Below are 91,605 nucleotides of genomic sequence, written 5' to 3'. Positions count from 1 at the left end.
AAGTAATCCCTGACTATTAACTGTGTGGATCGAGCAACCAGACGCCTTCTTCGCTGATGTTCAGCGTCTGCTGGCGGGTGCCACTCTGGCCGCTAATGGCAAAGGTATAGTTGCCCGGTGCAAGCTGCAGCGTCGCGAAGCCATTCACCGCCGGCACCAGCGCCTGCGGCTGACCGTTTACCTGAACGCGTTCCCCCTGCTGCAACCGGATATAAACCTGGGCGACAGGCGCGGGTGGCGGTGCGGGTTGTGGATCGGGTTCACGTGCGGCGGTCTGCACCGGCTCAGAGGTCTGCGCCGGTGCGCTGGCAACGGTGTCCGGCGGAGTCTCAGACTGGGTCGGTGGCGCAGCCACCGGCTGGTTGACCGGTGCGACGGTGACGGCAGGCGCGCTGTTTTGCGCGACCTCAGCCGGCGATGACTCATTACCGCGTGACATCAGCAGACCGGCGCACAGGCCAACCAGCACACCCGCAGCCACCAGGCCTGGCAGAGCAAACCGGTGTCCCAGCAGCGTTTTAAGCGGCGAGGCGGGTTTGACCTCCTCCTCTTCTTCTGCGATCGGCACCAGCATCGTACCTGGCCCGCTCATTTTTGCGCTGAGCAGCGGTTCTGACTCGCGTTCCGGCAGCGCCATCAGCACAGCAAAATCATCAATGCTCTGCGGGCGATCTTCCGGCTTCAGCGCCAGTGCGCGATCCACCGCACTGAGCAGCGCCGTGGAAAATCCTGCCAGACGACGCTGCACCAGCGGCTGATAATTATCTTCGATGCTCCGCACCACGCTGACCGGTGGCGGTGCACCGGTAATCAGCGTATGCAGCACCGCGCCCAGCGCGTAGATATCGGTCCACGCGCCCTGCTCGCTCTCGTCGTTGTCGCTGTATTGCTCAATCGGCGCATAGCCAGGACGCAGCATGGTCTCGCTCTCATCCGACAGGTTGCCGATGGTTTTGCGCGCCGACCCGAAGTCCAGCAGGATCGGCTCGCCGCTGCTCTGAATCTGGATGTTATCCAGCGAGATATCACGATGCAGGTAACCCGCTTCATGGATGGTTTTAATCGCGCCCAGCAGCGGCGGCAGCATGCGACGAATCCAGGCCTCATTCACCGACTGCGGATTCCGTTCGCTGAAGTTCGAGAGCGTGGTGCCGCTGTAGAACACCGTGCCCATATAAGCGGTGTCGTTCTGCACCCAGAAACGCAGCACGTGCAGCAGGTTCGGATGGTTAAAGCGCGCCAGCAGACGTGCCTCCTGAATAAAGCTGTTCAGTCCGGCGTGAAAAGTTTTGCTGAAACGTTCGCTGCGCAGCACCAGATTAAGGTCATCGCTGCGCACCGCCAGTGACGCGGGCATAAACTCTTTGATGGCGATATCACGCTCCAGCTGGTGATCCCAGGCGCGATAGACGATACCAAAGCCACCACCGCCGATAACCTCTTTGATTTCAAACTCATTAAAGCGGTAACCCAGCGGCAGCGCGTTGGGGACATTCAGGGGTTGATCATGTTCCGACATATTCGAAAACTCTCTGATAACTAAGCTTTAAACAGCGAACTGGCAGACAAATTCGCCCTGCTCACAACGCACTTCGACGCGGCGATAGCGTTCATCGCGGGCGTGCGCACTCAGCAATATCTGGCTCATCTGCGGCAACAGCGTGTTAGTGAGGATGGCATCCACCATGCGACCGCCCGACTCCACCTCGGTACAGCGCTGGACGATCTGGCTCACCACCGACTCGTCAATCTGCGCCTCAATCCCATGGTTGTCCGCCAGACGACGCACAATGCGCGCCAGCTGCAGCCGCACAATCTCCGCCAGCATTTCATCGCTGAGCGGGTAATACGGCACCACCAGCAGACGGCCCAGCAGCGCAGGCGGGAACACCTCCAGCAGCGGTTTACGCAGCGCGGTGCTCAGGGCATCGGGATCGGGCATCAGTTCAGGATCGGCACACATTGCGCTGATTAGCTGCGTGCCGACATTCGAGGTCAGAATGATGATGGTGTTACGGAAATCAATGTGGCGACCTTCGCCATCCTCCATCCAGCCCTTATCAAACACCTGGAAGAACAGCTCATGCACATCCGGATGGGCTTTCTCAATCTCATCCAGCAGCACCACGCTGTAGGGACGACGGCGAACGGCTTCGGTCAGCACGCCGCCTTCGCCGTAGCCGACGTAGCCCGGCGGAGCACCTTTCAGCGTCGAGACGGTGTGCGCCTCCTGAAACTCACTCATGTTGATGGTGATAATGTTCTGCTCGCCGCCATACAGCGACTCGGCCAGCGCCAGCGCGGTCTCGGTTTTACCGACACCGGACGGGCCGCACAGCATAAAGACGCCTGCGGGCTTGTTGGGGTTATCCAGGCGGGCGCGCGTAGTGCGAACCCGTTTGGCGATCAGATCCAGACCGTGACGCTGGCCGATGACGCGCTGGTTCAGGGTGTCAGCCAGATTCAGGACGGCGTCGATCTCATTCTTCACCATCCGGCCCAGTGGAATACCGGTCCAGTCCGAGACCACGGCAGCCACCACGCCTGCATCCACGGCGGCAAACAGCAGCGGCGAGTCGCCCTGCAGCGCCGTGAGTTGCTGCTGCGTTGCATCGCGCTGTTCACGCAGCGCCGGATCCTCTTCGGTTACACAGCGGGCGCGCAGCGCAATCAGCGTCTCAACCAGTTCACGCTCCTGCAGCCAGCGCTGTTGCAGTGCATCACGTTCAGTTTCCAGGGCGGTGCGCTCTGCGGCAATCGCCTGCTGGCGGGTCACATCGCCAAGGCCGACGCGGATTTCACGTTCAATGATCTCCGCTTCAATCTCCAGCGCGGCCAGACGATGCAGACAATCTTCCAGCGCCGCAGGCTGTGCGCCCTGACTGACCGCCACGCGCGCGCAGGCAGTATCCAGCAGCGCCACCGCTTTATCGGGCAGCTGACGCGCCGGAATGTAGCGATGGGATAGTTTCACTGCCGCAGTGACTGCATCATCCAGCAACAGCACCCGATGGTGTTTCTCCAGCGCGCTGACGGTGCTGCGCAGCATCAGAATCGCTTTGGCTTCATCCGGCTCCTGCACCTGCACGGTCTGGAAGCGGCGGGTCAGCGCCGGATCTTTCTCGATGTACTTTTTGTATTCGGCCCAGGTGGTCGCGCCGATGGTGCGAAGCTGGCCACGCGCCAGCGCCGGTTTCAGCAGGTTGGCGGCATCGCCGGTGCCCTGCTGACCACCCGCGCCAACCAGAGTGTGGATCTCATCGACAAACAGCACGATCGGCGTCGGGCTGGACTGCACCTCATTGATCAGCGCCTGCAGTCGCGCTTCGAACTCCCCTTTCATCCCGGCACCCGCCTGCAGCAGGCCGATATCCAGCAGCCAGAGCTGCACATCGCGCAGCGGCGCAGGCACATCCCCCGCGGCAATACGCAGCGCGAGGCCTTCGACCACCGCGGTTTTGCCGACGCCCGCTTCACCGGTCAGCAACGGGTTGTTCTGACGACGACGCATCAGGATATCGACCATCTGGCGGATCTCATCGTCACGTCCGGTCACCGGATCGATGCGGCCTTCACGGGCGCGCGCAGTCAGGTCCTGTCCATATTGTTCCAGCGTCGTGCCACCGGCCGCAGGCGGTGCGCCCGCCGCGTCCGCCGGTGCGCTCATCGCCTGCTGCGCTTCTTTGCTGTTACTGAGTAGCGTGTCGAAATCCGCCAGCAGCGCATCGGCATTAACCCGGCTGAACTGGCCGGAGATGCCTTTCAGTACGCTGGCCAGGTTGAAGGTTTTCAGCATACCAATCAGCAGATGACCGCCGCGAATGCGGGTCGCGCCATATTTCAGCGAGGCGTAAACCCACGCCCGCTCAACGGCGCTGTCGATATGCTCAGAGAGGTCGGAGACCGCACTGGCACCGCGAGGCAGGCGATCCAGCGCGGCAACGATGTCCTGAGTCAGGGCCTTTTCATCCAGTGAAAAATGTGTGATGACCTGCTGTAAGTCGCCATCCTGCTGCTGCATCAGTTGATGCAGCCAGTGCACCAGTTCGACATAGGGATTGCCGCGCAGTTTGCAAAAGGCGGTGGCGCTTTCCAGCGAGGTAAATAACAGCGTATCCAGTTTGCCGAATAGCACGGCACGGCTGATTTCTGACATAGGGGGCTCTCTTCAATGAAAGACGCAGGCTGTGTAACAGGGAAAGCGGCTGGGCTAGCGTGAAGCAGCCTCAACCTCAAACATGAAATCTTCACGATCGTGCGGCTGCGGCATCTGCCCCAGCCAGCTGGTATAGCCGAGTCGGGCAGTGCCGCCCAGCGCCACACCCTGCACCTCGTCAGCGGCCAGGATCAGACTGAGATCCCACTGCATTTCGATGCCAAGGTAGTGACGCACCCAGTCGCGCACTTCCTGCGCGCCGGGCGCATCCGGCAGAAAATGGGCATACTGCGCGGCGTTGAGCGGGCCCAGGTGCAGGCGAAAACGGTGCTGCACATCACGTACCGCCACACCGAGAAACGCGGAGGCGCCCAGCCGGGGCATGTGACGTCCCGCGCCCAGTCGGGCCTGATCGCGGCTGTCCAGCGTCAGCCAGTGCGGCAGGTTCTGCGTCAGCCGGACCGGTACGCCAAAGTAGTGGCGCAGGATGCGCACCAGCCCTTCGGCATCATGACCGTGACGGCTGAGATGGCCTACCAGCATCAGCCGGGCATGGAGACTCAGCGAGCTGGCCTGCTGCTGGGCCGGTAAACCGATGCCGGCCAGACAGGCGAGATAGTTCAGGAAGCGACTGTCGTCGGGACGATCCAGCGACACGGTCGGCTGCGCATCCGCCCAGGCACGATAGAACAGCAGCGTGGCGCGGTGGTGAAACAGGTCAGCAAACGCCGACAGGCTGTGATCCTGATGATGCACGATGCGTTCATGCACATATTCGGTCAGATGGGTTGGCAGCGGGCCGTTGGGGCCAAACAGGCCAAAGCTGTAGATCGACAGCTCATGACGCTCCGAACCCTCACGCGGGGTGGCACTGGCGACGGTGGCCGGTGCAAACGCCAGTGACGGCGTCTGACCGATGCGTACCGATTCGAACTTCGGCAGCGGCGCACGGCCCAGCGGATAACGCTGACCGCCCTGCGCGTCCAGCCTTCGCAGCAGCTGAAACAGATCGTAGCGCCACGGCGCGGCCATGACTTTCTGCCAGAAATCATCCGGCAGTCGGGTCAGACGCGGCAGCGTAATGACTTTTTCGCCACTCATATCAGCGCTTTCCTGCCCATGCGCGGCGGCCAGTAGCCCACTTCCCCGCGCTGCTGGCTGTTCAGGGTGAACTCTGTGAAGCTGTTAAGTGCCACCAGCCGGCCACAAACCCGCTCCAGTACGCTGCCAAACAGCCATGGGCTGGCACCCGAAAACGCCTGCTCATCCACTTCCAGCGTGATGCTGACACCGCGCGCAAACACCACCGGCCCTGGCTCAGGCACACGGCGGTTTACCGCGCTGAGCGTACAGTGACGAATGCCGTCAATCTGGCGGGCAACCGGCGCTTCCGCGAGATTAGCGTAGAGACTCAGCAACTGGCGCAGCGCCGCCGCACCTTCCCCGTCGCTGCTGTCCATCAGACTGAGATAGTTCATCTGCAGATGGCTGATCAGCCGCCACGCTGAAAGGCCTTCTGCCAGCGCCGGACGTGGTGGCGTCGGTCCTTTGCACAGCTTCAGCTCCGACACCGGAATGGAATCCGGCATCACGAAATTGCCCTGATCCTGCTGCAGCATCAGCGGCAGATCGCGGCTGGTACACATCACCTCGGCAGAGAGATAGCGCACGTCGTCGCGCCACGGCGCATGATGCTCATCCACCAGCGACAGAAACACTTCTGAACCGATGTAGCCGGTGCGCGTGCCATAACGTTGTGCCTGCTCTGACAGGGTGCGCTGTTCGCGGCGCAGCGAGAAGTAGGCGCCATAGTCACCCTGATCGCCGCTGAAGGTGCTCCAGAACGGGCGGAATACCTGCTCTTCCCGCTTGCCCTCTACGGTGGCAAACAGCCGCTGCACCGAATGCACCTCATAATCCAGTGGCCGGATGTTATCCACTACCAGATGATATTCATGCTGACTGTCGCTGACCTTCAGACGCTCGGCGGTTTTCGGGAAGAGGTTAATGACCGGCGTGCAGTGCAGCGCCAGATGGCTGTGATCGACCACGCTTTCCAGCGCGCTGTCCGCTTTGTCGAGCAGGATGATGATGTCGAACGCCGTGGCGTTGTCGCAGCGGCGCAAAAACGGGCCGAGCTGACTCAGGCTGATAAACTGAAAGCGTGCCGGAAAAGCGAAATATTCCTGCAACAGACGATAGCCGTCGAAGTTGCGCAGGTCGTCGGGCAGCAGCGCCTGCTCTGGCGCAAAACCCTCCTGCTGCAGGGCGTCATCTGTCAGCACCTGACGCTGTGGCCGTTTCTCTACCGACTGCAGCACGATACCTACCCGATGCTGCATCAGCAGCTCAAGCAGCTTCAGCGCCTGAATATCCGGGCCGCTGAGGAACAGCATCAGGTCCTCGACGTTGAGCTGACTCAGCGAGGAGATCCCTTCACAGGTGATACGGATGCGCAGCGCACTTGCCGCGCCCAGGCCCGTGAGTTTCAGCTCGCCAGAAGGCAGATCACCTGGCACGCCGCCGAGGCTGGCTTCAGTGATGCGCAGCGGATGCAGCACCACATCGTGTGCGGTGGAGTAGCTGCAGGTCACCCCGGTTTTTTTCAGGTTCTGGCTCTCCATCATGGTGCCGCGCGGCACCCGGAAACCCTGAGTGATATCACCTTTGCGGCTGTCCGGCGTCAGCTGCGCAATCGCCATGGAGGGCGTTGGCGAGAGGTAAGATGGCGCAATCATCTCCAGCAGACGCTGTGAGAAGCGCGGAAACTCCGCATCCATCTTCAGCTGCACGCGCGACGTCAGGAAGGCAAACCCTTCCATCAGCCGTTCCACATAGGGGTCCGCCACGTCAATGCCATGCATGCCAAGACGTCCCGCCACTTTAGGGTAGCGCGTCGCAAACTCTGCCCCCATCTCGCGCAGGTAGGCCAGTTCACGGTTGTAGTAGTCGAGCAGATTGCTGTCCATGGTTATCCTGCATCCTGAAGTTCGAAATGGCCGCTCTCCAGATCAACCTGAGTGCGGAACAGAAACGCCAGTGGATAAGGCACACACCAGAGCCGCCCTTTGATCTCAATCGACAGCACGTTGTGCAGGCTGAGCGAGCCGAGATCGCTGACGCAGCGCACCTGCAGCCCCTGCGGCAGAATACGCGGCTCGAAGTGCAGAATGGCGTTGGTCATTTTGCGCTGCATATCCTGCCATTCAATATCGGAGACGTTCTGCCCGGCCAGCGGCGCAACGCCGAAATTCCAGACCGAGCGCTGCACCTGATCGAAACCACTGAGATCCTGCTGCGCTTCGTTATTAATGGTGTTGAACAGCCACTGCAGATCGCGCAGGACGTGGCGACGCAGCGTGCTGTGGCTGATCAGCATGCTGTTCTCCGCCTCCTGCTGCTTGTCCGGCGCGTTGTCGGTCAGGCGATCCAGCAATGAGGATTGCAGCTTGTCGCGGGCGGTCAACGCATCGCGCTTTTTGCGCGCGCGAAAGCCGCCGTGCAGCTGGGCATAGCCATCATTGTGCGCGCCTGAATCATGACTCATCGGCAGACTCTGTATTGTCGAACGTGACCTGCTGCAGGCTCAGCAGCGAGAATTCCGCGCTGTCGCTGAGCCACATTTTTTGTCCCTGGCCAATGAACTGATCCGTATCATCGCCAAGTGTCTGCCATTCGGTGACGCTGGCACGCAGAAAACGCTCGTCTGCACCCGCCAGCAGCGGATAGCGCGCCGGAATCTGACACACCTGCTCGCTGCCATCCACCAGCTGCACGCGTGTGTGACGCCACACCAGATCGGTGACGCTGGCAGGCGCCTGGAACTGCATCTCACGAATGGCGGCAAACGGGATCCAGTAGTAACGCCCCTGATTGATCACTTCACACACCGGACCGAAACGGCTGTCGCCATCCATCAGCCAGCTGAATGCGGTTGGCTGATCCTGTTGGGTGGCGGTGCCGGGATTGGCGTCAGCGAGGTCGAGTGCCTCAGCCCGAAGTGCAGTGCCGCGCGCGACATCGCCCGCGGTGTCGGCCTGTAAGGCGGCCAGCAGTGTGTCGCACCAGTGCCAGGCGCTACCCGGCAGAACCGGGTCGGCCTCACCGCGCAGTACCGCGTCACGCTGCAGCTCACCGGCGATCGCCTGCTGCAACAGATTGACGGTTGGTTGCGCCTGCGGACTTAACGCCAGCCAGGATTGCAGCTGCGTCTGCGCGCGCGACCAGTTACCTGACAGGCAAAGCAATTGCACAAAGGCAGCCCGCAGATCGGCATTTGCCGGATTCGCCTGAATCTGGCGGGTGACGTCAGCCAGTGTTTCGCCGAGCGTGGCGTTAGCCAGACGGTGTTGTAAGGATTCCATGCAAACTCCTTTTGCGTCAGTTAAGGGTGCGATAGACCGCAGCGGCGGGATTTTTCAGTTCAGGATGGAGTTTTTCCACCAGCTGTACGCTGAGCGTGCCATCCCCACTGACCCACGGTGACCAGACTTTGCGAACTTCCTGCAGACGCGCCTGAACCGCACTCTCATCAGCCGCTTCGCTGGCGGGCATCTGCACCACCACCTGACGCACCGCCTGCCAGCCGTTAAAACGGTTACTGAACGGAAGAACCAGCCAGCTGTCAGGGGATTTTTCGTTGCTCAGCACCATACGCTCGCTATTGACCGTGGTGATGTGGAGTTCGGCCGTGGATGACTGATTGCTCAGGCCCGTCACCGGGAAACCCTGCAGGAAGGTCACGCCGATTGCCGCAGATGCACCGTTACCTTGCTGAGTCAGGCGGCTTTGCCCGCTGAGCCAGCCGTCAGAACCGCAGACCAGCCCCTGTTTTGCGGGAACAAACAGCGCGCTACCCTGCGCCGGATGCTGCCACCAGGTGCGGAAATGGCAGCCATCCAGCAGACTGAATTGCAGCCACGGCGAGGTATCCGCCTGGGCGGCATTGCGCAGAGCGTCAACAGGCACGGCCGCCGTGGTTGGCTGTTGCTGTTGCTGCTGCGGTGCCGCTGGCGTCACCACGGTTTTCCACTGCTGCGCACGGGCGGCACTGCCGGTGGCGATCTCACTGCCCTCTGGATCGGTCAGCTGCCAGTGCAGTTGCTGCAGCGGTTTACACTGCGTGGCCATCAATCCGGCTACCCGTGGCAAGAACTCTTTTAAAACAGTCGGGTTTTTCTCACCCATCGTCACGATGCGCAGGTTAATGGTGCTGTTACACCAGCTCGACAGCTGATTGTTTTTGACGTCATCAATCCAGACATCCAGTTTCTGTGCCGGGGACTGTACGATGCGATAGTTTTCAGCATAAGCCTGCGTGCTGAGCACCAGCGCAGCCAGACCCAGTAATCCATATTTCATGTTGGCGTTCTCAATCTCGCAGAGGGAAGAACTGCGCCGCTTCAGAGAGCGAGTGCAGCAAGGTGGTGTCCTGGGGCGATCCAATCCAGACGGCCAGCGCGCTGAAATTATCCTGCTGCCCCTGATCCGACTGATCGTTTTTGATGATTTGCTGCATCAGCGTCAGCCACTCTTCCGGTGTGTTCACCATGTGCAGTGACTGCTGCATCTGCTCCAGCGAAACGCCATGCCAGAAACCATCGGTGCAGAGTAAAAAGGCATCGCCATCTTCGATTTCGACCACGTCGCTGTAACTGGCGTCACGCTGCTCATCACCCATCCCCAGCGCAAAATAGAGCAGGTTGCTGTTGATGCCTTCGGTGCGATGTCCGGCATCTTTCATCTGCTGCACCAGGCTGTGGTCGGTGGTGACAAGATAGAGATAGCCGCGACGAAACAGATAGAGGCGGCTATCGCCTGCATGGGCCCAGCAGGCAAGATGGTAGTCGCGGTCAATGAACAGGCTGACCAGCGTGGTCCCCATCCGGCTGTGTTCGCTGCTGGCTTTCTGCTGCTGCCGGATGGCGTGGTTCGCGTGATTAACGTAGTTGCGAATCGACTGCGCATTGAGGTGCGCATCGCCATCAAAGGCCTGCAGCAGGCTGCTGCGGGCGATGGCGGCCGCCCTGTCACCGCCGGGAAACCCGGCTACACCGTCGCAGACGACAAAGCAGGCTGAACGCGTACCGATGACATCACCGATCTGATCCTGATTACTGGCGCGATCGCCCTGATTGGACGTCGAGGCAATAGTGATATTCATGCGTCATCCGTGTGGGTTTGTGAGTCTTTGTACTGATTGACTTCCAGGTCATAGGCGTGCAGAAACGCTTCGCCAAACAGGGTATGAAAGTCGTCTTCGATCTCGCCCGCTGTCTCGCCGTAGCGCTCAACAAAATGCTCCCACAGTGCTGCTTTGCGGCTGCCCGGCAGACCAATACGTGACACTGAACCTGCCTGACGCGCCTCTTCTTCCAGCTGCTCCGGGTTAAAGGATTGCAGCATTGAGGCGATAATGGCGCGGATACCGGCGATCATGCCCAGCTGGTGCGCCTGCAGATCGATCAGCGCATCACGCACCGCCTGACGCGGCGGCATAAAGCCCGGCATCCGGCTGCCGAACATCTGCATTAATACGGTTTTACCCGACGGAAGCAGCTTGAAGGGGTTGTTGGCATCATCAAGGATCACCGTCATGTCGGCTTTGACGCCGCGCTTGAGGATCGAACGCGACGACAGCAGTGCCACCGTGCCCTGTGAGAACATGCTGAGCATCTGACCAAACTGCAGCATCTGTTCGCGATCAAACTGTGGCGTCGGCTGCAGGTCACGCAGGCCCATGCCTTCCAGCAGCGCATCCAGCAGTTCGCCCTTGAGGGCGTCGCCGCTGCTCTGGCTTGGTGTTGAGGGAGGAACTGCAGCGGCATGATGATGACCGGAAGCAACCGGATCGATGCGCAGGCGCCCTTTGGGCGTCGGCGATGGCGTGCGCTGCACTGCCTGCGGCGTGGGCAGCGTGATCCCGCCGTAGTCGTTCTGCGGATTCACCGCGTCAGGCTGGCTGGACTCCGCTTCATCCGCCTGGCGTGGGGCTTCGCTGTGCACCTGGCTTTGAGGCTGGTCATCAACCGGTAAGTCGATACCGCTGAACAGCGGTGAGTTTTCCATTTCGTTCAGGCTGACGGAGACCTGCTCGGGTTCGTGTGCAGTAACCGGCTCAGGCTTTGCCTCTTGCTGAGGCGATACCGGCGACGTGGACGGTTTCGCTGTCGGCAGCTCCGGCTGTGCCAGCGGCACCGCATTGCCCATCATCAGTCCTAATGGATCGTCATGGTTGCGCACATCAGTCTGGCTCTCGCCGTCAAACAGACTAAGCGGATCCAGTTCAGCGGCGGGCGCTTCAGCCTGCTTTGGCGCGTTATGCTGCTGAGCCGACAGCGTGCTCGGCGTCCGATCGTCAAAAATGCTCTGCTGTGCGAAGAGCGCATCGCCGTCATCAAACAGGCTGCTGCTTTTAGGCTGCTGACCATAATCCAGCGGCGCATCGTTGATCAGTTGCGCCAGCGGATCTTCCGGATTCCGGTCAGACGCAGCAGGCGTGGTCAGCGGATGGGCATCCGGCATCTCCGGCACCGCTTTGCGTTTAGAGAGATCGTCTGAAATCGAAAACTCTTTCGCCAGGCTGTCCCAGATTTCGCTGGGAATGGCAGCGGTGGTGCTGGCTTTTTCAGCTGCCGGTTCGCGAACAGGTGCAGCGGGCTGCACGGGTTCAGGACGAGGAACGGCCCTTTCCATCTGCGGCTGATGATCACTGTTGAGGTCGCTGACCAGCAGTTGATAATCATCAATGCCGAGAATGTCTCCATCCTGCAGTTCAACCTGCCGACCGCGCTCCAGCGGAATATCGTTGAGCAGCACACGTGTCACATTGCCACGGTTGGTCAGGCGACATTCGCCGTTCGCGGTGATGTGCACAATCGCCTGCAGGCGGGAGAGCGTCCGGTCATCATCTGGCAGCACCAGATTGTTATCCACGCCGCGACCAATGGTGCCGCCGGGCGGGAAGAAATCACAATGAGTCTGAGGCGGCTGTTGGCCCGGTTTAGTCGTTATTATCGTAAAGCGCATAACGGATTCCTGCGGTTAGCGGTTCGGCATCTATACCGCGCACCTCTCAGGGAAAGGCGCGGGGTATAGGGAGCGGGAGATTTTAGAATTGGTTTTCTTAAATAGCTGGCGGTTAATTAAGACTTATAAACAGAAAAGCCATCATATTTAGTTAAGCCGATAACATTGCGTTAAAGGTTTATTTTTAACTAACGAACAGGGTAATAATTAAAATAAATTCAAAGATAATCTTATTATGAGCACCAGAGACTCTCTTGCTTAAATAGCATTTATTCAGAATCATTTACAGCATTGAAAAAAACGGGATTAAAGCGTAACGCCATGCGCGATAGTTAAAGAGAATGTCGTGCCAGACTTGTAAAGCCTGAGCAAGGAAAATCATCAGTAAGGCAGTTGTTTCAGAAGAGCAAAACGCTCTTTATCGATGCGGATAACACAGAGATTAGTCGCCACCGCACTCGCATTGCTGCCTTCTTCAGCCGCAAAGGCCTCCAGCCTGCACTGTCCATCACGATACTTCAGCCAGTTGCGCTGGGTATCTACCAGCGTTGCGACATAGTCATCAGCCAGTTTTTTCTGTGTGCCGTACATCTGTACAATCCGCTTTTTAGCCGTCTGGTACGCTTTGTTCAGGTCATCTTCCGCCAGCGTCTTCTGCTGAACAGTACACTGAAACAGCGTGCCGTCTGAAGGCTGTTTTGCACAGGTCTCATCAGCGATCGCTGAAGCACTTACGGAAAGGGACACACCGATCAAAATCAGTTTACTTATTCTTTTCATAATTATCTCAGCACTCTTAACGATCAATGATAGGGAATCAACTTAAGCTTTATGATTCTTTGCTCGTTAAGCTCAGAAGTGCACATATTAAAATTAGCGTTACTTAAATCACTTCCTTTATCTGCAACATAAGAAGCCAGTTTACAGTCATTATCCCGGTACTGTAGCCACGCTCGTTGAGCGTCAGTTAATGTACTCATATATTGACTAAGCGCTTTATTATCACCTTCAAAAAGAGTTTCAACTCTGGCTTTAGCCAGTTTATATTCTTTATTTAAATCAATCTCAGTCTGGCTTCTGTTTTTCCGGGCGCAATTGTAAACTTCCTGGTCGTTATTCCCTTTTGAACAATCACTCATTGCGTGGACGGGCGAAACATACATAACCGTGATAGACAGCAATATAGAAAAACATGTTCTCATTAAAATCTTTACCTGTAATAACTTACCCATGCCTGAGCAAATGGGCAGACTCATTATGCAGCACTTTATAAGCGGTTTATTTCATCACGCCAACATCCTGAGCAATAACATTCCCCTTGAATGTCACGATATAATCCCAGAGGTTATCGCCCTTCTGACTGGGATAAAAAGAATACTCGTACTTTCCATTCGTAAAGCGATATCCCCTGAAGTCGCAGACATCAGGGCAATTTGTATTGATGGTCTCGCCTTTAAGGACAATTGAAGAATTATCTTTTACTTTTCTGGACTTGAGCGAAACGTTATCACAGGTGAGATTACCTTCCTCACAACTATAGGTGATATCCGCCTTGAATATTTTTCCTTCAAAGTGTGAAACTGATTTTGCTAAAGACAATGAAGGCAAACCAATAAGCACCATGATAATAATATGGATTATTTTCTTTATCATATGTTGATTCCATTTACGAGTCACTATCATGCTGAGCTTCAGCTGTAAACGCGATTACATTTAACTAAAAACATCTTCTATGAAAGTTCATTTATGATATTTAGCGTTACTGTATCCCTGGAGCTTTCCACAAAAAAGAAATTAATTTTTATATTTATTATAGAGAGATTCAGCATACTGGCTTTGCGCAAGTAGCGTGCATTTCATCATATTGAAATTTCCTGAAACCGAGCCTGTAAGGTTCATCTTCAGATAGTCATTGATTAACTTATCGCCCTCGCTGAATGCTTCAACGGGAAGATGGCTTATCTCTAACCAGGCTGACGCGCTTTTAAAGGCATCCTCAGTAAAAGCCTTGTCAGTGGTAGCTTTACCTGCGCAACGGTTAAGAAGCCAGTTGCTGAAAATCTGCGGTTGTTTAAACGAGTCAGGAGCAGGAGGCGTTATCGCCAGCGCCGCAGGAGATGACGTCAGAGCCAGTAAAATCAGTAAGTTTTTCATTTCAGTATCCACAGGGAGGCAACATCAGGAACAAAACTACCATTTTCTGCACCACCCAGGAAGTGACAGGTATCAGAGCAGATATTGCCGTCAGAGTGTCACACGCCCTCGGGCATTGCTGCAGTCTTATCCCTAACCTCAGTTAAATACATAAACGAAAACTGCCATAAAAACAGCCCAGCCAACGGTCAGGAAAAATGTAAACTGGTAAAGGTGGAGCGTTTTTTCCATCCACACCATTTTCTCTCTGGGTTGTTGCTGCACAAATTCATAGGCCTGAATACTGACATTTTCAGACTTAGAAAAACGCATTTTCCGCCCCTTTCTGAGATTCATGAAAAATGCTACTTTCTGATAATTAGCATAGAATCCCAAATGGTTTGCAACTTTAGTGGTCAAGTCTAGTTGCAACCCTGTACTTTGATAAAGATTGATAAAATCCTGATAAGCTTTTTGATTAACTCTAAAGAACCACGCAGTATAAACATGCAGCGAAATAACTAAAACAGATAAAATTAAGCAGCCATACATAAAAAAATCATACCAAATCATAAAATCTTATCCATCAAAATACCCGCCCCTTTTTCACCCAGCTTAGCAGAGCCATAACCACCCACTGTGGAACCAACTATTCCACAAGCTAATGCACCAATGCCTCCGGTTGCAACACCCAGTGCCACACAGGCAGATGTTGCAAGTGTTGCAGACGCCGCACCAGCTAAGATAGCTGCAGTCGTGCTTGCTGCAAACTTAGAATACTCTTTCACCGCCACTTTAGAGCATTCATTTTCTCTTTCTTTGGTACAACTGTGATAAACCTCATTAGTCGTATTTACAGCACTAAATCCTATCGAAACCCACCCACCCATTTTCATGAATTTTGCTGCTTTGGCTGCACTATCTACATAGGTCGAATAACCACGTATTGCTGTTGTGCCTGCCGTTTGCCAATCATGGATGATAGAGGAACTGGAAAGGTTTAATGCATGTTTTATCTTCTCGTAGGGGCGCAAATTCAGCACAAATCGGGATAAACGATTCAGTAACACTTCAAGCTCACCAAACAACCGCTTCCGCTCAACAAAAAACTGCTGACCGAACAATGTTCCAGATGTCAGATATTGATTACGATAGGCATTTTCAATGGCGGTAAGTTTATTGCCAATTTCATTAAAACACTTCTCGCCTGCGTCACCTATGATACCTGAGGCTTTATCCATAAAGTTGGTAATTGCAGCAATAGAGACATAATGGCGGTTAAAGAAATCAGCCTCATCAACCGTCAGATGAGTGACACTATTATTGGTTCTGGATTTAGTCTCTTCCAGAGTGCGCATGGCTGCAGGATGATTGTTACCGTCAGGGTCAGCAACGGTTAAAATCTGGCCTGGTTTAGCCCATGCAACATCAGCATTTAATTGCAAAAAATAGTTCGCGGCAGACATATTGCGCGTGCCATAAAGCCACATTGCCTGCTCAGTCAGTCTTCCCGGACGCTGAACAACACAAAATCCCGGCTCAATTGAATTTTTTCAGCCATAAACAACCTCCTTTTGCAATTTAATGAGCTAAACGTATAACCACTGCATTAATTCATTAATTTTAATGAAGATACGCCCCCTTTTCGGAGGCGTCGTTTATTACGCTTCTTTGTTGCCTTTGATGTCCCAGCCTGCGCTGCTCTCTGCGCCTTTGCCGCCGGAAGCGCTCTGCTCCCAGTACTGCTGCTTCACTTTGGATGCCTGGAAGGAGTAAGTCATTCCCAGTGTATCGCCGTTGTCGGAGCCATTGTAATTCACAGCGGTCACCAGAACGTCTTCCAGGGTGATGCGTGCATACTCAACCTGAGAGCCGCCCGCTTTACAGATAGAGAGTTCAACTTTAGCGAGATGCTTACCGCTTGCGCAGTTCTTCAACAGCGCCGTAGTTGACTTGTCGATTAATGCATTCACGTGCAGGTCGTTAAAGTTAACCTTACCGGCACCGCCGCCGCCGCCAACAGACATGTTGCCTGGCTGAGAGGCACCCCATGAGAAAGAGGTAATATCGGTCCAGCCAGTGTGGTTTGAGTCTTTCGACTCGCCAGTAACACCGTCAACCTTCATAAACATATCAATAGCCATTATCTTTCACTCTTTATTGGTTGAGAATATTGCTTTCAAAAAAAGCAAGGATATGGCAAAAAGAAAAGCATGGGGCTGAATAAAACAGTCCATATTTTACCTTTGCCTTGCTTCTGAAATATCGTCATAAACGATATTTCAGATACCGAATTACCAGGCATTAAGCCGGGCAATATATATTCATCTTTTCATAATGCGGAATCGAGGTTTTCACCTGGCATTCAGAAAGCAGAGAAGCAATTAATAAATTCTTCTTAGCTTAGCCCCTGCCCAGTAAAAACCTAACGAAACAGTGACTGAAAGAGCAATCACAATACCGTTAATTATTTTCATCATTATCGTGACATTCCAGTCACAGAAGAAAATGAAATAACCTGTACAGCTGAATAAAATCAGGCCAGAAATAAATTTCAGCAGGAGATGTAATAAATACAGGACTAGCTTTTTAACCATGCTGTCATCCTCCCTGACACTCATTTCAGCAAACTTTCTGTCAGGCATCAGGCGCAAACCCCTTTCGCGCCTGAAAACCTTGCGACTCAACGTTTAAGCATTGTCATTTTTCAGTGACGGCAGCTTAGAAACCAGACGCAGCGAAACGGTCAGGCCTTCCAGCTGATAGTGCGGACGCAGGAAGAACTTCGCAGCGTAATAGCCTGGGTTATCTTCCTGCTCTTCCACATTCACCTCGGCAGCGGCCAGCGGCTTGCGGGACTTGGTCTCCTGCGAGGAGTTAGCCGGATCGCCATCGACGTAGTTCATCACCCAGTCGTTTAGCCAGCGTTCCATCTCGTCGCGCTCGCGGAAAGAGCCGATCTTGTCACGCACAATGCACTTCAGGTAATGCGCGAAGCGACAGCAGGCGAACAGGTAAGGCAGACGCGCCGCCAGACGGGCATTGGCGGTGGCATCGGCGTCGTGATACTCCATCGGCTTCTGCAGTGACTGCGCACCGATAAAGGCGGCGAAGTCAGAGTTTTTGCGATGCACCAGCGGCATAAAGCCGTTTTTCGCCAGTTCGGCTTCGCGACGATCGCTGATAGCGATTTCGGTCGGGCACTTCATGTCCACGCCGCCGTCATCGCTCGGGAAGGTGTGGCACGGCAGGTTTTCCACTGCACCGCCCGACTCCACGCCGCGGATCGCCGTACACCAGCCATACTCTTTAAATGAGCGGTTGATGTTGGCGGCCATGGCGTAGGCGGCATTGCTCCAGGTGTAGTTGCCGTGATCGGAACCGTCGGTCTGCTCTTCGAAGTCGAAGCTGTCGACCGGGTTGGTACGAATGCCATAAGGCAGACGTGCCAGGAAACGCGGCATCACCAGACCCAGATAGCGTGCATCTTCCGATTCACGCAGGCTGCGCCAGGCAGCATATTCGGTGTTCTGGAAGATCTTGGTCAGATCGCGTGGGTTCGCCAGCTCCTGCCAGGACTCCATCTGCATCACTTCCGGCGCGGTACCGGTAATGAACGGACAGTGCGCGGCCGAACCGATACGTGCCATCTCACCCAGCAGCTCAACATCCTGCGGGCTATGATCGAAGTAGTAGTCACCCACCAGGCAGCCAAACGGCTCGCCGCCGAACTGACCATACTCCTGCTCATAAATCTTCTTGAACAGCGGGCTTTGATCCCAGCCGGCACCCTTGTAACGCTTCAGAGTACGACCCAGCTCCTGCTTGGAGATGCTCATAAAGCGGATTTTCAGCATCTCGTCAGTTTCGGTATTGTTCACCAGATAGCTCAGGCCGCGCCAGGCGCTTTCCAGCGACTGAAACTCCGGGTGGTGAATAATCTGGTTTACCTGCTGCGACAGCTTTTCGTCGATCTCCGCAATCAGCGCCTGAATGGTCCGATACGCATCGCTGGAGACGGTGACGGTGTTTTCCAGCGCCTGCTGCGCCAGAGTTTTCACCGCGCTTTCGACCGCCGCGCGCGCCTGATCGCTTTTTGGCCGGAACTCTTTATTCAGCAGCGCACTGAACTCATCCTGACTGAAACTGGCTGCGCCCTGCGACTGCGGTTGTTGTGAAGTCTGCGTCATGCCTGCGGCTCCTTACCTTCAGTGGCCTCATCCTGCTTTGGCAGATGGGTCAGGGCCTGCAACAGCGTAGGATCCTGCAGCACCTTACCAATCAGCTCTTCCGCACCGTTTTTGCCATCCATATAGGTCAGCAGGTTCGCCAGCTGGGTACGCGCTTCCAGCAGCTTGCTCAGTGGCTCGACGTTACGGGCCACCGCATCCGGCGAAAAGTCATCCATGCTGTCAAAGGTGAGATCGATGTTCAGCTTGCCTTCGCCATTCAGGGTGTTGTCCACCTGGAACGCGGCGCGCGGCTTCAGCGCTTTCATGCGCTCATCGAAGTTGTCGATGTCGATCTCCAGGAATTTCCGTTCGTCGATGCCCGGCTGCGGCTCCAGCGGTTTACCCACCAGATCCGCCAGCACGCCCATCACAAACGGCAGCTGGATTTTGCGTTCCGCGCCATAAATTTCCACGTCATATTCAATCTGGACGCGAGGCGCGCGATTGCGGGCAATGAACTTCTGCCCACTGGATTTGCTTGTTGCCATGGTTTTCTCCATCAATGATGCGCGGATAATGTGTCACAGCAGGCGCGCAGGTCCCGCTGTGTGAGTGGGTCACGCCTGCTTAGTCGCGACGTCCGAAAATGGTTTCCAGCTGATGAACGCCATCGGGTGCCAGTTCGCGGATGATCTCCAGAAAGTCGCGCTCGATTAAGCGCTGTACCCGATCAATCATCAGCGGGGCCGGATGACTCGGCTCATGCTGGGTGAAGTACAGTTTCACTTTCTCCAGCATCAGCTGCGCGTCGGCGCGGGAACTGATCTGTACCGTGCGCCAGTCCGCTGCAGCGCGCGGGGCCGCTGCGACAGCCGCCGCTGCAGCGGCTTCTGCGGGCTGTTCCGCCGCTGCGGTGGGAATCAGCTGGCTGAGGTCCGTGGCCTGGCAGCGTTCGGCGATCAGTGCAATCTGTCGGCGCATCTGTATCAGTTCAGGCACTGCCGCCTCGCCCAGCCGTTCGGCGATGGTTTCGCAGATGGTCTGCAGCCGCTCATGAATCTGCAGTACCGCCTCAATGCCGGGCTGGTCGCCGCGTGCCAGTTCGTCGATCAGACGCGGCAGGCCGCCGGGATAATCCGCCACTTCGGTTTTGCTGCCATCACACAGGGCGGCAGCATCGCGCAGCGAGATGCCGTCGGACGGATAGCGCAGCAGCCAGCACTGACGCACCGCGCCGCTCAGGGAGGTCTTGTCACCCAGCAACGCCAGAGCATTGATACGGTAGAAGGGATCCTGTTCGCCGTACTCTTCCAGACGAGGCCACAGCGGCTCCCAGTAAAGCAGCAGCGCCTGTTCAATCAGCTTCAGACCCTGCGCATAGCCCGGCAACCCTTTCAGCTCCGTCCAGGCATGCGTCAGCGCCAGCATCACCCGCAAATCTTTGCTGCGGCCCAGTAAGGCTATTGCCAGCTTCTCAACTTTGTTCCAGTCGGCGGGTTCCGCGGGAATGATGGTATCGCCGAACTGCTGTTCCGCTTTGCCGGCACTGGCCTGCTCCATCGCCTGAAAATCGGCGTCGTACTCCAGGTTATCGCCGCCGGGATTCTCTTCACTGACCGGAGCCAGCAAGGCCTCTGTATTCATCGTCATGCGTGTCGCCTCAGGATTCAAACATCGGGGGATAAAGTCCGTTTCGTCCCGGCTTTGCCCCACCGGCCGGATCAAACAGCAATGAAAAGAGCTGAGCGGTGAAGTTACCGCTGTGGACCTGGGTATAAAGCGGGAAGCCGTCGCTTTGATTGGTCCACCAGAAACTGGTGTAAAACTGCGGGTCGAAGTTCTCGCCCGGCAGCGCCCAGTTCAGCGTCGAGGGCGTGTCGCCATGCCCGATGACGTTGAGAATATCTGATGACTCGCCCGCTTCCTGCGGCGGTTGCGGCTGCGGAATGCTGATCAGCGCCTGATCCAGTTGTTCCGGCGATCCGCCACCCTGCACCACCCGCAGCAGCGTATTGCCCACCTGCTGATACCACTCGCCGGAGCGGGCCAGCAGCGCGGGAGACCACTCGGCGGGGGTGAAGTGGCGCAGCGCGCAGAGCGGATAGTTACGCCCTACGCTGTCCCGTGCGGCGATCAGGCAGCCCATCTGGATCAGCTGACTGCCCAGCATCGGCGGCACCACAAAATTCCAGACCGGCGCGTTAAGGAAAGGGCGCGACGGGGCGTTTTCACTCTCCTGGCTGCTCTGCCAGTGATGAAGGCCCACCTGAAACCAGCTGGACCATTGGCGATAGAGCACGTCAGGAAAGCGGCGCTTCACAAAGTCACCTGCGCTGGGCAATTTGCCGTACCAGCAGGGTGCAGCGTAATGAGTCATTGTCGGGTCCTGTTTCAGGGGCAGCTAAAGCCGGGAAGCTGGAACGGGTTACGAATGCTGCCAGGGGTGAACGACAGCGTGACCTGATGGCCCTCCACGCTGAACGTGGCTTCACGGGTCAGGCCGCCTGCAGCAGTAACCCGGGCGCGGTCAAAGAAACGATTGAGCGCCCAGGGGCCGCTGGTGACCAGCGTCGACGTGGTGCCGTTGGTCAGGCCCAGCTGCATCCGCACCTGGCTGGTGCCGCCAGGGCCGGGCCAGCTGACCATCTGCACGGCCTGCGGCCCGTGGCTGTAACGCAATTGCTGACCATCCACATCCAGCGTCAGGTTGAGGATGTCATTGTCCATTTTTACGGTGCGTAGCGTGACGCGGAAGCCTGGCGTGGTTGCGCCATTGGCAAAGAACGCATCACGAATTGACTGCGCCTGCTGGAAAGGACGAAGCAGCGCTTCGCCACCCGGCAGCGTTTTGCCGTCAATACCTGGCGTAAAGCGCCACGATGCGTTGGTGGTGTCGACTTTGCTGGCCAGGTTGTCGCGGAAGAAGCTGTCCATCATGCCGCTGCCAGGCGCAAACATCCGGGCCAGGTCGTCAGGTGTCACTTCACTGCGCGCGGAGCGCACCAGCGGATAACGACCGGCGATCGCCTGACGACAGAAACTGCCCACCTCCATCGTGATACGTTTACGGACGTTATCCATGTCGCGGCGCTGTGCATCACTGCTGGCGCCGACCGCCATGCTGGAGACCATATTCTGTAGCGAACCGGGAAGTCTTCCGGCACTGGCCTGAAGACGACTGATCGCATCGCTGGCCGGTGGCGGCATTCCGCTGTTGGCGGCATCCTGCACCGCCGTGAGGTAGCGATAAAGGTCGTCAATCTGGTGCAGGAAGTCATCCACCGCCAGCACCTTGCTGCCCTGCTGCAGCGGCTGTGCCAGCTCAAGGATCGGCGCAAAGTGCACAGCAACGGCCTGTTCCGGAGAGACCTGCGTTGCCGCCTGTCCACGCGCAGCGCTCGCTTCAGGTGACGTAAACAGCGCTTCCAGAGTACGGGTGGCGCTGTTATCCGACGGTTTTGCTGCCTGCGCGGTTTTCTCATCGGGTTGCGCCCGGTTCAGCGTCAGCAGATTGCTGAGATTGATGACCAGCTGGCGCAGCGGCGAGTGATTGCCTGACAGCAGACGCGCGGTGTTGATACGTTGCGAAAGGTCGGCGCTGCTGTTGAGCTGGATATCACTCAGAAACTGCTCCCACTGGCGGATATAGTCCTGCACATAGAGCTGACGCACCGCGAGATCGGTCTGCTCACTTTTCTGTTGCGGCGCAGCACCGCCCAGTACCCAGAGATCGTCCTGATAAAGTGCCTGCGTTACCGGGGCAATCTGCTTATCGACATGCTGCCAGTAACCGTCCGGTGTATAGAGACCGGACACCCCGTCATTCACCGATTTACCGCTTTTGCGGGAAAACACCAGCTCGCTCTGAGGCCCGCCCAGCGACGCCAGCGTGACCGGTTGCAGGCTGTCATCCCGTTGCAGCAGGCGCTTCAGTCGTCCATAAACCCGCTGTGACAGCGGCATCTGATTAATCATTTCCTGCTCGCGCTTTACCAGTGCGTCATCCTTCGCGTAGGGCGACGAGTGGATCTGCGTTTCCAGCAGCTTTTGCAGATGCCACGCCAGCTGTTTTACCTGCTGCTGCGTGACGTTCTGCGGCAGCTCACGTGAGAGATTCAGCATCAGCCAGGCCTGCAGGAATTTGCCATCGTAGTGCTTCGGCTGATAGAGCATCTGATACGCCTTCAGCGCTTCATAGCTGTAGTCCGCATCGCTGCCAGTGTCATTACGCAGCCAGCGGGTGATGTTCTGTGCCACCTGCGGCAACAGCAGCTGTTTCAGTGCTTTGTCGTAAAGCGCGTGGGTTGCATCGCTGACCTCGGTGCCGCGATAAAGCCCCATGCGGCGCGTCAGCGGTGGAGACTCCAGCGAGAAGTCGGCGCTTTCTGGCAGGTGCATCAGGGTGTTGAGATAGGGCACCAGCGCAAAGAGATCGCCGTTGACCTGCTGCTGAAGCTGATTGCCCAGTTGCTCAACCTGTGGCCCTTTAGCAGCCATCTCCTGCAGGTAAGTTTTGTTCTTGCTGTAACTGGTAAGCCACAGTCCGCCCGCCACCAGTAGCAGCACCAGCAGCGCCAGATACCCCGACCACAATCCGGCGCGGTTGCGCAGTTCCCACCAGCGATTACTGCCCGCCAGGCCCGACTCCTGGAAAATCACATTTTCCAGCACTCCTTTCAGGAAGAAGCTCTGGCCTTTGTTCTGCGGAATTGGCGCGTCTTTATCAACCTGATCCCATCTGCCTGATTCGCCCGCCTGCTGGCCTGGCAGATTCAGCGCGCGGTTCAGCTCGCCCATCACCCGGTCAAACGGCAGTCCTTCCTGGGTGCCGCTGGCAAAATAGATGCCGCGTGGCGCGAACTGGGTTTCAAAATCGGAGCGGGCAAACAGCGTATCAAGTGCGTCTGCCAGCAATGGACGTAACGCCGCAAACTCCTGTGGGAAGAGATAACTTTCCGCCCGTGACTGGGCGTCACTCTCCATCAGCAGACGGTCGGCCAGTCCGGCATCAAGTCGCTGTTGCAGCAGTGAATACTCCTGCTGGAACTGGCTGTTCAGCTCAAAATCGGCGGCAGATGCCTTCGCCCACGGAAAGGTGAACCCCCAGATTTGTTCGCGCTGGGCTTTGTCCAGCGAGCCGAAGTAGCTGCGGAAGCCTTTAAGCAGGTCGGCTTTGGTGACCAGCACATAGACCGGGAAACGGATGCCGAGACGATCGTGCAGCTCCATCAGACGCTGACGCAGCGCCAGTGCCTGGTTGCGCAGTGCCTCGGGTGACTGGCTCAGCAGATCGGAGACGCTCAGGGTGACGATGACACCGTTAATTGGCTGACGTCCGCGATATTTACGCAACAGGTCGAGGAAATGATGCCATTCGCTGGCATCACGATCCTGCTGACTCTCCTGGGTGCTGTAGCGCCCGGCGGTATCAAGAAGGACTGCATCATTGGTGAACCACCAGTCGCAGTTGCGTGTGCCGCCGATGCCGCGCAGCGCCGACTTGCCGAACTTGTCCGCCAGCGGAAACTGCAGGCCGGAGTTGACCAGCGCGGTGGTTTTACCGGCACCGGGTGCGCCGATGATCATGTACCACGGCAGCTGATAGAGATACTGGCGGCCAAAGCGCTGCGCCCAGAACGGCGTACCCTTGCTGCTGTGGCGCTGAAAATGCGCCTTTCTCAGCATCTCTGTGGCTTCAGAGAAGCGCCCTGCCAGCACCTGCTCTTCACTGGTCAGACGCTGACGATCTGCTTCCGGCGCATCGCTTTTGCCGGTTTCCAGACTCGACATCAGCTTGCGGTTGAGCCAGTAATTGTAAAGCCGTGGGATCGCCTGCCCCAGCCCCCAGACCAGATAGAGCAGTGCGATACTGATCATCCGGTTCTGCTCTGGTTCAAGCGGCCGCGAATCAACGATAGAGAAGACCGGGCCAATGACCCAGATAATGAATGAGAGCGCGGTGATGCCGACGAAGCCCCACGCGAGGCGGCTGGTCAGCACCGCAAACAGAATATTCAGCATGGATCAGTTCCCTCTCGCCAGGCCGTTGAGTTCGGCATGCGTCGCATCCGGCGCCACCAGCAGTGTGATTTCAACGCGACGGTTACGTGCGCGATTTTCTGCGCTGTTGTTTGGCACCAGCGGATTGCTTTCGCCGCGCCCTTCCGCTTTCACCCGTGATGGATCTGCCAGTTGCTGTTGCAGCAGGGACTGCACCGACCGCGCGCGTGCCAGCGAAAGCTCAAAGTTGGAGCCGAAGCGCGCACTGCGGATCGGTACGTTATCGCTGTAACCAATCACCTGAATCTGGCCACTGACGTTGTTCATGGCGGCGGCAATGCGCTGGATCACGTCGACATAACGTCCGCGCACGTCGGTGGCCGCCGAAGCAAACAACCCATCCCCTTTCAGAGTCACTACGCTACGGTCCGCTTCATCACGTACCGCCACCAGCCCGGCATCAATTTCCGGTTTCAGGAAACCGCGCAGGTCGAGCGTGGCGGGCGGTGGCGGCGCAGGGTTGCCGATCTTCACTTCCGGTAGCGCCGTCTGATAGATGCGGGCCAGAACCGGCGAGGTGTAATCGCCCAGACGCCAGTTGAGCACGATATAGAACAGACAGGCCGCCAGTCCGGCGACTGCGGCGCAGGCCCAGAGCGGGATCATCGGTCGCCACAGCTTGCGCAGCACCGGTTGATCGGTGGGATGCGGTGACAGCGCCGTCGCGTAATTGCCGCGCACGCTTCTGATCATCTGCAGCAGACGCTGTTTGATGGTCTCCAGCTGCGAACGGCCATTGTCCAGCACCCGGTAGCGGCCTTCGAACCCCAGCAGCAGGCAGAAGTAGATCAGCTCCAGCATCAGAATGTGGCGTCTTGGGTTCTGCGACAGCTTGGCCAGTAGCTGGAAAAACTTCTCGCCACCCCAGGTTTCGTTGTGAAACGTCACCAGTAAACCGTTGCTGGTCCAGACGCCGCGGCTGCCCCACGGGGTCAGCGCCGCCGCCTCATCCAGCGCGGTACAAAGGCAGTAACGCGCGCCGATGATCACTTCGTAGCCGAGACCGGACTGCTGGCAGCTCAGCTCGAAGCGGCGAATCTGGTCAATCAGTTGCTGGCGCAGTTGCGCCGGATCGTCATGCGACACCGAATGGCGGATCTGTGGAATCGCGTTAATCAGGGGGTTAGCCGCCGCGACCAGCACATTCTGGTGGCTGGCATCGGGCGCAAGATCGCTGTGTGATTTTTGTTGTTCCTGCATCATGCTGCGTGCTCAGTTTATTATTCTGACTGACTGCGGATGGCCCAGAACTCCATGTTCAGGCCCGGAAACTCACCGGCAAGATGCAGCGCAAAAGCGCCCGAGCGCTCCATCTCTTTCCATAGCTCGCTGTTCTTATCCAGTTCGAAATAGCTGTATCCGGCATGCCACGGGATCTGCGGCGGCGCGCCAGGCATCGCCCGAAGTGCAAGGCCCGGCAGTTGCAGCTGCACCAGATCGCGGATTTTACTGACTGGCGCGACTTTCATCTGCGCCGGGAAATGGGTTTTGAGGGTGTCAGCCGGCACGCTGGCTTTTACTGCCAGCACAAAGCCAAACTCATGCACCATGCTGCTTTCCGGTACAGTGGCGACGTTCAGGCCGTGCGAGCGCTGGGTCAGCGGCAGCTGAATCGCGCTCTCTTCCATGACCTGCGACAGTCCCTGCCGCAACAGCAGCGACAGACGGCTAAAGCAGCTGTGAAGATCGTCATGGTCATAAAGCGGCAGCGCATCAGGTGCGCGGGCGGGCGTCCAGGTGCTGAGTTCCGCCGCCAGTTGCAGCCAGTGGCTATAGAGCGTTTCAGGATGCAGTAACGGCAGATGTTGCAGATGGCTGTGCAGGCCAAGCTGACGATTGAGCAGCGCCAGCAGCATAAAATCGACCATATCAGCGCTGTTGAAGCGGCCGGTGCCCGGCGCTCGCTGACTCAGTTGCTGACTGCGCTGCTGGATCAGCCCGTACAGGTCGTTAAACATGTTTTGCAGTGGACGACTGCTGTTCAGGCCCAGCATCGGCGGGATGTAGTCGCTGTCGAGCCGGATGTGATTGTCGCTGCGTTTTTCAATCACCTGCGCCACGCCCATCGCAGTCCACTCGGCGGTGAGATCCTGCTCCAGCATCAGACGCAGGCGCAGCTTGCCGAATTGCACTGTGGCGCTGCCCACGGCCTGTGCGTTGTCATCTTCCACGTCCGCTTCCCAGGCAAGGTAGCGCGCCAGAGAGTCCTGCGACTCCTGAAAAGCGACGGCTTCGCGGCCATTGCGTCGGGCCGGTATCGCCAGCACGACCTTGCTGCGGTCAACAGAGGCCGGAAGGTCCAGCGGTGCCGGGCCATGCTGTGGCTGGCTGAAGGAGAAAAATGTGCCATCCGGCAGGCAGCCGCTGGCGGCGCTCAGCGCCAGTTTTCCCTGACGCAGCAACGCTTCATCAAACTCCAGATCGTAAAAGCCCCAGGTATAAGCGCGCTGTGACTGGCCCCACTCACGCAGGGTGCTGAGAAGATAATTTTCTGACTGCTGGAAATGATGGGGACGCAGGAACATCCCCTCGGTCCAGACCACTTTTTCGGCTCTGTTCATAGGCATCACTGTTTTTCCACGCGAAGGCCATTAATCCCCGCCACAATGCGCGCATTCAGCTCGCCATCGTTACGTTTCCAGAACGCCCAGAATGAGGGCGACGCATCTTCAGGCACCGGCAGCGACAGGCGCCAGACTTTGCCGTCCAGCGCCTGATATTCCGCCATGATGCCGATGAAGCGTGTCTCCGGCAGGCTCTTGATGCGCAGCGTTTTACTGCGCTGCTCGGGTGTCAGGAAGAACTGCTGGGTATTGAGTTGTGCGCTGCCCAGTACGGTGGCGGACTGGTTTTGCAGGGAGAAGAAGTCTGCTGACATGAACTCCGCATCGGAGCTCAGTAACAACACCCGGACTTTCAGCGGCGCACCGCCATTGAGCTGATTCTGTCCTTGCACGTCCAGGTTGTAATAAGCCACAGGCTGCTTACTGCTGCTACAGGCCGCCAGCAGCAACGCCAGCAGCACTATCAGCCCACCACGCAGTTGAGTTGTTCTCATCATCAAGCCCTCCCTGCTTTTTGCGATTAGTTAATGATCCAGGTTCCGTTGGTGCTGTTCTGACAGGCAGTGCTGTCACCATTCACCGCGACACAGGTTTTCTTCTTGCTGCTACTGCGCGCACGACGTTTAGGCTGATCGGCTTTAACTGTCTGATCGTAGAGATCGCTTTTCACCACGGCGCGAAACGGCACATAGCCCGTCAACGTAACTGTCGCCTGCGGCGTGGCAGATTGCGGTGCATCTTTCACGGTAGCCGTGCCGCTATCCGGTTTCGCTTCTGCAGCCTGGGCCGGTTCACCCAGCGCCAGCCAGTTGTTCTCCACCTGACCAATCACGGTATAGCTTTCACCGGTTTTCAGCGTCTCCACCACCTTGCCACCGTAGCCTGGCTGGCTCATCACCGAGCCAGGATAGAGCGCGCGGTAAGTCTCGTTAATCGGGCTGAACTGCGCGGGGGGTTTTACGGCATAACGGTGGCTGAGCGCTACGCCGTCCACCGTGCTGGTGACCAGTGTGTCATCGGTCATTTTTGGCGGTGTTTTACAACCCGCGAGAGAGAAAACAAACATCAGGCCTAGTGCAATGTGGAGCTTCGCCATTTTTTTCATGTTGTGTTCCATTCATATCCTGGAGAGAGGCCAAAGGCCGGTTGTGAGTGTTGAAAATTTAGAAACAGGGCTTGAAAGAAGCGCAATCAGGGCCATTGAGAATGATCATTCTTAAACGAACGGCGCAAAACTGTTGCGTAACCTTACAAAAAACGATCAGTTAAAGTTAAGTATGAAAAACCATCAGCGAAGGTATGAGCGGGAATGAAGAAGAATCTGACCTGGCAATAAACGATCAGAAACATGATCAATTTTTTCCCGGCAAATTTAAGCAGGCAGGCAAAACCCAAGTTTTACTAATGCCATCCCTGGTCGTAAAACCGACAAACTGAATACGATTTACATACACAACGCTATTCGCTTACGAAATAAAATGACTTAACACACCTGTTAACACATGAATTAAATGCTTAACTTTCATGTATTTATTATCATTATAAAATTTCATAGCTACCGCACGAGCCAGGTAGTCCCTGCCCGTGGGTCTGAAATTACGATCCATGTGTAAATATAAGCTGCGAGTTTACAGAAGATTGACAAAATTTCAACGGGCCTATTTCATTAGAATTTACTTAAGAAATAATTAACTAAATAAGTTAAGCCAAATATGTCGAGCTTTTAAGCACCCACTTAGGACAAATCTTAACAACATGCAAAAATATAAAGTATTTTTACAAATTAGTGTTTTCACCCCTGAAGCATCATTAAAGTAACTCATGTAAAAAGTGGTGCTGATTGCGGGTGACGGAAGCGTGGTGAGAAACGGCATCCTTCACTGAAGTGCCGTTAAAGCGGCAGGATTTATCTGTAAAGAGACAATTTATCAATGAGTTAATTGATTGAATGACAGCGTTGCCGTGAGTGAAGAAGGGAAAGGAATTAAGGCAGATAAGCGAAACGCTACACGGCCACACTCTGTGCGCAGCCAGGACTGATTAAGCGTTCTTTACAAAAATCTGACCGCTGATAAGTTTAAGTGTGTCAGCAGGTTACAAAGTCGGGACATAAAAAAACCACGCCTCAGCGTGGTTTAACGGTAACAAACGGAAAAATTATTTGGTCAGGTCGATCAGAAGAAGCCCAGCGGCTCGATGCTGTAACTGACCAGCAGGTTTTTGGTCTGCTGATAGTGGTCCAGCATCATTTTGTGCGTCTCGCGACCAATACCCGATTTTTTATACCCACCAAACGCGGCGTGTGCCGGATAGAGGTGGTAGCAGTTAGTCCAGACGCGACCGGCTTTAATCGCCCTGCCCACCCGATAAGCACGGTTGATATCTCGCGTCCAGACGCCCGCACCCAGCCCATAAATAGAGTCGTTAGCAATGCTGACCGCTTCCGCCTCATCCTTAAAAGTGGTGATGCCGATCACCGGTCCAAAGATCTCCTCCTGGAAAACCCGCATGCTGTTGTTGCCTTTCAGCAGGGTGGGCTGAATGTAGTAACCGCTGTTAAGTTCATCATCCAGCTTCTCTACACCGCCACCCACCAGTACTTCGGCACCCTCCTGACGGGCAACCTCAAGGTAAGAGAGAATTTTATCAAACTGCTGCTGTGACGCCTGCGCGCCCACCATGGTCTCGGTGTCCAGCGGATCGCCCCGTTTAATGGTTTTTACCCGCTTCATTACGGCGGCCATAAACGGTTCGTAGATGGACTCCTGCACCAGTGCACGTGACGGACAGGTACAGATTTCGCCCTGATTCAGGAAGCCCAGCACCACGCCTTCAGCGGCTTTCTCAATAAAGCTCTCTTCCGCCTGCATGATGTCTTCAAAGAAGATGTTGGGTGATTTGCCCCCCAGTTCGACCGTTGAGGGAATCAGGCTTTTCGCTGCCAGTTCCAGAATGTGACCACCGGTCGCGGTAGAGCCGGTAAAGGCCACCTTAGCAATGCCGGAGTGAGAAGCCAGCGCTTCGCCTGCCTCTTTACCAAAGCCGTGTACCACGTTCAGCACGCCTGGCGGCAGCAGGTCTTTAATCAGATCGACAAAAACGGTGATCGACAGCGGCGTCTGTTCTGCCGGTTTAAGTACAACGCAGTTACCTGCGCCCAGCGCCGGCGCCAGTTTCCAGGCCGCCATTAACAACGGGAAGTTCCAGGGGATAATTTGCGCCACCACGCCCAGCGGCTCGTGGAAATGGTAGGCAGCGGTGAACTCATCAATCTCTGCCGCACTGCCTTCCTGCGCCCGCACACAACCGGCAAAGTAGCGGAAGTGATCGACCGCCAGCGGCATATCCGCCGCCAGCGTTTCGCGTACCGGTTTCCCGTTGTCCCAGGTTTCATAGACCGCCATGGTCTCCAGATGCTGTTCCAGCCGATCGGCGATCTTCAGTAACAGCAGAGAACGTTGTTGTGGCGATGTCTTTCCCCAGGCGTCAGCCGCCGCAGCCGCAGCGGCGACGGCGTTATCAACATCGGCGGCATCTGAGCGGGGAAATTCACCGGCCGCAGAGCCGTTCACTGGCGAAGTATTGGTGAAGTAGTTGCCGTTCACCGGCGCGACGAATTCACCATTAATGAAGTTGCCATAATTCTTTTGTAATGTGATCAGAGAACCCTGTTCTCCGGGGGCGGCGTAACGCATGGTCATTCTCCTGACAGGTGACTGATGTAACAATGATGAAACTTATTATTAACATGAAGCATCATTGAGAGCCTGTCAGGTCTGTTATCCGGAAACTGTGACCGCCCCGAAGGAATAGGCGTTTCCGCTTCGTCTTTAGATAATTCCGACTTTTACCCAAACGGCTGTTCAAAGAGAAACTTCTGCGGCACAAAGAGGGTCAACCTGAGGATAAATTCATTCTGGAGATGAACATGCTGGCTTCAGCTATTACCCTGATGCGCGCTAAAGCCAATTTCGTGCATCAGTTTATCCGCAACCCACGCAAGATGGGCAGCATTACGCCCTCATCCGAGGCGTTGTGCCGCGCCATGATTGCATCAGTCGAATGGCCTGAAACATTACGTGTTGCCGAACTCGGCGCGGGTGATGGGGTGCTGACGCGCTGGATACTGGAGCAGATGTCACCTGACGCCACGCTGGATGCTTTCGAGATCAGTAACACGCTGGCAGACAAACTTGTTGCGATGGATGATCCACGCATGACAGTACGGACCTGTTCTGCGGAGTACCTGAGCGGGGAATATGACGTGATTTTCTCTGGCCTGCCGCTGCTGTCACTTCCGCCTGAGCTGCGTGAAGCCATTCTGCGCGCGGTTTATAACGCCCTCGGCCCCAGGGGCGTGTTTGTACAGTTCCAGTACACCTCGCTGACCCAGCCTGACTTGTCGCGCTACTTCACCTGGGAGCGCCAGCGGGTGCTGAAAAACGTGCCACCCGCCTGGGTCTATCGCTGTACGCGTCACTACGCGCCCTGAGCACGCCCCATTGCCGGGCGCGTCTGTTGCCAGAACGTCACCAGCAACTCGCGCGCCCAGTCTTTCCCTTCAATCTCGTTTGCCCCATCCTCTGCGCAGCCCTGCGGCGTACAGACGTTCATGATGTGCCGTGAAAATTCGGGATGAAACTGCACTGAGAGCGCCTGCGGTGTATAGCGCACAATCTGGCAGCCATCGCGTGCAGACGCGGCCAGCACCTGCGCCTGAGGCGGCGCGCTGATAACAGACTGGCGATGTGACAGCCAGACGCTGAAATCCTGTGGCAGCGCCTGCAGCAGCGGATCGCGCTGCGCCTGACCTGAGCAGCGGATGGGTAACAAACCGCGTTCCCAGCCATTAGGATTATCCGCGACTTCGCCGCCCAGCGCGTAGGCCATCAACTGATGACCATAGCAGACGCCCAGCAGCGGCAGATCATGATCAATCGCTGCCCGAATCCATGCGGCACTGCGTTCGCTCCACTCAGCGTGATCGGTGACCATCGCCCAGGAACCGCTGAGGATCGCCCCGGATATCTGATCGAAATCGGGTAATGCCTCGCCCAGATGGGGCCGGACAATCAGGTACGCATCAGGTTGCAAATCCAGCGCATCAATAAACCAGCGTGGCTGTTCACCAATCTCTGAGACGACGTTTGCGGGTGGGACTTCAAGCTGAATTAACGCAAGGGGTAACGCGGACACAGGTGTCATACCGAATCGGTTCCTTAAGAAGTCGTTTCAAATCAGTCTGCCAGCATCGCACGCAAAAGTCTCAGCGGCTGCGCGGCAATTGCAGAAAATTTGTTGCTGCGATTGGCTGGAATGCCGCAGTTCGTGCCATCATTAGCGGGCTAAGCAAAAATCATCAAAAGGATATTATCGTGGCTGTGCGGCATTTTTTTCTGATTCTGATGGTGGTTTCAATCTGGGCCTTCAACAACGTTGCAGTGAAATGGGGCCTGCTGGAGCTGCCGCCTCTGTTTCTGACGTTTATGAGATTTGTGGTCGTGGCCATCGTGCTGGTGCCGTTTTGCCGGATTAACCGTCAGCAGTTGCCCTGGCTGTTGCTGCTGGCGTTTACGTTCGGCTTTATGCACTTCTCGCTGCTGTTTGTGGGCCTGCGCTACACCGATGCCGGCACCGGTGCGATTGTGGTGCAGTTAGGTACGCCCATTGCGATGCTGCTGGCAATGGTGGTGTTGAAAGAGAAGCTGAAGCTGGTGCAGTTGATGGGCATTATGATCTCGCTGAGCGGCGTGGTCGTGCTCTCCGGCAGCCCGACGATTCCGTCCTGGTGGGTGCTTTGTCTGCTGCTGTGCAGCGCCACCGGCTGGGCCGTCAGTAATCTGATTGTGAAGAAGTCACCGCCGATAAAGCCCTTAACCATGACCGGATGGATTGCGTTCCTGGCGATTCCAATCACAGGCGCGTCCAGCTTTGTGATGGAGTCGAACCAGCTCTATGCCCTTCAGCATGCAGGCTGGCACGGCTGGTTCGCGATTCTCTACAGCGCCATCGCCTCATCGATTGTGGCGTATACGCTGTGGTATATGCTGCTAAAGAAATATAACGTCAATCTGATCATGCCCTACTCGCTGCTGACGCCGGTTTTATCCGTGCTGATGGGGATTGTGGTACTCGGTGACAGCCTGAACAGCTTTAAGATTATCGGTGCTTCACTGGTGATCCTCGGCACGGCCATCGCGGTGATTAACCTGCGTAACCTGCGGATGCATGCCCGCTTCCCGCGCCTGCGGCGGCGTTAATCCGGCGTGCTATGCTTGAGAAATGACCTTTCTCAGGGAGCACAACATGGACTTAAAGCTTGCCGCTTCTTTGTGGCAGCAGATGCAGCAGGGATTGCGGGGCGACGCCGACGCCTTGCCTCTTCCCGCTTTCGTTGATCGCGCCACCTTCTCTTCTGCTTTTGCCGTCAGTGAACTGGCGGCCACCAGCATTGGTCTGGCAACTCAGGCCACCGCCGCGCTCATCGCCGCCTCCCGCCCTGACTATTGCTCTCCGCCCGTCGCCGTTAATGTGCGCCTGGCATCGCGCTGGTTTCAGCAGAGTTTTTATCCGCTGAACCGTGCTGCACCCGCGATGTGGGATGCGTTTGCCGGTGACTATCGCAGCCGCGATGGCTGGATCCGCCTGCATACCAATGCCGCACATCACCGGCTGGCGATGGAGCAGGTGCTGGGCGCGCACGCCGATCGCGCGGCGCTGGCGATGCAGGTCCAGCAGTGGCAGGCCAGCGAACTGGAGCAGGCGATTATTGATGCCGGTGGCTGTGCCGCAGAGATGCGCAGCGCCGCTGCCTGGCAGCAGCACCCGCAGGGTCAGGCAGTGCAGCGCGAGCCGCTGTTTAGCTGGCAGACCACCCAGCCGGCTCCTCTGCCCGACTGGCCGATGGCCGAGGCGCGTCCGTTAATGGGTATAAAAGTTCTGGATCTGACGCGGATTATTGCCGGGCCGGTCGCTACCCGATTTCTTGCCAGCCTGGGGGCCAGCGTGCTGCGCATCGATCCTCCGGGCTGGCAGGAGCCGACACTGGATGAGGAGCTGAGCTGTGGCAAGCGCCGTGCGGTGCTCGACCTGACTCAGACTGCCGATCGCGAGCAGTTTATCCGCCTGCTGCGCGAGGCAGACGTGCTGGTGCATGGCTATCGGGCGGATGCGCTGGAACGGCTTGGATTTGACGCAGAGACCCTTCAGGCGCTCTCACCTGGCCTTGTCCTTGCCGGGCTTAATGCGTGGGGCTGGCAGGGACCGTGGCGCAACCGCCGGGGGTTTGACAGTCTGGTGCAGATGGGATGCGGCATTGCTGAACGGGGTATGCAGTGGCAGCAGAGCGACAAACCGGTTCCGCTGCCAGTTCAGGCACTGGATCATGCCAGCGGCTATCTGCTGGCGGCGGCGGTGCTGGAGGGATTGAGGCGACGCGTTAAAGATGGTCACGGCAGCCTGGTTCGGCTGTCACTGGCGCGCACCGCATGGCTGTTGCAGCAGCACCCACTCGGGCGGTGCGCAGGCGCTGGCATTGAGCCACAGGTTAAAGATAACCTGCCCTGTTACGAATTAACGCCGTGGGGATTGGGGGTAAGGCTGCGGGCAGCAGCCTGGCTCCCCGGCACTCCACAGATGTTTGCGACATCTGGCTCCGCGCCGGGTACGCACCTGGCGACCTGGTGAATCAGGCGTCGGGCGTCTCTTCGCTGCTATCCAGCAATTCGTTGTACATCGCCTGAATCGCTTCGCGGCTCAGCATCGCGAGGGTGCGATAGAACGCAGTGGTCGCGTGCGCTTCCACTTTACCCAGGAACGTACCGCACCACGGCAGCAGATACTCTTCAAACAGCGCCAGTTGCGCTGCGCTCTCATCTTCCGCGGACTGATCTTCCAGCCATGATGCGGCCAGCAGCAGCACACCAAAATGGTCAGCAGGCGCATCGCTCAGCGGCATTCCACGTGAGGTCAGAAATGCACGCACGTCCGCTTCAGCTTTGCCTTCCGGCCACTGTGACGCGTAAGGCGGGACATTACAGTCGCTGCCAACGAACAGCGCGTTGTAATCAGCAGCCAGCGCCTGCGGATCGCTGTTCTGTTGCAGACGCGTCAGCAGCTCATCCTGCTCCAGCGGCCACTGCGACTGCAGTTTGCCTTCACGCAGCAGTGTGAACAGCGGCACCAGCAGCGGGTCCTGCGGCTGACGATTAAACAGTGAGCCAATCACACGGCACAGAATGGAAAACTCATTCATGAGTCAGATTTCCTTGAGGCAAAATAAATTAAAAGTCAGCCAGTTCAGCAATAGATTTGCCGCTACGCATTTCCAGAAAGTCGAGCAGGCGACGCGGCGTGACATTTAACACCCGATCATCAGGAAAATCCACCTCGCGGGCAATGCGCAGGCAATGCTCGAAATGGCCGAGCGTGAAAGCCGTATGGGAGTCGGAGCCAAATGCCAGTCGTCCACCTGCATCGCGAACGGCGGCGGCGATAGCCCGGCAGTTAGGTTCACTGCCCGGACGCGAGTGGGTAAAGGAGGAGTTGTTCAGCTCCAGCGCCACATTGTAATGCGCTGCGGCCTCGGCAATCGCCGGGATATCGACAGGGAATTTCGGGTTGCCCGGATGGCTGATGATATGAACCAGCCCACCTGCCATGGCGGCGATCATCGCGTCAGTGTGATGCTTTCTGTCGCGCGGTGCATAAACCGGCTCGTGAAAACCGGCGACGATTAAATCCAGCGCATCAAGCATCGGGCCAGAACAGTCGATCTCGCCCTGCTGATTTTTAATATTGGCTTCGATACCGCGAAGAATCCCTACGCCATCGATCACGCGCGGCCAGACGCGCATATTAATAAAGTGCCAGTAGTGCGGCGCGTCGGCCATGTCAGGGCCGTGATCGGTGATGGCAAACAGTTTCAGGCCGGTTTGCTTCGCCTGAGTCACGTAGTCATGCAGCGTGCTGTAAGCATGCGTGCTGGCGATGGTGTGCATATGCAGATCTACCGGATACATCCTCTTCTCCTGCTGAATGCCCCTGACGGGGCCGTTTCATTAATAGCCGCGCTGACGATCCACCCTGCCCTGCGGCGGCTCGCCTGCCTGATCCTGATTGATGGCACGGGCGATGTAGTCGATAGCTTCGTCGATTAAGGTTACCGCCGCATTATGGGGTGTGATCGTGACACGCGGATGGGACCATAGCGGATGTGCTTCGGGCAGCGGTTCCACCTGAAAGACATCCAGTGCTGCCGCTTTCAGCTGACCGCTGTTGAGCGCAGCCAGCAGATCCTCTTCCACCACCTGCGCGCCGCGTGCGATGTTAAGGAAGAACGCGCCGTGCGGCAGCTGCTGTAAAAAGTGCTGATCGATGAGATTGATTGTCTCGTGTGTGCTCGGCAACAGGTTGATGATCACCCGCGTCTCCTGCAGAAACGCAGGCAACGCATCGCGTCCGGCAAAGCTGGTTACGCCATCAATTTTTTTCGGTGAGCGGCTCCAGACACGCAGCGGAAATCCCCAGGGTTTCAGGCTCTCCGCCACGCTTTGTCCCAGTACGCCGGCGCCCAGGATGCCGATGGTAAACGCTTCACGCGTGTAAGCGGGCAGCGGCTGCCAGCACTGTTGCTGCTGCTGAAGACGGTAGTCGTCAAAACGACGGAACCAGCTCAGCACGCTATGCACCGCGTACTCCTGCATCTGACGCGCCATCCCGGTATCTTCCAGCCGGTACAGCGGCACGCTGTCGGGCAGCATCTCAGGATGCTGCTGCAGCTGCTTAAGAATTTCGTCAACACCTGCGCCCAGTGCAAAAACGCCGCGCAGTGTGGCGCGTCCCTGCAGCATCTCTGCGGGCGGGGAGCGGACCAGCGCATAATCAGCCGGACCGTTGTCGCCTGGCTGCCAGGCGCGAACCCGCGCCTGAGGCAGGCGTTGTTGTAAACCGTTAATCCAGGCCGCTGCAGACTGCGACGGGTGATACCAGATGATCTCCATCCTGCTCTCCTTTTTTCTTTCAGCGTCGGGGAAAAGTGGGGTGAGAGCAAGAAAAAACCGGCGTGAAAAAGCGGTTTTTTCCATAAAAATAATTCCCGTGGCTTCACATTTCCGGCTCGCGTCAGGGTTAAATAGACAGATAAGGTCTAAAGTTGGTCCTGTGGTCAATGAGTTACGCGCGGCCGCATTTCGGACAAGGAGAAAAACCGATGACAAAAATTGAGGTAAACGCCAACCCACGGCGTCAGCGTTATGCGCCCTTTCTGCTCACGTTGCTGCTGAGCGTTCCCGCTTTCACCACCCATGCCGACGATAACAGCCGCATGCTGAACAATCAGCCGCAGCCGCCGGACGTTCGTTTAGGGCCGCTGTTTAACGCCGTGCAACAGGCGAAGTTCTATCCCGATCAAAAGACCTTTGCTGATGCCGTGCCGAAATTCGATCCCGCCTCGATTCTTGCCGACTGGCAGATGCAGAAGAAACAGCGCAATTTCGATCTGAAACGTTTTGTAGATACCAACTTTACGTTGCCCGCTGCGGGCGACAAATATGTCCCGCCCGCGGGACAAAACCTGCGTGAGCACATTGATGGCCTGTGGCCAGTACTGACCCGCACCACCAGCAGCGTGGGTCAGTACGACTCGCTGCTGCCATTGCCAAAACCCTACGTGGTGCCTGGCGGGCGTTTCCGCGAAGTTTATTACTGGGACAGCTACTTCACCATGCTGGGGCTGGCCGAGAGCGGACACTGGGATAAAGTCCAGGATATGACGGATAACTTCGCCTCGCTGCTTGACCGCTATGGCCACATTCCCAACGGCAACCGCAGCTACTACCTGAGCCGTTCACAGCCACCGTTCTTCAGCATGATGGTCGAGTTGCTGGCCACACATGATGACGGCAAAGCCTATACCCGCTACCTGCCGCAATTGCAGAAAGAGTATGACTACTGGATGGCCGACAGCGATAAAGTCGCGGCCGGTGCCGCCAGCAAGCGGGTGATTAAACTGGCGGATGGTACGTTGCTCAATCGCTACTGGGATGCGCGCGACGTGCCACGTACTGAATCCTGGATGGATGATATTGCCACCGCGCAGAAAGCGCCGCAGCGCAATAAAGCCGAGCTCTACCGCGAGCTGCGTTCCGGTGCCGCGTCGGGCTGGGATTTCAGTTCCCGCTGGTTCACCGATGCGCATAATCTGTCGACAATCCGCACCACACAGCTGGCCCCCGTTGACCTTAACAGCCTGATGTTCCACCTGGAGCAGACGCTGTCAAAAGGCTACCAGATGAATAAGCAGAGCGATCTGGCAAAGCAGTTTGCCGATCGCGCAGAGAAGCGTCAGGCAGCAATCAACCGCTATCTGTGGGACAGCAAACAGAACTGGTACGCCGACTATGACTGGCAGAAAAAACAGGTCCATCCGCAGTTAACGGCTGCTGCGCTGTTCCCGCTCTATCTTCAGGTAGCCAGTGACAGGCAGGCTGAAAGCACCGCCAGCGCGGTAGAAAAACAGCTGCTGAAGCCGGGTGGTCTGGTAACAACCACCGTAAACAACGGTCAGCAGTGGGACGCACCGAATGGCTGGGCTCCGCTGCAGTGGGTTGCCGTGGAAGGTCTTGAGCACTATAACCAGCCGAAACTCGCAAAAGAGGTCGGCTTACGCTTCCTGCAAAACGTCCAGAACACCTATGACCGTGAGCATAAGCTGGTAGAGAAATATGTCGTTGACGGCAAAAATCTTGGCGGCGGCGGTGGCGGTGAATATCCGCTGCAGGACGGCTTCGGCTGGACAAACGGCGTTACGCTGAAACTGCTCGATAAGTATTGCCCGAAAGATAAAACCTGTAACAGCGCCCACGATATTCCTCAGGCGTCTGCCTTACAAAACTAAGTCACTCTGGATACCTCTGGCCCCGCCGGAGGTATCCGCACTCCCTTTCAGCGAATTTTACTTGACCTTCTTTCATCTACAGGCAAAATTGCAGCAAATTTACAAAAGGTAATAGTTCTCATTATGATAATGAGATTGCCTATCAATAATTTTATTCACCCGCCTGACCCTTTGCCAAGAAAGGAATTTTGATGAAACTGTCATTGTCGCTGAAAGGTTATGTTCACCTCTGCACCCTGGCGCTGACTGCGCCTGCTCTGAGTTTTGCTGCTGATATGGTTGTGACTGCCCAACCGCTGGAGGATTCGACCACGCCCACCCAGGGCTATCTGGCGACCACCAGCCAGGGCGCAACCAAGAGCGATCGTCCATTGATCACCACGCCGCAATCAATATCCGTAGTCACCCGCCAGCAGATGCAGGATCAGGGCGCACTGACCCTGAATCAGGCGCTGGGTTACAGCTCAGGCGTCTTTACTAACTTCGGCGGGGCCGCTACCCGTTACGACACCATTGCCCTGCGCGGCTTCCACGGTGGCGATGTCGATAACACCTTCCTCGACGGGATGCGGCTGATGAGTGACGGCGGCAGTTTCAACATATTGCAGGTGGATAATGCTTTCCTGGAACGCATCGACGTGATCAAAGGCCCCTCTTCCGCGCTCTATGGCCAGACAGTGCCGGGCGGACTGGTGAACATGGTGACTAAACGTCCTCAGTTCGCGGAAGAGGGTCACATTCAAGTGCAGGCGGGCAGCAACGCGACCACCGGCACGATGTTTGACTACACCAATGCCATTAATGACCAGTGGGCGTTTCGCCTGACCGGCGTAACCCGCAATAGCGATACCCAGTACGATCATACCCGTGAAGAGAAATATGCGCTGATGCCGCAGCTGATGTGGCAACCTGATGAAGATACCCATCTGATTCTGAAAGCCTACCTGCAAAAAGATCCGTCAGGCGGTTATCACGGTTCCGTGCCGGGTGACGGCAGCCTTACCGAACACAACGGCTATAAGTTGAGCAACGGCTTCTATGAGGGCAACAGCGATCTTGATCAGTTCAAACGCCACGAGCAGATCTACAGCTTCGATTTCGCCCATCGCTTTAACGACGTCTGGTCGTTCTCATCAACCGGCAGTTACAGCCACTCGAATGTCGATCTCGATCAGGTTTATCAGATTGGCTGGGATGAAAATAATCCCGATCTGCTGAATCGCTACTACTCTGGCGAGCGCTCGTCACTCTCCGCCTGGTCCACGGATAACCGCTTACAGGCGGAGTTCAACACCGGCGAACTGGAGCACCGCGTCACGCTGGGTGCCGAGTATCATCGTTACAAAAATGAGATCAGTGAGGCTGGCGGTCCGGCTAACCAGCTGAATGCCGTGACCGGCGATCAGGTGGGCGATATGCCTGAGCAGACCTGGGCAGATAGCACCCGCCGTTACTACCAGACCGGCCTCTATCTGCAGGATGAGATGAAGCTGGATCGCTGGCATCTCGATCTCTCCGGCCGTTACGATCGCATCGTCGCACAAAACAGCGGCAGCGATCGTCGTCAGGATGATCACATTAGCGGACGCGCCGCGCTGCTCTATGCCTTCGACAACGGCATTTCGCCTTATGTCAGCTGGAGCCAGGCGATTACCCCGACTGCGCTTACCGATCCCAACAATAACCTGCTGAAGCCGACCACCTCAGAGCAGTATGAAGCCGGGGTGAAATATCAGCCGGTGGGCACCCGCGATCTTTACAGCATGGCGGTTTATGACCTGACGCAGAAGGATGTGGCAAACCGTAATGTTAAAGACGGCACCTTTACGCCATCGGGCAAAGTCCATTCACAGGGTATTGAGCTGGAAGCACGTAATCAGTTAACCCCGCGTCTGAGCACCGTGGCGAGCTATACGCTGAACCATCTGCGCTTCAAAGATTCGGTGGATGGCAACAGCGGCCATACGCCGTATGTCACCCCTAACAGCATGGCTGCACTCTGGGGTCACTATCAGTTTGATTACGGTCTGAGTGCGGGCGCGGGCGTGCGTTACATCGGCAAACAGTGGGCGGACAATGAAAATACCACGCGCGTGCCGTCGGTGACGCTGTTTGATGCATCAGTGCGGGCCGATCTGGGTGTCTGGAACAGCAGCCTGAAAGGCGCATGGGTTCAGGTCAATGCCAATAACCTGACCGACCGCACCTATGTAGCGGGCTGTTACGGCACCGGCTATTGCTACTGGGGCGCGGAGCGCAGCGTGATGGCGACTGTCGGTTACGACTTCTGATAGCAGAGTAAAAGATAAAAAAAGGGGACGAATCGCTTCGTCCCCTTTTCTGTTAAAACTGTTACGTTTAACTGCGTACTTTGCGGTACACGAACAGCACCACGATGGCACCGATCACTGCGACCACAAAACTGCCGAAGTTAAACCCATCGACGCGGCCGAAGCCAAACAGCGTACTGATCCAGCCACCCACTACTGCACCGATAATACCCAGTACAACAGTCAGAATGAAACCGCCACCGTCTTTACCTGGCATAATCCACTTCGCCAGAATACCCGCGATCAAGCCAAAGACGATCCAGGAAATAATACCCATCTGTTGCTCCTTCCTTTTTATGATTAAATCGTGAACGCCTGATTTATCAAGCGGTTTACCGCGATAAGTATAGCCAGCATTTCGAAAATTGCTCGTCCGCTCACAGTTATTATTGATGACGAGCAAATTAAAGCTTTTTCCAGCCGCGCCGATAACCGTGACGAGGCAAAAAAAGAGTGTAAATACAGTAACCCCTTGTGGAGCAGGACGTGAAAGAAGCCGACCAGGAACAATATTTAAAACGTGGCACGCTGGCGGTTCTGGGCGTTATGAAAGATTTGCTGCGATTGCAGACGCCCTTACTGGTGCGCTTCCCGCGCGGGCAGTTTATCAGCCGGATGCTGACTGCCGATAAAGATCGCGTGGTGTTTGACCTCGGCAGTAATAACCTGGATAACGAGTACGCACTAACCAGCGATGATCTCAGTATCACCGCTGAAACCTTTGGTGCAAAAGTGGAGTTCAGCCTCACCTCACTGGAAAAAATTGAGTTTGAAGGCTTACCCGCTTTCAGCTCACCGCTGCCGGACCTGCTGTGGCAGATTCAGCGACGGGAATTTTTTCGGGTCTGCGCACCGATGGAGCCGCAGTTCTGGTGCCACACCCTGTGGCCGGATGGCAGTAAAACGCGTCTGCGATTACAGGATCTCTCTCTGGGCGGTATCGGTGTGCTGGTGGATGAACCGCTGCCGGAAGGCTTGCAGAATGGCGACAGCTTCAATCAGTTCCGGGTTGAGCTGGGCGAATATGGCATTTTTGAAGTGCCGGTGAAGCTGTTGAGTATTGGCGAACGCTGTGTCGTGAACCGCAAAAATGAAACCCTGATTACACCCCGCCTGAGCTTTCGTTTTGCCACGCTGAATCCGGCACAGGAGCGACAGCTTCAGCAGATTATCTTTGCTCTTGAGCGCCTGGCGCGCGATAAATCGACCCGATTCCAGTAACCGCTTTATGGATGCGCCACACAGGTGGGCCGCATCCAGGCTATGCTTCTTGCTTGTTTTCTTTTAAACCGGAACCCAGCAAGGAGACCCTCCCCAATGGAAAACTGGCTCTCTTCACGTCGTTTTCACGCCCTCTTTTTTAATCAGGAACTCTGGCTCAACAGCGCTATCGTTATCGTCTCTACCCTGGTGATTTACTGGGTATTACGTACCCTGATTCGCTTTATCTCCAACCGGATTGCCCTCTATAGCGAACATCGTCACGTCCGCGCCACTGCGATTCTGGTGGAGATATTGCGCAGCACCAGCCAGACACTGCTGCTGATCTTTTCGCTGCTGATTGCCCTGAAGTTTGTCGACCTGCCTGCTTCATGGAGCGTGACCATTGCGCACGGCTGGTTCCTGGCGCTGATTGTGCAGCTCGCGCTATGGATAGACTGCGGCATCCGGCTGTGGCTGAAAAGCCTGCTGCGCGATCCGATTCATGTGCGTAATCCGGTGACGACGGTGATCCTGGGCATTCTGCTGCGGGTGGTGGTCTGGATCATGATGTTCCTGGCCATTCTGTCGAACATCGGCATCAACATTACAGCACTGGTTGCCAGCCTTGGCGTTGGCGGTATCGCGATTGCGCTGGCAATTCAGACCGTGCTGAGTGATGTGTTTGCGTCGCTGGCGATAGGCTTTGACAAGCCGTTTGAGCACGGCGACTTTATTGTGTTTGGTGATATTGCGGGCACTATTGAACATATTGGCCTGAAAACCACGCGTCTGCGCAGCCTGAGCGGTGAGCAGATTGTTTGCTCAAACACTATTCTGTTGCAGCAGACCATCCATAACTACAAACGCATGCAGCAGCGCCGCATCGTCTTTAAGTTTGGTATCAGCTATGCCACGCCCTCTGATCAGGTTCGGGCGATCAGCCCGCTGGTTAAAGAGATTATCCAGGACATTGAGACGACCCGTTTTGACCGCGCCCACTTCCTGGCCTTTGAAGACTCAAAGCTGACCTTTGAAGTGGTCTATTTTGTGCTCGATGCGGATTACAACAAATACATGGATATTCAGCAGGAGATTAACCTGCAACTGATGGCGGCTCTTGAAGCGCGTAACATCCGCTTCGCCTTCCCGATTCGTCAGGTGGAGTTCAGCGGCGGCAATCTGCCTCCGGTGGATCTGGTTGCGGTGGAAAATGAAGATGGCGAGGTGCGCAGGATGGCGCGCTAAACCCAGGCCCGCCCTCCTGTATTGGGATGGCGGGCAGGGATACCGATGCGGCCATAAACGTAAGCGCATCGGCTGTCCCACCTTCCCCTATGGCGTTCTGCAATTCAGTCTCACCGTTTACTCATGCCGGTAACAACTGACACCGAGATACTCACTAAACGCTTCCTGCAGCACATCTGCCGTCGCTGAGTGATTCATCGCCACGTGATGCTCAAAGCCATTACGGCAGATCCACGCCAGCAATGTTTCCAGCTGCGGCACCTGAATCACCGCACGACAGCCCACCGTGTCCAGCGGATCGGTGACCGACATTCCCTCACCGACATAGGCTTTGATTTCGCCGCTAAAATCGTCGGTTGAAAGACGGAAGTAGGTCAGATCACCCTGCTTCATCCGGCCATGCACTGCACCGCAGGTGTTCTCTTTGCCCACCGTGGTGCCGATGATATCGGCCGTGCCCATCGTCGGTGACTCCAGGCTGGCACTGGCGAAGTTACCACAGTGAAACAGCACGCATTTGTCCCGTTCATCGCCAAAGTTGTTGTTCCAGTCCGCCAGTGAGGCAGGACTCAGCGAACAGCTGGCGAGCGCGTACATCGACAGCGCGCCCATCACGTCTACTTCGCAGGCGCTGGGCATCAGCTGGCCCGACATCACGCTCATGATTGAGCAGACGTTAATCCCCAGATTCTCCTGCAGTGAGGTCCAGCACTGAATAGCGGTGGTATCAATATCGTTGTCACTGATCCATTCGCTGATCACCACAAACAGTTTGGCCATGGTCACCAGTTTGTCACCCGGAATGCCGCGCGCATCAGCGTTAGCCTCCAGGATTTCACGCTTCTCTGCTACGCGGATATCATCATCGCGCAGCCGGTTGGTACGCGTAAAAATCTCCGATAAATCCAGGGTTTCCACCGCGATGCCCATCTTCTCCAGCAGCTTTTCGCTGTAGCGCACGGTGTTAAATCCGGCGGGCCGCGCACCAATGGCGCCGACGCGCACCCGACGCATAGCATTCACGACACGACAGAGCTGGCTAAACCGCTGCAGATCCTGCCTGAAGACCTCACCGCTCAGGGCGCAGACGTGCTGGCGGGTCAGGGTAAACGGAATACCATATTGCCGCAGGTTATTGCAGAGCGAAATTTTGCCGCAGAAGCTGTCGCGACGGGTCGCCAGCCCCATTTTATCGAGATTATCCTCTTCCGCCTGCACCAGCACTGGCACATTCAGGCCGGCCAGACGCAGTGCTTCTGCAATCGCTTTTTCATCACCAAAGTTAGGCAGCAGCACCACAATGCCGTGAATTTTTTCGCGGTGCTCGCGAAACAGTGCAGCGCAGATTTTTGCCTCCTGCCGCGTCTCTACGCCGCCCAGGTTGGTCTGGGTTTCGTCCAGCATGACGGTATTGATGTTCATTTTTTCAAACAGCGCGACCGCCTGCTGGCGCGCCTCGCCCACCAGATAGCTGGGAAAAAAACCCCGGTTGCCAATAATGACACCGAAGGTTAACTGCTGAGGAAGTGTTGACATGGCTCTGCTCCGGATAAGGATTAATGTGGCTGATAACGACAGCGTGCAACGGCATCGATCCAGCCTTTATAATTTTCCTGCATACGCTGCGCGTTCTCTTCACGCGGCAGGATGACGCTGCCGCCCTGTAAAGCCTGCATATCACTGCCCTGCTGCCACCACCCCAGCACTTTGCCTGCCAGCAGTGCCGCGCCCAGCGCGGAGACCTCAGCGGTCGGGACCCGCTGCAACGGCCGCTGCAACACATCGGCCTGTAACTGCATCAGCCAGCTATTTTCAGTGGCGCTGCCATCGACACAGAGCGCCGGAAGCTGCTGTCCGCTGGCCTGCTCCATCGCGAAAAAGACATCGGCGATTTGCCAGACGATCGACTCCAGTGCCACCCGCGCCAGCTCGTCGGGTGTTGCGGCATCCGTCAGTCCGCACACCATGCCGCGTGCCTGAAGATCCCACCAGGGCGCGCCCAGACCTGAGAGCGCAGGGACAAAATAGATGCCCTGATTGTCGTCGCAGCGTTGCGCCATCGCGGTCAGCTCACGTGGATCCTGTACGCCGAGCAGTTTACCCAGCCAGGCGGCACCGGAACCGGTGTGCGTGATGTTGCCTTCAAACGCATAACGCAGCGTGCCGTCATGCCAGGCCACCGTGGTGCTGAGGCCATTTTCCGTCAGCAGCGGCGTTGCCATGGACATCATCAATGAAGAGCCGGTGCCGTATGTGGCTTTCACCACTTCAGACTCGCCGCGGCGTTGCGCCTGCAGCGCGGCATGGGAATCACCAATACGCGCCAGAATCGGCGTGCCTGCCGCCAGACCGGGAATGTCATTTACCGCCACCACGCCCTGTTCACTGGCTGAAGAGGTGATGCGCGGCAGTGCGGCGCGCGGCAAGTGAAACAGCGTCAGCAGCTCGTCGTCCCAGTCGTTGAGGTGCAGACTGTAGAGCTGCGTGCGGGAGGCGTTGGCGTGATCGGTGATAAAGACTTCGCCCGCGCTGAGCTGCCAGGTGAGCCAGCTGTCGACCGTGCCGATGCAAAGCTCGCCGGCAGCCGCCCGCGCCGCGCCCTCGGGAATGGTGGCCAGCATCCCGGTCAGCTTAGCGGCCGGAAACATCGGATCAACAGCCAGCCCGGTCAGGCCGGTGATGCGAGGCGCTTTACCCGCCTGCCGAAGGTCGCGACAGAATGACTCGGAGCGTCGATCCTGCCAGCTCACCAGCGGTGTCAGCGGCTGACCATCACGCCGCTGCCAGATCATCACCGACTCACGCTGATTACTGATCGCCACCGCCGCGACAGGCGCACCTGCACACGACGCCAGACAATGGGCGATGGCCTGTTTTACCGCCTGCCAGATTGCCACAGGATCCTGCTCAGCCAGACCGGGCTGCGGGTGTTGCAGGGTTAAACTCTGGCTACCGCGTGCCACCACACGGCCGTCGCGATCCACCGCAATCGCCTTGGCATTGGTGGTGCCTTCGTCAATCGCCAGAATCAGAGGTCCCACCATGTTTATGCTCCTGCGCAGATGCGCGCTGCACTGTTGACCACGCTGCGGGCATCAATGCCGTGATGGGCGCGGGTGGAGGCGCGATCGCCTGCAATCGCATATTCCCCATCCGCAATGCCAAGCCGCAACAGCGGGATGCCACAACCGCCTTCCGCCAGCACCTCAGCCACAAGGCTGCCGACGCCGCCATTGACGTTGTGCTCTTCCACGGTAATCACCGCTGGATAGTGATTTAGCAGGTTGCGCAGCTGTTGGGTATCACAGGGTCGAATCGATGGAACCGCGATCACACCGGCTGAAATGCCCTGTTCAGTCAGTTGCTCGGCGGCGTGAACCACCTCGTGAACCGTTGAGCCCATCGCCACCAGCGCGATGTCACTGCCTTCCCGCAGCACATCGATCGCGCCTGGTCTGAACTGATAATTTTCATCGTGCAGCTGCGGCAGATCTTTGCCATCCAGACGGATATAGACCGGCCCGACATGCTCAAGGACGTAGTCGATGATCTGGCGGCACTCCAGCGGGCAGGAAGGCGCATAGATCTCAATATTGCCGAATCCGCGCATCACCGCGATGTCATCAATGCTGTGATGGGTGCTGGCTAACGGGCCATAACTGGCCCCGGCATTCAGCCCGAACAGTTTGACGTTGGTGTTGTTGTAGCAGACGTCGACTTTCACCTGCTCATTGGCACGTGACACCAGAAACGGCGCGGCGTTACAGGTCACCGCGACTTTGCCGCCCAGCGCCAGACCTGCCGCTGTTCCCACCAGCGTCTGCTCGGCGATACCGACATTAATCAGCCGGTCGGGAAATGCCTTAATAAAGGGGGCAATTTTGGCGGTTGAGGTTGAGTCGGCCACCACAGGAACCAGATCCACGCCACGATTCACCGCGTCGATAAAGGCCGTCACCATGACGCTTGCTAAATGTTGTGCATTACTCATCTTTCAGCTCCTCCAGTGCCAGTGCGATCTCTTCGCCTTTCGGCACCCGGTGATGCCATTCCGCCTTGCTCTGGATAAAGGAGACGCCAAAGCCTTTTTCGGTATGCGCCACAATCACCTGCGGTTTGCCGTTCTTCGGCAGGTTTTCAATGGTGTCGACCACGGATGCCATCGCATTGCCGTTGCACTCGGTGACCTCCAGCCCAAAGGCGCGCCATTTTTCCGGCAGCGGATCGGTGTTCATGATGTCGCGGGTCGCACCCGCCAGTTGCAGCTTGTTCTTGTCATTGATGATGATCAGATTATCGAGGCCGTAATGCGCCGCGACCAGTGCCGCTTCCCAGTTACTGCCTTCCGCCAGCTCACCATCGCCGGTGACCACAAAGATGCGGCGCGAACTGTTATCTTTTTTCGCTGCGATAGCGATGCCGACCGCCACAGGCAGGCCATGGCCCAGCGCGCCAGTATTGAGCTCGACGCCCGGCGTTTTCTGCCGGACCGGATGGCCGGGCAGATGCGAGTCCGCGTGCTGATAGGTCGCCAGCCAGTCGGTCGGGAAGTAGCCCGCTTCCGCCAGCACGCAGTAGTAGCCGCCCACCGCGTGCCCTTTCGACTGGATGTAGATGTCACGCTGATTATCATCCGTGCGATCCGGTGCGCAGTTCAGAATGCGAAAGTAGAGCGCAGTGAGGATCTCCACCTGCGACAGGTCAGCGCCGGTATGACCGCCTGCCGGGCTGCCTGCGTTAAGCTGGATGATGCGCCGACGGATAGCGCGCGCCCGGCGCTCAAGGTCTTCGACCGGAAGATTGAAAGGATTCATACACTACCTCTGAATTTTAAATCGGTTATGAATATATATTCACGCCAGTTAAAAAATTTTGTGCCTAAAAAAGTGTGTGGCTGATAAAGGTCTTGTCCTCTGTTCACCACACTGCCCGTCACTCCGGGCTGACTGCTGCCGCTTATGCAGAATCGCTTAGCGGTGCACCCTGCCCGGACGGCGATAAACCAGTCAGGATTTAGCCGGTGCCCCCTCCTCAATTAATGCTTTCTGCGCCACGACCGCCGCCTTCTGCTGCATCCGGCTCTGAGTCTGGTCGATGATGACCGCGATGATGATGACGATGCCTTTGATCACCATCTGCCAGAATTCGCTGACGCCCATCATGATCAGACCATCCGCCAGAAAGCCGATGACGAACGCACCGATCAGCGTCCCGACAATCGTGCCACGTCCGCCCGCCAGTGAGGTGCCGCCCAGTACCACAGCCGCAATGGCGTTCATCTCAAACGCTGTGCCGTTTGCCGGATGGCTGGCGACCAGTTGTGATGAGACCACAATGCCGGCAATCGCTGCGCAGAATCCCGACAGGGTATAAACCAGAATCTTCACCTGACGGGTTTTCACGCCTGAGAGTTCAGCGGCGCGCTCGTTGTCGCCGATGGCATAAACCTGACGGCCAAACGGCAGGCGACGAGCGATATAGGCGATCACCAGCGCCAGCACCACCATCATCCAGATGGCATAAGGCAGCCCGAGAAAGGTGCCGGCCCCGATTCGATCGAAGCCGGTATTACCCAATAGCGGATTACCCTGCAAACCGGGAAAGGTTTCGCCACCGGAGGTCAGCATCGCCGCACCGCGCAGGATGTACATGGTGCCAAGGGTGCAGATAAAAGGTGCGACGTTGTAGCGGGTAATGATCCAGCCGTTGCCTGCGCCAATAAGCGCACCGATCAACAGCACGACCGGCACGATTACCCAGACGCTGGGGAAGATGGCGATGCCAAACATCGGCAGCACAATCCCTTTGGTGATCAGCCAGCCCGCGATCATGCCGCACAGCCCCAGCGTCGCCCCAATCGACAGGTCAATGCCGGCGGTGATAATGACAAAGGTGATACCCAGCGCCAGAAAGGCGTTGATGGCGATGTGTTTCACCATGATCACCAGACTGCCGGTGGCAAGAAAGTCCGGCACGGTGATGGCGAAGAAGCCGACAATCAGAATCAGCGCAATAAAAGTACGCAGCTTCAGAAGCAGCAGCAGAATGCTTTCGCGTGAACTAAACGCTTTCGCCGGAAGTGTGTTCAGCGCGACGCTGTTATTGCTTTTCATGCTCAGAACCCCTGCGCACTTGCTTTCACCAGCGCTGCCTCTTCCGCCTGGTCTCGCGGAAGGTCAGCCGTAAGTTTGCCGCCCGACATCACCAGGATGCGATCGGCTACCGCCATAATCTCTTTCAGGTCTGAGGTGGAGAACAGCACCGCAATACCCTGCTGCGACAGCGCCACCATCATGCGAAACACCTCCGCTTTAGCCCCGACATCAATGCCGCGACTCGGCTCATCCAGCAGCAGCAGACGCGGATTCGTCAGCAGCGCGCGGCCAATCACCACTTTCTGCTGGTTGCCACCACTCAGTGCGCTGATCGCGACGTCCGGCGAGGAGATTTTGATCGCCAGATTACCGACCGTCTGAGTCACTGCCTGCTGCTCCGCCCGGTGCGCAATGGCAAAGCGGTGCGACAATCGCCGCCACAGGCTGGCGATGGTGAGATTACTGGCAACTGACGAGACCGGGAAAATCCCGGCACGTTTGCGATCCTCCGGCACCAGACTCATCCCCATGCGGATGCGATCGGCAGTGGGCAGGCGCGTAGGCAGCGGTTTACTGTCGAGCCACAGCTTGCCCAGATAGTGACGCTGGCTGCCGAGCAGACACTCAAACAGCTCCGTGCGACCCGCCCCCATCAGGCCGTAGATCCCGACAATCTCCCCGGCCCGCACCTGAAAACTGACGTCATCAACCAGGGTATTGCCGTTGGGGCTGACGCAGGTGATGTGCTGCGCCTCAAGAACCGGCGCGCCAAACTCACGCTCGTCCGGCAGGAAGGTGGTCACCGGCTCACTGCCGAGCATCTCGCGAACGATCCACGGCACATCGATGGTGCTGACCGGCGCTTCTGCCTGAAAGCGTCCGTCGCGCAGAATCGTAATCACGTCGCCAATTGCCATCAGCTCTTCCAGCCGATGCGAAATATAAATGAGGGTAACGCCCTGCTGCGTCAGGTCGCGGATGACCCGGAAGAGGATCTCAACTTCGGTTTTACTCAGCGCCGAGGTGGGCTCGTCAAGAATCAGAATGTCCGCGTCTTCCGCCAGCGCTTTAGCGATCTCCACCAGCTGCTGCTGACCCACTTTGAGATTGCCGACCCGCTCACCGGGCGGGATAGGCTGGTCAAGACGCGCCATCAGTGCGGCGGTGCGTCGTGCCTGCTCCGCCTCATTGATCGGCGCCAGGCCACGCTGGATCTCCCGGCCCAGAAACAGGTTCTCAGCTACGGTGAGGTTTTCAAACAGATTCAGCTCCTGATGCACCATGCCGATGCCGTGCCGGGCGGCATCGCGGGTGCTGCTCAGCGTCAGCGGCTCACCATTCAGAAACAGCGACCCGGCGGTAGGCTGCTGCACGCCCGCCAGAATCTTCATCAGCGTCGATTTGCCCGCGCCGTTTTCACCGATAATCACATTCACTTTGCCACGCCAGACCCGGTAATCGACGCGATCCAGCGCCAGCGTGCCGGGAAACAGCATGGAGATCTGTTCGGCCCGCAGAATAATGTCATCTTCCATCAGGGCGTCCCCCGCTTCAGCTCAATCGCCACCACCTCTTCAACGCTGTTCTGCCCGATGCTTACAGCCAGCAGCGCCTGCACTGGCTGGTTGACCCAACTGGCATCCAGTGGCGGCAACTGCTTCACTGCATGACGGTTGAGTGCCCGGGTGAGCTGCGCGTACTGCACCTGATTAGTAAATTCTTCGAAACGGAAACCGGCGGCATCCCGGATAGCGTTGCTGCGCAGTACCGGGCCAACGCTGATCGCCACCGGCTTACCGTTAATCATCAGCGTCAGCGTGCGTTCACGCGGGTTACTCTCATCAAAAGCACTGGCCGTCCCGCTGGCCCGCACAAAGACGCTTTCGCGGCCGCCAGATTTCACCGTCTGACTTTTCGCTTCCATGTCGGCCCAGCTCAGCGCGTGGCTGTTCGCAGTGGCCATGACACGCGGCTGCCAGGTTTCCTCCGCAATCTGCTGCGGCGTCTGGGTGGTATAGCTGGGCTTCGCGTGCGGATCTTTCGGCATGATCGGGTTACCGTCCGCATCCAGATCCACCACGGTGCAGGCGCTGAGCAACGCCATACCGATCAATACCGCCAGTATCCGTTTCATGATTATTTCGCCAGGTTGAAGTTTTTCAGCTTCGCGGCGTTGCTTTCATCAATCAGCACGCAGTCCATCAGCTGCTTCTCCTGCTTCTGCGCTTTGCCGTTCTTCAGGTAGTAATCCGCCTGCGAGACCGCCATCTGCGCCTGATCCCAGCCCGGCTGCAGCACCGTCGCTTTGATATTGCCTTTGTTGAGGATAGAATCGCGGGTGTAGTCACTGCCGTCGAAGCCCACCACGATCACCGATGTTTTTCCCGCGGCTTTCAGCGCCGCTTCTGCGCCCAGTGCCATGGTGTCGTTGCCGGAAATCACGCCCACGATGTTGGGGTGTTTTTGCAGCAGGGTTTCCATGCGGCTGAAGGCTTCGGTCTGACTCCAGTTGGCGCTCTGCTGCGCCACCATTTTCATGTCGGTATAATCATCCAGTACATCGTGATAACCCTGCGACCGCACGCCCGCATTGGTATCCGACTCCTTGCCGAGCAGTTCAATGTAGTCCCCTTTGCCGCCCAGCAATTTGGCAAATTTCTCTGCACCCAGCTGCGCGCCCTGATAGTTATTGGAGACGATCTGCGCCACGGCGATGCCGGTTTTATTAATTTCACGGTCAATCAGGAAAACCGGGATGCCGGCATCTTTGGCTTTCTGCACCGGTCCGACGGTGGCGTCCGCACCGGCGTTGTCCAGAATGATCGCTTTGGCTTTTCGTGCAATTGCGGTCTCAATCAGCTGGTTTTGCTTATTAACATCATCGTCATGGGACGCCACCAGCGTGGCGTAACCCAGCTCTTTGGCTTTGGCCAGAGCGCCTTCCGCCTCGGCTTTAAAGAAAGGGTTGTCATGGGATGGGGTGATAATCGCCAGCAGGCCTTGCTCCGCCGCCAGCGCCGTTGCAGAAAAAGCGATCATTGAAGCCAGCAGGGTCAGTTTAATCAGAGGACGAGTCATTATTATTCTCCGCTTGAATATATATTCACATGCGATTTTATATGCATAATGACTATGCGCCTGCGCGGACACGCCGTCCAATGCGCGATCTTTAAAAAGCGAAAACGATCACAAATTAGCCTGCGTTGTGATTTTGATCATCCTGGTTAACAATACCGGGCAGATTCAGAGAGGGAAAACCGATGGCAAAACAGGATGAACAACGACTGATGGTGAAGATTGCCACGCTTTACTATGTCGAAGGGATGAAGCAGTCCGACATTGCGCAGTCACTGACCTTATCGCAGTCGTTTGTCTCACGCATACTTAATCGCAGCGTGAAAGAAGGTGTGGTCAAGATCAGTGTGGTGCCACCGGCCAACGTCTATCCGGAGCTGGAAAAGGCCATTGAACAGACCTATAACCTGCCGCAGGCGATTGTGGTGGATGTGCCCGAGCAGGCGTCGTCGCTACAGATTAAACAGGCGATTGGATCGGCGGCTGCTCACTATCTGGAGACCCGGCTGCGTAATGATGAACTGATTGGCATTTCGTCATGGAGCGGCACTATCCGGGCGATGGTAGATGCGCTGCATCCGCTTAACAGCGCCTGTAAAGGGGTGATTCAGCTGCTGGGCGGCGTTGGGGCTAACGGCAACGTACAGGCCACCATTCTGACGCAGAATCTGGCGGCGCTGCTGAACTGTCCCGCCTGGCTGTTGCCGTCGCAGTCAATTGAGCATTCGGTCACCGATCGTCAGCGACTATCAGCCAACGCAGAGGTCGCCGAAGTCCTGAGTAAATTTGATCAGGTAGACCTGGCGATTGTCGGTATTGGCGACCTGGAGCCGTCAGCACTGCTGCGCAACTCCGGCAACTACTACGATGGCAACATGCTGCAGACGCTGGCAGCGCGCGGCGCAGTAGGCGATATCTGCCTGCACTACTTTGATGCCTGTGGTCAGCCGGTGCTGAAAGCCGAGGAAGATCCGGTGATTGGGATGGAACTGGCGCAGGTTAAACAGTGCCCGCAGGTCGTGGGGCTGGCAGGCGGACGGGAAAAAGCGCAGGCGATTCGGGGCGCGTTGCTGGGAGGTTACATTAAGGTGCTGATTATCGATTATCCCACGGCGCGACTACTGCTCACGCCGCAGGAGTAATCACACGCCATCAGATTGTGCGGTAGGCTGTGGTCACTTTCCAGAGATAGCGCGGTGCCTGCGCCGCCGGATGCTTTTTCTGTACGTGCTGATAAAACTCATCCGGGGACATGGAATTAATCATCGCAATGGCCCGATCGCGATCGCTGGAAAACGTCCTCAGCAACGCCCCTGCACCGTTGGCATAAGAGACGATGGTGGCATAACGCAGTGTCAGCGGATCACGAATGCCTGACAGTGCTGAATTCTGCAGAATACGGATGTAGGCGGTGCCGATATCAATATTTTTGGCCGGATCGCGCAACTCAGCATTCGATGGCTGACCACGACGGCCCAGTGTGCGATAGACCTCGCGCCCGGCAGTTGACGCTTTAATCTGCATGAGACCCACCGCATTAGAACGGCTCACCACGCCCGGATTTCCTCCCGACTCGACACTGATAATGGCGCTGATCAACTTCTCATCAACGCCATAATGACTGGCGGCATCTTCGGTAAACATTGCCCAGGTCCCATTGACGCTGGACGGGGGTGCCTGAGTTAATGGCGTGTTGCGTTGCTTAACGACCTGATGCGGTGGCTCGCTGGCACAGCCGGTCAGGAGTAACGCCGGGAGTATAAGGTGTCGGATTTTCAGCAATTTTTCGTCTCGTAGCTGTTGTGGCGAATGCTATCATACCCAGGCAGCCTGAGAGCAAAATTACCGTTTATCCTAAATGCACTAAAATGCGGCGCGTACCGTGACTTCAGCGAGGCTTTTCGCCATCATCGCCGTTAGTCAGCCGCCAACAGCAGGAAAGTATGATGATTTCACGTTCAGTTCGTCTTATCTCCCCCTCCGGTTACTGTCACAACCAACCTGCGGCGCAGCAGGCTATTGCGCGCCTGCGTGCGGCGGGCCATCAGATAGAGAACGAACAGGTGATCACCCGCCGTTTTCAGCGCTTTGCGGGAACAGATGCAGAACGCCTGGCGGATATCAATCAGCTTGCCAGCCTGAGCACCCAGCCCGATATCGTGCTGGCAGTGCGAGGCGGTTATGGGGCCAGCCGGTTACTGGAATTCATCGACTACATCGGCCTGCAGCGCCGTCTGATGAATCAGCCAGTAGCGCTGTGTGGCCACAGCGACTTCACCGTGATTCAGCTGGCGTTACTGGCGCAGGTCGGCCTGATTACCTTCAGCGCTCCCATGCTGGCGGGTAATTTCGGCGCCGCGACCTTATCTGAATTTACCCTCCACCACTTCTGGCAGGCACTAACATCGCCTACAGTAGAGGTGAAATGGCAGAGTGAAACGCCAGATCAGGGCGAATGGCAGGGTACGCTGTGGGGCGGAAATCTGGCGATGATCTGCTCACTGATTGGCACGCCGTGGATGCCACAGATTGAGAACGGCATTCTGGTGATCGAAGATGTGAATGAACATCCGTTCCGCATTGAGCGCATGCTCATTCAGTTGCAGCAAAGCGGCATTCTGGCGCGCCAGCGGGCGATCGTCACAGGCAGCTTCACCAGCACGGCTCTGTCAGAGTATGACAATGGGTTTAATTTCGAGACCGTCTGGCAACACGTGCGTGACATCAGTGGTTTGCCAGTGATCAGTGGATTAGATTTTGGTCATGCTGCTGACACCGTCACACTGCCGCTGGGTACCCGCGCACGATTAGCGGTCAGTCAGGGCCACGCCCATTTACAGGCAACCGGCCACCCCGTCCTGCGGGAATAAAGTACGTTTCAGGAGATCGACATTGAAGCCGTTGTATGACGATTTGTGGATCTCGACCCCGGAATTTCCGGTGGAAGATGCCGTTAACGACCTGATGATGCATGGCTTTATGCTGCGTCACCCGCGCGGCAATCTGCTGATTGGCCGTGTAGAAAACCCGCTTGATCATGAAGTCATCGCCGATAGCGGCGGCGTCATCCGCCACTATCTGACCCACTGGCACGAATCTGCGCCCGGCGCGGCGGTGATTCAGCAACGCTTTAGTAGCGCGCTTTACTGCCATAGCCGGTCGCTGGGAGCGATAAGCCGTTTTGCTGAACCTGACGACACCTTTTCACAGCACGAGACGCACTTCGGGGATTTTCAATTACTGTCAACGCCAGGACACACACCAGGCAGTTGCAGTTATCTCTATACCTCGCCGCTGGGGCTGACCTATCTGTTTGTCGGCGACAACGTGACACGTTCTCATGATCAGTGGGTCACGGTGCTGGTGCCGGACAGTAATCTGGCTGAGCTGAGTCAAACGCTGGAGTTTTATCGATCGCTGCGTCCTGACGTGGTGCTGATGAGCACTACGCGTGGACATCTCTCCTGGAAAAAGGTCACGCTGCAGAGCTGGCTGGCGGCGATTGATGAGGCTGAACAGAATCCGCTGGATTTGCGTCAGCAACCCTTGTTTTGATTACAGGGCTTTCGTCAGATAGTGGCGCTGGTGATGCCGTGGATAGTTATCCAGACTGAAGCGCAGCGTATAGCCGAGCTTTTCATAAAACGGTCGCGCCTGAAAACTGGCGGTATCCACCTGCGCAAAACGACAGCCGCGATCCCGCGCCTCCTGCTCTGCCGCCTGCATCAGCTTGCTGCCCGCCCCCTGCCCGCGTAGCGCCTCACTCACCCACAGCATATCAATCCGCAGCCAGTTTCCGGCGGTTGATCCGGTCAGCCCGGCCAGCTTTCTGCCCTGGTCATCACGAATAAACACGCCGATCGACCTGATCTCATCAGTATTAATATATTTGCTGTTGAACGCAGTCAGACCCAGTCTGACTTCATCCAGGTCCTGCGCGGTGACGTTATCGGTAATCTCAGGTTGCATAGTGGCTCCAGGGCGGTTAACTGTCGGAACGCTGACGATCGTCATAGCGCTCCAGGCTCAGCGCATCCACATCGCGTTTTTCGGTGCGGCTACAGGGCAGCAGTTTATCGCTGTCGTGATAGACAAAGAAACTGGCTTGAGTGCGCTGGTTTACAATCAGCTGATCGCCGTTGCGAAATCGGGTAATCGCCACCTTATCGCCCGCTTCCAGACGGGTACGCTGCTGACCGGCCGCAATCTGGAAATGATTTTCTGGCCACATGAGGGTGGTTAAACCATATTCAGCACGTGAAACGGTCATGGTCGCCCTGCCAGGGCAGTTAAGCTGAAATTCGGTTTCGCTCCAGGCGGGTGCAATGTGACAGGCCAGCAGGCCCAGGGCAATTAACGCTGCCTTCATGCTGTGTCTCCGCTGATTTTACTAAGAATTTTTAGCTTAACATATTAACGATCGCAGGAGGGTAATGAGGGATTGACACCAAGACCATTAAAAAATGGAATCGGTGTGCGCAAAAAGCTGAAAGTTGAGAAAAGATAAAGTAATCCGGCCAGTCAGACAGGCAGCCATACTGGCCGGATAAGGATTATTCAGCCGCCACCTCGGCCGCCACTAACATCAGCGCCAGCCCCGCATTCTCGCTATCGTAAGCCTGCATTGCTGCACGAATATCCGCTGAGCAGGCGATCACTTGTTGCTTCTTATCGGCTTCAAGCTGGTCAACTGCATGGCGAATAATCATTAGACTTGCTTCTTCTTCTTTCATCATTTATCCCTGGATTTGCCTAAGTGGTGCGCAAAGGAGCCAAGAATAACGTTTATTGATAAGCAAAGTCACCCTTTTACATTCCTGTTGCTTAACGATTAAACAAATCTCAAACAGAAAGCGTAGTGGAAACTGCTATGATTAAGTCATTAGTGGCGCCGCAGGAAAGACGCGGTGTCATAAAACGCCCAGGGATTGAAGCAGGTAGAAAATCATGATGCGACTAAGCATGTTTATCCTCATCACGATGATGACTGGATGTTCATCTGGCCCGAAAGGGGTGGAGTGCCCAGGTGAGGTCTCGACAATTTATGGTCAGTCGATGGGGGAAACTCAGGGCGTGATTTTTGACCTGGTTAACAGCTTCACGGTGACCCGTGAGAATGTCAGCGTGAAGAGTGGTCCGCTGCAGTCGCTGGATCGATTTAAATATGTTCCCTCCGCCATTACGCCTGAAGGCTACTATGCGCAACGCTTGTCAGATAAGCAGTTCCGCCTGATTAATCCTTATCAGGACACCCAAATCACCTGGACCTGTCCATAGGGGATGAATCCTGCTGCCAGATCGTTTATTGTCAGGAAACGTCAAGCAGCAGGTCCCTCCGATGGAAAAGCGTCTGGATAACAACGGTTATATTGACTTCCCCTTCCCCGCCACCCGCAACGCAGATGGCTCAGTGAATCCGTGTGGTTTTGATTTGACGCTGGAAACCGGTCGGCTTGAGGAGATCGCGGTGCTGAACCGCTCAGTAAATCTTCGGCGGCTGGTCGAAGAGATCAATCTGCAGGAAGGGCTGTTTATGACGCTGGCTTGTGACTGGCAGCAGCAGGCTGATGCTATCTGCGGTTTTATCGATGTGGCCTTTCGACCCGATCTTCCGCAACACGGGCACGAGGAGGCATTGCAGCTGGAGGCGAGCTTCTACCGTTATCTGGCCGGGCAGGAGAAGCAGCATCAGATGCCCGCAGAGAGCCTGGTCAATTATGCCCGTTCTGTACTCGACTGGAGCTGGTCACCGCTGCGCCAGCGTCAGCGCGATTACGAAAAAATCACTATTCAGTTCTATTGTCCTGAGGCGGATGACGCCGAATGGTGTTTTGATCATCTCCGTCATTTTCTGGTGAGCGTCTATCCGGCCTGCGTTGCCGCTCGTTCACGCTGATCCCCTTTGCTTCCGGAGTCGCTATGCGTTCTGCTGCGCTGTCTGCTTTTACACTCGTCTGCTCGCTGTTTTTTGCCGCCGCTGCCCAGGCCGATCGTTGCCAGCAAATTCGCGCCGGCCTGGATATCGGTTCTGGCACCACGAAAGTTGCGGTTGCACGCGTCAACGTCTGCCAGCTACGCATTGAAAAAGTGCTGTATCAGGATCAGCGCGCTGTTGCCTGGAACGATGCATTAGCGCATTCAGCAGATAACCAGCTCAATCCGGCGATAACACAGGAAGGCGTAGCCGCACTGCAGCAGCTTGTTGCGCACGCAAAGCGCTTTCATCCACAGCGAATCAGCGGCGTCGCCACGGCGGTGTTCCGCAACGCCAGTAACGGTCAGGCAGTCATTGAACAGTTGCAGCGTCAGACCGGTGCGGAAATCAACATCATCTCGCAAGAGCAGGAAGCGAAACTCGGTTTCCTTTCCGCTAAAGCCGCGCTTAACGATCCGGCAATCCGTGATGAGCAGTTACTTGTCTGGGATATTGGCGGCGGGTCGATGCAGATGACCGCCTGGCGACAGCAGTCCGGCAAGCTGGTAGCCGATATCTATCAGGGTAAGCTGGCCTCGGTAACGTTAAAGAACTTTATTCTGACGGTGCTGAAGAATAGCCCGCAGGTCAGCTCCCCTAACCCGATTGGCTCCTGGCGGCCGTCGGTGCTGCGCTTTGTGCAGTTTTACGCGACGAATGAGGTCAGCCCGCAGATTAAACAGGATGTGGCGGGTCGTCGGGTCATTGGCATTGGAGGCGTACACGGTTTTTCGATCCGCAATCAGTTACCGGGAAAACCCCATCGCTATACGCTGACGGAATTACAGCAGCTTTCGCAGCAACAGGTCTGGAAAGGCGACAGTGAACTGTCGGGTGACTACCGCGCCACCGACGTCAGCAATCTGTTACTGGTGGAAGGGTTTATGCAGGCGCTGAAAATAGATCAGGTCACCCTTGTTGAGGCCAGCCTGATTCAGGGCGTGCTGCTGCAGTAGCGCGGCGCTCCCCCGCTATACGTCGGGTTTGACCAGCCGGATGGCATGATCCAGCCTCCGCTGTTCATCCCATTCACTATGGGCGCGCTGCTGGCGCGTACGTTTTAGCAGGTCATAGATTTCGCCACGGCGGGTGTCATGACCGCGCTCCATCAGCACAATCACCGCATCGCCAATCACCCGGCAGACTTCTTCATAGTCATCATCATTCAGTGTATCACGTTTCATCGCTTCTCCTCCGGCTGTGGCTGCCTGTGCCGCCTTTTCAAAGGCCAGACAGGAAATGGCTGGCCCGCAAACACCACGCCATTAACAGCCAGAAATGATTTCTTAGCCCTAAATCTCCCGCTGGAAGAGCAGAATTCACTATCTTTGCTACGCTTTGAGGGTCTCACTCATAACCAAGGAGCAATAAATGTCAGGAAAAATCGAAGATAAAGTAAAAGAAGCCGCTGGCGCAGTTCAGGAACAATGGGGTGCAGCAACCGGTTCATCTGAGCATCAGGCTAAAGGCGCAGCACGCCGTTACACCAACCAGGCAACCTATGCTGCCCGCGACGCTGCTGAAACTATCCGCGATCAGGTTCAGTCTAATCCTGTCGCCGGTCTGGCCGTTGCTGCAGGCGTTGGCGTATTTATCGGCTTCCTGCTGGGCCGCAAGTAAACCCGCTGAACGCCAACAGAACGGAAGCCGCGCGCTTCCGTTTTTTTTGCTCCGACGCGTCTCGCCAGCTGAGATATATCTGAAAGATAAGCCTTTTCAGGTCAGCGTGCCGGGAGACTCAGCGTTGAGTTATGTTCTCTTTCTGACAACATCAAGGTGACCTTATGAAAACACTTTCTGCTCTGCTGCTGGTTGCAGCAACGTTTACCTCTCTGGCGGGCTGCTCACAGAGGAGTGACGCGATTAAAGCCGATGGCCGTCCTCATGCGCCAAGCGGTCAGTCTTCACCGGGCGGTACGCTGGGCGCCGGACCCGTGGGGCAGCCTCAGTCATAATTCCCAGCCCCGGCACCTATGCCGGGGTTCATTCATGGCGTTGTATTATTCCTCAGTCACATAAAATATCTTCGCTAATGATTAATCTGCTAGTAGTCCTGCCTGAAATTAAAACCTGCCTAATTCATTAATAAAACTTCCCAGAAAATTTCAATTTGATCTCAAATAATTAAATTGCATTTTTATTTAAGTAAAAAAATCGGCCAAAGTTCAAACGAAAATTCAACGACTCAGAAAAACATTCCGTATTAATGAACTTTATCTGTAGCGTCAATCTCTAACACTCCATAATATTTTCATTTTAATAACATTATTAAGTTCAAGAGAATTCTGACGTGAAGAAAAAAAAGATTTATCTGATAGACCGACTTTTAACGCTTTATTCTCGCTTTTCCACCAGAAAAAAACCTCAGGACCTTAAGACGCTGACGCCCGATACGGTGGTGATCTACTCCACGACAGCGCTGGGGGATTTCCTGATGAACACCCCGGCTATTTGTAGCCTGAAAAAGCACTATCCTGAGAGCAAATTTGTTCTGGTCTCCAGCAAGAAAAATAAAGACCTTGTCAGCCGTTATGATTGGTTTGACAGGATCTATATATGGGATAACAAAATTGCGAATTTCCTGCCGCTGTTTTTCAAACTGCGTCGCCACAAACCTGACCTCTCAGTCATATTACACGCCCATTTCCCCTACGATATTATGAGTTCAGTACTGACGGGCAGTAAGGTCATTGTGCGCGACCATTATGGCAGCGAGTCGCCGGTGTTAAATAAATATCTGGATCACTATTCAGGCTATTTTGACGACCATACCATCAAGCGTAAGCTGAAACTGATTGAAGCCCTGGGTGCAGAGACAGAGCAGACCCGGATGCATCTGCCCGAGACGAATAGCAGCCTGCCCCCTAACGCTAACCATCGCCGTATTGGTTTTCAGTTGGGCGCATCGAAAGATATTCGCCGCTGGCCGCTGGCCTCTTTCCAGCAGCTGGCAATGACCCTGCTGGAACGCTGGCCCGACACTGAGATTATCATTACGGGTACCGCCGCTGAACAACCGCTGGAGCGGGAATTTATCGAAAGCCTGCCGCTGGACTACCGTAAGAATGTTACATCCATGGCAGGGAAAACTAATCTCAGTGGGTTGATTAACCTGATTCGCACACTGGACCTGCTGGTCACCGGTGATACCGGTCCACTGCACATCGCCGTAGCAGCGCAGACGCCAACGGTTAGCCTGTTCTCAACCGCCAATCCTCGCTATACCGGCCCCTGCCAGGACAGCGATCGCCACATTATCATTCATCGCCCGGATAAAACGGCGTCACAGCATCCGATGGCAAATATCAGGGTCGAAGAGGTCGGGCAGGCCGTGGCTAAGCTGGTGGGTTAATGAACGATTTTTCTCAAGCCATTGTTGCGCTGATTGAGTATCACAATCAGCCAACCGCGCTGGGCTGGTTCCGGAAAGTGGATCGGAGAAATTTTCATCTGCAGCAATTACCGCTGAATGAGGTAGAGTTTGCCCTTCTGATGAGCGATTTCTTTAGCACTTTTGGCGTCAGCGCAGAGCACTACAATGAAGCGCGCTATTTTCCGGCCTCTGCCCCGCGGCGCTTCCTGCCTGACCGGTGGTTCAGCGCAGGCACATATTGTCCATTAACCGTTGCCATGCTGTGTGAAGCGGCCAGACAGGGACACTGGCCTGAAAATGATTAGGGAATAATGGTCTGGACGAAGGCGTCATAAACTTCGCGACTGCTCAGCGCGTTGACCTCACGTGACGCTGGTTGCAGAACCTGATAGTTAACCTGCCACGGATGCCAGCACGCCGGATCGCTGTCGCCAAACAGCGCCACCACCGGTAATCCCAGCGCGGCACCCATGTGCATTGCCCCACCATCACTGCTCACCAGCCCCTGACACAACGACATGGCTGCAATCAGCTGCGGCAGGCTGGTGGTTGACACCGCCTTGATCGGCAGGTGCGGGCAGAGCGCCATAATTTCATGTGCTTTTTCGTCATCACCTGGATGACGCGGATTATCGCGACTGCCGGGTGACCACAGCAGCATAATCTGACAGGCATGCCGCGTTGCAATCTTTTCAGCCAGTTCGGCAAATCGGGTGGCTTCCCACTGCTGGCTCGGCTTACGGGCGCTGATCTGTAAGGCATAGACCGGCACAGTGGAATCAATCGCACAGGTATCACGCAGGCTGGCGGCAATTGCCGTATCCGGCAACAGCGTCAGTTTGCCCGGCGCTATGGCGCTGAGACTGAAGGGCCGCCCCAGACTGAACAGGGTTTCGCTGATATGACACGGAGACTTGCCCGGCGGGGGCAACAGATCGGTAATTAGCGGATGCGACTGTTCACCTAAAGCAATCACTCTGGTGGGCCGCACCGTTTTAACCCACTTCATACCGTGCTGATCCCAGCGGCTTTTTGCCAGAATCACAGCGTCATAACGTTGCTTTTTCAGGGTCAGCATCAGCTTCAGTCGCTGTAAAACACAAGCCAGCCGGCTCTGCCCTGCCTCGCGGTGATGCAGCTTGGTGTAAAAGAAGAGCTGCCGGATATCGGGATTATGCTGCAACACGGGCGCAGCGTAATTGTTGGTCAGCACATCGACCTGATGCTGGCCAGATTGCGCCAGCGCACTAATGAGCGGCGTGGTCAGTAACGTGTCGCCAATATTATCCCGACAAATAATTAAAACCCGCATATCTGACATCCTCTGCGCACAGGCTACGCCGTACTGGCTGAATTAAAGTAAGACTTGCCCATTCAACGTTCTGAACGCGTTAACGTAACGGCACAAGTCAGCAAATTAGTCAGCGCAGATTGAGGTTGGTTCAATAGTCACGATATTCTGGAAAGACGTTGGCCATTTTAAAATCCCGTTCTCTGACTGATTCATTAGCCGGACTGTTGATTGAAAAAGTAAATAACACTTCAAAACTCAATGCCGACAAACACGCAATGAATTTTTTCAGACATGACTTCATGACTATGAATTAATTACCCACTTATAACGCCGGCAAAACCTGAGCAGAAAAAAGGCGAAAGATATTCAGCGTCATTAACTATTTAACGTTCTGAAAACTTTTCTCTGAGTACGCTATTTCATTAATCATTATTCAGATGATGCTGGAGGGAAGATTGACGATCGCGGTGTTTCTTTTACCGTGTAATCAGGCAGAGGAACGTATAGAAATATTACCGTGATACGCAGCGATAAATGATTCATCCACACACTTACCTGAAAAGACACCTGCAGCATGCGGTGCGAAAGCAATAAATGTCGTTGGGTTTTCTGCGTCTTTAAAGCGTGCGTCTGCTGAATCTGTTATGACTAAAAATGATGCGGAAGAAAGCGCGAGGGGTGAAAGCAGAAACAAAAAAACCAGCACAGCGTTGAACGCTATGCTGGCTCAGGCAGACATTACATATTTTCGATGATCGCGTCACCAAACTCTGAACATTTCAGCAGTTTAGCGCCATCCATCAGGCGTTCGAAATCGTAAGTCACGGTCTTGTTAGCGATAGCGCCTTCAACACCTTTAACAATCAGGTCAGCTGCTTCGAACCACTCCATGTGACGCAGCATCATTTCCGCTGACAGAATGACTGAACCTGGGTTCACTTTATCCTGACCAGCATACTTAGGTGCTGTACCGTGGGTTGCTTCGAACAGTGCACATTCGTCACCGATGTTCGCGCCTGGGGCGATACCGATACCGCCAACCTGCGCCGCCAGGGCGTCAGAGATGTAGTCACCGTTCAGGTTCATACAGGCGATAACATCATATTCTGCCGGACGCAGCAGGATCTGTTGCAGGAACGCATCAGCAATCACATCTTTAACGATGATCTCTTTGCCGGTGTTCGGGTTCTTAAACTTCATCCACGGGCCGCCGTCGATCAGTTCGCCGCCGAACTCTTCTTTCACTAACTGGTATCCCCAGTCTTTGAAAGAGCCTTCGGTGAACTTCATGATGTTGCCTTTGTGAACCAGGGTCAGTGAATCACGATCGTTGGTGATGGTGTATTCTACTGCCGCGCGTACCAGACGTTTGGTACCCGCTTCTGAACACGGCTTAACGCCGATACCGCACTGCTCAGGGAAGCGAATTTTCTTCACGCCCATCTCTTCGCGCAGGAACTTGATCACTTTGTCCGCTTCGGCAGAGCCCGCTTTCCACTCGATACCCGCATAGATATCTTCGGAGTTTTCACGGAAGATCACCATGTCGGTCTCTTCAGGGCGTTTAACCGGGCTTGGCGTGCCTTTGTAGTAACGTACAGGACGCAGGCAGACGTAGAGGTCAAGCTCCTGACGCAGTGCCACGTTCAGTGAACGAATACCGCCGCCGACCGGGGTGGTCAGTGGGCCTTTGATGGCCACGCGATATTCTTTGATTAAGTCGAGCGTTTCCTGTGGCAGCCAGACGTCCTGGCCGTAGAGTTCAACTGACTTCTCACCGGTGTAAATCTCCATCCAGGAGATTTTACGCTCGCCGTTGTAGGCTTTCTTAACCGCCGCGTCGACCACTTTCAGCATGACCGGGGAAACATCAACACCGATACCGTCACCCTCAATGTAAGGAATGACTGGATTGTTTGGCACGGTAAGCTTGCCCTGATTCAGGGTGATTTTCTGACCTTCCGCCGGAACAACTACTTTGCTTTCCATTAACCTCTCCTGGGCGTTTGTTAATGATTTGTAAGATGCGCGTCAATACTACTTGAATATTTCGGCCACGCCAATCACCGCAATTTCACGTTATAATGCGCCGATTGTCTCTGACTGCAAAGCCCATGCGAAAAACAACTCAACGAATTCACCAGGATAAACGATTCAGCCGCCCGACGCGTGATGCGCGACGCCCCCCTGCTCGCCCTGCGATGCCGCGCCGTGTGATTTTGTTTAACAAACCGTTCGACGTGCTGCCACAATTCACCGATGAAGCAGGTCGCCGCACCCTGAAAGATTTTGTCAGCGTCGCAGAAGTCTATGCCGCAGGCCGCCTCGATCGCGACAGTGAAGGTTTGATGGTGCTGACCAACGACGGCGCGCTGCAGGCCGCGCTGACGCAGCCCGGTAAACGGACCGGCAAGGTCTATTATGTGCAGGTAGAAGGCGAGCCACAGGAGGCGGATCTGCAGCCGCTGCGGGATGGGGTTAATCTTAAAGATGGCATGACCCTGCCCGCTGGCATAGAGAAAGTGCCTGAGCCTCAGTGGCTTTGGCCACGTCAGCCGCCGATCCGCGAACGTAAAAATATCCCGACGCAGTGGCTGAAAGTCACACTGTATGAAGGCCGTAATCGTCAGGTACGCCGGATGACAGCCCATATTGGTTTCCCCACCTTACGGTTAATTCGCTACGCGATGGGACAGTATTCACTCGACGATCTGGCTCCCGGTGCATGGCGCGAACTCAGCAATATTGCGCCTTGAGCTTCTATCTTTTATAACCTCAGGTTAACAATTGCGGAGAAGAGATGTTTAAACCTCATGTTACTGTCGCCTGTCTGGTTCAGGCTGAAGGTGAACTGCTGGTGGTAGAAGAGACGATTAACGGTCGTGCCACCTGGAACCAGCCAGCCGGACATCTCGAAGCGGATGAAACGCTGCTGGAAGCTGCCGAACGTGAACTCTATGAAGAGACCGGCATCGCCGCTTCGATGCACTATTTCATCGGAATAAACCAGTGGATCGCGCCCGACAGTACGCCTTTTGTGCGTTTTTTATTTGGCGTCGATCTGGCGGAGAAAGCACCAACCCAGCCGCAGGACAGCGACATCGATTGTTGCTGGTGGCTGCCGCCAGCGCAGATTCTCACTGCCTCCAACCTGCGTTCGCCGCTGGTTGCGGAAAGCGTACGGCTGTGGCAACAGGGCACGCGCTACCCGCTACATCTGGTCAGCCCGTTCCAGTGGCCGTTTCACGAGGGTGCGCGCCTGCCTTCTGCATGATAGAATGCGCCGCCTGTTTTTTTATCGTAATGCGAGCGTGTCATGTCTGACAACAGCCAGAAAAAAGTGATCGTCGGTATGTCCGGCGGCGTCGATTCTTCCGTTTCCGCCTGGTTACTGCAGCAGCAGGGTTACCAGGTTGAAGGCCTGTTCATGAAGAACTGGGAGGAGGACGATGGCGAGGAGTATTGTACCGCCGCGGACGATCTGGCGGATGCGCAAGCGGTCTGCGACAAGCTGGGTATGAAGCTGCACAAAGTTAACTTTGCGGCTGAATACTGGGATAACGTCTTTGAGCATTTCCTCGAAGAGTACAAAGCGGGCCGCACGCCTAACCCCGATATTCTCTGCAACAAAGAGATCAAATTCAAAGCGTTCCTGGAGTTCGCCGCAGAGGACCTGGGCGCAGATTTCATCGCCACAGGTCACTACGTGCGCCGCCATGACGTGGACGGCCAGAGCCAGCTGTTACGCGGTCTGGATGGCAACAAAGACCAGAGCTATTTCCTCTATACGCTGAGCCACCAGCAGATCGCCCAGAGTCTGTTCCCGGTCGGCGAGCTGGAAAAACCGGAAGTGCGCCGCATTGCCGAACAGCTGGACCTGATCACCGCGAAGAAGAAAGATTCTACCGGCATCTGCTTTATCGGCGAACGCAAATTCCGCGACTTCCTGGCGCGCTATCTCCCCGCTCAGCCTGGCGAGATTGAAACCACGGAAGGCCAGATTGTCGGTGAACATCAGGGGCTGATGTACCATACTCTGGGACAGCGTAAAGGCCTGGGGATTGGCGGCCTGAAAGAGAGCAAAGATGATCCCTGGTATGTTGTCGACAAAGATGTGGCACGTAACCGCCTGATTGTCGCCCAGGGCGGCGATCATCCGCGTCTGATGTCCGTAGGCCTGATTGCACAGCAGCTGCACTGGGTTGATCGCCAGCCGATTACCGCCCCGCTTCGCTGCACCGTGAAAACCCGCTATCGTCAGACCGATATTCCCTGTGAGATTATTCCACACGGCGACGATCGCATTGAAGTGCGTTTCGATGAACCCGTCGCTGCGGTCACGCCGGGTCAGTCTGCGGTGTTTTACCTTGGTGACGTTTGCCTCGGTGGCGGTATTATCGAACAGCGCCTGCCGTTAGTGGCGGAGTAAGCGGGAACAGCCCGCGTTGATGACGCGTAAACAGGAGTAACCGTGGCGAAAAATTATCAGGAAATTACGCTGGCGCTGGCGGGCATCTGTCAGTCCGCCCATCTGGTGCAGCAGCTGGCTCAGCAGGGTCACTGCCAGCCAGAGGCGCTGACCGTGTCGCTGCGCAGCGTGCTGGACCTTAATCCTGGCTCCACGCTGGCGGTGTTTGGCAACAATGAAGCCAACCTGCGCCTCGGGCTCGAAACCCTGATGGCGGTGCTGAACAGCAGCAGTCGCCAGGGCGCAGGCGCAGAACTGACGCGTTATACCCTGAGCATGATGGTGCTGGAGCGCAAGCTTAGCGCCAGTAAATCCGCCATGGCCACACTGGCACAGCGCATTACTCAGCTGGATCGCCAGCTGGCGCATTATGAACTTGAGTCCGACACCATACTGAGCGCGATGGCGGCCATCTATGTAGATGTGATCAGCCCGCTTGGCCCACGTATTCAGGTTACCGGTTCGCCTGCGGTGCTGCAGAATACGCAGGTGCAGAGTAAAGTGCGCGCCACGCTGTTAGCCGGTATCCGTGCGGCTGTCTTGTGGCAGCAGGTCGGTGGTGGCCGACTGCAACTGATGTTCTCGCGTCAGCGTTTGCTGCGTGAAGCAAAAACCCTCTTATCCCGGCTGCCACTGACTTACTAAGTCGGTGCGGCAAAACACGCTAAATGATTCAGGAGTTGCACTGATGGAATTATCCTCTCTGACCGCCGTTTCACCTGTCGATGGTCGTTACGGCGATAAAGTCAGCCCGCTGCGTGCGATTTTCAGCGAATACGGTTTGCTGAAATTCCGCGTTGAGGTTGAAGTTCGCTGGTTACAAAAACTGGCCGGGACCGCAGAGATCAAGGAAGTTCCTGCATTTGATGCCGACGCAAACGCTTTCCTTGATGCGATTGTCGCCGGTTTTTCTGAAGATGATGCGGCACGCATTAAAGCTATCGAGCGCACCACTAACCACGATGTGAAAGCGGTAGAGTATTTCCTGAAAGAGAAAGTCGCCGATCTGCCTGCCCTGCACGCCGTTTCTGAATTTATCCACTTCGCCTGCACTTCAGAAGATATTAACAATCTGTCGCACGCGCTGATGCTGGAAACCGCCCGTCGTGACGTCATCCTGCCCTACTGGCAGCAGCTGATCAGCGCTGTCAAAGGCCTTGCCAGCGAATACCGTGATATCCCGCTGCTCTCCCGCACCCACGGCCAGCCAGCCACGCCGTCGACCATGGGTAAAGAGATGGCTAACGTGGCTTACCGTCTGGAGCGTCAGTTACGTCAGCTGAAGCAGATCGAGGTGCTGGGCAAAATCAACGGCGCGGTCGGTAACTACAATGCCCACATTGCCGCCTATCCGGAAGTGGACTGGCATGAACTGAGCGAGAACTTTGTCACCTCGCTGGGGATCACGTGGAACCCCTACACCACGCAGATTGAGCCGCACGACTATATCGCTGAGATGTTCGACTGTATCGCCCGCTTTAACACCATCCTGATCGATTTCGATCGCGATATCTGGGGCTATGTGGCACTGAACCATTTTAAACAGAAAACCATTGCGGGCGAGATTGGTTCATCCACCATGCCGCATAAAGTGAACCCTATCGACTTCGAAAACTCGGAAGGCAATCTGGGTCTGGCGAATGCCGTAATGCAGCATCTGGCCAGCAAGCTGCCGGTTTCACGCTGGCAGCGCGATCTGACCGACTCCACCGTGCTGCGTAACCTCGGTGTGGGCGTCGGTTATGCGCTGATCGCCTATCAGGCCACCCTGAAAGGCATCTCGAAGCTGGAAGTGAACCGTGACCGCCTGCTGGATGAGCTGGACCACAACTGGGAAGTGCTGGCAGAACCGATTCAGACGGTGATGCGCCGTTACGGTATTGAAAAACCTTATGAGAAGTTGAAAGAGCTGACGCGTGGTAAACGCGTGGATGCCGCTGGTATGCAGGCGTTTATCGACAGTCTGGCGTTGCCAGAAGAAGAAAAAGTCCGTCTTAAGCAGATGACGCCAGCAAACTATATTGGCCGCGCTATTCAGATGGTTGACGATCTGAAATAATACCCGCCGCAGACCGGCCCCGTCCGGTCTGCGTTAACATCTTGTTTAATACATTTCGCGTATACTTTCTGCAGGTTGACTCAAACAGAGTGTAAGGAATTTCTATGCGTGTTCTGGTTGTTGAAGACAATGCCCTGCTGCGCCATCATCTCGCCGTCCAGTTACGTGACATGGGCCATCAGGTCGATGCCGCCGAAGACGCCAAAGAAGCCGACTATTTTCTTCGCGAACATCTGCCCGATATCGCACTGGTCGATCTCGGCCTGCCGGATGAAGATGGCATGTCGCTGATTCGCCGCTGGCGCAGTGATGCCGTGCGTCAGCCGATTCTGGTGCTAACCGCCCGCGAAGGCTGGCAGGCGAAAGTGGAAGCGCTGGAAGCCGGAGCGGATGACTACGTCACCAAGCCGTTTCACATTGAAGAGGTCGCGGCACGTCTGCAGGCGCTGATGCGCCGTAACAGTGGGCATGCGTCGCAGATCATCGATATGGCACCGTTTCAGGTGGATCTCTCGCGCCGTGAACTCACGGTCAATGAAGAGCCGGTGAAGCTTACCGCCTTTGAATACACCATTGTCGAGACGCTGATCCGTAACGCGGGCAAAGTGGTCAGTAAAGACTCGCTGATGCTGCAGCTTTATCCTGACGCTGAACTGCGTGAAAGCCACACCATCGATGTTCTGATGGGGCGTCTGCGCAAAAAAATTCTGGCGTTGCACCCAACCGACGTCATCGCCACTGTCCGTGGCCAGGGTTACCGCTTTGATCTCTGACCATGTCCTGGTTTAACCGTTATCGCCCTATCTCGCTGCGCGCCCGCTTTCTGCTGGCGTCTGCAGCAATAGTTCTCTTCCTCTCGCTCTCTTACGGCATGGTCGCCGTGATTGGCTATGTGGTGAGTTTCGATAAAAACACCTACCGCGTCATGCGCGGCGAGAGCAATCTGTTCTTTACGCTGGCGCAATGGCATGACAACACGCTCACCATCGCCCAGCCGGAACGGATGACACTCAATTTCCCGACACTGGTGTTCATTTACGATGAGCACGGTAAGCTGCTGTGGCAGCAACGCGATGTGCCTGAGATCCGCAAAAAAATCCGTCGTGAATGGCTGCTGAAGCCCGACTTTTACGAGATTGATACCAGCAACCGCACCAGCATGGTGGCGATGGGCAATAACGTGAATGCTAAGCAGCGGCTCAACGACTGGGACACGGACAGCAACGACACCTTTACCCACTCAGTTGCCGTTAACCGTTACGATGCCACCACCAATCTCCCTGCGCTCACCATCGTGGTCGTCGATTCGATCCCGCAGGAGCTGCAGCATTCTGATGTGGTCTGGTCATGGTTCAGCTATGTGCTGGCGGCCAACCTGATACTGATTATTCCGCTGTTGTGGCTGGCGGCGCACTGGAGTCTGCGGCCGATTGGCGCGCTGACACAGCAGGTGCGTGAACTGGAGACCAGTCAGCGCGAGAACCTGGCAGATAATCCACCGCAGGAGCTGCGCAGTCTGGTGCGCAACCTCAATCTGTTACTGACGAATGAGCGGCAGCGTTATACCCGCTATCGCACCACGCTTTCGGATCTGACCCACAGCCTGAAAACCCCGCTGGCCGTCTTACAGAGCACCCTGCGGTCGCTGCGAAACGGCAAAGAGCTGACAATAGAGCAGGCTGAGCCGGTCATGCTGGAGCAGATCAGCCGTATCTCGCAGCAGGTCGGATATTATCTGCATCGCGCCAGTATGCAGGCCGACCACAACCCCTTGCAGCGCGACATCCATTCCGTGTCCGGTTTGCTCGACAGCCTCTGTTCGGCACTGAATAAAGTCTATCAGCGCAAGGGTGTGGCGATTTCGCTGGATATATCCCCGGAGCTGACCTTTGTGGGCGACCAGAATGATTTTATGGAAGTGCTGGGCAACGTGCTGGATAACGCCTGCAAGTACTGCCTGGAGTTTATCGAAGTCAGCGCTTATCAGAGCGAAAATGCACTGCATCTCTATATCGACGATGATGGTCCGGGCATTCCTGAAAGCAAGCGTGATTTAGTCTTCGTCCGGGGTCAGCGCGCCGATACCCTGCGTCCCGGTCAGGGGCTGGGTCTGGCGGTGGTGCGCGACATTCTGGAGCAGTATGAAGGCAACGTGATTGCCTCCAGCAGCGCACTTGGCGGAACACGCATGGAAGTAGTCTTTCAGCGCCAGGAAGTCGAACATCGCCGCGAGTAGAAAACCCTCAGGGCTGTTATACTTGCTGGCATTTACAGCCCTAAGCGGAACCCTTTTATGGACTATCAGCTCGATATTAACTGGCCCGATTTTATTCAGCGCTACTGGCAGAAACGCCCGGTAGTGCTGAAGCGTGGTTTTAAAAACTTTGTCGATCCTCTTTCACCGGATGAACTTGCTGGTCTGGCGATGGAAAACGAGGTGGACAGCCGCCTCGTCAGTCATCAGGATGGCAAATGGCAGGTCAGCCACGGCCCGTTCGAGAGCTACGATCATCTGGGAGAGAACAACTGGTCGCTGCTGGTCCAGGCGGTCAATCACTGGCATGAGCCTTCTGCCGCGCTGATGCGCCCTTTCCGTTTCCTGCCTGACTGGCGCGTCGATGACCTGATGGTATCTTTTGCCGTGCCTGGCGGCGGTGTCGGCCCGCATTTCGATCAGTATGATGTATTTATCATTCAGGGTACCGGTCGCCGTCGCTGGCGCGTTGGTGAGAAAGTGCCGATGAAGCAGCACTGCCCGCACCCGGATCTGCTGCAGGTTGAACCGTTCGATGCCATCATTGATGAAGAAATGGAGCCGGGCGATATTCTCTACATCCCGCCAGGATTCCCGCACGAAGGTTACTCACTGGAAAACGCCCTGAACTACTCCGTGGGTTTCCGCGCTCCAAGCGGCCGGGAGTTAATTAGCGGCTTTGCTGATTACGCGCTGGCCAATGAGCTGGGCAGCCTGCGCTTTAGCGATCCGGATGTGCCTTCTCGCGACTGTCCATCACAGATCCTGCCGCAGGAGATTGAAGGCGTTCGTCAGCTGATGCTGGATGTGGTCAATCAGCCAGAGCATTTTGAGCAGTGGTTTGGCGAATTTATTTCGCAGTCGCGTCACGAACTCGACGTCGCGCCGCCGGAACCGCCTTATCAGCCTGACGAAATTTATGATGCGCTGCAACAGGGTGATACCCTGAGTCGGTTAGGTGGCCTGCGTGTTCTGACCCTTGGCGACGCGGTTTATATCAACGGCGAGCGGGTTGAGTGTTCACGCCCCGATGTGATGGCAGTGCTGGCGAATCACTATCGCATAACACTCGACGATCTGGGTGATGCGCTGGATGATCCCGCCGTACTGGCGCAGATCGCCGGTCTGGTGAATGCCGGTTACTGGTTCTTTGGCGACGACGAATAATCAACACAGCGCTATCGGGCGCTGCTGCTGAATCAGGCTCTCTGACCCTTGTGGCAGAGAGCCTTTTTATTTAACTCTTCTTCTGCGCTGCCAGCTCTGACAGACGCACAATCACTTCCACCGACTTCGCCATGATATTCAGCGAGGCGAATTCATGCTTGCCGTGATAGTTATAGCCGCCGGTAAAAATATTCGGGCAAGGCAACCCTTTCCACGACAGTGACGAGCCATCTGTACCACCGCGAATCGGTTTCACCACCGGTTCAATGTCACAGTCACGCATCGCCTGTAAAGCCAGGTCGATAATGTGCGGGAACGGCTCGACCTTTTCACGCATGTTGCGATAGCTGTTAGTGATCTCAACCGTGACGGAGCAGTCCGGGTGCAACGTTTTGTTAATCTCCGCTGCAATCTGCAGCAGCGTCTGTTTACGCTGTTCAAAACTCTCTGTTTCGAAGTCACGAATGATATAGAGCATCTCAGCGTGTTCTACACTGCCTTTGATCTGATGCAGATGATAGAAGCCCTCATAGCCGTCGGTATATTGCGGTTTTTCACTGGCCGGAACGGCAGCATGGAACTGATTTGCCAGCTCCAGCGCATTGACCATCACGCCTTTTGCGGAGCCCGGGTGCACGTTATTACCGACAATTTTGACGGTGGCGGAGGCGGCATTGAAGTTCTCATACTCGAACTCGCCCAGATCGCTGCCATCAATGGTGTAGGCCCAGTCAGCCGCGAACGCGTCCACATCAAAATGTGAGGTGCCACGACCAATCTCTTCATCGGGCGTAAAGGCGACGCGGATCGCACCGTGCGGCGTGTCGCTTTTTGCCAGGTGCGCCATCGCCGTCATGATCTCGGCAATACCCGCTTTATCGTCCGCACCCAGCAGGGTTTTGCCATCGGTGGTAATGAGCGTGTGTCCAATCAGCTTGTGCAGCACCGGGAACATCACCGGCGAGAGAATCTCGTTGCCATTACCCAGGGCAATGTCTCCGCCGCGATAATTTTCGATAATCTGGGGGTTCACATGTTTTGCCGTAAAGTCAGGCGATGTATCCATGTGTGAGATAAAACCGATGACCGGCGTCGGCCAGTCGACATTGGCGGGCAGTGTGCCCATGACGCAGCAGTGATCGCTTAGGGTGACATCGACAAAACCCAGCGCCAGCAGCTCTTCCTGAAGCTGACGCGCCAGCGTCCACTGCCCTTCACTGCTGGGGACCTGACGAGCCTGCGGCTTAGCCTGCGTCTCAACTGCCACATAACTTAAAAAGCGCTCAAGTAACTGTTCCATAGCCCATCCTTTAAAAGTGCCGTCCGATATTATTCACAGACCCGGCGGTTATAACGTTGCGTAAAATCATCTGGAGACAGGTTAGCGCTGTCGATAACCTTTGGGAAAGCAATAAGCCCGAAATAAACGCCTTATTACAAGATTGTTGCAGTAAACCTCGCAATGTTAATAACAAAGAGGCGGTTTGACCCGGCGAGAAAATCACCGCAGCGTGCAGACTCAACACAACGGTTACAGGGTCAGAGGAGAAAAGCGTCCCGTGGCTGGGACAAAAATCCGGGCGCGTTTTGAATAACGTAAGCGTCGGCCTGTTTACGGGCGCACCTCAGGGATGAGGTGCGTCATCGTGCGGGCCAGGCAGTTATGGATGACGGTTTTGCGGCTTTCCGATCTGACCGTGTTCCCGGTGCAGGCTGGATCTCACCACTAATCGGGCCAGATTTTGCCTGTAACCTCGGGTGCGGTTATAGCCGCCCCGCTTACTTATAAAGCCCGCGCAGCAGCTTATGCACAAACTCCGGCACCACTTCGCTCGCCAGACCATAGTGCCGCTCGGCAAATTCGTTGCCCACCTGGCTCGGTTCCAGATTCAGCTCAACGGTATGCGCGCCCTGGATTTTGGCTTCATGGACAAAACCTGCGGCCGGATAAACGTGGCCTGAAGTGCCGATAGCAATAAAGTAGTCCGCCTGTTCCAGCGCCTGATAAATCTGCTCCATGCCCAACGGCATTTCGCCAAACCACACCACATGCGGCCGTAGTGCAGAGGGGAACTGGCAACAGGTGCAGCGATCGTCCGGCGTGATATCACCGGTCCACTCAATCACCTGACCGCTGGTGACACAGCGCACTTTTAACAGCTCACCGTGCATGTGCAGCACCCGACTGTTTCCGGCTCGCTCATGCAGATTGTCGATGTTTTGCGTGACCAGCAGGAAATTGTCGCCTAATACCTGCTCCAGTTCTGCCAGCGCCAGATGAGCGGCATTGGGCTGAATCTCCGCCTCCTGTAACTGCTGGCGGCGCGCATTATAGAAGCGCTGCACCAGCGCAGGATCGCGCCTGAAGCCTTCAGGCGTTGCAACATCTTCCACGTGGTGCTCTTCCCACAGGCCGTCAGCCGCGCGGAAGGTCCGGATGCCGGACTCCGCTGAAATGCCTGCGCCGGTCAGCACCACAACATGCGGCTGAGGATGGGCGGCAAGTTCGGCCTGACGATCGCGCTCAAAAATGCGCTGGCGAAAGCGCTGATGCACTTTTCTCCGGGTTTTCTTCAGGCGGGCAAGTCGTATGCGGCGACGTGGTGTACGCATAAAATCTCCTGGCGTAGCGGCTGCGGTGAGCCGCTCTAAACAGATTCCGGGTCAACATCACCCGATAGTAACGGTTGCTGAGGGCACAACCCAACAGCAAAGGTCTTAAACAGATGCGGCGCGAAAACCTCTCGCGCCGCATTTTTTCACTGACCGCTTAATACCCGAGCCGGGTCAATGCGGCTGGCACGTCTGGCGGGATACCAGCTCGCCAGCAGGCTCAGCAGAATCGCCGTAATCAGTACTGAGAACACATCAATCCAGTGCAATTCCGACGGCAGGAAATCAATGAAGTAAATATCCCCCGCCAGCAGATGATGGCCGGTAATCGACTCCAGTCCGCGCACCAGCGAGGTCAGGTTAAGCGCCACCAGCACGCCCACGACCACGCCGCTGACGCTGCCCAGCAGACCCGCCAGCAAACCGTACCAGATAAAGATGGCGCGGATCAGCCGATCTTTAGCGCCGAGTGTGCGCAGCACTGCAATGTCACTGCTTTTGTCTTTTACCGCCATTACCAGCGTGGAAACGATGTTAAAACAGGCAACGCCAATCACCAGCACCATCGCCAGATACATGATCGCGCGGATCATCTGAATGTCGCGATACATATAGCCGTAAGTGCCAATCCAGCTCTTGATGTAGACGTAAGAGCGGGTCGCCTCACCCGCATCGCGCACCAGTTTGACCGCCTGGAAGGGGTCGGTCATCTTCAGGGCGATGCCCGACACGCTGTCACCCATCTCCAGATAGTGCTGCGCATCGGCCAGCGGCACCAGCGCCAGACTGTGATCGAGCATGCCGCTCAATTGCAGGATACCGCTGACCTGAAGCCGGATACGTTTTGGCTGCAGCAGTTTGTTATCACCATCGTTATTGGGGATCATAATGGTGATCCAGTCGCCCTGCTTCACATTCAGCGATTTCGCGATGCCGCCGCCCAGAATGATCTGCTGCTTACCAGCGGCAAAAGAGGACCAGGCGTTATTGGCCACAAACTGTGGCAGTGCGCTGAGACGCGGCTCTTGTGCGGGATCAACGCCTTTAACCTGCAGCGCTTCCAGCCGGGCACCGCTCTCAATCAGGCCAGTGAAGTTCACATAGGGCGCTGCCGCTGCAATGCCGGGCACCTTTTCAATCGGGGCAATCATCGACTGCCAGTGCTGAAACGGCTGATTGACCGCCTCGATCTCACCGTGCGGCACCACCGCCAGAATGCGATTGTTCAGCTCACGCTCAAAACCGTTCATGGCGCTCAGACCGATAATCAGCACCGCCACGCCCAGCGCAATCCCGATAGTAGAGATCACCGAAATCAGCGAGACCATGCCGCCACGACGGCGGCCGCGGCTAAAGCGCAGGCCCAGCAACAGGGATAACGACGAGCCCATTACAGCGCTCCTGCCATAGTAAGCTGCTCGCTTAACTGACCGTCACGCATCTCCATCTGTCGCGTCATGCGTTTTGCCAGCATCAGATCGTGCGTGACCACCAGAAACGCGGTGCCCTGACGCACGTTCAGTTCGCCCAGCAGTTCAAAAATAGCGTCGGCGTTGCGCGCATCCAGGTTGCCGGTTGGCTCATCCGCCATCACCAGACGAGGACGGTTGACCAGCGCACGAGCAATCGCCACGCGCTGGCGTTCGCCGCCTGACAATTCAGAAGGCCGGTGCGCGGCGCGATGGTCCAGACCGACTGCCGCCAGCATCTCACGGGCGCGATCCTGCGCTTCCGCTTTCGCAGTTTTGCCTATGAGTAGCGGCATCGCCACGTTCTCCAGCGCACTGAAGTCCGGCAACAGATGGTGAAACTGATAAATAAAGCCCAGCTCGCGATTACGCAATTCGGCTTTGGCCGATGAGGACATGGCATTCAGTGACTGACCATCAAACACCACGTCACCCGAGGTCGGCGCATCCAGTCCGCCCAGCAGATGCAGCAGCGTACTTTTACCCGAGCCGGAGCTGCCGACAATAGCCGTCAGTTCACCGGGCTGGAGGCTGAAAGCCACATTGCGTAGCACATCGGTCTGCACGCTGCCTTCCTGATAGCGTTTGCACAGGTCGCGGCACTGCAACAAAGGAGTGTTACTCATAACGTAAAGCCTCAGCAGGTTGAACGGCGGCAGCGCGCCACGAAGGATAGAGCGTAGACAACAGCGCCACAATCATCGCGCTGAGGGCGATAGTGACCACCTGCCACACATTAATATCAACCGGCAACGCGGCCCCATCAAGGAACAGGCCAATTACCGGCATTAAGTTGTTGAGCTGGCTGGCGAGCAGGACGCCGAGCAGTGTGCCGAGCAGCGTGCCGATAATCCCGGCGCTGGCACCCTGAACCATAAACACCGCCACGATTTGCCGGCGTGTCAGGCCCTGGGTCTGGAGGATCGCCACTTCGCCCTGCTTCTCCATGATCAGCAGGCCTAATGAAGTGATGATGTTAAAGGCTGCGACGGCGATGATCAGGCTCAGCAGCAGGCCCATCATGTTTTTCTCCATGCGCACGGCCTGGAAAAGATCGCCTTTGCGCTCACGCCAGTCTTTCCAGATAAGGCCCGCAGGCAATGTCTGCTGACTCAGACTGTCGACTGATAGCGGTTTATCCAGCCACAGTCGCCAGCCAGTAATATTCCCGGCCGGATAACGCATGACGCGCGACGCATCCTGCAGATTGACCAGAATCTGATACCCGTCGACTTCGCTATTGGCAGCATAGGTGCCCGCTACCGTAAACAGACGCTGACTCGGCACCCGCCCCATTGGCGTGAACTGGCTGACAGACGGCACCATCAAACGCAGCTGATCGCCACGTTTTACGCCAAGTTGCGATGCCAGCTGTTCGCCGAGAATGACATTGTACTGTCCGGGCTGCAGCACGCTCTGCTGGGTATTCACCAGGAACGGCGTCAGCGGATCTTTTTCATCCGGATTAATGCCCAGCATTACGCCAACGGAGACGCTGCGCGGGCTTTGCAGCACCACATTGGCGGTGGTCAGCGGCGCGATGCGGTTAACGCCCTGCAGATTCAGCGAGGCGGCGGGTTGCTGTTGGGGATTGAGACTGCCTTTGTCGCTGGTAATCAGCGCCTGCGGCATCAGCCCAAGAATATTGCCTTCGAGTTCACGCTCAAAACCGTTCATCACCGATAACACGGTGACCATCGCCAGCACGCCAAGCGTAATGCCAATCGTTGAGAGCCAGGAGACAAAGCGACCGAAGCGATCCGATGCTCGTCCGCGCATGTAACGCAGACCGATAAATAGCGCGACAGGTTGATACATGGAATCCAGTAAGCCGTTGCCTGAAAATAGGTAGTGGGATGATAAAGGAGCGGCTGGCTTTATGAAACCTCTAACCCTCTGAGTCGGCAGCAAAGTTGCATCCGGATGCGTCATCTCTTGCCCCAAAGCCGCGGAATAGCCGATAAAGCCGCCGCTTATTGGCTGATTATTCAGCGCAGGTGGGGTGTAGACTATAATCAGTACAGGATAAGGGGTGAATTTATCGCACAGCGGTAGAGGTAGCGACCATGTTGAAATTTCCCAAAGGCAGTATCGTCAAACATAAATCCGGGGAGATCAGAGGCGAAATTATCAATGTCTTTGAGCAGGGAAACGCACCCGCCGGCTACTACGTAAAGTGGGACGACGGCAACCTCAGCTACCATCCTGAGCAGGAACTATCCTGGGCAAATATCGACCGCCCACGCATGCATTACACACAGCAATCCATAAAATAAAATGCCCGCTTAACCCCGTCGCTGCATAGCGACGGCGGTTTTTTATGTTGCCTCGCCAGACTCCGTCTATTCTCTCTCTATCCGCTGCATTACCGCTGACGCCAGGTAATGGCTGACCAATCCCTGGATTCAGCGCGGCGCGGCAGGAAAATTGTGCCGCAAAGGTGATCCCCCTGACATAATATGGAATGATTACGTCCTGGAAAAATGGAGCAACCCCGAGATCCCATGCCCGAACAGACTCGTTATACCCTGCCCGTTAAATCCGGCGACCACCGTCAGCTTGGCCAGATTATAGGCGCAGCGCACGCGGTGGAGTGTGCCAGCATTACCGAACACCATGCGGGTCCGGTATTGATGATTACCCCCGATACCCAAACCGCCCTGCGTCTGCTGGATGAGATCCGTCAGTTTACCGATCTGCCGGTGACGCACCTCGCTGACTGGGAGACACTCCCCTACGACAGCTTCTCGCCGCATCAGGATATTATCTCCGCGCGCCTGTCGACACTCTACCAGCTGCCGGTGATGCAGCGCGGTATGCTGATCATGCCGGTCAACACCCTGATGCAGCGCGTCTGCCCGCACAGTTTCCTGCATGGCCATGCGCTGGTGATGAAGCAGGGACAAAAACTGTCACGCGACCGGCTTCGCGACCAGCTTGAGCAGGCCGGTTATCGCCATGTCGATCAGGTGATGGAGCACGGTGAATACGCCACGCGCGGCGCCCTGCTCGACCTGTTCCCGATGGGCAGCGATCAGCCTTATCGCATCGACTTTTTCGATGATGAGATCGACAGCCTGCGCCTGTTCGACGTCGACAGTCAGCGCACGCTGGAAGCCGTCACGGAAATTAACCTGCTGCCGGCCCATGAGTTTCCCAGCGACAAAGCGGCTATTGAGCTGTTTCGCAGCCGCTGGCGCGAAATTTTTGATGTGCGCCGCGAGTCGGAGCATGTCTATCAGCAGGTAAGTAAAGGCACGCTGCCTGCGGGCATCGAATACTGGCAGCCGCTCTTTTTTGAACAGCCGTTACCCAGCCTGTTCAGCTATCTGCCTGATAACACCCTGATTGTGAACTGTGGCGATCTGGAAGGCAGCGCCCGCCGCTTCTGGCAGGATGCTGAGGCGCGTTATGAGAACCGCCGCGTTGACCCGATGCGTCCGCTGCTGGAGCCGGTTACCCTGTGGCTGCGTCCAGATGCCCTGATGGGTGAGTTGAAAGCCTGGCCACGCATTCAGATGACCAATGAAGTGCTGCCCGACAAAGCGGCGAATACCAATCTCGGTTACACCCCGCTGCCCGACCTTGCCGTTCAGGCGCAGGCGAAAGCGCCGCTCGACCATCTGCGTCAGTTTATTGAAACCTTCAGCGGTGCTGTCGTCTTCTCGGTTGAAAGCGAAGGCCGCCGCGAGACCCTGCAGGAACTGCTGGCCCGGATTAAACTGCGCCCTCAGCCGGTACATCGTTTCGATGAAACTGTCGACGATCGTTTCAGTCTGATGATTGGCGCCAGCGAGCGCGGTTTCATTGATACCCAGGGTAACCGGGCACTGATTTGCGAAAGCGATCTGCTGGGCGAACGCGTCAGCCGTCGCCGTCAGGATACCCGTCGCACTATCAATCCGGACATTCTGATCCGTAACCTGGCGGAGCTGAGCCCCGGCCAGCCGGTGGTGCATCTGGAGCACGGTGTGGGGCGCTATATCGGCCTGACGACGCTGGAAGCGGGTGGTATTCAGGCGGAATACCTGATGCTCTCCTACGCCAATGACGCCAAACTCTATGTGCCGGTTTCGTCCCTGCACCTGATCAGTCGCTACGCGGGTGGCGCGGACGATAACGCCCCACTGCATAAACTGGGCAGTGATGCCTGGTCACGCGCCCGGCAGAAAGCGGCTGAGAAAGTGCGTGATGTGGCGGCGGAACTGCTGGATATCTATGCCCAGCGCGCCGCCAAATCCGGCTTTGCCTTTAAGCATAATCGTGAACAGTATCAGCTGTTCTGCGAAAGCTTCCCCTTTGAAACCACACCGGACCAGGCGCAGGCAATCAATGCGGTGCTGAGTGATATGTGCCAGCCGCTGGCGATGGACCGCCTGGTGTGCGGCGACGTCGGCTTCGGTAAAACCGAAGTGGCAATGCGCGCGGCGTTTCTGGCGATTGAGAACCATAAACAGGTGGCCGTGCTGGTGCCGACCACCCTGCTGGCACAGCAGCACTACGATAACTTCCGCGATCGCTTCGCCAACTGGCCGGTCCGCATTGAGATGCTCTCCCGTTTCCGTACCGCCAAAGAGCAGGCACAGGTGCTGGAACAGGCCAGTGACGGCAAGATCGACATTTTAATAGGCACCCATAAGCTGCTGATGAGCGATCTCAAATGGCACGATCTCGGCCTGCTGATTGTTGATGAAGAGCACCGCTTCGGGGTGCGTCACAAAGAGCGCATCAAGGCGATGCGTGCCGATGTGGACATTCTGACCCTGACCGCCACGCCGATCCCGCGTACGCTGAATATGGCCATGAGCGGCATGCGCGATCTCTCGATTATCGCCACACCGCCTGCCCGCCGTTTAGCGGTAAAAACCTTTGTGCGTGAATTTGACGATCTGGTGATCCGTGAAGCGATCCTGCGTGAAGTTCTGCGTGGCGGACAGGTCTACTATCTTTACAACGACGTTGAAAATATTGAGAAAGCGGCGCAGCGTCTCAGCGAACTGGTGCCGGAAGCGCGTGTGGCGATTGGTCATGGCCAGATGCGTGAGCGCGATCTGGAACGGGTGATGAACGATTTCCATCATCAGCGTTTTAACGTGCTGGTCTGTACCACCATTATCGAAACCGGTATCGACATTCCGACTGCCAATACCATCATCATTGAGCGGGCCGATCACTTTGGTCTGGCACAGCTGCATCAGCTGCGTGGTCGCGTTGGCCGTTCGCATCATCAGGCTTATGCCTGGCTGTTAACGCCGCATCCAAAATCGATGACCGCCGATGCACATAAGCGACTGGAAGCGATCGCCTCTCTGGAAGATCTGGGAGCCGGTTTTGCGCTGGCTACGCACGACCTGGAGATTCGCGGTGCCGGCGAGCTACTGGGTGATGAGCAGAGCGGACAGATGGAGACGCTGGGCTTCACACTCTATATGGAACTGCTGGAGAATGCGGTCGACGCGCTAAAAGCGGGTCGCGAGCCGTCACTGGAAGATCTCACCAGTAATCAGACAGAGGTAGAGCTGCGGATGCCAGCCCTGCTGCCAGAGACGTTTATCCCGGATGTCAGCACCCGTCTTTCGCTCTATAAGCGCATCGCCAGCGCAGAGGTTGAAGAGGAATTACAGGAGCTGAAAGTGGAGATGATCGACCGATTTGGCCTGCTGCCCGATCCAGCCCGAAATCTGCTGGACGTGGCGATTATCCGTCTGAAGGCCCGTGCTGTCGGTCTGCGTAAGATCGAAGCCAGCGACAAAGGCGGTTATTTCGATTTTGCGCCGAAGAACAATGTGGATCCAGCATGGCTGATCGGCCTGTTGCAGAAAGAGCCACAGCAGTGGAAGCTGGATGGCCCGACACGCCTGCGGTTTACCCGCGAGCTGTCGGAAAGGAAAATACGGATGGAGTGGGTGCAGGGCTTTGTTTCACAACTGGCTGAGCATCAGGCGTAACACCTCTGCCCGCGCACTACTGAGCTAATCGGTAAAGCGCGGGAAATGGCGATAAAAAAAGGCGCATCATACGATGCGCCTTTTTCATTATTTCACTATTACGTCGTGCTGTGTGGCCGCGAGTGCAGCAAAGCTTTGCCCAATTACGCCTGATCGCCGTTGAGAACCAGCTGACCATTGCGATCCAGAGGAATACGCGTGCCGGGGTCATTTTCCATGCGGATTTTACCCTGCTGATCGCCTATTTTATAGGTCACGTCATATCCCAGTTTTTTCTCTTGTTTATCATAAACTGTTTTGCAGCGCTGTTCGGTTGTGGTGTAGGTATCCCGATCCTGCAGTCCACCCTGGACCTGATTACCAGCATAACCGCCCGCTACCGCACCCGCTACTGTCGCTACATCCCTGCCGCGACCGCCACCAAACTGGTGACCCAGCACCCCACCTGCCACTGCACCTAATACAGAGCCAGCAAGACGGTTTTCATCCTGTACGGCCCGACGGTGGGTCAGTGTGACGTTCCGGCACTCCTGACGTGGCTGTTTGATGCTCTCTTTGATTGGTGTTGCAGAGAGTACCTGAGCGTATTGAGGACCGCGATCAAACACATTCATGCCTGCTACGGCTGCAACACCCAGCGCTGCTGCCACACCAATACCGATACCCGCTAACATTGATTTATTCACAGGAAGTTCCTCCTGAAAAGTGTTACCGCGCAATCCTGCTGTTAAAGCATCCTCGTTAACTGAGGTATAACCGGCGTGCGCGACGCGCCGTGTTTGTTGAGATGAAGTTTTACAGATGGACCGAAAATGCAACATCAGATAAATGGAGGAAATTGGTCACTTTGCTATCAGGGCCAGTTTTTAGGAGAGTTCTGATGAGATGTAAGCCAGAAGTAATCGACACCAGAATTTACTTTAATCACTTCAAATTCAATACATTAAGAGATGACCAATATTGGCGCTACGCCCTGATCATATTGACACATGAACCCTGTCAGATTCGATACAGTGAGCCGATTCGCAGGAACAATAAGCGGCTGTAAACCAGTCAGACTGGTGATATCCCATTCACGCTGACGCCTCAGGGTTCGCGCGGCATAGCTGACTGAACGGGGCTCCAGCGCGACGAATAAACCGTTGCACGGCTGTCCGCCAGCCGCGACTCCCCACCAGTCTGGCGCAAAAAAAAGCCCCCTCAATATCGAGGAGGCTTAGCCTTGACCAGACTGATTACGCTTGCTTAGTGCAGCTTAAGCCGGGGACGGATCACCCGGTTAATGCTGCCCACCAGCATCATCAGGCCAGTTTTAAAGTAGCCGTGCAGCGCGACCTGGTGCATACGGTAGAGTGAGATATAGACAAAGCGTGCAATACGCCCTTCCACCATCATCGAGCCACGCATCAGGTTACCCATCAGGCTGCCGACCGTACTGAAGCGGGAAAGCGACACCAGCGAGCCATGGTCTTTATAGACATAGGCTTTCAGCGGTTTACCGTGACGCTGCGCCAGGATGTTTTCCATCGCGCGTGAGGCCATCTGGTGCGCCGACTGGGCACGTGGCGGAACAAAACCGCCGCCTGGCAGGGCGCAGGAGGCACAGTCGCCAATGGCGTAAATGTCATCGTCCAGCGTGGTCTGCAAGGTCTCTTTCACCACCAGCTGGTTGATACGGTTGGTTTCCAGTCCGCCAATCTCTTTCAGGAAGTCAGGCGCTTTGATCCCTGCTGCCCAGACCATCAGGTCGGCTTCGATAAACTCGCCGCCTTTGGTATTCAGGCCATTACGCTCAGCGCTGGTGACCATGGTCTGCGTCAGAACGCGCACGCCCAGTTTGGTCAGCTCCTGGTGCGCAGCAGCAGAGATGCGCGGTGGGAGTGCAGGCAGAATACGTTCGCCCGCCTCCACCAGCGTCACGTTCAGCGCTTCGCGTCCGAGGCCTTTGAAGCCGTAGCTGTGCAGCTGTTTCACCGCGTTGTGCAGCTCCGCTGACAGCTCAACGCCTGTTGCGCCGCCGCCCACGATAGCGATGTTCACTTTCTCGACCTTGCCTTCGCTGGCAGAGAATTTCAGGAACAGGTTGAGCATTTCGTTGTGGAAACGACGCGCCTGATGTGGATTATCCAGGAAGATGCAGTGATCTTTGACACCCGGCGTTCCGAAATCATTGGAGGTGCTGCCCAGCGCCATGACCAGCTGGTCGTAGGCCACTTCACGCTGTGGCACCAGCACTTCGCCCTGTGCGTTCAGCACTTCGGCCAGGCGGATCACTTTGCGGCTGCGATCAATATCGGTGAGCGAACCCAACTGGAACTCAAAACCGTGGTTGCGGGCATGGGCCAGATAGCTCAGTGCGTCAATGCCTTCATCCATCGAACCCGTGGCCACTTCGTGCAGCAGCGGCTTCCACAAATGGCTATGGTTACGATCAACCAGGATAATCTCGGCTTTCTTTTTACGACCCAGTTTATGGCCCAATTGCGTCGCCATTTCCAGGCCGCCCGCTCCCCCGCCGACAATAACAATTCTCTTAACAGACGTAGTCAACAAAGACCCCCTCAAATTGTGAACCAAAAGTTAACCAAAGGTTAAATTAAACCTTAAGAAACATAGGGTTGGCGAAGTTAAAATCGCAATCTGCGGGCAGAATAGCATGGCGGGAAGAGGAGAACATAAGAATATTGATATACATCAAAGCGGAGAAATAAAACTCAGATAATTACGTAACGAAAACAGGCACCTTGCGGTGCCTGACAGGTTTAACCTGATGTTTTAAAAGATTTTATCCGCTGAAGGTGTGGGGATATGTTTTTGAATTTGTGCCCTTCTGTCTCATCCCAGACGATGTCATAAAACGGATGCAGCTGGTCGGCGATGCGCTGGCTGTCCAGCGCCTCATCATGACGGGAGAGGAAGGTCAGACAGCGGTCACGATTGCGCTCGCGAAAATCGCTGACGCATTTGGTGGCGATGTCCTGATACTCCTCGGGACGGTCAATCTTCCCTTCCATATTCTCCTGCGGAAAGAGGTTGGGATTGAAGATCGCCTGGCGGATGCCGCACAAAAACCCGATGCGCTCTGACCAGAAGCCGCCCAGCCCGACACCGCAAATCAGAGGGCGGTCATCGTCGGACAGCGTCAGCATCTTATCGGTCTCTTTCAGCAGAAACTGCATATCATGTTTAGGATGGCGGGTGCTGTAACTGATCAACCTGACGTCAGGATCGATAAATTGCAGTTGCAGCACCTTTTCGTGATTGCCCGGACTGTTGGAATCAAAACCGTGCAGATAAATGATCATGATAATCCTCAGGGTTGAGATAGCGCCGGGCAGTCACTGCTTACCACGACGCCTTGTGAGCCAGCCAGCGTTCCTGAAGCGCACTCAGTTGCTGGGCATTGGTTTTCCAGCGATGCGTAGCCTGCAGCTCACCGCGGGTAAACCTGCCCTGATGATACAGCTGCGTCACGCGCTCTGACCCGACCGGGATCAGGTTATCCAGCACACTGATGGCTCCCTGGCGCTGATTGCAGACCAGAATCATGTCGCAACCGGCAGAAAGGGACTGCTGCGCCCGCTCAGAATAGCTTCCCATCACGGCGGCGCCCTCCATCGACAAATCGTCGGAGAAAATCACGCCATTAAAGCCCAGTTGCTCGCGCAACACGGTTTTCAGCCAGTATGGCGAGCCGCTGGCGGGCAGCGGATCAACGTCGGTGTAGATGACGTGAGCAGGCATGATGGCATCCAGCGCCTGCTCGGTGATCAGCTTGCTGAAGATCGCCATGTCATGCTCACGCAGCGTTTTTTCGTCGCGCGGATCCCGTGGCGTCTCTTTATGCGAATCGGCGCTGACCGCACCATGCCCCGGGAAATGTTTACCTGTGGTCTTCATGCCCGCCTCGTGCATCCCCGCAATAAAGCGGCGGGCAACAGCAAGAGCAATGGCCGGATCGGCGTGGAAAGAGCGGTCGCCGATGGCAGCGCTGATATGACCAATGTCGAGCACCGGCGCAAAGCTGATATCGATATCCATCGCGATCATTTCGGCCGCCATCTGCCAGCCCGCCTGCTGCGCCATCTCACCTGCGGTGTCTGCATCGTGAAGCGCGGCGAAGGATTGCATCGCGGGCAGTTGAGTAAAGCCGTCACGGAAACGCTGAACGCGACCGCCCTCCTGGTCCACCGCAACCACCAGCCGGGAGTGAGAGGCCGCGCGGATCTGCCGCACCAGCTCTGCCAGCTGAGCCGGGTCGTGATAATTTCGGGCAAATAAAATTAAGCCGCCGACCAGCGGGTGCTTCAGGATGTCGCGCTCTTCGCCATCCAGTTCATAGCCCTCAACGTCAAGCATCAGCGGGCCGGGTAAATGTGTTCTCATAACCTGAATCCTGTGGCGTTATGCAGCTGCATAACGCGATTAAATCTGTTCCCAGCTCTGTCGGGCCAGCTGGTGTAATGTTTCGTTTTCACTCTGACTGGCACGCAGCTGATACCAGCTGGCCATCAGCAAACGCAGCCAGGGTTGCCAGCGTCTGACCTGCTGCACCAGCGCGGGAAGCGGCAGCTGCATCGCCGCTGCATACTCTGCCAGCCAGTCGGCATCGTGCTGCGGATCGCTGGCACAGACGGCCGCCAGTTCCAGCGCCACGTCGCCATCGGCGGCATATTCCCAGTCAATCAGACGCAGGCCTTCGGGACCTTGTATGACATTGCCGGCATGCAGATCCATGTGCAGCGGTGCAAGCCTCAGCGGCCGGGGCTCACCCTGCTGCGTCAGGCGTCTGAGCGCTCGCAGCCAGCGATGATGCCGCTGAGGTGTAAGCTGCCAGTAATCCCACAGTAGCGATAACATCGACAGTTGATAGCCGGTCAGCGGCTGCTGGTGCAGTTGCTTCAGAAGGGCCACGATCTGCGGACGTTGCTCGCCGAAGCGTTGTGCATCCAGCGCCTCGCCCGCGCACCAGGTCAGGATAATTCCCTGACGATGTGACGCTACGGGCTGCGGCGCCAGCCCCGTGGTTCTCAACTTTCGTAACAGTCGGAATTCTCGCTGCCGGTCCACAAAGGGAATAGCCGGTTGCGGTGTCGCCCGAACGATAAAGGTGCCGGACGGGCTGACAATCTTCTGGCTGTGTCCGGTCAGACCGGCCAGCGGCATAATCAATGCTTTGTCTGGTTCACCCGTGACCTGTTCAATGATCCGCTGGAATGCCGGATTAATTTTGAGCAATGCCGTTGCCGGACCAGATGATCTCGCCGGTCTGAACCAGCATCAGCTGCATCTGCAGGGTCGGTGTTTTAACATCGCCACGTGCGTTACTGTAGAGCACATACTGTGCGTTGAGGTTGCGCGCCAGGCCAATGGCTTTACTGCGCGAGTTCAGGCTGTCATCCGGCGATAATCCCAGCGTCTGCTTGGCCTGTGCCAGTTGATCTGCAGAGACGAGGGTGAATTTACCGTTATTATTCAGCGCATTCTGGATTGCTGCCGTGGCTTTGTCGCTTTGCAGCGAGCCATTGGTGCTGTTTTTGATCCGATCGACCAGCAGCACGCTGCCAGGCTCGGCGCTGGCGGCCTGTAACATCTGCGCCACCAGCGGCTGCACGGTGGCATCCCAGTTGATAGTCACCAGTTTTGGCGGCTGCGGCACAGGCTGAGGTTGCGGCACCGGTTCAGGTTGCGGAACGGGCTGGGTTGGCTCAGCGGGCTGGGTCGGTTCAACCGGTGCAGGCTGCTGCTGCTGTTTCACAACACAGCCGGTCAGAATGAGCGCCATCAGAAGCGTTCCGGTACGATTAAAACTGCGTATCACGATGAAAATCCTTAAAGATAGAGATAAAGACGAACCTTACTGGCAGTCAGGTTACCCATTTGCGAGGCGGCGACTATGCTGCCCTGCGCCGGAACGGTGACGGTCTGCGCCGGTTCCTGCGGGGTGATTTCCAGCCCTTTGTCGTCATACCAGTAATAACGGTAGTGCACAACGACCGGTGTTTCGCGCTGATTATAGAGCACGCTGGTGGCACGTTTGAGTCCATCGTTCTCATCCAGCGTCGGCTCATCGGTAATAATCCCTGCCGACAGCACAGAGGACTCCATCACCAGTGACTGTGACGTATTGATCATCGGTTTATCACTGCTGCAAGCCGTCAGGCAGAGCAGGATCGGCAGGCCAGTCAGCCAGGATCGCATAGCACGTTTCCGTTATCAGTTAGAGAGCATCGGACCCAGCGGTTCGCCGCCCAGCAGATGCATATGAATGTGATAAACCTCCTGACCACCATGTTGATTGCAGTTCACAATCAGACGATAACCATTTTGGTCGATACCTTCCTGGCGGGCGATTTTCGCCGCGGTGGTAAACATGCGTCCCAGCGCGTGCTCGTGCGCGGCTTCCACCTCGTTGACCGTGGGGATCAGCACATTCGGCACGATTAAAATATGCGTCGGTGCTTTAGGCGAAATATCACGGAAGGCCGTGACCAGCTCGTCCTGGTAAACCACATCAGCGGGGATTTCGCGGCGGATAATTTTACTAAAAATAGTTTCTTCAGCCATGGTGCAATTCCTTTAGCCTGAGTCGTAATCAATCAGTATGCGGGAGAAATTTGTTTTCTTTCAACCTCAGTACCACTTTTCTTGCATTGTTCGCGTGCCTTTGCAGCACCCCCTCACTCCCCTGCCTGAAACCCCAGTATGAATACCCATAAAGCAGCCGCCATCACATAAAAATGAAACGCTGTTTTATAAATTAGAATTATGCCCCCCTTTTCTTTGCCTGATTGCCACTTCAACGCTTTTGGTTGCCAGATTGCGAAGGTTTAACCGCCGCGTCAGCTCTACTTTGCTAATCAGTCCGGGGGAGATGTCTGGCGTCACCCGGTCAAATTGCCCCATAACATTAAGGAGCCTCACACATGCGCTCACGTAAAATTGGTCCTGGCCACTATCTGGCCTATGGATCTGGCGATTTTCTCGGAGCAGGCACAACGGCGCTGACTGCCGCCTGGTTACTCTATTTTTACACGACCTTTTGTGGATTAACCCCCATTCAGGCCACGCTGATTTTCGCCGCCGCTCGCGTGCTGGACGCCGTGGTCAGCCCGCTGATGGGCTTCCTTACCGACAACTTCGGTTCAACCTGGCTGGGCAAACGTTTTGGCCGCCGGAAATTCTTTATCCTGCTCGGCATACCCTGTGTCTTCAGTTATAGCCTGATGTGGGTTAGCGACATGAGTTTCTGGTGGTATCTCTGCACTTACCTGCTGTTTGATATCGTCTACACCATGATTCTGGTGCCTTATGAAACGCTGGTGCCGGAAATGACCGACGACTTTAAACAGAAGACCCGCTTTTCCGGGGCGCGAATTGGTCTGGCACAATTATCAGCGATACTGGCCGCATTCTTACCCGGTATTTTGCTGAGCATGCTGGGCAAAGAAAATCCCCTCTCCTTTTTCTATGCCAGCCTGGTGTTCTCAGTAATTTGCGCGCTGGTACTGACGCTGGTGTGGTGCTTTACCTGGGAACGTCACCCCGATGACTTTTCTGCCGAATCACGCCGTGCGGAGCAGGAAAAGCAGCAGCTGACGCTGATGCAGAGTCTTAAACGGCTCTATGTCGAACTGGCCTCAACCTTACGTATCCGTATCTTCCGGCAACACCTTGGCATGTATCTCGGCGGCTATATTGCTCAGGATGTGTTTAACGCCGTCTTTACATGGTACGTGGTGTTTGTGCTGATGCAGAGTGCACAGGTTGCCTCCAGCCTGATGGGCACAATGGCAGTCTTGCAGTTTATTGCTGTGATGGTGATGATCCCGCTCTGTATCCGTATGGGACCGGCCCCTGCCTATCGTCTGGTCGCCATACTCTTTGGCCTCGCCGCGCTCTCCTATGCCGGTCTTTGGTATACCGGAATGAACGACAACATGTCTCTGCTGCTGGTGATCTCTGCCGTCGCAGGCCTGGGGCGTGGCGGCATCAACTATGTGCCGTGGAACACCTACACCTATATCGC

The 91,605-nt window shown here is 56.0% G+C and carries 88 protein-coding genes (1 of these 88 running past the window's edge); 28 read left to right on the top strand and 60 right to left on the bottom strand.

Annotated elements, in window-relative coordinates:
• Positions 1 to 16: 16 nt before the first annotated feature.
• The 27 genes from LQK91_RS10530 to exaC all read right to left on the bottom strand — a co-directional run bounded on the left by LQK91_RS10530 (position 17) and on the right by exaC (position 30,808).
• Positions 17 to 1,519, bottom strand: a complete 1,503-nt coding sequence (locus tag LQK91_RS10530; RefSeq protein WP_105099289.1) for a serine/threonine protein kinase — start codon at positions 1,517 to 1,519, stop codon at positions 17 to 19.
• A gap of 27 nt (positions 1,520 to 1,546) precedes the next feature.
• Positions 1,547 to 4,156: a type VI secretion system ATPase TssH gene (tssH, locus tag LQK91_RS10525; RefSeq protein ID WP_078804311.1), complete on the bottom strand. Its 2,610-nt coding sequence runs from the start codon at positions 4,154 to 4,156 to the stop codon at positions 1,547 to 1,549.
• A gap of 54 nt (positions 4,157 to 4,210) precedes the next feature.
• On the bottom strand, positions 4,211 to 5,257 hold the full coding sequence (tssG, locus tag LQK91_RS10520) for a type VI secretion system baseplate subunit TssG (protein ID WP_003853282.1): 1,047 nt from the start codon (positions 5,255 to 5,257) through the stop codon (positions 4,211 to 4,213).
• Positions 5,254 to 7,125 carry a type VI secretion system baseplate subunit TssF gene (gene tssF, locus LQK91_RS10515; RefSeq protein ID WP_003853283.1) on the bottom strand — a complete coding sequence of 624 codons (1,872 nt, stop codon included), beginning with the start codon at positions 7,123 to 7,125 and terminating at the stop codon, positions 5,254 to 5,256. Before tssF ends, tssG begins: the two co-directional genes overlap by 4 nt.
• 2 nt (positions 7,126 to 7,127) lie before the next feature.
• Positions 7,128 to 7,703: a type VI secretion system baseplate subunit TssE gene (gene tssE / locus LQK91_RS10510; protein WP_003853285.1), complete on the bottom strand. Its 576-nt coding sequence runs from the start codon at positions 7,701 to 7,703 to the stop codon at positions 7,128 to 7,130.
• Positions 7,693 to 8,520: a type VI secretion system accessory protein TagJ gene (locus LQK91_RS10505; RefSeq protein WP_105099290.1), complete on the bottom strand. Its 828-nt coding sequence runs from the start codon at positions 8,518 to 8,520 to the stop codon at positions 7,693 to 7,695. Before LQK91_RS10505 ends, tssE begins: the two co-directional genes overlap by 11 nt.
• Before the next feature lie 16 nt (positions 8,521 to 8,536).
• The gene (locus tag LQK91_RS10500; RefSeq protein ID WP_003853289.1) at positions 8,537 to 9,517 is read right to left on the bottom strand and encodes a hypothetical protein; all 981 of its coding nucleotides are present in this window, start codon (positions 9,515 to 9,517) and stop codon (positions 8,537 to 8,539) included.
• 10 nt (positions 9,518 to 9,527) lie between these two features.
• The gene (locus LQK91_RS10495; protein ID WP_003853291.1) at positions 9,528 to 10,319 is read right to left on the bottom strand and encodes a PP2C family protein-serine/threonine phosphatase; all 792 of its coding nucleotides are present in this window, start codon (positions 10,317 to 10,319) and stop codon (positions 9,528 to 9,530) included.
• Positions 10,316 to 12,184, bottom strand: a complete 1,869-nt coding sequence (gene tagH / locus LQK91_RS10490) for a type VI secretion system-associated FHA domain protein TagH (RefSeq protein ID WP_105099291.1) — start codon at positions 12,182 to 12,184, stop codon at positions 10,316 to 10,318. Before tagH ends, LQK91_RS10495 begins: the two co-directional genes overlap by 4 nt.
• Before the next feature lie 381 nt (positions 12,185 to 12,565).
• Positions 12,566 to 12,964: a lysozyme inhibitor LprI family protein gene (locus LQK91_RS10485; RefSeq protein ID WP_039661069.1), complete on the bottom strand. Its 399-nt coding sequence runs from the start codon at positions 12,962 to 12,964 to the stop codon at positions 12,566 to 12,568.
• 23 nt (positions 12,965 to 12,987) lie between these two features.
• Positions 12,988 to 13,440: a lysozyme inhibitor LprI family protein gene (locus LQK91_RS10480; RefSeq protein ID WP_231001613.1), complete on the bottom strand. Its 453-nt coding sequence runs from the start codon at positions 13,438 to 13,440 to the stop codon at positions 12,988 to 12,990.
• Between the two features lie 22 nt (positions 13,441 to 13,462).
• Positions 13,463 to 13,867 (bottom strand): hypothetical protein, encoded by a 405-nt coding sequence (locus tag LQK91_RS10475; protein WP_231001612.1) that lies wholly within the window; start codon positions 13,865 to 13,867, stop codon positions 13,463 to 13,465.
• Positions 13,868 to 13,978: 111 nt separating this feature from the next.
• Entirely contained in the window at positions 13,979 to 14,338 is a 360-nt protein-coding gene (locus LQK91_RS10470; RefSeq protein WP_105099294.1) for a T6SS amidase immunity protein Tai4 family protein, read from the bottom strand.
• A 138-nt stretch (positions 14,339 to 14,476) separates the two neighbouring features.
• A complete protein-coding gene (locus tag LQK91_RS10460) occupies positions 14,477 to 14,890 on the bottom strand; it encodes a hypothetical protein (RefSeq protein WP_008925982.1) in 414 nt (137 codons plus the stop codon).
• The gene (locus LQK91_RS10455) at positions 14,887 to 15,807 is read right to left on the bottom strand and encodes a hypothetical protein (protein WP_225613732.1); all 921 of its coding nucleotides are present in this window, start codon (positions 15,805 to 15,807) and stop codon (positions 14,887 to 14,889) included. Before LQK91_RS10455 ends, LQK91_RS10460 begins: the two co-directional genes overlap by 4 nt.
• Before the next feature lie 171 nt (positions 15,808 to 15,978).
• Entirely contained in the window at positions 15,979 to 16,461 is a 483-nt protein-coding gene (locus tag LQK91_RS10450) for an Hcp family type VI secretion system effector (protein WP_003853303.1), read from the bottom strand.
• Positions 16,462 to 16,701: 240 nt separating this feature from the next.
• A complete protein-coding gene (locus tag LQK91_RS10445; protein WP_231001611.1) occupies positions 16,702 to 16,962 on the bottom strand; it encodes a hypothetical protein in 261 nt (86 codons plus the stop codon).
• Positions 16,963 to 17,007: 45 nt separating this feature from the next.
• Complete coding sequence (gene tssC / locus LQK91_RS10440; protein WP_003853307.1) at positions 17,008 to 18,507, bottom strand: type VI secretion system contractile sheath large subunit; 1,500 nt, start codon at positions 18,505 to 18,507, stop codon at positions 17,008 to 17,010.
• Positions 18,504 to 19,037 carry a type VI secretion system contractile sheath small subunit gene (tssB, locus tag LQK91_RS10435; RefSeq protein WP_008925979.1) on the bottom strand — a complete coding sequence of 178 codons (534 nt, stop codon included), beginning with the start codon at positions 19,035 to 19,037 and terminating at the stop codon, positions 18,504 to 18,506. Before tssB ends, tssC begins: the two co-directional genes overlap by 4 nt.
• Before the next feature lie 79 nt (positions 19,038 to 19,116).
• Positions 19,117 to 20,133: a type VI secretion system protein TssA gene (tssA, locus tag LQK91_RS10430; protein ID WP_231001617.1), complete on the bottom strand. Its 1,017-nt coding sequence runs from the start codon at positions 20,131 to 20,133 to the stop codon at positions 19,117 to 19,119.
• A 16-nt stretch (positions 20,134 to 20,149) separates the two neighbouring features.
• A complete protein-coding gene (gene tagF, locus LQK91_RS10425) occupies positions 20,150 to 20,866 on the bottom strand; it encodes a type VI secretion system-associated protein TagF (protein ID WP_003853313.1) in 717 nt (238 codons plus the stop codon).
• 14 nt (positions 20,867 to 20,880) lie between these two features.
• Entirely contained in the window at positions 20,881 to 24,510 is a 3,630-nt protein-coding gene (tssM, locus tag LQK91_RS10420; RefSeq protein WP_105099297.1) for a type VI secretion system membrane subunit TssM, read from the bottom strand.
• A 3-nt stretch (positions 24,511 to 24,513) separates the two neighbouring features.
• A complete protein-coding gene (locus LQK91_RS10415) occupies positions 24,514 to 25,752 on the bottom strand; it encodes a DotU family type VI secretion system protein (RefSeq protein WP_003853319.1) in 1,239 nt (412 codons plus the stop codon).
• A gap of 17 nt (positions 25,753 to 25,769) precedes the next feature.
• Positions 25,770 to 27,110 carry a type VI secretion system baseplate subunit TssK gene (gene tssK / locus LQK91_RS10410; protein ID WP_039661097.1) on the bottom strand — a complete coding sequence of 447 codons (1,341 nt, stop codon included), beginning with the start codon at positions 27,108 to 27,110 and terminating at the stop codon, positions 25,770 to 25,772.
• Between the two features lie 5 nt (positions 27,111 to 27,115).
• The gene (gene tssJ, locus LQK91_RS10405) at positions 27,116 to 27,610 is read right to left on the bottom strand and encodes a type VI secretion system lipoprotein TssJ (RefSeq protein WP_003853323.1); all 495 of its coding nucleotides are present in this window, start codon (positions 27,608 to 27,610) and stop codon (positions 27,116 to 27,118) included.
• 23 nt (positions 27,611 to 27,633) lie between these two features.
• Positions 27,634 to 28,230 (bottom strand): hypothetical protein, encoded by a 597-nt coding sequence (locus LQK91_RS10400; RefSeq protein ID WP_003853326.1) that lies wholly within the window; start codon positions 28,228 to 28,230, stop codon positions 27,634 to 27,636.
• Between the two features lie 1,057 nt (positions 28,231 to 29,287).
• Positions 29,288 to 30,808: an acetaldehyde dehydrogenase ExaC gene (exaC, locus tag LQK91_RS10395; protein ID WP_003853329.1), complete on the bottom strand. Its 1,521-nt coding sequence runs from the start codon at positions 30,806 to 30,808 to the stop codon at positions 29,288 to 29,290.
• A gap of 233 nt (positions 30,809 to 31,041) precedes the next feature.
• Here exaC and LQK91_RS10390 point away from each other — a divergent pair, with 233 nt between their 5' ends.
• Positions 31,042 to 31,605: a class I SAM-dependent methyltransferase gene (locus tag LQK91_RS10390; protein ID WP_105099298.1), complete on the top strand. Its 564-nt coding sequence runs from the start codon at positions 31,042 to 31,044 to the stop codon at positions 31,603 to 31,605.
• Here LQK91_RS10390 and LQK91_RS10385 read toward each other — a convergent pair.
• Positions 31,593 to 32,318, bottom strand: coding sequence for a glutamine amidotransferase (locus LQK91_RS10385; RefSeq protein WP_105099299.1), 726 nt, complete (start codon positions 32,316 to 32,318; stop codon positions 31,593 to 31,595). The genes LQK91_RS10390 and LQK91_RS10385 overlap by 13 nt on opposite strands.
• Before the next feature lie 170 nt (positions 32,319 to 32,488).
• Between LQK91_RS10385 and LQK91_RS10380 the strand changes: the two genes are divergently transcribed.
• Together LQK91_RS10380 and LQK91_RS10375 are read left to right on the top strand one after the other, a co-directional pair.
• Positions 32,489 to 33,373 carry a DMT family transporter gene (locus LQK91_RS10380; protein WP_003853334.1) on the top strand — a complete coding sequence of 295 codons (885 nt, stop codon included), beginning with the start codon at positions 32,489 to 32,491 and terminating at the stop codon, positions 33,371 to 33,373.
• A gap of 46 nt (positions 33,374 to 33,419) precedes the next feature.
• Positions 33,420 to 34,799: a CoA transferase gene (locus LQK91_RS10375; protein ID WP_105099300.1), complete on the top strand. Its 1,380-nt coding sequence runs from the start codon at positions 33,420 to 33,422 to the stop codon at positions 34,797 to 34,799.
• 1 nt (position 34,800) lies between these two features.
• Here LQK91_RS10375 and LQK91_RS10370 read toward each other — a convergent pair whose 3' ends face one another.
• Genes LQK91_RS10370 through ghrA form a run of 3 tightly spaced genes read right to left on the bottom strand, consistent with a single transcriptional unit; the run spans position 34,801 to position 37,114 of the window.
• Positions 34,801 to 35,367 (bottom strand): TorD/DmsD family molecular chaperone, encoded by a 567-nt coding sequence (locus LQK91_RS10370; RefSeq protein WP_003853337.1) that lies wholly within the window; start codon positions 35,365 to 35,367, stop codon positions 34,801 to 34,803.
• Positions 35,368 to 35,395: 28 nt separating this feature from the next.
• On the bottom strand, positions 35,396 to 36,133 hold the full coding sequence (locus LQK91_RS10365; protein WP_105099301.1) for a phosphatase: 738 nt from the start codon (positions 36,131 to 36,133) through the stop codon (positions 35,396 to 35,398).
• Between the two features lie 39 nt (positions 36,134 to 36,172).
• Positions 36,173 to 37,114 (bottom strand): glyoxylate/hydroxypyruvate reductase GhrA, encoded by a 942-nt coding sequence (ghrA, locus tag LQK91_RS10360; protein WP_003851376.1) that lies wholly within the window; start codon positions 37,112 to 37,114, stop codon positions 36,173 to 36,175.
• Positions 37,115 to 37,323: 209 nt separating this feature from the next.
• On the opposite strand from ghrA, the gene treA reads away from it, so the two are divergent.
• Positions 37,324 to 39,009, top strand: a complete 1,686-nt coding sequence (gene treA / locus LQK91_RS10355; RefSeq protein WP_105099302.1) for an alpha,alpha-trehalase TreA — start codon at positions 37,324 to 37,326, stop codon at positions 39,007 to 39,009.
• Positions 39,010 to 39,200: 191 nt separating this feature from the next.
• Positions 39,201 to 41,300 (top strand): TonB-dependent siderophore receptor, encoded by a 2,100-nt coding sequence (locus LQK91_RS10350; RefSeq protein WP_039661054.1) that lies wholly within the window; start codon positions 39,201 to 39,203, stop codon positions 41,298 to 41,300.
• Positions 41,301 to 41,367: 67 nt separating this feature from the next.
• Here LQK91_RS10350 and LQK91_RS10345 read toward each other — a convergent pair whose 3' ends face one another.
• Complete coding sequence (locus LQK91_RS10345; protein ID WP_003851381.1) at positions 41,368 to 41,616, bottom strand: GlsB/YeaQ/YmgE family stress response membrane protein; 249 nt, start codon at positions 41,614 to 41,616, stop codon at positions 41,368 to 41,370.
• A gap of 209 nt (positions 41,617 to 41,825) precedes the next feature.
• Here LQK91_RS10345 and LQK91_RS10340 point away from each other — a divergent pair, with 209 nt between their 5' ends.
• Both LQK91_RS10340 and LQK91_RS10335 read left to right on the top strand, forming a co-directional pair.
• The gene (locus tag LQK91_RS10340) at positions 41,826 to 42,560 is read left to right on the top strand and encodes a flagellar brake protein (RefSeq protein WP_008925965.1); all 735 of its coding nucleotides are present in this window, start codon (positions 41,826 to 41,828) and stop codon (positions 42,558 to 42,560) included.
• A 96-nt stretch (positions 42,561 to 42,656) separates the two neighbouring features.
• On the top strand, positions 42,657 to 43,787 hold the full coding sequence (locus tag LQK91_RS10335; protein ID WP_008925964.1) for a mechanosensitive ion channel family protein: 1,131 nt from the start codon (positions 42,657 to 42,659) through the stop codon (positions 43,785 to 43,787).
• A gap of 117 nt (positions 43,788 to 43,904) precedes the next feature.
• Here LQK91_RS10335 and LQK91_RS10330 read toward each other — a convergent pair whose 3' ends face one another.
• From LQK91_RS10330 to LQK91_RS10295, 8 genes are all read right to left on the bottom strand, one after another.
• Entirely contained in the window at positions 43,905 to 45,323 is a 1,419-nt protein-coding gene (locus tag LQK91_RS10330; protein WP_003851383.1) for an L-fucose/L-arabinose isomerase family protein, read from the bottom strand.
• Positions 45,324 to 45,343: 20 nt separating this feature from the next.
• A complete protein-coding gene (locus LQK91_RS10325; protein ID WP_003851386.1) occupies positions 45,344 to 46,831 on the bottom strand; it encodes an FGGY family carbohydrate kinase in 1,488 nt (495 codons plus the stop codon).
• Positions 46,832 to 46,833: 2 nt separating this feature from the next.
• Positions 46,834 to 47,778: a transketolase family protein gene (locus LQK91_RS10320; RefSeq protein WP_105099303.1), complete on the bottom strand. Its 945-nt coding sequence runs from the start codon at positions 47,776 to 47,778 to the stop codon at positions 46,834 to 46,836.
• The gene (locus LQK91_RS10315; protein ID WP_033762432.1) at positions 47,771 to 48,601 is read right to left on the bottom strand and encodes a transketolase; all 831 of its coding nucleotides are present in this window, start codon (positions 48,599 to 48,601) and stop codon (positions 47,771 to 47,773) included. Before LQK91_RS10315 ends, LQK91_RS10320 begins: the two co-directional genes overlap by 8 nt.
• Positions 48,602 to 48,793: 192 nt before the next feature.
• The gene (locus LQK91_RS10310) at positions 48,794 to 49,900 is read right to left on the bottom strand and encodes an ABC transporter permease (protein ID WP_003851388.1); all 1,107 of its coding nucleotides are present in this window, start codon (positions 49,898 to 49,900) and stop codon (positions 48,794 to 48,796) included.
• Between the two features lie 2 nt (positions 49,901 to 49,902).
• Positions 49,903 to 51,417, bottom strand: coding sequence for a sugar ABC transporter ATP-binding protein (locus LQK91_RS10305; protein ID WP_003851390.1), 1,515 nt, complete (start codon positions 51,415 to 51,417; stop codon positions 49,903 to 49,905).
• Entirely contained in the window at positions 51,417 to 52,016 is a 600-nt protein-coding gene (locus LQK91_RS10300; RefSeq protein ID WP_003851391.1) for a DUF2291 family protein, read from the bottom strand. The genes LQK91_RS10305 and LQK91_RS10300 overlap by 1 nt, the downstream gene beginning before the upstream one ends.
• 2 nt (positions 52,017 to 52,018) lie before the next feature.
• Positions 52,019 to 52,960 carry a D-ribose ABC transporter substrate-binding protein gene (locus LQK91_RS10295; RefSeq protein WP_003851394.1) on the bottom strand — a complete coding sequence of 314 codons (942 nt, stop codon included), beginning with the start codon at positions 52,958 to 52,960 and terminating at the stop codon, positions 52,019 to 52,021.
• A 182-nt stretch (positions 52,961 to 53,142) separates the two neighbouring features.
• Here LQK91_RS10295 and LQK91_RS10290 point away from each other — a divergent pair, with 182 nt between their 5' ends.
• A complete protein-coding gene (locus tag LQK91_RS10290; RefSeq protein WP_003851396.1) occupies positions 53,143 to 54,099 on the top strand; it encodes a sugar-binding transcriptional regulator in 957 nt (318 codons plus the stop codon).
• Between the two features lie 10 nt (positions 54,100 to 54,109).
• Here the strand turns inward: LQK91_RS10290 and emtA are convergent, their stop codons facing one another.
• Positions 54,110 to 54,739 (bottom strand): membrane-bound lytic murein transglycosylase EmtA, encoded by a 630-nt coding sequence (gene emtA, locus LQK91_RS10285; RefSeq protein WP_003851398.1) that lies wholly within the window; start codon positions 54,737 to 54,739, stop codon positions 54,110 to 54,112.
• Between the two features lie 164 nt (positions 54,740 to 54,903).
• On the opposite strand from emtA, the gene ldcA reads away from it, so the two are divergent.
• Together ldcA and LQK91_RS10275 are read left to right on the top strand one after the other, a co-directional pair.
• Positions 54,904 to 55,827: a muramoyltetrapeptide carboxypeptidase gene (gene ldcA, locus LQK91_RS10280; protein WP_181162219.1), complete on the top strand. Its 924-nt coding sequence runs from the start codon at positions 54,904 to 54,906 to the stop codon at positions 55,825 to 55,827.
• A 22-nt stretch (positions 55,828 to 55,849) separates the two neighbouring features.
• On the top strand, positions 55,850 to 56,512 hold the full coding sequence (locus LQK91_RS10275) for an MBL fold metallo-hydrolase (protein ID WP_105099305.1): 663 nt from the start codon (positions 55,850 to 55,852) through the stop codon (positions 56,510 to 56,512).
• On the opposite strand, the gene LQK91_RS10270 is transcribed toward LQK91_RS10275, so the two are convergent.
• The 3 genes from LQK91_RS10270 to LQK91_RS10260 all read right to left on the bottom strand — a co-directional run bounded on the left by LQK91_RS10270 (position 56,513) and on the right by LQK91_RS10260 (position 57,690).
• Entirely contained in the window at positions 56,513 to 56,926 is a 414-nt protein-coding gene (locus tag LQK91_RS10270; protein WP_003851403.1) for a GNAT family N-acetyltransferase, read from the bottom strand. It lies immediately after the preceding gene.
• Between the two features lie 16 nt (positions 56,927 to 56,942).
• Positions 56,943 to 57,326 carry a hypothetical protein gene (locus LQK91_RS10265; RefSeq protein ID WP_003851405.1) on the bottom strand — a complete coding sequence of 128 codons (384 nt, stop codon included), beginning with the start codon at positions 57,324 to 57,326 and terminating at the stop codon, positions 56,943 to 56,945.
• A 184-nt stretch (positions 57,327 to 57,510) separates the two neighbouring features.
• Positions 57,511 to 57,690 carry a hypothetical protein gene (locus LQK91_RS10260; RefSeq protein WP_003851407.1) on the bottom strand — a complete coding sequence of 60 codons (180 nt, stop codon included), beginning with the start codon at positions 57,688 to 57,690 and terminating at the stop codon, positions 57,511 to 57,513.
• A 214-nt stretch (positions 57,691 to 57,904) separates the two neighbouring features.
• Here LQK91_RS10260 and LQK91_RS10255 point away from each other — a divergent pair, with 214 nt between their 5' ends.
• The 3 genes from LQK91_RS10255 to LQK91_RS10245 all read left to right on the top strand — a co-directional run bounded on the left by LQK91_RS10255 (position 57,905) and on the right by LQK91_RS10245 (position 59,887).
• On the top strand, positions 57,905 to 58,234 hold the full coding sequence (locus tag LQK91_RS10255) for a hypothetical protein (RefSeq protein ID WP_033762441.1): 330 nt from the start codon (positions 57,905 to 57,907) through the stop codon (positions 58,232 to 58,234).
• A 61-nt stretch (positions 58,235 to 58,295) separates the two neighbouring features.
• Positions 58,296 to 58,853, top strand: coding sequence for a hypothetical protein (locus LQK91_RS10250; protein WP_105099306.1), 558 nt, complete (start codon positions 58,296 to 58,298; stop codon positions 58,851 to 58,853).
• Positions 58,854 to 58,876: 23 nt separating this feature from the next.
• Positions 58,877 to 59,887, top strand: coding sequence for a Ppx/GppA phosphatase family protein (locus LQK91_RS10245; protein WP_105099307.1), 1,011 nt, complete (start codon positions 58,877 to 58,879; stop codon positions 59,885 to 59,887).
• Between the two features lie 15 nt (positions 59,888 to 59,902).
• Here LQK91_RS10245 and LQK91_RS10240 read toward each other — a convergent pair whose 3' ends face one another.
• Entirely contained in the window at positions 59,903 to 60,115 is a 213-nt protein-coding gene (locus LQK91_RS10240) for a DUF2767 family protein (RefSeq protein WP_105099308.1), read from the bottom strand.
• 187 nt (positions 60,116 to 60,302) lie between these two features.
• Between LQK91_RS10240 and LQK91_RS10235 the strand changes: the two genes are divergently transcribed.
• The 4 genes from LQK91_RS10235 (at position 60,303) to LQK91_RS10220 (ending at position 62,609) form a co-directional block, all read left to right on the top strand.
• Positions 60,303 to 60,551 (top strand): DUF883 family protein, encoded by a 249-nt coding sequence (locus LQK91_RS10235; protein WP_003851418.1) that lies wholly within the window; start codon positions 60,303 to 60,305, stop codon positions 60,549 to 60,551.
• A 164-nt stretch (positions 60,552 to 60,715) separates the two neighbouring features.
• Complete coding sequence (locus LQK91_RS10230; protein ID WP_003851420.1) at positions 60,716 to 60,886, top strand: hypothetical protein; 171 nt, start codon at positions 60,716 to 60,718, stop codon at positions 60,884 to 60,886.
• A 335-nt stretch (positions 60,887 to 61,221) separates the two neighbouring features.
• A complete protein-coding gene (locus LQK91_RS10225; RefSeq protein ID WP_105099309.1) occupies positions 61,222 to 62,283 on the top strand; it encodes a glycosyltransferase family 9 protein in 1,062 nt (353 codons plus the stop codon).
• Positions 62,283 to 62,609, top strand: a complete 327-nt coding sequence (locus LQK91_RS10220; RefSeq protein WP_003851424.1) for a DUF1493 family protein — start codon at positions 62,283 to 62,285, stop codon at positions 62,607 to 62,609. The genes LQK91_RS10225 and LQK91_RS10220 overlap by 1 nt, the downstream gene beginning before the upstream one ends.
• Here LQK91_RS10220 and LQK91_RS10215 read toward each other — a convergent pair.
• Both LQK91_RS10215 and icd read right to left on the bottom strand, forming a co-directional pair.
• Positions 62,606 to 63,616 (bottom strand): glycosyltransferase family 9 protein, encoded by a 1,011-nt coding sequence (locus tag LQK91_RS10215; RefSeq protein ID WP_039661036.1) that lies wholly within the window; start codon positions 63,614 to 63,616, stop codon positions 62,606 to 62,608. The genes LQK91_RS10220 and LQK91_RS10215 overlap by 4 nt on opposite strands.
• Positions 63,617 to 64,336: 720 nt before the next feature.
• On the bottom strand, positions 64,337 to 65,587 hold the full coding sequence (icd, locus tag LQK91_RS10210; protein WP_008925947.1) for an NADP-dependent isocitrate dehydrogenase: 1,251 nt from the start codon (positions 65,585 to 65,587) through the stop codon (positions 64,337 to 64,339).
• Positions 65,588 to 65,691: 104 nt separating this feature from the next.
• Here icd and rluE point away from each other — a divergent pair, with 104 nt between their 5' ends.
• The 8 genes from rluE to LQK91_RS10170 all read left to right on the top strand — a co-directional run bounded on the left by rluE (position 65,692) and on the right by LQK91_RS10170 (position 73,546).
• The gene (rluE, locus tag LQK91_RS10205) at positions 65,692 to 66,354 is read left to right on the top strand and encodes a 23S rRNA pseudouridine(2457) synthase RluE (RefSeq protein WP_219848843.1); all 663 of its coding nucleotides are present in this window, start codon (positions 65,692 to 65,694) and stop codon (positions 66,352 to 66,354) included.
• Between the two features lie 44 nt (positions 66,355 to 66,398).
• Positions 66,399 to 66,872, top strand: a complete 474-nt coding sequence (locus tag LQK91_RS10200) for an NUDIX domain-containing protein (protein WP_003849831.1) — start codon at positions 66,399 to 66,401, stop codon at positions 66,870 to 66,872.
• A 42-nt stretch (positions 66,873 to 66,914) separates the two neighbouring features.
• Complete coding sequence (gene mnmA / locus LQK91_RS10195) at positions 66,915 to 68,027, top strand: tRNA 2-thiouridine(34) synthase MnmA (protein ID WP_003849832.1); 1,113 nt, start codon at positions 66,915 to 66,917, stop codon at positions 68,025 to 68,027.
• Between the two features lie 42 nt (positions 68,028 to 68,069).
• Positions 68,070 to 68,711, top strand: coding sequence for a high frequency lysogenization protein HflD (gene hflD / locus LQK91_RS10190; protein WP_008925946.1), 642 nt, complete (start codon positions 68,070 to 68,072; stop codon positions 68,709 to 68,711).
• 43 nt (positions 68,712 to 68,754) lie between these two features.
• Positions 68,755 to 70,125 (top strand): adenylosuccinate lyase, encoded by a 1,371-nt coding sequence (gene purB / locus LQK91_RS10185; RefSeq protein WP_003849835.1) that lies wholly within the window; start codon positions 68,755 to 68,757, stop codon positions 70,123 to 70,125.
• A gap of 104 nt (positions 70,126 to 70,229) precedes the next feature.
• On the top strand, positions 70,230 to 70,898 hold the full coding sequence (phoP, locus tag LQK91_RS10180; RefSeq protein ID WP_003849836.1) for a two-component system response regulator PhoP: 669 nt from the start codon (positions 70,230 to 70,232) through the stop codon (positions 70,896 to 70,898).
• A 2-nt stretch (positions 70,899 to 70,900) separates the two neighbouring features.
• Complete coding sequence (gene phoQ / locus LQK91_RS10175) at positions 70,901 to 72,361, top strand: two-component system sensor histidine kinase PhoQ (RefSeq protein WP_003849837.1); 1,461 nt, start codon at positions 70,901 to 70,903, stop codon at positions 72,359 to 72,361.
• 57 nt (positions 72,362 to 72,418) lie between these two features.
• Positions 72,419 to 73,546, top strand: coding sequence for a cupin domain-containing protein (locus LQK91_RS10170; RefSeq protein ID WP_008925944.1), 1,128 nt, complete (start codon positions 72,419 to 72,421; stop codon positions 73,544 to 73,546).
• Between the two features lie 70 nt (positions 73,547 to 73,616).
• On the opposite strand, the gene pepT is transcribed toward LQK91_RS10170, so the two are convergent.
• From pepT to lolC, 5 genes are all read right to left on the bottom strand, one after another.
• The gene (gene pepT / locus LQK91_RS10165; protein WP_039661035.1) at positions 73,617 to 74,846 is read right to left on the bottom strand and encodes a peptidase T; all 1,230 of its coding nucleotides are present in this window, start codon (positions 74,844 to 74,846) and stop codon (positions 73,617 to 73,619) included.
• A 479-nt stretch (positions 74,847 to 75,325) separates the two neighbouring features.
• On the bottom strand, positions 75,326 to 76,159 hold the full coding sequence (gene cobB / locus LQK91_RS10160) for a Sir2 family NAD+-dependent deacetylase (RefSeq protein WP_003849841.1): 834 nt from the start codon (positions 76,157 to 76,159) through the stop codon (positions 75,326 to 75,328).
• Positions 76,160 to 76,305: 146 nt separating this feature from the next.
• Positions 76,306 to 77,550 (bottom strand): lipoprotein-releasing ABC transporter permease subunit LolE, encoded by a 1,245-nt coding sequence (lolE, locus tag LQK91_RS10155; RefSeq protein WP_105099310.1) that lies wholly within the window; start codon positions 77,548 to 77,550, stop codon positions 76,306 to 76,308.
• Entirely contained in the window at positions 77,550 to 78,254 is a 705-nt protein-coding gene (lolD, locus tag LQK91_RS10150; RefSeq protein ID WP_039661033.1) for a lipoprotein-releasing ABC transporter ATP-binding protein LolD, read from the bottom strand. The genes lolE and lolD overlap by 1 nt, the downstream gene beginning before the upstream one ends.
• Positions 78,247 to 79,446, bottom strand: a complete 1,200-nt coding sequence (gene lolC / locus LQK91_RS10145) for a lipoprotein-releasing ABC transporter permease subunit LolC (RefSeq protein ID WP_033743171.1) — start codon at positions 79,444 to 79,446, stop codon at positions 78,247 to 78,249. Before lolC ends, lolD begins: the two co-directional genes overlap by 8 nt.
• A gap of 248 nt (positions 79,447 to 79,694) precedes the next feature.
• On the opposite strand from lolC, the gene LQK91_RS10140 reads away from it, so the two are divergent.
• Both LQK91_RS10140 and mfd read left to right on the top strand, forming a co-directional pair.
• Positions 79,695 to 79,904: a hypothetical protein gene (locus LQK91_RS10140; protein ID WP_003849845.1), complete on the top strand. Its 210-nt coding sequence runs from the start codon at positions 79,695 to 79,697 to the stop codon at positions 79,902 to 79,904.
• Positions 79,905 to 80,132: 228 nt separating this feature from the next.
• Complete coding sequence (gene mfd, locus LQK91_RS10135) at positions 80,133 to 83,576, top strand: transcription-repair coupling factor (RefSeq protein ID WP_003849846.1); 3,444 nt, start codon at positions 80,133 to 80,135, stop codon at positions 83,574 to 83,576.
• 143 nt (positions 83,577 to 83,719) lie between these two features.
• Here mfd and LQK91_RS10130 read toward each other — a convergent pair whose 3' ends face one another.
• From LQK91_RS10130 to hinT, 8 genes are all read right to left on the bottom strand, one after another.
• Positions 83,720 to 84,262, bottom strand: coding sequence for a glycine zipper 2TM domain-containing protein (locus tag LQK91_RS10130; protein ID WP_003849847.1), 543 nt, complete (start codon positions 84,260 to 84,262; stop codon positions 83,720 to 83,722).
• A gap of 559 nt (positions 84,263 to 84,821) precedes the next feature.
• Positions 84,822 to 86,126 (bottom strand): NAD(P)/FAD-dependent oxidoreductase, encoded by a 1,305-nt coding sequence (locus LQK91_RS10125; protein ID WP_003849848.1) that lies wholly within the window; start codon positions 86,124 to 86,126, stop codon positions 84,822 to 84,824.
• Positions 86,127 to 86,338: 212 nt separating this feature from the next.
• On the bottom strand, positions 86,339 to 86,881 hold the full coding sequence (ycfP, locus tag LQK91_RS10120; RefSeq protein WP_003849849.1) for an alpha/beta hydrolase YcfP: 543 nt from the start codon (positions 86,879 to 86,881) through the stop codon (positions 86,339 to 86,341).
• Positions 86,882 to 86,921: 40 nt separating this feature from the next.
• On the bottom strand, positions 86,922 to 87,962 hold the full coding sequence (nagZ, locus tag LQK91_RS10115; RefSeq protein WP_039661026.1) for a beta-N-acetylhexosaminidase: 1,041 nt from the start codon (positions 87,960 to 87,962) through the stop codon (positions 86,922 to 86,924).
• Between the two features lie 39 nt (positions 87,963 to 88,001).
• On the bottom strand, positions 88,002 to 88,784 hold the full coding sequence (gene thiK / locus LQK91_RS10110; protein WP_050556826.1) for a thiamine kinase: 783 nt from the start codon (positions 88,782 to 88,784) through the stop codon (positions 88,002 to 88,004).
• Positions 88,785 to 88,800: 16 nt separating this feature from the next.
• Entirely contained in the window at positions 88,801 to 89,397 is a 597-nt protein-coding gene (gene lpoB, locus LQK91_RS10105; RefSeq protein ID WP_003849852.1) for a penicillin-binding protein activator LpoB, read from the bottom strand.
• Positions 89,398 to 89,408: 11 nt separating this feature from the next.
• Positions 89,409 to 89,777 (bottom strand): YcfL family protein, encoded by a 369-nt coding sequence (locus LQK91_RS10100; protein WP_003849853.1) that lies wholly within the window; start codon positions 89,775 to 89,777, stop codon positions 89,409 to 89,411.
• Positions 89,778 to 89,792: 15 nt separating this feature from the next.
• Positions 89,793 to 90,143: a purine nucleoside phosphoramidase gene (hinT, locus tag LQK91_RS10095; protein ID WP_003849854.1), complete on the bottom strand. Its 351-nt coding sequence runs from the start codon at positions 90,141 to 90,143 to the stop codon at positions 89,793 to 89,795.
• A 359-nt stretch (positions 90,144 to 90,502) separates the two neighbouring features.
• Between hinT and LQK91_RS10090 the strand changes: the two genes are divergently transcribed.
• Positions 90,503 to 91,605, top strand: the 5' portion of a protein-coding gene (locus LQK91_RS10090; RefSeq protein ID WP_008925937.1) for an MFS transporter. Its footprint extends 496 nt past the window's final position; the window shows 1,103 of its 1,599 coding nt (coding positions 1-1,103); it begins with the start codon at positions 90,503 to 90,505; its stop codon lies beyond the right edge, outside the window.

The sequence above is a fragment of the Pantoea sp. MHSD4 genome (genome assembly GCF_021043305.1).
Lineage (GTDB): Bacteria > Pseudomonadota > Gammaproteobacteria > Enterobacterales > Enterobacteriaceae > Pantoea > Pantoea eucalypti.
Note: the sequence above shows the minus strand (reverse complement) of the source record. Positions and strands in the feature narration are given on the sequence as shown.

Excerpts from the sequence above, each read along its gene's own strand:
- LQK91_RS10530 (WP_105099289.1), bottom strand. The coding sequence starts at position 1,519 with ATGTCGGAACATGATCAACCCCTGAATGTCCCCAACGCGCTGCCGCTG.
- tssH (WP_078804311.1), bottom strand. The coding sequence starts at position 4,156 with ATGTCAGAAATCAGCCGTGCCGTGCTATTCGGCAAACTGGATACGCTG.
- tssG (WP_003853282.1), bottom strand. The coding sequence starts at position 5,257 with ATGAGTGGCGAAAAAGTCATTACGCTGCCGCGTCTGACCCGACTGCCG.
- tssF (WP_003853283.1), bottom strand. The coding sequence starts at position 7,125 with ATGGACAGCAATCTGCTCGACTACTACAACCGTGAACTGGCCTACCTG.
- tssE (WP_003853285.1), bottom strand. The coding sequence starts at position 7,703 with ATGAGTCATGATTCAGGCGCGCACAATGATGGCTATGCCCAGCTGCAC.
- LQK91_RS10505 (WP_105099290.1), bottom strand. The coding sequence starts at position 8,520 with ATGGAATCCTTACAACACCGTCTGGCTAACGCCACGCTCGGCGAAACA.
- LQK91_RS10500 (WP_003853289.1), bottom strand. The coding sequence starts at position 9,517 with ATGAAATATGGATTACTGGGTCTGGCTGCGCTGGTGCTCAGCACGCAG.
- LQK91_RS10495 (WP_003853291.1), bottom strand. The coding sequence starts at position 10,319 with ATGAATATCACTATTGCCTCGACGTCCAATCAGGGCGATCGCGCCAGT.
- tagH (WP_105099291.1), bottom strand. The coding sequence starts at position 12,184 with ATGCGCTTTACGATAATAACGACTAAACCGGGCCAACAGCCGCCTCAG.
- LQK91_RS10485 (WP_039661069.1), bottom strand. The coding sequence starts at position 12,964 with ATGAAAAGAATAAGTAAACTGATTTTGATCGGTGTGTCCCTTTCCGTA.
- LQK91_RS10480 (WP_231001613.1), bottom strand. The coding sequence starts at position 13,440 with ATGAGTCTGCCCATTTGCTCAGGCATGGGTAAGTTATTACAGGTAAAG.
- LQK91_RS10475 (WP_231001612.1), bottom strand. The coding sequence starts at position 13,867 with ATGATAGTGACTCGTAAATGGAATCAACATATGATAAAGAAAATAATC.
- LQK91_RS10470 (WP_105099294.1), bottom strand. The coding sequence starts at position 14,338 with ATGAAAAACTTACTGATTTTACTGGCTCTGACGTCATCTCCTGCGGCG.
- LQK91_RS10460 (WP_008925982.1), bottom strand. The coding sequence starts at position 14,890 with ATGATTTGGTATGATTTTTTTATGTATGGCTGCTTAATTTTATCTGTT.
- LQK91_RS10455 (WP_225613732.1), bottom strand. The coding sequence starts at position 15,807 with ATGTGGCTTTATGGCACGCGCAATATGTCTGCCGCGAACTATTTTTTG.
- LQK91_RS10450 (WP_003853303.1), bottom strand. The coding sequence starts at position 16,461 with ATGGCTATTGATATGTTTATGAAGGTTGACGGTGTTACTGGCGAGTCG.
- LQK91_RS10445 (WP_231001611.1), bottom strand. The coding sequence starts at position 16,962 with ATGCCTGACAGAAAGTTTGCTGAAATGAGTGTCAGGGAGGATGACAGC.
- tssC (WP_003853307.1), bottom strand. The coding sequence starts at position 18,507 with ATGACGCAGACTTCACAACAACCGCAGTCGCAGGGCGCAGCCAGTTTC.
- tssB (WP_008925979.1), bottom strand. The coding sequence starts at position 19,037 with ATGGCAACAAGCAAATCCAGTGGGCAGAAGTTCATTGCCCGCAATCGC.
- tssA (WP_231001617.1), bottom strand. The coding sequence starts at position 20,133 with ATGAATACAGAGGCCTTGCTGGCTCCGGTCAGTGAAGAGAATCCCGGC.
- tagF (WP_003853313.1), bottom strand. The coding sequence starts at position 20,866 with ATGACTCATTACGCTGCACCCTGCTGGTACGGCAAATTGCCCAGCGCA.
- tssM (WP_105099297.1), bottom strand. The coding sequence starts at position 24,510 with ATGCTGAATATTCTGTTTGCGGTGCTGACCAGCCGCCTCGCGTGGGGC.
- LQK91_RS10415 (WP_003853319.1), bottom strand. The coding sequence starts at position 25,752 with ATGATGCAGGAACAACAAAAATCACACAGCGATCTTGCGCCCGATGCC.
- tssK (WP_039661097.1), bottom strand. The coding sequence starts at position 27,110 with ATGAACAGAGCCGAAAAAGTGGTCTGGACCGAGGGGATGTTCCTGCGT.
- tssJ (WP_003853323.1), bottom strand. The coding sequence starts at position 27,610 with ATGATGAGAACAACTCAACTGCGTGGTGGGCTGATAGTGCTGCTGGCG.
- LQK91_RS10400 (WP_003853326.1), bottom strand. The coding sequence starts at position 28,230 with ATGGAACACAACATGAAAAAAATGGCGAAGCTCCACATTGCACTAGGC.
- exaC (WP_003853329.1), bottom strand. The coding sequence starts at position 30,808 with ATGCGTTACGCCGCCCCCGGAGAACAGGGTTCTCTGATCACATTACAA.
- LQK91_RS10390 (WP_105099298.1), top strand. The coding sequence starts at position 31,042 with ATGCTGGCTTCAGCTATTACCCTGATGCGCGCTAAAGCCAATTTCGTG.
- LQK91_RS10385 (WP_105099299.1), bottom strand. The coding sequence starts at position 32,318 with ATGACACCTGTGTCCGCGTTACCCCTTGCGTTAATTCAGCTTGAAGTC.
- LQK91_RS10375 (WP_105099300.1), top strand. The coding sequence starts at position 33,420 with ATGGACTTAAAGCTTGCCGCTTCTTTGTGGCAGCAGATGCAGCAGGGA.
- LQK91_RS10370 (WP_003853337.1), bottom strand. The coding sequence starts at position 35,367 with ATGAATGAGTTTTCCATTCTGTGCCGTGTGATTGGCTCACTGTTTAAT.
- LQK91_RS10365 (WP_105099301.1), bottom strand. The coding sequence starts at position 36,133 with ATGTATCCGGTAGATCTGCATATGCACACCATCGCCAGCACGCATGCT.
- ghrA (WP_003851376.1), bottom strand. The coding sequence starts at position 37,114 with ATGGAGATCATCTGGTATCACCCGTCGCAGTCTGCAGCGGCCTGGATT.
- treA (WP_105099302.1), top strand. The coding sequence starts at position 37,324 with ATGACAAAAATTGAGGTAAACGCCAACCCACGGCGTCAGCGTTATGCG.
- LQK91_RS10350 (WP_039661054.1), top strand. The coding sequence starts at position 39,201 with ATGAAACTGTCATTGTCGCTGAAAGGTTATGTTCACCTCTGCACCCTG.
- LQK91_RS10345 (WP_003851381.1), bottom strand. The coding sequence starts at position 41,616 with ATGGGTATTATTTCCTGGATCGTCTTTGGCTTGATCGCGGGTATTCTG.
- LQK91_RS10335 (WP_008925964.1), top strand. The coding sequence starts at position 42,657 with ATGGAAAACTGGCTCTCTTCACGTCGTTTTCACGCCCTCTTTTTTAAT.
- LQK91_RS10330 (WP_003851383.1), bottom strand. The coding sequence starts at position 45,323 with ATGTCAACACTTCCTCAGCAGTTAACCTTCGGTGTCATTATTGGCAAC.
- LQK91_RS10325 (WP_003851386.1), bottom strand. The coding sequence starts at position 46,831 with ATGGTGGGACCTCTGATTCTGGCGATTGACGAAGGCACCACCAATGCC.
- LQK91_RS10320 (WP_105099303.1), bottom strand. The coding sequence starts at position 47,778 with ATGAGTAATGCACAACATTTAGCAAGCGTCATGGTGACGGCCTTTATC.
- LQK91_RS10315 (WP_033762432.1), bottom strand. The coding sequence starts at position 48,601 with ATGAATCCTTTCAATCTTCCGGTCGAAGACCTTGAGCGCCGGGCGCGC.
- LQK91_RS10310 (WP_003851388.1), bottom strand. The coding sequence starts at position 49,900 with ATGAAAAGCAATAACAGCGTCGCGCTGAACACACTTCCGGCGAAAGCG.
- LQK91_RS10305 (WP_003851390.1), bottom strand. The coding sequence starts at position 51,417 with ATGGAAGATGACATTATTCTGCGGGCCGAACAGATCTCCATGCTGTTT.
- LQK91_RS10300 (WP_003851391.1), bottom strand. The coding sequence starts at position 52,016 with ATGAAACGGATACTGGCGGTATTGATCGGTATGGCGTTGCTCAGCGCC.
- LQK91_RS10295 (WP_003851394.1), bottom strand. The coding sequence starts at position 52,960 with ATGACTCGTCCTCTGATTAAACTGACCCTGCTGGCTTCAATGATCGCT.
- LQK91_RS10290 (WP_003851396.1), top strand. The coding sequence starts at position 53,143 with ATGGCAAAACAGGATGAACAACGACTGATGGTGAAGATTGCCACGCTT.
- ldcA (WP_181162219.1), top strand. The coding sequence starts at position 54,904 with ATGATTTCACGTTCAGTTCGTCTTATCTCCCCCTCCGGTTACTGTCAC.
- LQK91_RS10270 (WP_003851403.1), bottom strand. The coding sequence starts at position 56,926 with ATGCAACCTGAGATTACCGATAACGTCACCGCGCAGGACCTGGATGAA.
- LQK91_RS10265 (WP_003851405.1), bottom strand. The coding sequence starts at position 57,326 with ATGAAGGCAGCGTTAATTGCCCTGGGCCTGCTGGCCTGTCACATTGCA.
- LQK91_RS10260 (WP_003851407.1), bottom strand. The coding sequence starts at position 57,690 with ATGAAAGAAGAAGAAGCAAGTCTAATGATTATTCGCCATGCAGTTGAC.
- LQK91_RS10255 (WP_033762441.1), top strand. The coding sequence starts at position 57,905 with ATGATGCGACTAAGCATGTTTATCCTCATCACGATGATGACTGGATGT.
- LQK91_RS10250 (WP_105099306.1), top strand. The coding sequence starts at position 58,296 with ATGGAAAAGCGTCTGGATAACAACGGTTATATTGACTTCCCCTTCCCC.
- LQK91_RS10245 (WP_105099307.1), top strand. The coding sequence starts at position 58,877 with ATGCGTTCTGCTGCGCTGTCTGCTTTTACACTCGTCTGCTCGCTGTTT.
- LQK91_RS10240 (WP_105099308.1), bottom strand. The coding sequence starts at position 60,115 with ATGAAACGTGATACACTGAATGATGATGACTATGAAGAAGTCTGCCGG.
- LQK91_RS10235 (WP_003851418.1), top strand. The coding sequence starts at position 60,303 with ATGTCAGGAAAAATCGAAGATAAAGTAAAAGAAGCCGCTGGCGCAGTT.
- LQK91_RS10230 (WP_003851420.1), top strand. The coding sequence starts at position 60,716 with ATGAAAACACTTTCTGCTCTGCTGCTGGTTGCAGCAACGTTTACCTCT.
- LQK91_RS10220 (WP_003851424.1), top strand. The coding sequence starts at position 62,283 with ATGAACGATTTTTCTCAAGCCATTGTTGCGCTGATTGAGTATCACAAT.
- LQK91_RS10215 (WP_039661036.1), bottom strand. The coding sequence starts at position 63,616 with ATGCGGGTTTTAATTATTTGTCGGGATAATATTGGCGACACGTTACTG.
- icd (WP_008925947.1), bottom strand. The coding sequence starts at position 65,587 with ATGGAAAGCAAAGTAGTTGTTCCGGCGGAAGGTCAGAAAATCACCCTG.
- LQK91_RS10200 (WP_003849831.1), top strand. The coding sequence starts at position 66,399 with ATGTTTAAACCTCATGTTACTGTCGCCTGTCTGGTTCAGGCTGAAGGT.
- mnmA (WP_003849832.1), top strand. The coding sequence starts at position 66,915 with ATGTCTGACAACAGCCAGAAAAAAGTGATCGTCGGTATGTCCGGCGGC.
- purB (WP_003849835.1), top strand. The coding sequence starts at position 68,755 with ATGGAATTATCCTCTCTGACCGCCGTTTCACCTGTCGATGGTCGTTAC.
- phoP (WP_003849836.1), top strand. The coding sequence starts at position 70,230 with ATGCGTGTTCTGGTTGTTGAAGACAATGCCCTGCTGCGCCATCATCTC.
- phoQ (WP_003849837.1), top strand. The coding sequence starts at position 70,901 with ATGTCCTGGTTTAACCGTTATCGCCCTATCTCGCTGCGCGCCCGCTTT.
- LQK91_RS10170 (WP_008925944.1), top strand. The coding sequence starts at position 72,419 with ATGGACTATCAGCTCGATATTAACTGGCCCGATTTTATTCAGCGCTAC.
- pepT (WP_039661035.1), bottom strand. The coding sequence starts at position 74,846 with ATGGAACAGTTACTTGAGCGCTTTTTAAGTTATGTGGCAGTTGAGACG.
- cobB (WP_003849841.1), bottom strand. The coding sequence starts at position 76,159 with ATGCGTACACCACGTCGCCGCATACGACTTGCCCGCCTGAAGAAAACC.
- lolE (WP_105099310.1), bottom strand. The coding sequence starts at position 77,550 with ATGGGCTCGTCGTTATCCCTGTTGCTGGGCCTGCGCTTTAGCCGCGGC.
- lolD (WP_039661033.1), bottom strand. The coding sequence starts at position 78,254 with ATGAGTAACACTCCTTTGTTGCAGTGCCGCGACCTGTGCAAACGCTAT.
- lolC (WP_033743171.1), bottom strand. The coding sequence starts at position 79,446 with ATGTATCAACCTGTCGCGCTATTTATCGGTCTGCGTTACATGCGCGGA.
- LQK91_RS10140 (WP_003849845.1), top strand. The coding sequence starts at position 79,695 with ATGTTGAAATTTCCCAAAGGCAGTATCGTCAAACATAAATCCGGGGAG.
- mfd (WP_003849846.1), top strand. The coding sequence starts at position 80,133 with ATGCCCGAACAGACTCGTTATACCCTGCCCGTTAAATCCGGCGACCAC.
- ycfP (WP_003849849.1), bottom strand. The coding sequence starts at position 86,881 with ATGATCATTTATCTGCACGGTTTTGATTCCAACAGTCCGGGCAATCAC.
- nagZ (WP_039661026.1), bottom strand. The coding sequence starts at position 87,962 with ATGAGAACACATTTACCCGGCCCGCTGATGCTTGACGTTGAGGGCTAT.
- LQK91_RS10100 (WP_003849853.1), bottom strand. The coding sequence starts at position 89,777 with ATGCGATCCTGGCTGACTGGCCTGCCGATCCTGCTCTGCCTGACGGCT.
- hinT (WP_003849854.1), bottom strand. The coding sequence starts at position 90,143 with ATGGCTGAAGAAACTATTTTTAGTAAAATTATCCGCCGCGAAATCCCC.